This is a genomic window from Lentzea sp. NEAU-D7 (genome assembly GCF_026242055.1).
Classification (GTDB): domain Bacteria; phylum Actinomycetota; class Actinomycetes; order Mycobacteriales; family Pseudonocardiaceae; genus Lentzea.
Genome location: NZ_JAPJDL010000001.1, coordinates 57,672 through 170,688, shown reverse-complemented (window position 1 = coordinate 170,688; position 113,017 = coordinate 57,672). Strand labels below are relative to the sequence as shown.

Annotated in this window: 108 protein-coding genes and 2 pseudogenes (2 of these 110 only partly in view); 43 read left to right on the top strand and 67 right to left on the bottom strand. The window is 71.4% G+C overall.

The genetic code is table 11. The features are described from left to right. Window positions 1-1,031, bottom strand: the 5' portion of a protein-coding gene (locus ORI60_RS00720) for a hypothetical protein (protein WP_266032697.1). It extends 178 nt beyond the left edge of the window; only the first 1,031 of its 1,209 coding nucleotides appear in the window; it begins with the start codon at window positions 1,029-1,031; its stop codon lies off the left edge, out of view. A 114-nt stretch (window positions 1,032-1,145) separates the two neighbouring features. On the opposite strand from ORI60_RS00720, the gene ORI60_RS00715 reads away from it, so the two are divergent. After that, window positions 1,146-1,658 (top strand): DinB family protein, encoded by a 513-nt coding sequence (locus tag ORI60_RS00715; RefSeq protein WP_266032696.1) that lies wholly within the window; start codon window positions 1,146-1,148, stop codon window positions 1,656-1,658. Window positions 1,659-1,669: 11 nt separating this feature from the next. Here the strand turns inward: ORI60_RS00715 and ORI60_RS00710 are convergent, their stop codons facing one another. Next, a complete protein-coding gene (locus tag ORI60_RS00710; RefSeq protein ID WP_266032693.1) occupies window positions 1,670-2,716 on the bottom strand; it encodes a flavin-containing monooxygenase in 1,047 nt (348 codons plus the stop codon). A 29-nt stretch (window positions 2,717-2,745) separates the two neighbouring features. Next, window positions 2,746-3,582: a helix-turn-helix domain-containing GNAT family N-acetyltransferase gene (locus tag ORI60_RS00705; protein ID WP_266032690.1), complete on the bottom strand. Its 837-nt coding sequence runs from the start codon at window positions 3,580-3,582 to the stop codon at window positions 2,746-2,748. Window positions 3,583-3,681: 99 nt separating this feature from the next. On the opposite strand from ORI60_RS00705, the gene ORI60_RS00700 reads away from it, so the two are divergent. Further along, entirely contained in the window at window positions 3,682-5,013 is a 1,332-nt protein-coding gene (locus tag ORI60_RS00700) for an FAD-dependent oxidoreductase (RefSeq protein WP_266032688.1), read from the top strand. Beyond that, window positions 5,003-6,190, top strand: coding sequence for an MFS transporter (locus tag ORI60_RS00695; RefSeq protein WP_266032685.1), 1,188 nt, complete (start codon window positions 5,003-5,005; stop codon window positions 6,188-6,190). Before ORI60_RS00700 ends, ORI60_RS00695 begins: the two co-directional genes overlap by 11 nt. A gap of 28 nt (window positions 6,191-6,218) precedes the next feature. On the opposite strand, the gene ORI60_RS00690 is transcribed toward ORI60_RS00695, so the two are convergent. From ORI60_RS00690 to ORI60_RS00645, 11 genes and pseudogenes are all read right to left on the bottom strand, one after another. Continuing rightward, window positions 6,219-6,791, bottom strand: a complete 573-nt coding sequence (locus tag ORI60_RS00690) for a hypothetical protein (RefSeq protein WP_266032682.1) — start codon at window positions 6,789-6,791, stop codon at window positions 6,219-6,221. Window positions 6,792-6,892: 101 nt separating this feature from the next. Continuing rightward, complete coding sequence (locus ORI60_RS00685; RefSeq protein WP_266032680.1) at window positions 6,893-8,479, bottom strand: glycoside hydrolase family 64 protein; 1,587 nt, start codon at window positions 8,477-8,479, stop codon at window positions 6,893-6,895. Between the two features lie 200 nt (window positions 8,480-8,679). Further along, window positions 8,680-9,825, bottom strand: a complete 1,146-nt coding sequence (locus ORI60_RS00680; protein ID WP_266032678.1) for a hypothetical protein — start codon at window positions 9,823-9,825, stop codon at window positions 8,680-8,682. A gap of 48 nt (window positions 9,826-9,873) precedes the next feature. Next, entirely contained in the window at window positions 9,874-10,710 is an 837-nt protein-coding gene (locus tag ORI60_RS00675; protein WP_266032676.1) for an SGNH/GDSL hydrolase family protein, read from the bottom strand. A 42-nt stretch (window positions 10,711-10,752) separates the two neighbouring features. Beyond that, window positions 10,753-11,055 (bottom strand): hypothetical protein, encoded by a 303-nt coding sequence (locus tag ORI60_RS00670; RefSeq protein WP_266032674.1) that lies wholly within the window; start codon window positions 11,053-11,055, stop codon window positions 10,753-10,755. Between the two features lie 100 nt (window positions 11,056-11,155). Then, a pseudogene (locus ORI60_RS44700) lies at window positions 11,156-11,563 on the bottom strand (SGNH/GDSL hydrolase family protein); the annotation flags it as partial. Between the two features lie 184 nt (window positions 11,564-11,747). Beyond that, a complete protein-coding gene (locus ORI60_RS00665) occupies window positions 11,748-13,223 on the bottom strand; it encodes a family 43 glycosylhydrolase (RefSeq protein WP_266032671.1) in 1,476 nt (491 codons plus the stop codon). A gap of 9 nt (window positions 13,224-13,232) precedes the next feature. Beyond that, on the bottom strand, window positions 13,233-14,207 hold the full coding sequence (locus tag ORI60_RS00660) for an arabinan endo-1,5-alpha-L-arabinosidase (protein ID WP_266032669.1): 975 nt from the start codon (window positions 14,205-14,207) through the stop codon (window positions 13,233-13,235). A gap of 53 nt (window positions 14,208-14,260) precedes the next feature. Then, on the bottom strand, window positions 14,261-15,700 hold the full coding sequence (locus ORI60_RS00655; protein WP_266032663.1) for a family 43 glycosylhydrolase: 1,440 nt from the start codon (window positions 15,698-15,700) through the stop codon (window positions 14,261-14,263). Window positions 15,701-15,711: 11 nt separating this feature from the next. After that, window positions 15,712-17,082, bottom strand: a complete 1,371-nt coding sequence (locus ORI60_RS00650) for a glycoside hydrolase family 43 protein (RefSeq protein WP_266032660.1) — start codon at window positions 17,080-17,082, stop codon at window positions 15,712-15,714. Window positions 17,083-17,319: 237 nt separating this feature from the next. Beyond that, window positions 17,320-18,477, bottom strand: a complete 1,158-nt coding sequence (locus tag ORI60_RS00645; protein ID WP_266032657.1) for a mandelate racemase/muconate lactonizing enzyme family protein — start codon at window positions 18,475-18,477, stop codon at window positions 17,320-17,322. Between the two features lie 72 nt (window positions 18,478-18,549). On the opposite strand from ORI60_RS00645, the gene ORI60_RS00640 reads away from it, so the two are divergent. The 5 genes from ORI60_RS00640 (at window position 18,550) to ORI60_RS00620 (ending at window position 24,357) form a co-directional block, all read left to right on the top strand. Continuing rightward, window positions 18,550-19,293, top strand: coding sequence for a FadR/GntR family transcriptional regulator (locus ORI60_RS00640; RefSeq protein ID WP_266032654.1), 744 nt, complete (start codon window positions 18,550-18,552; stop codon window positions 19,291-19,293). A 47-nt stretch (window positions 19,294-19,340) separates the two neighbouring features. Further along, window positions 19,341-19,559 (top strand): hypothetical protein, encoded by a 219-nt coding sequence (locus ORI60_RS00635; protein WP_266032651.1) that lies wholly within the window; start codon window positions 19,341-19,343, stop codon window positions 19,557-19,559. Between the two features lie 138 nt (window positions 19,560-19,697). Beyond that, complete coding sequence (locus tag ORI60_RS00630; protein WP_266032648.1) at window positions 19,698-21,077, top strand: extracellular solute-binding protein; 1,380 nt, start codon at window positions 19,698-19,700, stop codon at window positions 21,075-21,077. Next, entirely contained in the window at window positions 21,074-23,083 is a 2,010-nt protein-coding gene (locus ORI60_RS00625; RefSeq protein ID WP_266032645.1) for an ABC transporter permease subunit, read from the top strand. Before ORI60_RS00630 ends, ORI60_RS00625 begins: the two co-directional genes overlap by 4 nt. Next, complete coding sequence (locus ORI60_RS00620) at window positions 23,080-24,357, top strand: mandelate racemase/muconate lactonizing enzyme family protein (protein ID WP_266032642.1); 1,278 nt, start codon at window positions 23,080-23,082, stop codon at window positions 24,355-24,357. Before ORI60_RS00625 ends, ORI60_RS00620 begins: the two co-directional genes overlap by 4 nt. Window positions 24,358-24,402: 45 nt before the next feature. On the opposite strand, the gene ORI60_RS00615 is transcribed toward ORI60_RS00620, so the two are convergent. Beyond that, entirely contained in the window at window positions 24,403-25,143 is a 741-nt protein-coding gene (locus tag ORI60_RS00615; protein ID WP_266032639.1) for a ribonuclease activity regulator RraA, read from the bottom strand. A 180-nt stretch (window positions 25,144-25,323) separates the two neighbouring features. Between ORI60_RS00615 and ORI60_RS00610 the strand changes: the two genes are divergently transcribed. Beyond that, entirely contained in the window at window positions 25,324-26,589 is a 1,266-nt protein-coding gene (locus ORI60_RS00610; protein ID WP_266032636.1) for a DUF6357 family protein, read from the top strand. An 18-nt stretch (window positions 26,590-26,607) separates the two neighbouring features. Here ORI60_RS00610 and ORI60_RS00605 read toward each other — a convergent pair whose 3' ends face one another. The 4 genes from ORI60_RS00605 to ORI60_RS00590 all read right to left on the bottom strand — a co-directional run bounded on the left by ORI60_RS00605 (window position 26,608) and on the right by ORI60_RS00590 (window position 31,302). Then, a complete protein-coding gene (locus ORI60_RS00605; RefSeq protein ID WP_266032633.1) occupies window positions 26,608-27,531 on the bottom strand; it encodes a hypothetical protein in 924 nt (307 codons plus the stop codon). Beyond that, entirely contained in the window at window positions 27,528-28,067 is a 540-nt protein-coding gene (locus ORI60_RS00600; RefSeq protein WP_266032629.1) for a hypothetical protein, read from the bottom strand. The genes ORI60_RS00605 and ORI60_RS00600 overlap by 4 nt, the downstream gene beginning before the upstream one ends. Before the next feature lie 146 nt (window positions 28,068-28,213). Beyond that, complete coding sequence (locus ORI60_RS00595; RefSeq protein WP_266032627.1) at window positions 28,214-29,635, bottom strand: ATP-binding protein; 1,422 nt, start codon at window positions 29,633-29,635, stop codon at window positions 28,214-28,216. Further along, a complete protein-coding gene (locus ORI60_RS00590) occupies window positions 29,635-31,302 on the bottom strand; it encodes an FAD-dependent oxidoreductase (protein WP_266032624.1) in 1,668 nt (555 codons plus the stop codon). The genes ORI60_RS00595 and ORI60_RS00590 overlap by 1 nt, the downstream gene beginning before the upstream one ends. 56 nt (window positions 31,303-31,358) lie before the next feature. On the opposite strand from ORI60_RS00590, the gene ORI60_RS00585 reads away from it, so the two are divergent. Next, the gene (locus tag ORI60_RS00585; protein WP_266032621.1) at window positions 31,359-31,622 is read left to right on the top strand and encodes a UBP-type zinc finger domain-containing protein; all 264 of its coding nucleotides are present in this window, start codon (window positions 31,359-31,361) and stop codon (window positions 31,620-31,622) included. A gap of 73 nt (window positions 31,623-31,695) precedes the next feature. On the opposite strand, the gene ORI60_RS00580 is transcribed toward ORI60_RS00585, so the two are convergent. Together ORI60_RS00580 and ORI60_RS00575 are read right to left on the bottom strand one after the other, a co-directional pair. After that, a complete protein-coding gene (locus ORI60_RS00580; RefSeq protein WP_266033902.1) occupies window positions 31,696-33,642 on the bottom strand; it encodes an ABC transporter ATP-binding protein in 1,947 nt (648 codons plus the stop codon). Window positions 33,643-33,662: 20 nt separating this feature from the next. Beyond that, the gene (locus ORI60_RS00575) at window positions 33,663-34,253 is read right to left on the bottom strand and encodes a TetR/AcrR family transcriptional regulator (protein WP_266033900.1); all 591 of its coding nucleotides are present in this window, start codon (window positions 34,251-34,253) and stop codon (window positions 33,663-33,665) included. A gap of 193 nt (window positions 34,254-34,446) precedes the next feature. On the opposite strand from ORI60_RS00575, the pseudogene ORI60_RS00570 reads away from it, so the two are divergent. After that, a pseudogene (locus ORI60_RS00570) lies at window positions 34,447-35,882 on the top strand (amidase). Here ORI60_RS00570 and ORI60_RS00565 read toward each other — a convergent pair. The 3 genes from ORI60_RS00565 to ORI60_RS00555 all read right to left on the bottom strand — a co-directional run bounded on the left by ORI60_RS00565 (window position 35,867) and on the right by ORI60_RS00555 (window position 38,439). After that, a complete protein-coding gene (locus tag ORI60_RS00565; RefSeq protein ID WP_266032618.1) occupies window positions 35,867-37,123 on the bottom strand; it encodes a PHB depolymerase family esterase in 1,257 nt (418 codons plus the stop codon). The pseudogene ORI60_RS00570 and the gene ORI60_RS00565 sit on opposite strands and share 16 nt — an antisense overlap. A 190-nt stretch (window positions 37,124-37,313) precedes the next feature. Then, window positions 37,314-37,985, bottom strand: coding sequence for a TetR/AcrR family transcriptional regulator (locus ORI60_RS00560; RefSeq protein WP_266032616.1), 672 nt, complete (start codon window positions 37,983-37,985; stop codon window positions 37,314-37,316). Between the two features lie 13 nt (window positions 37,986-37,998). Next, the gene (locus ORI60_RS00555; protein ID WP_266032613.1) at window positions 37,999-38,439 is read right to left on the bottom strand and encodes a nuclear transport factor 2 family protein; all 441 of its coding nucleotides are present in this window, start codon (window positions 38,437-38,439) and stop codon (window positions 37,999-38,001) included. 206 nt (window positions 38,440-38,645) lie between these two features. Here ORI60_RS00555 and ORI60_RS00550 point away from each other — a divergent pair, with 206 nt between their 5' ends. Both ORI60_RS00550 and ORI60_RS00545 read left to right on the top strand, forming a co-directional pair. Next, window positions 38,646-39,011 (top strand): DUF1330 domain-containing protein, encoded by a 366-nt coding sequence (locus ORI60_RS00550; protein ID WP_266032609.1) that lies wholly within the window; start codon window positions 38,646-38,648, stop codon window positions 39,009-39,011. A gap of 188 nt (window positions 39,012-39,199) precedes the next feature. After that, window positions 39,200-39,349 (top strand): hypothetical protein, encoded by a 150-nt coding sequence (locus tag ORI60_RS00545; RefSeq protein ID WP_266032607.1) that lies wholly within the window; start codon window positions 39,200-39,202, stop codon window positions 39,347-39,349. A gap of 38 nt (window positions 39,350-39,387) precedes the next feature. Here the strand turns inward: ORI60_RS00545 and ORI60_RS00540 are convergent, their stop codons facing one another. Genes ORI60_RS00540 through ORI60_RS00520 form a run of 5 tightly spaced genes read right to left on the bottom strand, consistent with a single transcriptional unit; the run spans window position 39,388 to window position 43,996 of the window. Then, window positions 39,388-40,248 (bottom strand): hypothetical protein, encoded by an 861-nt coding sequence (locus ORI60_RS00540; RefSeq protein WP_266032604.1) that lies wholly within the window; start codon window positions 40,246-40,248, stop codon window positions 39,388-39,390. A gap of 32 nt (window positions 40,249-40,280) precedes the next feature. Next, window positions 40,281-40,595 (bottom strand): NIPSNAP family protein, encoded by a 315-nt coding sequence (locus ORI60_RS00535; protein WP_266032602.1) that lies wholly within the window; start codon window positions 40,593-40,595, stop codon window positions 40,281-40,283. Between the two features lie 22 nt (window positions 40,596-40,617). After that, window positions 40,618-41,103 carry a nuclear transport factor 2 family protein gene (locus ORI60_RS00530; RefSeq protein ID WP_266032600.1) on the bottom strand — a complete coding sequence of 162 codons (486 nt, stop codon included), beginning with the start codon at window positions 41,101-41,103 and terminating at the stop codon, window positions 40,618-40,620. Beyond that, the gene (locus tag ORI60_RS00525) at window positions 41,100-42,875 is read right to left on the bottom strand and encodes a CocE/NonD family hydrolase (RefSeq protein WP_266032598.1); all 1,776 of its coding nucleotides are present in this window, start codon (window positions 42,873-42,875) and stop codon (window positions 41,100-41,102) included. The genes ORI60_RS00530 and ORI60_RS00525 overlap by 4 nt, the downstream gene beginning before the upstream one ends. Next, on the bottom strand, window positions 42,872-43,996 hold the full coding sequence (locus ORI60_RS00520; RefSeq protein WP_266032596.1) for an FAD-dependent oxidoreductase: 1,125 nt from the start codon (window positions 43,994-43,996) through the stop codon (window positions 42,872-42,874). Before ORI60_RS00520 ends, ORI60_RS00525 begins: the two co-directional genes overlap by 4 nt. Window positions 43,997-44,124: 128 nt before the next feature. Here ORI60_RS00520 and ORI60_RS00515 point away from each other — a divergent pair, with 128 nt between their 5' ends. Then, window positions 44,125-45,036: a LysR family transcriptional regulator gene (locus ORI60_RS00515; RefSeq protein WP_266032593.1), complete on the top strand. Its 912-nt coding sequence runs from the start codon at window positions 44,125-44,127 to the stop codon at window positions 45,034-45,036. On the opposite strand, the gene ORI60_RS00510 is transcribed toward ORI60_RS00515, so the two are convergent. The 3 genes from ORI60_RS00510 to ORI60_RS00500 form a co-directional block, all read right to left on the bottom strand. Then, window positions 45,008-45,628 carry a DedA family protein gene (locus tag ORI60_RS00510; protein ID WP_266032592.1) on the bottom strand — a complete coding sequence of 207 codons (621 nt, stop codon included), beginning with the start codon at window positions 45,626-45,628 and terminating at the stop codon, window positions 45,008-45,010. The genes ORI60_RS00515 and ORI60_RS00510 overlap by 29 nt on opposite strands. Before the next feature lie 227 nt (window positions 45,629-45,855). Then, entirely contained in the window at window positions 45,856-46,197 is a 342-nt protein-coding gene (locus tag ORI60_RS00505; protein WP_266032589.1) for an MmcQ/YjbR family DNA-binding protein, read from the bottom strand. 67 nt (window positions 46,198-46,264) lie between these two features. Then, window positions 46,265-48,274: an ATP-dependent Clp protease ATP-binding subunit gene (locus ORI60_RS00500; protein WP_266032586.1), complete on the bottom strand. Its 2,010-nt coding sequence runs from the start codon at window positions 48,272-48,274 to the stop codon at window positions 46,265-46,267. 134 nt (window positions 48,275-48,408) lie between these two features. Here ORI60_RS00500 and ORI60_RS00495 point away from each other — a divergent pair, with 134 nt between their 5' ends. Continuing rightward, window positions 48,409-49,959, top strand: coding sequence for a substrate-binding domain-containing protein (locus ORI60_RS00495; protein WP_266032584.1), 1,551 nt, complete (start codon window positions 48,409-48,411; stop codon window positions 49,957-49,959). Between the two features lie 9 nt (window positions 49,960-49,968). Here ORI60_RS00495 and ORI60_RS00490 read toward each other — a convergent pair whose 3' ends face one another. Next, complete coding sequence (locus ORI60_RS00490) at window positions 49,969-50,679, bottom strand: class I SAM-dependent methyltransferase (RefSeq protein ID WP_266032581.1); 711 nt, start codon at window positions 50,677-50,679, stop codon at window positions 49,969-49,971. 76 nt (window positions 50,680-50,755) lie between these two features. Between ORI60_RS00490 and ORI60_RS00485 the strand changes: the two genes are divergently transcribed. Continuing rightward, window positions 50,756-54,793 carry an alpha-(1->3)-arabinofuranosyltransferase gene (locus tag ORI60_RS00485; RefSeq protein WP_266032579.1) on the top strand — a complete coding sequence of 1,346 codons (4,038 nt, stop codon included), beginning with the start codon at window positions 50,756-50,758 and terminating at the stop codon, window positions 54,791-54,793. Here the strand turns inward: ORI60_RS00485 and ORI60_RS00480 are convergent, their stop codons facing one another. Further along, window positions 54,794-55,969 (bottom strand): polysaccharide biosynthesis protein, encoded by a 1,176-nt coding sequence (locus tag ORI60_RS00480; protein WP_266032577.1) that lies wholly within the window; start codon window positions 55,967-55,969, stop codon window positions 54,794-54,796. A gap of 104 nt (window positions 55,970-56,073) precedes the next feature. On the opposite strand from ORI60_RS00480, the gene ORI60_RS00475 reads away from it, so the two are divergent. The 3 genes from ORI60_RS00475 to ORI60_RS00465 are packed head-to-tail and all read left to right on the top strand — an operon-like array spanning window position 56,074 to window position 58,876. Further along, window positions 56,074-57,678, top strand: a complete 1,605-nt coding sequence (locus ORI60_RS00475) for a hypothetical protein (protein ID WP_266032575.1) — start codon at window positions 56,074-56,076, stop codon at window positions 57,676-57,678. A gap of 3 nt (window positions 57,679-57,681) precedes the next feature. Then, window positions 57,682-57,849: a hypothetical protein gene (locus tag ORI60_RS00470; RefSeq protein WP_170176092.1), complete on the top strand. Its 168-nt coding sequence runs from the start codon at window positions 57,682-57,684 to the stop codon at window positions 57,847-57,849. 4 nt (window positions 57,850-57,853) lie between these two features. After that, window positions 57,854-58,876 (top strand): hypothetical protein, encoded by a 1,023-nt coding sequence (locus ORI60_RS00465; RefSeq protein WP_266032570.1) that lies wholly within the window; start codon window positions 57,854-57,856, stop codon window positions 58,874-58,876. Here ORI60_RS00465 and ORI60_RS00460 read toward each other — a convergent pair. After that, complete coding sequence (locus ORI60_RS00460; protein ID WP_266032568.1) at window positions 58,823-59,944, bottom strand: glycosyltransferase family 4 protein; 1,122 nt, start codon at window positions 59,942-59,944, stop codon at window positions 58,823-58,825. The genes ORI60_RS00465 and ORI60_RS00460 overlap by 54 nt on opposite strands. Window positions 59,945-60,046: 102 nt before the next feature. Here ORI60_RS00460 and ORI60_RS00455 point away from each other — a divergent pair, with 102 nt between their 5' ends. Next, window positions 60,047-60,808, top strand: a complete 762-nt coding sequence (locus ORI60_RS00455) for a class I SAM-dependent methyltransferase (RefSeq protein ID WP_266033897.1) — start codon at window positions 60,047-60,049, stop codon at window positions 60,806-60,808. Here the strand turns inward: ORI60_RS00455 and ORI60_RS00450 are convergent. Then, window positions 60,792-61,748, bottom strand: coding sequence for a DUF3068 domain-containing protein (locus ORI60_RS00450; protein ID WP_266032567.1), 957 nt, complete (start codon window positions 61,746-61,748; stop codon window positions 60,792-60,794). The genes ORI60_RS00455 and ORI60_RS00450 overlap by 17 nt on opposite strands. 390 nt (window positions 61,749-62,138) lie before the next feature. On the opposite strand from ORI60_RS00450, the gene ORI60_RS00445 reads away from it, so the two are divergent. Continuing rightward, the gene (locus tag ORI60_RS00445; RefSeq protein ID WP_266032566.1) at window positions 62,139-63,125 is read left to right on the top strand and encodes an amidase family protein; all 987 of its coding nucleotides are present in this window, start codon (window positions 62,139-62,141) and stop codon (window positions 63,123-63,125) included. Here ORI60_RS00445 and ORI60_RS00440 read toward each other — a convergent pair. Continuing rightward, window positions 63,110-64,222: a DUF3068 domain-containing protein gene (locus tag ORI60_RS00440; RefSeq protein ID WP_266032564.1), complete on the bottom strand. Its 1,113-nt coding sequence runs from the start codon at window positions 64,220-64,222 to the stop codon at window positions 63,110-63,112. The genes ORI60_RS00445 and ORI60_RS00440 overlap by 16 nt on opposite strands. A 284-nt stretch (window positions 64,223-64,506) precedes the next feature. On the opposite strand from ORI60_RS00440, the gene ORI60_RS00435 reads away from it, so the two are divergent. After that, window positions 64,507-65,625 (top strand): hypothetical protein, encoded by a 1,119-nt coding sequence (locus tag ORI60_RS00435; protein ID WP_266032562.1) that lies wholly within the window; start codon window positions 64,507-64,509, stop codon window positions 65,623-65,625. 47 nt (window positions 65,626-65,672) lie between these two features. Here the strand turns inward: ORI60_RS00435 and ORI60_RS00430 are convergent, their stop codons facing one another. Next, on the bottom strand, window positions 65,673-66,248 hold the full coding sequence (locus tag ORI60_RS00430) for a TetR/AcrR family transcriptional regulator (protein WP_266032559.1): 576 nt from the start codon (window positions 66,246-66,248) through the stop codon (window positions 65,673-65,675). A gap of 91 nt (window positions 66,249-66,339) precedes the next feature. On the opposite strand from ORI60_RS00430, the gene ORI60_RS00425 reads away from it, so the two are divergent. Together ORI60_RS00425 and ORI60_RS00420 are read left to right on the top strand one after the other, a co-directional pair. After that, on the top strand, window positions 66,340-66,939 hold the full coding sequence (locus ORI60_RS00425; protein WP_266032556.1) for an NAD(P)-dependent oxidoreductase: 600 nt from the start codon (window positions 66,340-66,342) through the stop codon (window positions 66,937-66,939). Beyond that, the gene (locus ORI60_RS00420; RefSeq protein ID WP_266032553.1) at window positions 66,936-67,850 is read left to right on the top strand and encodes an SDR family NAD(P)-dependent oxidoreductase; all 915 of its coding nucleotides are present in this window, start codon (window positions 66,936-66,938) and stop codon (window positions 67,848-67,850) included. The genes ORI60_RS00425 and ORI60_RS00420 overlap by 4 nt, the downstream gene beginning before the upstream one ends. A 75-nt stretch (window positions 67,851-67,925) precedes the next feature. Here ORI60_RS00420 and ORI60_RS00415 read toward each other — a convergent pair whose 3' ends face one another. Next, a complete protein-coding gene (locus ORI60_RS00415) occupies window positions 67,926-68,348 on the bottom strand; it encodes a PLAT/LH2 domain-containing protein (protein ID WP_266032551.1) in 423 nt (140 codons plus the stop codon). A 137-nt stretch (window positions 68,349-68,485) separates the two neighbouring features. On the opposite strand from ORI60_RS00415, the gene ORI60_RS00410 reads away from it, so the two are divergent. Further along, entirely contained in the window at window positions 68,486-69,382 is an 897-nt protein-coding gene (locus ORI60_RS00410) for an oxidoreductase (protein ID WP_266032548.1), read from the top strand. Between the two features lie 9 nt (window positions 69,383-69,391). On the opposite strand, the gene ORI60_RS00405 is transcribed toward ORI60_RS00410, so the two are convergent. The 3 genes from ORI60_RS00405 to ORI60_RS00395 all read right to left on the bottom strand — a co-directional run bounded on the left by ORI60_RS00405 (window position 69,392) and on the right by ORI60_RS00395 (window position 71,234). Then, on the bottom strand, window positions 69,392-70,324 hold the full coding sequence (locus ORI60_RS00405; protein ID WP_266032546.1) for a M56 family metallopeptidase: 933 nt from the start codon (window positions 70,322-70,324) through the stop codon (window positions 69,392-69,394). After that, on the bottom strand, window positions 70,321-70,683 hold the full coding sequence (locus ORI60_RS00400; protein WP_266032543.1) for a BlaI/MecI/CopY family transcriptional regulator: 363 nt from the start codon (window positions 70,681-70,683) through the stop codon (window positions 70,321-70,323). The genes ORI60_RS00405 and ORI60_RS00400 overlap by 4 nt, the downstream gene beginning before the upstream one ends. A gap of 71 nt (window positions 70,684-70,754) precedes the next feature. Next, window positions 70,755-71,234, bottom strand: coding sequence for a DUF2269 domain-containing protein (locus ORI60_RS00395; protein WP_266032541.1), 480 nt, complete (start codon window positions 71,232-71,234; stop codon window positions 70,755-70,757). 180 nt (window positions 71,235-71,414) lie between these two features. Between ORI60_RS00395 and ORI60_RS00390 the strand changes: the two genes are divergently transcribed. After that, entirely contained in the window at window positions 71,415-71,987 is a 573-nt protein-coding gene (locus tag ORI60_RS00390) for a TetR/AcrR family transcriptional regulator (protein WP_266032538.1), read from the top strand. Between the two features lie 39 nt (window positions 71,988-72,026). Here the strand turns inward: ORI60_RS00390 and ORI60_RS00385 are convergent, their stop codons facing one another. From ORI60_RS00385 to ORI60_RS00360, 6 genes are all read right to left on the bottom strand, one after another. Then, on the bottom strand, window positions 72,027-74,264 hold the full coding sequence (locus ORI60_RS00385; RefSeq protein WP_266033896.1) for a heavy metal translocating P-type ATPase: 2,238 nt from the start codon (window positions 74,262-74,264) through the stop codon (window positions 72,027-72,029). A 31-nt stretch (window positions 74,265-74,295) separates the two neighbouring features. After that, entirely contained in the window at window positions 74,296-75,222 is a 927-nt protein-coding gene (locus ORI60_RS00380; RefSeq protein WP_266032536.1) for a hypothetical protein, read from the bottom strand. Between the two features lie 11 nt (window positions 75,223-75,233). Beyond that, a complete protein-coding gene (locus ORI60_RS00375) occupies window positions 75,234-75,443 on the bottom strand; it encodes a heavy-metal-associated domain-containing protein (RefSeq protein ID WP_266032535.1) in 210 nt (69 codons plus the stop codon). Window positions 75,444-75,478: 35 nt separating this feature from the next. After that, complete coding sequence (locus tag ORI60_RS00370) at window positions 75,479-75,760, bottom strand: metal-sensitive transcriptional regulator (RefSeq protein WP_266032533.1); 282 nt, start codon at window positions 75,758-75,760, stop codon at window positions 75,479-75,481. A gap of 234 nt (window positions 75,761-75,994) precedes the next feature. Beyond that, window positions 75,995-76,600, bottom strand: a complete 606-nt coding sequence (locus tag ORI60_RS00365) for a DUF305 domain-containing protein (RefSeq protein ID WP_266032532.1) — start codon at window positions 76,598-76,600, stop codon at window positions 75,995-75,997. Between the two features lie 53 nt (window positions 76,601-76,653). Next, window positions 76,654-77,031 (bottom strand): hypothetical protein, encoded by a 378-nt coding sequence (locus ORI60_RS00360; RefSeq protein WP_266032530.1) that lies wholly within the window; start codon window positions 77,029-77,031, stop codon window positions 76,654-76,656. A gap of 164 nt (window positions 77,032-77,195) precedes the next feature. Between ORI60_RS00360 and ORI60_RS00355 the strand changes: the two genes are divergently transcribed. The 4 genes from ORI60_RS00355 to ORI60_RS00340 all read left to right on the top strand — a co-directional run bounded on the left by ORI60_RS00355 (window position 77,196) and on the right by ORI60_RS00340 (window position 79,726). Further along, window positions 77,196-77,678, top strand: a complete 483-nt coding sequence (locus ORI60_RS00355) for a DUF4396 domain-containing protein (protein WP_266032529.1) — start codon at window positions 77,196-77,198, stop codon at window positions 77,676-77,678. A gap of 111 nt (window positions 77,679-77,789) precedes the next feature. After that, a complete protein-coding gene (locus tag ORI60_RS00350; RefSeq protein ID WP_266032527.1) occupies window positions 77,790-78,083 on the top strand; it encodes an ArsR/SmtB family transcription factor in 294 nt (97 codons plus the stop codon). A gap of 130 nt (window positions 78,084-78,213) precedes the next feature. After that, window positions 78,214-79,188, top strand: a complete 975-nt coding sequence (locus ORI60_RS00345; protein ID WP_266033893.1) for an ArsO family NAD(P)H-dependent flavin-containing monooxygenase — start codon at window positions 78,214-78,216, stop codon at window positions 79,186-79,188. Between the two features lie 16 nt (window positions 79,189-79,204). Beyond that, on the top strand, window positions 79,205-79,726 hold the full coding sequence (locus tag ORI60_RS00340; protein WP_266032525.1) for a hypothetical protein: 522 nt from the start codon (window positions 79,205-79,207) through the stop codon (window positions 79,724-79,726). Here ORI60_RS00340 and ORI60_RS00335 read toward each other — a convergent pair. Continuing rightward, entirely contained in the window at window positions 79,692-80,051 is a 360-nt protein-coding gene (locus tag ORI60_RS00335) for an ArsR/SmtB family transcription factor (protein ID WP_266032522.1), read from the bottom strand. The two genes, ORI60_RS00340 and ORI60_RS00335, sit on opposite strands and share 35 nt — an antisense overlap. A gap of 80 nt (window positions 80,052-80,131) precedes the next feature. On the opposite strand from ORI60_RS00335, the gene arsM reads away from it, so the two are divergent. Next, complete coding sequence (gene arsM, locus ORI60_RS00330; RefSeq protein WP_266032520.1) at window positions 80,132-81,019, top strand: arsenite methyltransferase; 888 nt, start codon at window positions 80,132-80,134, stop codon at window positions 81,017-81,019. 105 nt (window positions 81,020-81,124) lie between these two features. On the opposite strand, the gene ORI60_RS00325 is transcribed toward arsM, so the two are convergent. Further along, entirely contained in the window at window positions 81,125-82,042 is a 918-nt protein-coding gene (locus tag ORI60_RS00325) for a LysR family transcriptional regulator (protein ID WP_266032518.1), read from the bottom strand. Window positions 82,043-82,145: 103 nt separating this feature from the next. Between ORI60_RS00325 and ORI60_RS00320 the strand changes: the two genes are divergently transcribed. Beyond that, entirely contained in the window at window positions 82,146-82,979 is an 834-nt protein-coding gene (locus ORI60_RS00320; protein WP_266032516.1) for an aldo/keto reductase, read from the top strand. 102 nt (window positions 82,980-83,081) lie between these two features. Here the strand turns inward: ORI60_RS00320 and ORI60_RS00315 are convergent, their stop codons facing one another. From ORI60_RS00315 to ORI60_RS00305, 3 genes are all read right to left on the bottom strand, one after another. After that, a complete protein-coding gene (locus tag ORI60_RS00315; protein ID WP_266032514.1) occupies window positions 83,082-83,810 on the bottom strand; it encodes a calcium-binding protein in 729 nt (242 codons plus the stop codon). A gap of 106 nt (window positions 83,811-83,916) precedes the next feature. Continuing rightward, window positions 83,917-84,840, bottom strand: a complete 924-nt coding sequence (locus ORI60_RS00310) for a MerR family transcriptional regulator (RefSeq protein WP_266032512.1) — start codon at window positions 84,838-84,840, stop codon at window positions 83,917-83,919. Window positions 84,841-84,895: 55 nt separating this feature from the next. Further along, entirely contained in the window at window positions 84,896-87,652 is a 2,757-nt protein-coding gene (locus tag ORI60_RS00305) for an AfsR/SARP family transcriptional regulator (RefSeq protein WP_266032510.1), read from the bottom strand. Between the two features lie 147 nt (window positions 87,653-87,799). Here ORI60_RS00305 and ORI60_RS00300 point away from each other — a divergent pair, with 147 nt between their 5' ends. Further along, window positions 87,800-88,276 carry a hypothetical protein gene (locus ORI60_RS00300; RefSeq protein WP_266032508.1) on the top strand — a complete coding sequence of 159 codons (477 nt, stop codon included), beginning with the start codon at window positions 87,800-87,802 and terminating at the stop codon, window positions 88,274-88,276. A gap of 23 nt (window positions 88,277-88,299) precedes the next feature. Continuing rightward, the gene (locus ORI60_RS00295; protein WP_266032506.1) at window positions 88,300-88,959 is read left to right on the top strand and encodes a hypothetical protein; all 660 of its coding nucleotides are present in this window, start codon (window positions 88,300-88,302) and stop codon (window positions 88,957-88,959) included. Window positions 88,960-88,977: 18 nt separating this feature from the next. On the opposite strand, the gene ORI60_RS00290 is transcribed toward ORI60_RS00295, so the two are convergent. Next, window positions 88,978-89,145: a hypothetical protein gene (locus tag ORI60_RS00290; RefSeq protein ID WP_266032504.1), complete on the bottom strand. Its 168-nt coding sequence runs from the start codon at window positions 89,143-89,145 to the stop codon at window positions 88,978-88,980. 246 nt (window positions 89,146-89,391) lie between these two features. On the opposite strand from ORI60_RS00290, the gene ORI60_RS00285 reads away from it, so the two are divergent. Next, entirely contained in the window at window positions 89,392-90,045 is a 654-nt protein-coding gene (locus ORI60_RS00285) for a fasciclin domain-containing protein (protein WP_266032503.1), read from the top strand. A gap of 89 nt (window positions 90,046-90,134) precedes the next feature. On the opposite strand, the gene ORI60_RS00280 is transcribed toward ORI60_RS00285, so the two are convergent. After that, on the bottom strand, window positions 90,135-90,854 hold the full coding sequence (locus ORI60_RS00280; RefSeq protein WP_323055864.1) for an anti-sigma factor: 720 nt from the start codon (window positions 90,852-90,854) through the stop codon (window positions 90,135-90,137). Window positions 90,855-90,903: 49 nt separating this feature from the next. After that, window positions 90,904-91,458: an RNA polymerase sigma factor gene (locus tag ORI60_RS00270; protein ID WP_266032501.1), complete on the bottom strand. Its 555-nt coding sequence runs from the start codon at window positions 91,456-91,458 to the stop codon at window positions 90,904-90,906. Between the two features lie 136 nt (window positions 91,459-91,594). Between ORI60_RS00270 and ORI60_RS00265 the strand changes: the two genes are divergently transcribed. From ORI60_RS00265 to ORI60_RS00255, 3 genes are all read left to right on the top strand, one after another. After that, window positions 91,595-92,443, top strand: a complete 849-nt coding sequence (locus ORI60_RS00265) for a DUF4394 domain-containing protein (RefSeq protein WP_266032498.1) — start codon at window positions 91,595-91,597, stop codon at window positions 92,441-92,443. 122 nt (window positions 92,444-92,565) lie between these two features. Next, window positions 92,566-93,144 carry a TetR/AcrR family transcriptional regulator gene (locus ORI60_RS00260; protein ID WP_266032495.1) on the top strand — a complete coding sequence of 193 codons (579 nt, stop codon included), beginning with the start codon at window positions 92,566-92,568 and terminating at the stop codon, window positions 93,142-93,144. Window positions 93,145-93,155: 11 nt separating this feature from the next. Then, window positions 93,156-95,411, top strand: a complete 2,256-nt coding sequence (locus ORI60_RS00255; RefSeq protein WP_266032492.1) for a molybdopterin-dependent oxidoreductase — start codon at window positions 93,156-93,158, stop codon at window positions 95,409-95,411. Here the strand turns inward: ORI60_RS00255 and ORI60_RS00250 are convergent. Further along, entirely contained in the window at window positions 95,396-96,340 is a 945-nt protein-coding gene (locus ORI60_RS00250; protein WP_266032490.1) for an AraC family transcriptional regulator, read from the bottom strand. The genes ORI60_RS00255 and ORI60_RS00250 overlap by 16 nt on opposite strands. 213 nt (window positions 96,341-96,553) lie before the next feature. On the opposite strand from ORI60_RS00250, the gene fabG reads away from it, so the two are divergent. Continuing rightward, on the top strand, window positions 96,554-97,258 hold the full coding sequence (gene fabG / locus ORI60_RS00245; RefSeq protein WP_266032487.1) for a 3-oxoacyl-ACP reductase FabG: 705 nt from the start codon (window positions 96,554-96,556) through the stop codon (window positions 97,256-97,258). Continuing rightward, window positions 97,258-97,890 (top strand): LuxR C-terminal-related transcriptional regulator, encoded by a 633-nt coding sequence (locus tag ORI60_RS00240; protein ID WP_266032484.1) that lies wholly within the window; start codon window positions 97,258-97,260, stop codon window positions 97,888-97,890. Before fabG ends, ORI60_RS00240 begins: the two co-directional genes overlap by 1 nt. Here ORI60_RS00240 and ORI60_RS00235 read toward each other — a convergent pair. Next, window positions 97,874-99,118, bottom strand: a complete 1,245-nt coding sequence (locus ORI60_RS00235) for a beta-ketoacyl-[acyl-carrier-protein] synthase family protein (protein ID WP_266033888.1) — start codon at window positions 99,116-99,118, stop codon at window positions 97,874-97,876. The genes ORI60_RS00240 and ORI60_RS00235 overlap by 17 nt on opposite strands. A 238-nt stretch (window positions 99,119-99,356) precedes the next feature. On the opposite strand from ORI60_RS00235, the gene ORI60_RS00230 reads away from it, so the two are divergent. The 3 genes from ORI60_RS00230 (at window position 99,357) to ORI60_RS00220 (ending at window position 105,061) form a co-directional block, all read left to right on the top strand. Next, a complete protein-coding gene (locus tag ORI60_RS00230; protein ID WP_266032482.1) occupies window positions 99,357-100,979 on the top strand; it encodes a fatty acyl-AMP ligase in 1,623 nt (540 codons plus the stop codon). Continuing rightward, on the top strand, window positions 100,979-102,748 hold the full coding sequence (locus ORI60_RS00225; RefSeq protein ID WP_266032479.1) for a fatty acyl-AMP ligase: 1,770 nt from the start codon (window positions 100,979-100,981) through the stop codon (window positions 102,746-102,748). Before ORI60_RS00230 ends, ORI60_RS00225 begins: the two co-directional genes overlap by 1 nt. Window positions 102,749-102,919: 171 nt before the next feature. Then, window positions 102,920-105,061 (top strand): DEAD/DEAH box helicase, encoded by a 2,142-nt coding sequence (locus tag ORI60_RS00220; protein ID WP_266032476.1) that lies wholly within the window; start codon window positions 102,920-102,922, stop codon window positions 105,059-105,061. Here ORI60_RS00220 and ORI60_RS00215 read toward each other — a convergent pair. The 9 genes from ORI60_RS00215 to ORI60_RS00175 all read right to left on the bottom strand — a co-directional run. Continuing rightward, window positions 105,058-106,461: a pyridoxal phosphate-dependent decarboxylase family protein gene (locus ORI60_RS00215; RefSeq protein WP_266032474.1), complete on the bottom strand. Its 1,404-nt coding sequence runs from the start codon at window positions 106,459-106,461 to the stop codon at window positions 105,058-105,060. The two genes, ORI60_RS00220 and ORI60_RS00215, sit on opposite strands and share 4 nt — an antisense overlap. Further along, window positions 106,454-107,719 carry an ATP-grasp domain-containing protein gene (locus ORI60_RS00210; RefSeq protein WP_266032471.1) on the bottom strand — a complete coding sequence of 422 codons (1,266 nt, stop codon included), beginning with the start codon at window positions 107,717-107,719 and terminating at the stop codon, window positions 106,454-106,456. Before ORI60_RS00210 ends, ORI60_RS00215 begins: the two co-directional genes overlap by 8 nt. Before the next feature lie 6 nt (window positions 107,720-107,725). Further along, window positions 107,726-108,247 (bottom strand): hypothetical protein, encoded by a 522-nt coding sequence (locus ORI60_RS00205; protein WP_266032469.1) that lies wholly within the window; start codon window positions 108,245-108,247, stop codon window positions 107,726-107,728. Between the two features lie 103 nt (window positions 108,248-108,350). Next, window positions 108,351-108,923: a hypothetical protein gene (locus ORI60_RS00200; RefSeq protein ID WP_266032467.1), complete on the bottom strand. Its 573-nt coding sequence runs from the start codon at window positions 108,921-108,923 to the stop codon at window positions 108,351-108,353. A 133-nt stretch (window positions 108,924-109,056) separates the two neighbouring features. Next, window positions 109,057-109,620 carry a GNAT family N-acetyltransferase gene (locus ORI60_RS00195; RefSeq protein ID WP_266032466.1) on the bottom strand — a complete coding sequence of 188 codons (564 nt, stop codon included), beginning with the start codon at window positions 109,618-109,620 and terminating at the stop codon, window positions 109,057-109,059. Continuing rightward, window positions 109,617-111,035, bottom strand: a complete 1,419-nt coding sequence (locus ORI60_RS00190; RefSeq protein WP_266032464.1) for an ABC transporter ATP-binding protein — start codon at window positions 111,033-111,035, stop codon at window positions 109,617-109,619. Before ORI60_RS00190 ends, ORI60_RS00195 begins: the two co-directional genes overlap by 4 nt. Next, window positions 111,032-111,805: an ABC transporter permease gene (locus tag ORI60_RS00185; RefSeq protein ID WP_266032462.1), complete on the bottom strand. Its 774-nt coding sequence runs from the start codon at window positions 111,803-111,805 to the stop codon at window positions 111,032-111,034. The genes ORI60_RS00190 and ORI60_RS00185 overlap by 4 nt, the downstream gene beginning before the upstream one ends. Then, window positions 111,802-112,746: an ABC transporter permease gene (locus ORI60_RS00180; protein WP_266032460.1), complete on the bottom strand. Its 945-nt coding sequence runs from the start codon at window positions 112,744-112,746 to the stop codon at window positions 111,802-111,804. The genes ORI60_RS00185 and ORI60_RS00180 overlap by 4 nt, the downstream gene beginning before the upstream one ends. Then, a protein-coding gene (locus ORI60_RS00175; protein WP_266032458.1) for an ABC transporter substrate-binding protein crosses the window boundary here: on the bottom strand, window positions 112,743-113,017 show its end. 1,252 nt of this gene lie beyond the right edge of the window; the window shows 275 of its 1,527 coding nt (coding positions 1,253-1,527); the start codon falls outside the window, past its right edge; the stop codon is at window positions 112,743-112,745. The genes ORI60_RS00180 and ORI60_RS00175 overlap by 4 nt, the downstream gene beginning before the upstream one ends.

Here is a 113,017-nt window from a genome sequence, read left to right as displayed (position 1 = left end):
GTCGGGTCGACGATCTCCAGCAGCGCCCGCAGTTCCGGGTCGGACAGTTCCGCGAGCAGCGGCGGGAACGTCGCCGGCAGGTCGTCGGCCAGGTCGAGCAGCTCACCTCCCGGCAGCGCCAGGGACATCAGATGCCTGGTCACCGCGACGCGGACCACCGCGCGTGCCTGATCCGCCAGGTGTTCCGAGGCGATGCGCACGGCGGTGCGCCTGCCGAGCACGGTCAGCAACGCCAGGCGCAGCCACCTGACCACCCGGTTGCCCGGCAGGAGCAGGTCGAACAGGCGGCGTTCGAGCTCACGCGGGTCGACCACCGGCGCCTGCATCGCCGCGGCGATCTCCGGTTGCAGCCGCGTCTGCTCGTGCAGACCGACCTCGACGTTCGCCAGGAGCAGCAGTTCGGCGCGCCGCTTCGCGTCCTGGGTGGTCATCGCGCGGTGGTACCGGGTGAAGGCCTGCCGCAGGTAGCGCTGTCCCTCCGGCGGCTCACCGGGGCGCAGCGCGTCGCAGAACTCCTGGATCCGCCGCTCGTCCCGGGCGGCGGCCTCGTCGCCGAACTCCGCGAGGAAGCGGGCGAACTCGCGTGCGATCTCCTCGAAGACCTTGAGGTTGCCCCGGGCCGCGGCGGCGCTGACGTCGTCGAGCCGCGCGGTCGTGACCACGGCCTGGCGCACCACCCCGTGGGCGCGGACCAGGACCTCCTGGGGGACACCCCGGCGCAGACCGCGCACCACGAGGTCGACACCGGCCGCCACCTCGGGCGAGGACTTGAGCAGGTGTCCCACCGCGCGCGCCAGGTCCTCCTGGCGGATCGTCTGCCCCACCTGCTTGGACGCCCACACGGCGAACGTGCACCAGTTCGCGGCCCCGCCGGTGCGGGCGGCCAGCGCTCGCGACAACCGGTGGTAGCAGTGGGTGATCCGCAGGTTGCGGACGACGGGGTCGGCGTGTGCCGAGATCTCCTCGACCTCGCCGACCACCGGGGAGATCTCGTCCCCGAGGCCACGCACGTCCGCACCGGTCCGAGTCATGAAGCCGACCTTCCTCTCCGAGGTTCCACCCCTAGGTCGTCGGCGGAGCGGGGAACGTAACGCTCGTGGAGCCGGTCTGTTGAACGCGGTGCCGAGGCGGCGCACCATGAGCGGGTGGACAGGTCATCGGTGCACGACGACTTCGACCGGGCACGCGCGGCGTTCCGCGCCCTGCTCGGTGGTGCCACCGACGAGGAACTCAGGCGCCGGTCGAACGGCACGCGCTGGAACAACCGGCAGCTGCTGTTCCACATGCTGCTCGGCTTCCTGATCATGCGGGCACTGCTGGCGCTGGCGCGGATCGTCTCGCGGCTGCCGGACGGAGTGGGCCGTGCGTGGGCGAGGCTGCTCAACGCCGCCACGAAGCCCTTCGACGCGGTCAACTTCGCCGGCTCTTGGCTCGGCGGCAGCCTCATGCCGCGCAGGGCGATGGTGGCGTTGTGCGACCGCACCGTGGCGGCGCTGCACCGGCGTCTCGACCGGGAGGACGAGCGCGACCTGGCGAAGGGGATGCCGTACCCGACCCGGTGGGATCCGTTCTTCCGCGAGTTCATGACGGTGGCGGACCTGTACCGCTTCCCGGTGCGGCACTTCGACTTCCACCGCGAGCAGCTCTCGCTGGGCTGATCCGCGAGCGGTCAGCCGAGCAGCCGGCCGACCACGTGGGCGGCGTCGCGCCCGGCCCCGCGCAAGGTGGCGGAGGAGAGACTCCGCTGCCATTCGAGGCCCACGAAGCCGAGTCCGCTGTGGTGGCGGGAGATGCCGCGGTCGTGCTCGGTTCCCAGTCCGGTCAGGAACGGCAGGTCGGGGCGGTAGCCGGTGGCGAGGACGATCGCGTCGACGTGCTCGCGGCGGCCGTCGGGCCAGAGGACCTTCGAGCCCTCCACCGCGGTGAACATCGGCCGGCGGTCGGGCCGCCCGTCGTCGAGGGCGCCGCGGTACCGGCCGGTGTCGAGGACCGGGGTGGTGAAGCCTACGGGCAGCCAGGGGCCGATCGGGAGGCGGTCGAGGCCGGTGCGGTCGAGCCAGAAGTGCAGGTCACGACCGAACGGGCGCTGGGCGGCGAACTTCACCGGCTTGCGGGTGGCGAGGGTGACGCGGGCGTGCTCGGCGAGTTCCGCGGCGATCTGGACAGCGGAGTTGCCCGCGCCGACCACGACGACGCGCAGGCCGCGGAACGGTTCGGGAGAGCGGTACTGCGCGGCGTGCAGCACGGTGCCGGGGAACTCGTCGAGACCGGGCAGTGCGGGCCGGTGCGGGTTGCCGAAGCCGCCGGTCGCGGCGACGACGATCGGCGCCGTGAAGCTCGTCCCGCCCGCGGTCGTGACTCGCAACTCGTTGTCCCGCAACACCTCAACGACGCGGTGGCCGGTGCGGACGTCGGCGTCGAGGCGCTCGGCGTAGGCGCGGAGGTAGTCGACGACCTCGTCGCGGTGCGGGTGGTGCCCGGGATCACCGGGGAACGGCAGGCCGGGCAGAGCGCTGTAGCGGGCGGGGGAGAAGAGGGTGAGGCTGTCGTAGTAGTGCGGCCAGGAGCCGGACGGTTCGTCGCCCGCTTCCAGGACGAGCGGGCGCAGGCCTCGCGCGACGAGGGCGTGCGCGGTCGCGAGACCGGACTGGCCCGCGCCGATGACGATGGCGTCGTGGCTGTTCATGGGCACCTCGAAGTAGCCGTCGCCGGGCATGCGGCGACGGACGGGTGGTCGGACGGGTGTCAGTCGGCTTTGCGGCGTTCGAGGAAGACGGTGTCGCGCCACACGCCGTGGTGCTGCGCGATGCGTTCGCGGACACCGAGGGTGCGGAAGCCCGCGGAGTGGTGCAGGGCGAGGCTCGCGCGGTTCTCGGGGAAGATCGACGTCTGCAACGTCCAGAGACCGGCGTGGTCGGCGGCGGTGACCTGCTGGTGCAGCAGGGCTTTGCCCACGCCCCGGCCGCGGAAGCCGGCTCCCACGTAGACGGACGTCTCCGCCACGCCGGTGTAGCAGTCCCGCGTGGACACCGGTGCCGCCGCGGCCCACCCCGCGGTCTCACCGCCGATCTCGGCGACCCAGCGGTGCTCGGGCAGCCACTTGGCGTCGAGCGTTCTGCGTTGGGGCACCTCGGTTTCGAAGGTCGCGTCACCGGTGGCGACGCCCTCGGCGTAGATGCGGCGGACGGCGGTCCAGTCGTCGTCGCGCAGGGCGCGGACGGTCACGTCGGACGGCAGGTCCTGCGGGCAGCAGGGGCGGGGTGCGAGCACTCCCATGACGATGTCGGCGGCGTGGGGGAGCCCGGTGCAGCAGGACGGGTTCACCGTGACGTGGGTGGCGGTGCCTTCCTTGTGCACCCGCAGGAAGCCGACTTCGGCGAGCTTGCGCACGTGGTGCGAGCACGTGGACTGGCTGGTGCCGAGCAGCTCGGTCAGCTCACCGACGGTCATCGCGCGTCCCGCGGTCGCGACGGCGTGCAGCAACCGCACACGGGTGGGCTCGGCGAGGCACGCGAACCAGCCCGCATAGGTCGCGGCTTCGTCCGCGGGCAGCACGGCCGGCGAGGGCGCTGTCGTCGTCATGGGGTGAAGTATCGACACAGATCGATGGTTGCGTCAATCGATCGCGGTCGATACAGTCCCCGGTGTTGATTTGAAATCTGTCGATACAAGGGGTGCGTCGTGAACGAGTTGCCAGTCGTCGTGGTGGGTGCCGGGCCGGCGGGGTTGTCCGCGGCGGCGAACCTGGCCGAACGAGGCGAGCGGGTGATCGTGTTGGAGGCGGGCGACCGGGCGGGCGCCGCGGTGTCGCAGTGGAACCACGTCCGGTTGTTCTCGCGGTGGAGCGAGCTGGTCGATCCCGCCGCCGAACGGGTGCTGGCGCCGACCGGGTGGGTGCGTCCCGACGGTGGCGCGTACCCGACCGGCGCGGAGTGGGCCGGCCTGTACCTGAAGCCGCTGGCCGACGCCCTGGGTGACCGGGTGCGGTTCGGTGCACGGGTGGTGGGCGTCGCGCGCCGCGGTCGTGACCGGGTGGTCGACGCGGGCCGCGAGGACGAGCCGCTGACCGTGCACGTGCGGACCGCTGACGGCGAGGAGCGGATCAGCGCCCGCGCGGTGGTCGACGCGTCCGGCACGTGGGGTTCGCCGAACCCGCTCGGGGGTGACGGGCTTCCCGCGGTGGGAGAGCACGCGGCGGCCGCGCGGATCAACTACCGCGTGCCCGACCTCGCGACCGAACGCTCCCGCTACGCGGGCAAGCGGATCGCGGTCGCGGGCAGCGGTCACTCCGCCCTCACCGCGCTCGTCGCGCTGGCGGACCTGGCCGAGCAGGAGCCCGGCACGAAGATCGTGTGGCTGCTGCGGCGCGGCGCGGTCGGCAACGCCTTCGGTGGCGGTGAGGCCGACCAGCTGCCCGCGCGCGGAGCGCTCGGCCTGCGAGCCGGGAAGGCGGCCGAGGCCGGGCACATCGAGACGGTCACCGGTTTCCGCACCGCGTCGGTGAACAGTGCCGCGGACGGCACGCTCACGCTGGAGTCGTTCGACGGCCACCAGGTCGAGGGCGTCGACGAGGTCGTGGTGCTGACCGGGTTCCGGCCGGACCTGTCGTGGCTGTCGGAGATCAGGCTGAACTTGGACCCGGTGTTGCAGGCGCCGGCGAAGCTCGCGCCGCTGATCGACCCGAACGTCCACTCGTGCGGCACGGTCTACCCGCACGGCGAGGCCGAGCTGCGACACCCCGAGCCGGGTGTTTACCTGGTGGGCATGAAGAGCTACGGCCGTGCGCCGACCTTCCTGTCGCTGACGGGCTACGAGCAGGTGCGGTCCGTCGTCGCCGCGATCACCGGCGACCACGAGGCGGCCGGGCGCGTCGAGCTCGTCCTGCCCGAGACGGGCGTCTGCGGCGGTGCCGGTGTGTTCGACGCACCGGCCGAGCAGAAGAACGGCGGCGGGTGCTGCAGCACGCCGGAGACGGTCGAGGTGTCGATCGGCCTCGCGGCCGGTGCACGCTGACACAGCGGCGCGGCCCGGCACCCACGCCGGGCTGCGCCGCGTCCTGGTCGTCCTGTGCACCACCGAGATCATCAGCTGGGGCGTGCTCTACTACGCCTTCCCCGTGCTGCTGCCGACCATCGGAGCGAGCACCGGGTGGTCGCTCGCGGCGATCACCGCCGGTTTCTCCGCGAGCCAGGTCGTCGCGGGCCTGGTCGGCATTCCGGTGGGCAGGCTGCTCGACCGGCACGGCCCGCGCGCCGTCATGACCACCGGCTCGGTCGTCGCCGCGGTCGCGCTGGTGGCGCTCGCGACCGCGGACTCGTTGCTGTGGTTCACCGCCGCGTGGCTGCTGGCCGGAGTGGCGATGGCCGGGGTCTTCTACGCGCCCGCGTTCGCCGCGCTGACCCGCTGGTACGGGCCGCGCCGCGTGTCGGCGCTGACCGCGCTGACCCTGGTCGCCGGTCTGGCGAGCACCGTGTTCGCGCCGTTGACGGCGGTGCTGAACGACCTCGTGGACTGGCGCGGCACCTACCTCGTGCTCGCCGGGTTCCTCGCCGTCACCACGATCCCGCTGCACCTCCTGGGCTTGCGGTTGCCGTGGCCGTCGATCGAGCACGAGACCGCCCACGCGCCGTCGGCGGTGGCGCGCAGCCGCCCGTTCCTGGTGCTCGTGGTCGCGATGAGCCTGGCCGCGTTCAGCGTCTACGCGGTCGTGATCAACCTCGTGCCGCTGCTGACCGGACGCGGCATGACGACGTCGGCCGCCGCGGTCGCGCTCGGTCTGGGAGGGATCGGCCAGGTGCTCGGCCGGCTCGGCTACGGCAGGCTGACCGCGAGGACGTCGGTGCGCACGCGCACCCTGCTGGTCCTCCTGGTCAGCGCCGCCGTCACCGTTCTGCTGGGCGTGGTGCCCGGTCCGGCTCTGCTGCTGATCGCGGGCTCGGTGCTCGCCGGTGTCACGCGCGGGATCTTCACCCTGGTGCAGGCGACCGCGATCACCGACCGGTGGGGTCCTGCCCACTACGGACGGCTCAACGGCCTGCTCACCGCACCGGTCATGCTCACCGCGGCGATCGCGCCGTGGGCGGGCAGCGCCCTGGCGGCCTGGCTCGGCGGCTATCCGGCGGTGTTCGTGGTGCTCGGGGTGATCGGGGTGCTGGCGGCCGCGTTGTCGACCGCCAGTGTGCCGCGGTAGTCCGGCGGCGCGCACCGGCACGATCAGCTCATCGGATGCCCGTCCGGTTCTGCAACGCCCCGATCTTCGTGCCGTACAGGAAGAACACCGCCATGAACACCTCGATGCGCTGCTCCGGCGAGAGCTCGTCGAGGTCCACCGCGATCTCGGTCTCCCGCACGTCCGCCTCCCGCGCCAGCCGCTGGTTGAACACCGCGCGCGCGACGTTCTGACTGCGTTCGTCGACGTCCGCGTGGAACAGCCGGCGCAGGTCGCAGTCGGGCGGCAGGGGGTGGCGGACGAGCTCGGCGGGGTAGCGGGCGTTCATGACGCGCGCCGCCGTGTTGAGCGCGTGCGCGATGAGCGCCGGTCCCTTGTCGAAGTGGTCCACCATCGCGACCAGCTCTTCGAGGGTCGCCACGTCCTCCTCGATGCTGACCGGCGTGCTGATGTCGAGGTCCAGGCGTTCCATCGCCATCGCGACGTTCGCGAGCACCTGGTCCGGGTCGACGACGAGCCTGTCGCCGAGGTGAACGCTCGCTCGGTGGTGGTGCGGGTCTAACAGCTCCTGCGTCTCGCGGTCGAGATGCGCGTGCGGCAGGTCTTGGTGGTCGGTCGTCACGCGCACTGCGTGCCCGTTTTCGGGTGAGCACAATCGTCCATCCACGAACGAATGAAACGCCGGGGCGCACAGGCGCCCCGGCGTCGGTCGAGCGTCTTGCGTCAGCCGCGGTGCCACTTCTGGTTGGCGCCGCCTACGCAGTCCCACATGTGCAGGACCGCGTCGTTGTTCGGGTTCCACTCCGCGATGTCGACGCACTTGTTCGCCTGCGGGTTGACCAGGTCGCCCGCCCCGGACAGCACGAACTGCTGCGCCGGGTTGCCCGAGCAGGTCGCGAGCTGCACGGCCGCGCCGTTGGCCGTCGAACCCCACGCCACGTCCACGCACTTGTTGTTCTCCGTGCGCAGCGTGCCGCCCACGAACTCGAACTTCTGGTTCGTGCCGCCCGTGCAGTTCCACACGATCAGGCGCTGCCCGTCGGCGAAGTTCCAGTTCGGCACGTCGATGCACTTGCCGTGCCAGTCGCTGACGATGCTGCTGACCGCGGGCGGGGGAGCGGAGCCGCCGAACGGGGTGAGGATGATCCCGGCCGAGCGCGGGTCGCCGTCGTGCACCAGCGACTCCTGCGCCTGCACGTCGTCGAACGCGAACCCGTACGCCTTGCCGTCCACCATGTTCTGGTGCACGAGCCGCGAGTAGTGGTTGGTGATCGCGCCCTGGTAGAAGTCGGCGGGACCGCCGCCGGGCTGCACGTCGATGCGGCCGAGCGTGGAGCGGTGCAGCGCGGCGCACAGGGTGCGTGCGATCGGGCCGACCACCTGGTCGTTCGGCGCGTGCAGCGCGCCGTCGCAGCCCCACACGTTCGCCGTGGACGGCTTCGCGAACGACGCCACCTGCTGACCGGCGGAGTTCGTGAAGTTCATCGTGGTGCCCGAGGTGCGGCCGAAGTACTTCACGTCCGGCCGGTCGCCGAACGGCTGCACGGTCAGCGTCTTGGTCGTGTACGCGTTCCAGGCCTGGGTGATGTACGGGTCCAGGTAGTTGCGGTCGAAGTTGCCGACGTCGGCCGCCTTGCCCGGCGCGAGCACGCGCAGCACCGTGCCGTCCGGACGGGACATGATCGAGCCGCCCCAGCCCGCCTGGTTCCGGATGCCGTTGATGACGGCGTCCCGCCCGCCCGACTTCAGCTCGCCGGTCTTCTTCGTGGCGCCGCTGGCGCCCGTCACCGTCACCGCGTGCGGTACGGCGAACATGTCCACCTGCGAGCTGTTGAGCCACAGGCCGGCGTCGTTGTAGGTGAACTCGCTCCAGTCGAACAGGATGCCGCTGTTCGGGTCGCCGGACGCCCACGGCGCCGGCTGCACCAGGCCGTCGGGCGTCAGGAAGAACTTGAGCTTCTCGCCGAACGACATGTAGACGCGGCCCGAGATGAACCGCGGCACGCGCAGCGTGGTGGTGCCGCCGGGACCGGGACCGGCGATGGACACGTCCGGTGCGGGCGTGGGCGGGTTGCCGCCCGGCGACCACGGCGTGAACGCGCCCGCCTGGTTGACGTACCCGAGTCGCCCGTTGCGGATGTCGGTTCCCAGGACGTACAGGTGCACGCCCTCGGACCGGCCGCTGTTGTTGGTGACGTTCAGCGGCAGCAGGTCGGGCCCGACCGCCTGTACCGGGGTGATCGCGACGACCGCCGACGCGGTCGCCGCCAGCGCGGCGAGCGCGCTGAACCACTTCGTTCGAGTGCGCATCTGACTCCTTGTGCAGGGGCTCCGGTAGCAGGTCCCCCGACCGGTTCAGGGCGGTCGGCGGCCTCCGGTCCGGGAAATGGTCCAGACCGGTTATGAGAGCGCTTCCATGGTTGTGCGCAGATGCGAGCCCTGTCAATACCGAAGGGGGGGGGGGGGGGGCCCCCCCCCCCCCGCCCCCCCCCCCCCCCACCCCGTTGCCGTCAGGAGCAGACGTTCGACGTGCTGTTGTTCAGCGTGAGGTTGCGGAACGTCGTGTTCGTCCCGCAGGGGCTCTCCCGCACCGACGAGTTCGTCACCGTCAGGTTCTGGACGGTGATGTCGCGGTTGTTCGGGAACTCCGAACGCGCGGCCAGCCGGATCTCGCCGCCGCCGGTCACCGTGCCGCTCTGCGCCGCGAGGGTCACGTTCGTGCAGTTCTCGATCAGGACCGCGTTGTTGCCGGTGTTCGCGAGGTCGATCCGGTCGATGGTCAGCCCGCCGCTCTCGGACACGCAGAACACGCCCCGGCCGCCGCCGCGGGCGCGGACCGTGCCGACCCGGATGTTCGTGGGGTAACCGGTGCCGATGCGGCCGTTGCGGTTGGCGGTGCGGAACGCCGCGTACCCGGTGCCCGCACCCGCGTTCTCCGCGTCGACCGTGCCGACGGTGGCGTTGATGGTGTCGTTGAGCAGCAGCCCGGACTCGCCGACGTTGCGAGCGGTCACCGTGCCGATCGTGAGGCCGTCCACGCCGTAGGTCTCGACGGCGTGGCTGCTCGCGCCGGACGCGAAGACGTTGTCGATCCTGATGTTGCGGCTGCGCACGCTGGTGTTGCCGCGGTTGTCGACGCGCACGCCGAGGCCACCGGACAGCCGCAGGTCGATCTGCCCGAGCACGACGTTGTCGACGTTGCGCAGGAAGATCCCGTACAGCGGGCGGCCGGTCACGCTGAGGTGGCGCACCTCGATGTCCCGGGTTCCCCTGGAGTAGATCGGGGCCTGGTCGCCGGAACCGGTGCCGGTCACGTTGATCGTGCCGCAGACGTCGATGCCGGTGTAGCTGGGCAACGAGATCCGCGACCCCGCGCCGACCGGCCCGCTGCCGCGCACCACGACCCACTGCTTCGAGGTGCGTCCCCCGGTGAGGCTGTCGATCGCGGCCTGCACGGCGGACCGCATGTCGGCGCCGCTGTAGACGGTCCGGCTGCCGTTGCGGGAGGTCCACGTGCTGCCGTTGAGCACGGCCTCCGCGTTGAACGCCCGGTCACCGCAGGCCAGGACCTGGGGCGCGGCGGTGGCCGGCGCGAGACCTCCCAGCACGGTCGCCGCAGCCGCGGCCGCGCCGATGCGCCACCTTGTCGAGAGCATGCGAAATCTCCTTTTCGGTGTGTGCGGCGGCGGAGGGTGCGGGCTGTCCTACTTGAGGTAGTTGGACAGCGGGATGCGTTGGTCGCGCAGGGCCTTGGCCACGACGCGGGCGATCTGCTCGGCTCCCGCGGCCTCGAAGTGCGTGTGGTCGTTGCAGAAGAAGGCGCCGACCGGGCCCTTGGTGTAGTCGCCGTCGTTCGGGCACAGCTTCAGCGCGTTGTAGAGCGTGTAGCTCAGCTTGTGCAGGTCGATGACGGTCACGCCGGCCGCCCTGCCCGCGTCTGCCGTCTCGGTGAGGAAGCCGCGCGTGCCGACGGCCGTGCTGCCGCTGCACCTGATCGCGGAGACCGGCGTGAGGAAGATCGGTGTCACGCCGCGGTCCTTGGCGGCCTTGGCCATCAGGCCGAGGAGTTCCCTGTACCGGGCGCTGCCGACGTGGCGCGGGCAGTCCCGGCTGCCGTCGTTGATGCCGAACTGGATCATGAGGTAGTCGCCGGCCTTCATACCGGCGGCCGGGTCCAGCATGGCCTGCCAGCGCTGGTGGAACGTCCTGGGACTGACGACGCACTCGTCCGCCGCGTCCTTGGTGTTCTGCACGTTGGACTCGTACAGCCACGTCTGGATGCTCCGCCCTGCCACGGCGCTGTTCACCACGGTGACGTCACCGGTGAACAGCGGGTCGAAGCGGCTGCCCCAGCCCACCGGGCAGCTCGTCCTCGGATCGGCCATCGTCGAGTCGCCGGCGAGCCAGACCTTCACGGCGGCAGCGCTGCCCGGCGCCGAGCCGGCGGGAGCGCAGGCGGGTTCGTCGGCCGACGCGGGGCCGGCAGCGGTGAACAGGGGCAGCACGACGAGCGCGGCCAAGGCCAGAACACGTTTCTTCACAGGGGTTCTCCAGACAGCAGGGGTTGTCTGATGGGGGACTTCTCAGCCCGTGGGCCAGACGATCGCGCTCGGCGGCACCGGGGCGGTGAGCCGGTGGAACGATTCGGGTGGCAGGACGCGCTGGTCGCGCAGGGCGGTGGCGACGAGCCGGGCCACCTCGATCGCCCCGGTGGCCTGGAAGTGCGTGTTGTCCTCGACGCCGTCCGGGTAGTGGGGCCAGGGCCCGGCCGGCAGGTGCAGGAAGTACTCCTTCGTCCCCTCGACGCCCGCGCGGTTCCACAACGCCGTGCTGGACGCGGTGAGGTCGATCAGGGGCACGCCCTTGGCCGCCGCGAGCTCGCGCATCGCCGCCGGGTACGCGCCGTGGGTGGGGGAGGCCGGTCCCGGCGCTGGTGAAGCGGCGCCGTTCGACGGACGTGACCAGGACCGGCTTCGCGCCCTTGGCCCGGCTCCTGTCGATGTACTGGGAGAGGTAGGCCTTGTAGGTCGTCGACGGCTCGGTGTAGCGGGCCGGGTCCTCCTTCTTCTGGTCGTTGTGGCCGAAGGAGATGAGCAGGTGGTCGCCCCGCTTGACCCTGGACAGGACGCGGTCGAGGCGGCCCAGGTCCACGAAGCTCTTCGAGCTCGCCCCGGACAGCGCTTCGTTCGCCGTGACGACACCGCGGGCGAAGAACACCGGGAGCGCCTGACCCCACCCGGCCCGGGGAGCCAGCGCCGAGGTGTACGTGGAGGCGGTGGAGTCCCCCGCGACGTGGACGGTGACAGGTGCCGCCGCGCCGGATCCCGCGGCCGCCGTGGAGAGGAACGAGAAGGCGGCGATGCCGATGACGGCGGACGTGCGCCTCAGGAGCATGGTGTTCCCTTCGAGACCGCGGGGTCTGGTAAGCGCTTTCCAACATTGCGGAGTATGCCGCCCGCGAGCCGGAAAGGGCGACGGGGTGAGGAGATTTCTGTGTTCGACGGTCGAATCGACTGCCGCGGATTCGCGCCGCGGCAGCCGATTCACGTCCTGGAAAAGTCCGATCAGGACGGTCGCGTCATCCGGCCTGCTCGCCCGACGGTGCCGGGAGCTGGGCGCCGAGCGGGACCGGGGTGCCGAAGTTCGGCGTGCCGTCGGCGTTCCAGCTGAACTTCTGCGCGCGGGCGGACCGCTCCATGCCGCACCCGGCCGAGGCGCTGGTGTTGCCGTGGTAGACGATCCAGTCCTCCGTGCCGTCGGGGGACTTGAAGAACCCGTTGTGGCCGGGGCCGAACACCCCGTGCTCGTCGTTGCGCTGGAACACCGGGTTGGCCGACTTCGTCCAGTGCGCGCGGTTGAGCGGGTCCGACCCGGTGAGGGTGAGCAGGCCGAGCTTGTAGTCCGGACCCCAGCAGGCGCTGGCCGAGTACACGATCATGGTGCGGCCGTTGCGGTACAGCGGTTCCGCGCCCTCGTTGACCGGCGCGGTCTGCCGTTCCCAGGCCAGTGTGGGCTGCGAGATGGTGCGCCGCGCGCCGCTGGTGGTGTACGGGTTGGACAGCGGGGTGATGGTCAGGCTCTGGGTGCCGTCCATCGCGCTGCCCATCAGGTACAGCTTCCCGTTGTGCTGCAGGATGCTCGGGTCGAGCTCCCAGGTGCTGCCCAGGTCGGCCTTGAACGTGTACGGGCCCATCGGGTCGGTGCCCGCGCTTTCCAGCACGTGCAGGCGCTGGGTGGGGTTGTAGTCGGGCACGTTCTGCCCGGCCACGTAGTACAGGTACCACCGGCCGTTCAGCAGGTGGAACTCCGGCGCCCACATGTTGCAGCACCCGTTGGGCCGTCCTGCCAGGCTGAACACCACGGTGTCCGCCGCGCTCGACAGCCCGGCCAGCGTGCGGGAGCGGCGCATGGTGATCGTGGAGTTCCACGTCGTGGTGGCCAGGTAGTAGTAGCCGTTGTGGAACTGCAGCCAGGGGTCGGGGCCACCGGACTTGATCGGGTTGGTGACGTTGCCGGGGGCGCCGATCTTCACCAGCTGCCACTGCTGGTTCGTGCCACCGGTGTCGGGCCACTGGATCACCTGTGCGCCGTTGGCGGCGGAGAAGTCGAGGACGTCGACCGCCTTGCCGCTCGCGCGGCTGACCAGCCGGACGTGCCCGTCCGGTGAGTCGGCCAGCCGGAACTGCTGGCCGGTGCGGCCGGCGTCCGTCGTCTGCACGAGCCCGGTCCGGTCCGCGGTCGACGGGAAGTCCAGCACCTTGCCGCTGTGCCGGGACTTCACCCGGTAGTAGCCGCCGCCGGAGTCGACGAACTGCCACTGCTGCCAGGCACCGTCGTTGCGCGCGTACTGCGAGATCCGGGCGCCGTCGCCGGTGGCCAGTTCGAAGACGTCCAGCGCCTTGCCGCTGTTGCGGTTGACCAGCGCGTACGACGCGCTGGTGTCCACGACGGCGGCGGAGGCCACCGTCGGCACGGCGGCGGTGACGCCGCCCAGCAGGGTGACCGTGGCGGCCAGGACGGTGGTGGCGCGCCATCGGCTGGTGAACGAGGTCAAGGTTTCTCCCTAACGCAGGAACGGCCAGCCCGCCGAGTCGAGGGCCAGCAGGTTGATGCCGAGCCGCGACGCGCCGGTGCCGGTGTAGTAGTGGTAGACGAGGAGGTCGCCGTCGACGTCGGCGAGGACGTCCTGGTGGCCGGGTCCGTGCACGCTTCCCTGACCTGCCAGGACCTCCGTGCCGCCCCCGGACGTCATCGCCGTGCCGTCGCGGGCGACGTACGGGCCGGTGACGCTGGTGGAGCGGCCGACCACGACCCGGTACGTGCTGGACGCGCCGCGGCAGCAGTGGTCGAACGAGACGAACAGGTAGTAGTAGGACCCGCGCTTGACGATGGTCGGCGCCTCGATCGGGCCGCCGTTCCTCCCCGCGAGGGAGCGGACGACCGAGTCGGACCGCAGGCCGGTGGACGGGTTGAGCGCGATCATCTTGACGCCCGACCAGAACGAGCCGAAGCTCAGCCACCAGCGGCCCTGGTCGTCCACGACGAGATCCGGGTCGATGGCGTTGTAGTCGTCCGACGTCCGCGACTCGACCACCAGCCCGCGGTGGGTCCAGGTGCCGGACGCTCCGCTGGGACTGGTGGCGAGGAAGATCGCCGACCGGTTCGAGCCGAACGTCGAAGCCGAGTAGTACAGCCAGTACTGCCCGTTGCGGTAGGACAGGTCCGGCGCCCAGAGGTTGCGGTCGCCGTTGGTGTAGGGCGTGGTCCACGACGCCCCGCCGGGGAACACCGATCCCGCGTTGCGGAACGCGATCCGGTCGGCCGAGGTCTTGAGCGCGAGATCCCTGCCGGTGTGCGCCACGAGGTAGCTCCCGTCGGGGCGCTTCACCGCGCTCGGGTCGTGCACGCCGACGTCACCGGTGACCAGGCCCGGCAGGGGATAGGCCGACGCGTGCGGTGCCGTCGCGACGGTGGTGGTCAGGACCACCGCCGCGACCAGGATCGTCTTTGCCAGTGCGTACTTCCTCGAAGCGGCCATGAGACACCTCGATCTCTTGGACGGAGTTGTCGCGGCGGCGGTGGGAACTCGTGTCACTCCAGGACGAACGTCGCGTCCGCCCGTCCCTGCGCGTCGGTGACCGCCTGCAGGTAGAGCAGTCCACCGCTGGCGCGGAGGTGGCGGCCGGGGAAGTTCACCGACTCGAACGACACCGCGGAGGAGGCCGCGAGACCTGCTCGTTGCGTGAAGCTGGCGTCGTTGCGGAACAGGGTGCTGCCGTCGCTCCGCTCGACCCACAGCTCGTTGTTGCGGTGCCGCAGGTAGTAGCCGGGGAAGTTGGTCGACTCGAGCGACACCGAGCCGGAGCCGGTCAGCCCGGTCACGATCTTGAACTGGGAGTCGGCCAGCGGCGTCACGCCCGCCTCCAGGCGCGCGCGGTACTCCCAGTGCCGCACGAAGCGGTCGGTGGCGGCATAGGACCTGAGCCTGACCGGGGTGGGGCCGTCGGCGACCGGGATGCCGAAGTCCGGTGTGCCGTCGCCCTTGTAGTAGACCTTCTGCACGCGTGTGCGGCGGTTCGGGTCGTTGAGCGGGTCGCCGCTGATGTCGCGGTAGTTGCGGTCGTGGTAGACCATGACGTCGCTGGCGCCGTCCTCGGACACCGTGAACGAGTTGTGGCCCGGCCCGTACTGACTGGTCGCGTCGTTGCTGGTGAACACGGGGCTGGGGCTCTTGGTCCACGACGCCGGGTCGAGGAGGTTCGCCGACGCCGACGCGGTCAGCAGGCCGAGGCAGTAGTTCGCGTCGGTGGCGCTGGCCGAGTAGGTCAGGAAGACCTTCCCGTTGCGCTGCAGGACGGCCGGTCCCTCGGCCACCTTGAACCCGCGGGTCTCCCAGGAGAGCGTCGGCACCGTCAGCCGGGTCACCGCGCCGGTGATCGTCCACGGGGTCGCGCCCATCCGGGCGAGGTAGACGTTGGAGTTCGTGGCGATTCCCGGCTCCTGCTGCGCCCAGGTCAGGTAGCGCACGCCGTTGTGCACGAACGTGGACGCGTCCAGGGCGAAGGTGTCCCACGGGGTCGTGATGCGCCCGCGCTCGGTCCACGCCCCCGTCAGCGGGTTGGCGCTCGAGCTCTCCAGCACGTACATCCGGATGCGCCAGATGTCGTCGCTGCGGCCCGCCGCGAAGTAGACGTACCACTTCCCGTTGATGAAGTGGATCTCCGGTGCCCAGATGTGGGCCGCCATCTCGCCGCTGGAGTGCTTGCGCCAGATCACCGTCTCCGGCGCCGAGGCCAGTCCCTGGATCGTGGTCGCGCGGCGCAGGACGATCCGGTCGTACTCCGGAACGGTCGCGGTGAAGTAGTAGAAGCCGTCGGTGTGCTTGAAGACGTGCGGATCGGCACGCCGTTCCGCGATCGGGTTGGTGTACCGCACCGCGGGCGCCGCACCCGCCTGCGGCACGGGCGTCCCGGCCACGCAGGTCACGACGGCCAGCACCAGCACGGCCAGACGGAGGAGAACTGTCTTCATCGACTGTCCTTTCAGGCCAGTGGTGCGGAGACGGTGAAGGAGGCGTCACCGGCGAACGTGGAGCCGGAGGTGCGCCAGTCGACCCGCAGCTCGTGGTTCAGGTGGCGCAGGTACCGGCCGGGGTGGGAGTAGGACTCGAACGACGTGCTCGCGCCGCCCGCCAGACCGGCCCGGCCGCAGAACGTGGCGTCGCGGGCGAACACCGCGTCGCCGGTGTTGGTGTCCAGCCGGACGCGGAAGTCGTAGTGCCGCAGGTAGCGGTCCGGGAAGTTCACCGAGCGCAGCGAGTAGCAGGCCGCGTTCGCCAGGCCGGCCACGACGGTGAACGTCGCGTCCTGGCGCACCGGCAGGGCGCTGGACGAGCTCACCGGCTCGACGTAGCCGAGGTTGTCGCGGTGGCGGACGTAGCGGTCGGGGAGGTTGGCCGAGCGCAACGAGCGGGCACCCGTGGCCACCGCCGTGCCGTCGCCGGAGTCCTCCCGCAGCACGGTGAAGTGCCGGGCGGTGCCGGACAGCCCGGCCAGTTCGGCCTTGGCGCCGAAAGTGGAGAGATTCGTGCTGTCGGCGTAGAAGTACCGCCGCTGGCCGTACTGGTCGAAGTAGATCCGCCACCGGCCGTCGGGCAGCCGCACGAGCGCGGGCCCTTCGAGGCCGGAACCCCAGCCCGCCCAGTTGCCCGTGCCGACGAACGTCCACGGCCCGTTCAGCGACGTCGCGGTGGCGTGCTCGATGTACTTCGTCGTCTCGTTCTTGAGGAAGTTGTGGTAGGTGCCGCCGACCTTGACCAGGAAGCTGTCGATGAAGTTGGCCGGGATGCCGAGAGCGACCGGGCTGCTCCACGCCGAGAGGTCCGCGTTGGTCGCGGTGATCCGGTACGGCCGGAACTGCCCCGCCGTGCCGGCCGTGGACGCGGAGTAGACGACGTGCACGCTGCCGTCGGAGTCCTTGAACCACTCCGGCGCCCACGTGCTGCCGGTGGCGCCGTTGAGTCCTACCCGGACGTTGCGCAGGAACGTCCACGTCACGTAGTCCGCGCTGCGGGCGAAGCCGATGGTGTCGCCCGTCCAGTTCGTCGTGTAGACGAGGTAGTAGTAGCCGTCGGTGTGCCGCAGGACGCTGGGATCGCGGATCAGTCCGGACGGCGGCGTGTAGGCGTTGGCCCGGACCTGGGTGAAGGTGGTCGCGTTCGCCGAGTCGAAGACGTACATGTTCGACTCGCTGCTGTTCGTGAACGCGGTCATCAGGTAGTGCGGCACGGGGCCGGCGGCCGACGCCACCGGAACCGGGGCGACGACACCCGCCCCGGCTGCGAACGCGGCCGTGACCGCTGTCAGCACACGCCTTCGGAACGAGCGGACGGCACGCGGCAGGGGGAAACGCATGAACCGGCTCCTAGCGCCATTGAGAGGAGGCTCGGGGAGTGAGCGCTAACACTATGTGGCAAGGCAGCCGGTCGAGGCAATGCTGTGTCCAGGCGTGATGGATTGAGTTAGCGATAACAACGAGGTCGGGCGGCTGTCGTCGAATTCTCGTCGCACGCCGTTCGACGAGAATTCGACGATGCACGCCGGGTCGTCAGGTGGGAAACCGTCCAGGGCGGACGGAGGAGCGGGCCCCCGCTACTCGAACACCCCGTAGCCCGCGACTGCGTGTGCCCGGACGCCGTCCATGTCGAGCTCCACGCCGATGCCGGGGGTGTCGGGCAGCGTGATGTAGCCGTCCTTCACGATCGAGCCGCTCCCGTCGGGGGCGCGGACGTAGCTGTCCCACACCGCGCGCTCTTCGAGGGCGTGCCACTCCTGGACGAAGAAGTTGGGGATCGCCGCGCACTGGTGCGACGTGGCCATCGTGCCCAGCGGCGTCGACACCAGGTGTGGCGCGAAGGGGATGTAGTGGATCTCCGCGAGGTTGGCGATCTTCTTGGCCTCGGCGAGGCCGCCGCACTTCGGCACGTCCGGCTCGATGACGTCCACGGCGCCGCGTTCGAGCAGCTCGCGGAATCCCCACCGCAGGTAGAGGTTCTCGCCCGCGCAGATCGGCGTGCGGGTCTGTTCGCGCACCCGCACCAGCGCGTCGACGTTCTCCGCCGGTAGCGGTTCCTCGAGCCACATCAGGTGGAACGGCTCGAGCTCCCAGGCGATCCGGCACGCGCTCGGCACGTCGTAGCGGGCGTGCAGGTCGATGGCCAGATCGACGTCCGGTCCGATCGCCTCCCGCACGGCCGCCACGCGCTCGACCATCGACCGCAGCTCGGAGGCGTTGATCGTGTGGTTGAAGTCGTCGAACTTGCCGGGGTGGCGCAGGTCGTCGATGTCGAACTTGATGGCGGTGAAGCCTTCGGCGACCACCCGCTGGGCCCGGTCGACGCACCCGGCGATCGAGCCCGCCGGGTCGTCGCCGTCGCCGCAGTCGGCGTAGAGGCGGATCCGGTCGCGGAACTTCCCGCCGAGCAACCGGTAGACCGGCTGGCCCGCGGCCTTGCCCGCGAGGTCCCACAGCGCGAGCTCGATCCCGGACAGGGCGATCACGGACACCCCGCCCTGGGGGCCGGCGAAGACCGTGTTGCGGCGCAGTTTCTCCCAGCACCGCTCGACGTTGCGCGGGTCCTCGCCGATCAACAGGGGTGTCAGGAACTTGATCATTCCGACGACGGCACCCGCGCCGGCGTCGGGGTTGGCCTCGCCGAAACCGCTGAGGCCCTCGTCGGTGTCGATCCGGACCAGGGTGGCCTCACCGTGGTAGGCCACCACTGCCGTCGTGACGTTCACGATCCGCATTGCTCTCCCGCCGCCGGGTGGTGCAGATGAACGGACTGTCGCGGAACACAACTTGTCCTATAAGCTGATGACATGCAAAGGGGACAAGAGTCTCTGGACGCTGTCAAGGTCCGGACTCTGCCGGTGCAGGTGGCGGCACACCTGACCCGGCGCATCGTCAGCGGTGAGGTCGAGGACGGCCGGGGGCCGTCGGAGCTCGACATCTCCCGCGAGTTCGGGGTGTCCCGGGTGGTGGCGCGGGAGACGCTCAAGATCCTCGCCTCGCTCGACATCGTCGACGTCGCGCAGGGCCGCCGAGTCGTCGTGCGCCCTCCGGCGGAGTGGGACTACCTGAGCCCGTTGCTGATCGAGTGGATGCCCGCGGAGGTCGTCGGCGAGCTCTTGCAGGAGCTGCACCAGATGCGCGTGCTGCTCGAGCCCGAACTCGCCGCGATGGCCGCGGTCAGCGTCACCGAGGAGACGCTGGAGCGGCTCAGGGGCGAGGTCGGCCGCATGGCGGAGCTCGAGGCGGACCCCGACGCCTACCTCGAGGTCGACCACGAGTTCCACATGGAGATCTGCCGGGCGGCCGACAACCGCATCCTCGACCGGATCATGTACTCCGCCCGCTGGCTCGGCACGGCCAGCCGCCGCATCACCAACGAGGCGCCGGCCGCGCTGTGCAAGGCCACCGCCGACCACACGGAGATCTACGAGGCGCTCGTGGCGCGCGACCCGGACCGTGCCCGCGCGGCGATGCGCAAGCACCTGGCCAACAACTCCACCCTCCTCGCGGAGAAGGAGCAGCAGTCCAAGAAGGCCGCCCGGCGGCGCTAGCGCACGGCACTACCGACATCCGGACCGATGACGAGGACGGACGAGGCATGGGGGCACCTGCGATCCCGCGGATCCGGCTGGGGCTGACCGCCACCGGACTCGCTGCCGAGCGCCTCGACGCCGTCGTCCACCACCGCCGCACCACCCGCACAACGGTCTTCCGCGCCGTCCGCCACGGCGCGGAGTCCGCCGTCCGCACCTGTGCCGTCCAGCCGGGCGGCCTTCCAGATCGACGCACCACCAGTTCGCCGCCCTTCGCCGCATGAACGACCCGGCAGCGCGGCGCACGCCTCGCTGTCCCGCCGGTTGCAACGTCGCCCCGTCGGTACGCGTCCGGTCGACCGGACGCGAGAGGAGTGGTCATGGAAGAGAAAACGGACTTATCCAGGCGCACCTTTCTCGGGATGAGCGCGCTGGGCGTGCTCGGTCTCGCCGGCTGCGGGGGAAGCCCTCCGGCACCGCAGGTCGACGTCCAAGTGCCCCAGGCGCTGCTCGACCAGGCGGCCTCGCTGCGCGGCGGGTCGGTCGGAATGCTGTCGCAGAAGCTGTACTCGGAGGCCGCGAACCAGGCACTGGACCGGTCGCTGCAGGTGTTCGCCCAGGCCACCGGCACGACGGTGCGCAACGACCTGGTGTCCGGCGACGCCGGCGACATGGTCGCGAAGATGGACGCCGAGGTGAAGTCGGGCACCAGCCGCGATCTCGCCTTCGTGAGCGACCGGCGGTTCGTCGGCCAGCTCCACAACCTCGGTGCCCTCACCGACGTCACCGACGTGGTCGACGAGATGCGCAAGCTCTACGGGGAGCCCGCGACGGAGGCGAGCACGTACTGCGTGTTCGGCGGGCGCTGGTTCGCGATCCCCTACCACTTCATCGCGTCCGCGATGTACCTGCGCAAGGACTGGTACCAGGAGAAGGGTCTGGCGCTCAAACCCCACTACACGTGGGAAGAGTTGCGGGACAACGCTTTGGAGGTCTCCGACCCGGCGAAGAGGCGCTTCGGCTGGGGTCTCACGGTGAACCGCTCCGGTGACGCCAACGGCTTCATCGCGAACGTCATCAACTGCTACGGCGGCGCGATCGCCGACAACACCGGCACGAAGGTCGTCTTCAACTCGCCGGAGACCGTCGCCGCGGTCACGTTCATCGGCGACATCTACACGAACCCGAAGTACACGCCGATGCTGCCACCGGGGATCGGCAGCTGGACCGACTCGAGCAACAACGAGAACTGGCTGGCCCAGATCCTCGGACTCACGCTCAACCAGTTCAGCGTCTACGCCGACTCGAAGACCAAGGGCAACCCGGTCTACGCCAACACCCACCCGTTCAACGGCGCCACCGGACCGGCGATCGACAAGCCGCTCGCGTTCGGCGAGTCCAACTCGTTCGTCGTGTTCAAGGGGGCGAAGAACCCCGACCTCGCCAAGCTGGTCGCGAAGTTCATGGTGAGCGGCAGCGCGCTGCTCGGCGTCGCGAAGGGAGCACCGTGCCTCGTCAACCCGTCGTGGGACAAGGTGTGGGACTCCGATCCGTACTACACCAGCGGTGACCCCGCCTTCCCCGCGCTGCGCGAACAGACCCGCACGCAGCTCCCGCTGAAGACCAAGACCGGCTTCGCCTTCCCCCAGGCCCCGAGTCCCGGCGAGCAGGCCGCCACGGCCGCCTACCTGCTGACCGACATGATGCAGTCGGTCATCCAGGGCACCAAGCCGGCCGAGGCCGTCGCGTCGACGCACGCGCGGATCGTCCAGGTCTTCGAGCAGCAGGGCTACAAGCAGTGACCGTCCTGCGCGAGCGTCCGGCGCCGGTCCGCCCGGCGCCGGGCAGGTCGTCCTCGCTCACCACGTCGCAACGAGTGCTCGGGCGCGACTGGCGCCTCGCCGCGGTGTTCATCGGGCCGACGCTGCTGCTGGTCGCCGGCCTGATCCTGTTCCCGATCGTCAGCTCCGTGCTCACCAGCACCACGGAACGCCACGGCGCGGAGACGGTCTTCGTCGGGCTGGACAACTACCTCGCCCTGATCGACGACGCCGTGTTCCACAAGGGCGTGCTGAACTCGTTCGTCTTCACCGCGTACGCCGAGATCTTCAAGGTGACCTTCGGCCTCATCGCGGCGTTGATGCTGCACCACATGCGCCGCGGCCGGGCGATCATCGCCGGGGTGATCCTGCTGCCGTGGGTGGTGCCGACGGTCGTCACGGCCTTCACCTGGCGGTCCCTGTTCGACCCGATCTTCGGCAGCGTCAACGTCCTGCTCACCGACTCCGGGATCGGGCCGGCCCTCGCCGCGGTCGGGCTCGTCGACCGATGGCCCGCGGAGTGGCTGTCCGATCCCGCGCTCGCGATGCCGGCGGTGATCCTCGTCAACGTGTGGAAGGGCATCCCGTTCTTCACGGTGACGTTCCTCGCCGGGCTCAAGGCCATCGACAGCGGCCTCTACGAGGCGGCCATTGTGGACGGTGCCACGCCGTGGCAGCGGTTCAGGCACATCACGCTGCCGGGTCTGCGTCACATCATGATCGTGACGGTGCTGCTGTCGTCGATCTGGACGTTCAACAACTTCGACCTGATCTGGCTGATGACCCAGGGCGGGCCGGGGGACGCCACCGCTCCGTACGTGATGGTGGCCTACTCGAAGGCCATCCAGCAGCTGCAGCTGGGCGCGGGCGCCGCCGTCACGCTGGTGATGCTGCCGGTCGTCGCCGTCCTCGTGGTGATCCTCGTGCGGATGATGCGGCGCAGCGATATGCCGGGCACGGGCGACCTGGGGCGCAGGCGGCTGACTCCGGCTCAGCGCAGGGCGATGCCGTGGGTGGTCGTCGCGGCCTCGGTGCTCGTGCTGGTCTGGGCGTCGCCGCACATCGTGTGGAAGGCGGCGGTCGTGCTGGGCGTGTTCGTGGTGCTCGCGGCCGCCGTCGGACGGGTCGTCTCCGCGCTCGCCGCGCGGGGGAACCGGCTGGCCGCGCGCGTGGTCAGCGGCACCGGGTCCGGGATCGCGCTCGTGGGCCTGCTGGGCTTCGTGCTCGCCCCGCTCTACTGGATGACGGTCACGGCGTTCAAGTCCGACTCCCAGATCGTCTCGCGCACCGACGACCTCTGGCCGACCCCGTGGAGCACCGAGCAGTTCACCAACCTGTTCACGGGCAGGGCGTTCGGCACCTGGTACCTCAACACGATCCTGGTGTCGGTGGCGTCCACCGTGATCGCCCTGATCTGCGCGGCTCTGGCCGGTTATGCGTTGGCACGGCTGAAGTTCCGGGGTTCGGAGAGCTTCACGGTGACGATCCTGCTCACCTACGTGATGCCGGGCGCGCTGCTGTTCATCCCGCTGTACCAGATGATGAGCGGGATCGGGCTCAACGACTCCCTGTGGGCGCTCGTGCTCGCCTATCCCACGTTCACCCTGCCGTTCGCGACGTGGCTGCTCGTCGGCTACTTCAAGTCGATCCCGGCCGACCTCGAGGAGGCCGCGCTGGTCGACGGCTGCACGCGGTTCGGCGCGTTCATCCGGATCGTGCTGCCGCTGGCCAAACCGGGCCTGCTCGCGGTCGGGCTGTTCACGCTCACCAACGCGTGGAACGAGTTCCTGTTCGCCTTCGTGTTCATCACCAAGGACGACTACAAGACGCTGCCCGTCGGCATGCAGTCGATGATCTTCGGTGACGTCGTGCCGCAGGGACAGCTCGCCGCGGCCTCGCTGCTGATCAGCATCCCTGTCGTGGTCATGTACGGCTTCGGGCAGCGGTTCCTGACCGAGGGCCTCACGGCGGGGGCGGTGAAGGGATGACCGAGAGCCCGGCGATCACGGAGGAGCACGTCGCGACGGCGTCCCGGCCGAGCGACCTGCGCATCACCGATCTGCGGGTGGCCAACGTGGCCGGTGTGCCGTTCCGCTCGTCGATCATCAGGATCGACACCAACCAGGGCCTGACCGGCTACGGGGAGGTGCGCGACCAGGCCAGCGCCACCTACGCGCTCATCCTCAAGAGCCGGCTCGTCGGCGAGAACCCCTGCAACGTCGACAAGATCTTCCGCAAGATCAGGCAGTTCGGGTTCCACGGCCGCCAGGGCGGAGGGGTCTCCGGCGTCGAGATGGCGCTGATGGACCTCGCCGGCAAGGCGTACGGGGTGCCCGCGCACGCGCTGGTGGGCGGCCGGTTCCGGGATGAGATCCGGTGCTACGCGGACACTCCCGCACTGCCGGATCCGCGTGAGATGGGCGCCCGGCTGCTGGAGCGCAAGCAGCGCGGGTTCACCATGCTGAAGATGGACGTGGGCATCGACCTGCTGTGGGACGTCCCGGGGGCGCTGATCGCGCCGCCGGGCGCCCGCGCGGACCTGACGACGATGCACCCGTTCACGGGCATCCAGGTCACCGCGAAGGGAGTCGAGCACCTGGCGTCCTATGTGGACACGGTGCGTTCGGTCGTCGGTTACGACGTCGCGCTCGCCGCCGACCACTTCGGCCACATCGCGCTCGACTCCTGCATCCGGATCGGCCGCGCGCTGGAACCGTTCACGCTGGCCTGGATCGAGGACCTGATCCCGTGGCAGCTGACCGGCCAGTGGCGCCGGCTGACCGAGGCCGTCGCCGTCCCGACCTGCACGGGGGAGGACATCTACCTGCTCGACGGCTTCCGGCCGCTGCTCGACGCGGGCGCCATCCGCGTCGTGCACCCCGACCCGGCGACGGCGGGCGGGATCGCGGAGACCAAGCGGCTCGGCGACTACGCGCAGGAGCGCGGGATCCCGATGGCGCTGCACCTGGCGGCCTCGCCGATCGCGACCATGGCGTGCGTGCACCTGGCCGCCGCCACGGAGAACTTCCTCGCACTGGAACACCACGCGGCCGACGTGGAGTTCTGGAGCGACCTAGTCACCGGCCTGCCCCGCCCGCTGATCCAGAACGGCCACATCGCGGTGCCGGACACGCCGGGACTGGGGTTCGGCGACGTCGACGAGGACCTGCTGCGCCGCCACCTCGACCCGCGCGATCCGGTGTTCTTCGCCGAGACGACGCACTGGGACGGGGAGTCGAGCCACGACCGGCTGTGGAGCTAGTGGTGTGGCCCGGAACCGCGCCGGGCCACACCACCGGAGCGTCCGTCAGGCGCGGCCCTGCTCGGCGCGCCACCGCTCGTACTCGGGCCTGGCCTCGTCCGACAAGGGGTAGTACAGCCGCAGGTCGCCGCCCTCGGACAGCCGGATGCGGGAGAACTCCTCCCACTCGGCGTGCTCCTGGGCGGCGGCCACCACGGCGGGTGCCAGCTTGGCCGGCACCACGACCGCCCCGTCGTCGTCGGCGACGACGATGTCCCCAGGTTCGACGAGCGTGCCCCCGCACGCCACCGGCACGTTGACGGCGGCCGGCACGATGTCGGTCTGGGCGTGGAAGTTCGGTGTGGCGCCCCGGATCCACAGCCCGAGGCCGAGCCGCTTGGCCTCCCCGGTGTCGCGCAGGCACCCGTCGACCACCACGCCGGCACCGCCGCGGCCCTTGAAGTAGGTCAGCATCATCTCGCCGAACACGCCGCTGCTCATGTCACCACGCGCGTCGACGACGATCATGTCGCCGGGCTGGGCGTGGTACATGACGTGCCGGTGCAGCTGCTTCTCCGGTTCCTCGTACTCGTCGACGGGGTAGAGGTCCTCCCGCTTCGGCAGGAACTGCAGCGTCAGGGCCGGCCCGGCGACGCGCACGCCGGGGGTCACCGAGACCGGGCCGCGGATGAACGCGCTGCGGATGCCCATGCGGCTGAGCTCGCCGCTGGCCGTCGCGCTGCCGATGGCGGCGAGGGCCTCGCTGAGTTCGGCAGGCGGGCGAACGATGTCGTGCGTCTCGACCACGTCGGTAGCTCCCTCGGATCCGCGCTGATCGACTCGAGCCTAGTCGCGCGAACCCTTGTGGGGGAACCGAAAGCGCCTGTGCGTTCTTCACCGCGTGCCGGGCGGCTCGGTGCGGCGCGGCGCGGTGTGATCTCATGACGTGGCCGGTCGGCGGAACGAGCGCTACACGCGGGGACGACGATGAGACAGCTGACCTTCAGCGACGACAGGGACACCGAGCAGCGGTGGCGCCCAGGTGATCCGCAGCCCGCTGTCGACGCGTTCCTCGACTTCGTCGCCCGGCACCGCGACGCCGGAAACTCCTCGTTCTGCATGGAGGACGAGGAGAACGAGGAGGCGCTGCTGTTCCTGTTCGAGATCGCGGCCATCTGCCGGGTCAAGGGGGCGGAGAACCCGCGGACCGAGTACCGCGTCGTCACGGGCAGCGGCGACTACCGCGCGCAGGCGTCCCACTTCGTCGGCGGAGGCTTCAGCGCTCTCGACCTCCACGGCCCCTGGCTGCCGGACGCGGAGAGCTTCCTGCGCGCACGATCGGAGCACCTGAGCCGGCGGGCTTCGCGGAACGCCGCCCGAGAAGAAGTCGCCGACGAGCGGGGGAAAGCGCTCCGGTCCGAGTTCGACGAGTCAGTCCTGCGGCGGACCCATCCGCGCGAGCTGCGCCGCCGGCTGGAGGTCCTGAGCCGCATCGACGGGCACGAGCCGACGACGGTCGACGGGGTCACGCATTTCGGCTACGGCAACGGTGACACCGTCAACGCCTGGTTCACCGCGGCCGGTCGCGGACTGGTGGTGACGTTCGACCGCTCCAGCACGCTGAACCTCGCCGACGACGCCGGCGCTCAGGCGGCGTTGTACGACGGCGTTCCGGCGGAACTTCTCGCACTGGTGAGGAACGCGCCGGACACGGCCACCACGCTCACCGTCCCGCACCCCGACGGCGGCACGCAGGTGGCCGCCACCGGGGTCTTCGCCTTCTCGGGTCCCTGCGCGATGGCGGAGGGCCTGGTGACGCGCTTGCGGGAAACGGGGTCGGGCATCGAGGACACCGGGGTCGGCCGGCTGCTGGAGGGCTTCCTCGCGGTACGGGACTTCACGCCGGACGCGGTCGCCGAGACGGTGTCGTGGTGGAGCGCCGACGACATCGCGAAGGGCTTCGCCGCCGCACCGCAACGAGCGCGGTCCGAGACGGAGCCCCTGGGCCGCGAGGCGGTGGACAGCTTCTGCCGGATCTGGGCGGACTCCGGGTACAACGACCGCTGGGACGTGCACCACGTCCTCTTCGACAGCCACACGCTCGAGGAGGCCGGCGAAGCCAGGGACGACCTGCTGCGTCTGGTCGAGACGCTCGGACTCGAACTCGTCGACACCCCGCCGGGAGCGGCGTCCGGAGAGGTGTGGGTCCGCACGGACCCCCGCATCGACGCCGAGCTCGGGAACTGGGCGTGACCGGTCGCTGACGTCACCTCACGCCCCTGCGGCGGAGATCTCCGTCCACTTCCACCAGGTGTAGTGGTACTCGCCCTGCTCGACCTGGAACCGCTTGCCGCAGTCGCGGCACTCGCAGACCCGGTCGGGCACCCACTGCCTGTCGTTGGCGACGGTGGCCACGACCCGGACGTGCCGGCGGTGCTCTTCCTTCGCGGGATCGTAGAACTGGTGCGAGAGGTAGGCGGCGCAGAGGCAGACACCCCTGTCGTGCAGCCGGATCCGGGCGAGGGCGTGGTCCAGGTTGGACCTGTTGGGCACGAGCGCGCCGCCGAGCTCCACGTCCGCGGTCGCCTTCTCGACGGCGGGCAACGCACGCGCCAACGGTGCCAGGACCTCGGGGTCACGGGTCTCGAAGACCGCCCACACCGCGGAGAGGACGCGGTTCTCGTCGCCGGAGAGGAAGTCCGCGACGAGCGGGGACCGGAGCGCGTCCTCCTCGGCGCCCGGCCCGGCCATCCACTGCACCGGCAGCACGAGCACGGCGGCTTTGCTGGTCCGCAAGGCGGCGGCCGAGCTGTCGATGAGGACCACGGCGTCGCTCCCGGACCGCCACCACACCGCGGTCTCCGCACCGAGCGAGCGCACCAGGCCCGCGGGAGCGCTGCGCCGGTCGTAGGAGGCCGTGTCGGCTCCGTCGGTGAAGCGCGTCGCGTCGAAGCGGTGGCGGACACCCCACCGCTGGTCCGCCAGCGCGGCGACGGGCGCCGTGAAAGCGGCCAGCGCCGCCGCGTCCGAGGTGGCGGCGAGAGGCAGCACGTGCATGAGGAAGCTGGTCTGGCCCTCCAGGCCGTCGATCTCCCACTCGAGCCACTCGTCGCCGTCGGGCCACGGCAGGCCTGCCATCTGCTCCACCACGGCCAGGACCTGCTCGGGCGTGGCGTCCACGATCTCGTCGCTCATCCGGTGCCGCCGCTCGCGAGCAGCTCGCGGTAGCGGGCGACGTGGTGCTCGGCAGGGGAAGGCGACACCGCCGGCTCCGGGAGCTCGTCGGGATCGTCGGTGCTGATCGTCACGCCCTGGGCCCGGCACAGCGCGACCAGGCCGGCGTAACCGTCGTCGGTCCACTGGCCGTACTCGTCGCTCAGGGCCTCGCTGAGGGTGGTGCCGCGCAGGAGCTGGAACTGGCCCTCGTTGTCGAGGCCCACGACCGGTGCCGAGGCGAGCGGGAGGTCGTCCGGGCCGCGCCAGTAACCGAACGCCCGGCCCTCGTCCTCGTCCTCGGCGACCCAGGTGATCAGCGCCGCCGTCTCCTCGATCGCTCTGACGTTGGCGACGACGTCGGGGTTCGCCAGGTCCGCGGCGGTCAGGTAGCCGGTGTCGAGCGCCGCCGGCGGTTCGTCGTCGGCGAGCAGGCGCAGGCCGTCCGACCAGGGGTTCGACGCGCCCGCTTGCTGCCGGCTGCGCCACACGGCGAGGTCTTCGGGAACCATCGGCATGCCTCTCGCGGTGGGTGTGGATCTTCGGTGGCGTTCGCCGCGAAGCAGTCTCGCACGGTGGCGGATTCCGCTTGGGAGCAACGACTCGGCGAACACCGTCCGATGTGGCTCCACTGTGCACGGAGAGCCGCTTCCCGTGGTGGCGCCTAGACAGTCACAGCGGTGGCCGGCTCCAGCGGCAGGAAGACCTGGAACCTCGTGTCACCCGGTGCCGACTCCACCCGGATGGCGCCGTGGTGCTTGTTGACCACGATCCGCCACGAGATCTCCAGGCCGAGTCCGGTGCCCTCGCCGACAGGCTTGGTCGTGAAGAACGGTTCGAAGATCCGGTCCTTGACCTCCGCCGGGATGCCGGGGCCGGTGTCGCCGATCTCCACGACGAGGTGCCTGTCCTGCCTGGAGGTCCGCACGGTCAGCGTTCCCGCGCCGCCCATCGCGCTCAGCGCGTTGTCGATCATGTTCGTCCACACCTGGTTGAGCTCGCCGGCGTACGCGGAGACGCGGGGGAGCGCCCGGTCGTAGTCCTTGACCACCTGCACGCCCGTCAGCTTCCCGCCGAACATGACCAGCGTGGAGTCGAGCAGCTCGTGCACGTCGACCACCTGGAACGGCGCGCGGTCCATCTGCGAGTACTGCTTGGCCGCACCGACCAGAGTGGACACCCTGGTGGTGGCGTCCTCGATCTCGTTCATCAGCATCTCGGTCTCGACCGTGTACCTGAGCCAGTGCACGGCGGACGCCGTGACGGCGGCGGGGCAGGACGCGAGCGATCCCTCCAGCCACTCGACGTCCAGCCCGGCCGCGACCAGGACGGGCGCGACGTCCCAGCCGCCGCTGATGCCCTGCTCGTCGAGCCAGTCGGCGACCTCGTCCTCGGCGTCGCTGGCCTCCAGCGGACTGAGCTTCGGCGCCTTCGCGACTCGCTCGACCGCCTTCTCCTGGAGCTTGACCAGGGCCGGGAGCACGGCCGGTTCGATCGCGCCCTGTGCCAGGAGCGCGAGCTTGTGCCGCATCCCCGCGACCCGTTCGCGCAGCGCCGCGGTCGCCCGCACCGCGGCCGCGGCCGGGTTGTTGAGCTCGTGGGTGAGGCCCGCGGACAGTGCGCCGAGCGCGGTGAGCCGTTCGTGCTGGCCCACCGTCGCCTGGGTGTTGCGCATGCCCCAGAACAGGCCCTCCAGCAGGTGCATCGCCATCGGGAACCACGTGCGGACCATCGGCCCGAACTCGTCGGCGTCGAACTGCAGCATCGACGTGGCGGTGATCGACTCGACGGTCATCTGGTAGGTCGGCTGGTCGAGCTCCAGGTACGCCTGGGTGGCACCGAAGTACGAGCCGCGCAGGCTGCTGCGGCTCACCTCGACGCGCTGGCCGCCGATGGTGCGGCACAGGGCGACCGTTCCCTCGAGCAGCACGAAGAAGCACGTCGCCGGCTCGCCCTCGGCGAGGACGTCCGTGCCCGCCTCGCGGGTCTCGACGTGGCCGTGTGCGGCCAGCCAGTCGAGCTGGTCCTGGCCGAGCTTCTCGAACAGGAACAGCTCGCGCAGCTCCGCCGCGGTGAGCCTCTCCATCACGACCGCTCCAGGTAGCGGTGGACCAGGGTGACCGCCATGGCGCCCTCGCCGACCGCGGACGCGACCCGCTTCACCGAGTCCGCCCGGACGTCGCCCGCGACGAACACACCGGGCATGTTGGTCTCCAGGTGGTACGGCGCCCGCTCGAGGTCCCACCCGGGAGGCGAACCGCCGAGGTCGGGCCCGGCGAGGAGGAAGCCGCGGTCGTCCCTCTCCAGCGTGCCGTCGAGCCAGTCCGTGCGCGGGGCGGCGCCGATGAACGCGAACAACCAGCTCGCCGGAACGGTCGTCGTCTCGCCGGTCTTGTTGTGCAGCAGCGTGAGCGTCTCGAGGTGATCGTCACCCGTGCCGCCGCGGACCTCGGTCTGCGTGCGCACCTCCACGTTCGGGATCGCCGCGAGCTGGTCGATGAGGTACCGCGACATCGACTGCTCCAGCGAGTCGCCCCTCACCAGGATCACGACCTTGCGCGCGTGCCCGGAGAAGTAGACGGCCGCCTGGCCCGCGGAGTTCGCGCCACCGACCAGGTAGACGTCCTGACCGGCGCAGTTCGGGCCCTCGGTGGTCGAGGCGCCGTAGTACACGCCCCGCCCGGTCAGCTCGCCCAGTCCGGGCGCGTCGAGCAACCGGTACGACACACCGGTGGCGAGGATGACGGTGTGCGCGGCGAGCTCGGTGCCGTCGCCGAACCGCACGACGCGCGCGGCTCCCCGGCGTTCCAGGGAGACGACGTCGCGCGTGGTGAGCAGCTCGACGCCGAACTTCACCGCCTGCCTGCGGGCCCGTTCGGTCAGCTGCCCGCCGGACACCCCGTCGGGGAAGCCCAGGTAGTTCTCGATGCGGCTGCTCGTGCCCGCCTGGCCGCCCGTCGCGATCCGTTCGACCAGAACGGTTCGCAGGCCCTCCGACCCTCCGTACACGGCGGCACCGAGCCCCGCGGGCCCGCCGCCCACGACGATCAGGTCGTAGAACTCGGCCGACGGCTCCGTGCTCAGGCCCACCTCGGCGGCGAGCTCCGCGTCGGACGGGTCGACCAGGGCCTTGCCCGTCGCCGTGACCACGACCGGCAGGGTCGTCCCGTCCTGGTGCGCCGCGGTGAGCAGGCAGCGCGCCTCCGCCTCGTCGAGCGCGTGCCAGCGGAAGGGAACGTTGTTGCGCGCCAGGAAGTCGCGCACCTCGTAGGACCGCGGCGACCAGCGGTGCCCGACCACCCGCACCCGCTGCGGCGGCTGCCTGTCGCTCACGGCCCAGGCCCGCAGCTGCTCGTCGAGCACCGGGTAGAGGTTCTGCTCCGGCGGGTCCCACGGCTTGAGCAGGTAGTGGTCGAGGTCCACGACGTTGATCGCCTGGATCGCGGCGTCGGTGTCGGCGTACGCCGTGAGCAGCACCCGGCGCGCCTGGGGGAACACGTCCATGGCCTGCTCGAGGAACTCGATGCCGTTCATCTGCGGCATCCGGTGGTCGGCGAGCAACGCCGCGACCTCCTCGCCGCGCAGCTTGATCTCGTGGAGGGCCTCCAGGGCCTGGGCCCCGGACTCCGCCCGCACTACGCGGTACTGCTCGCCGTACTTCCGGCGCAGGTCGCGCGCCACCGCCCGCGACACGGCGGGGTCGTCGTCCACCGTGAGGATCGAAGGTCGCGCGACGCGACCGGCAGTCGTCATGCGTCCAGTCAAACACCCGGACTCGCCGACGGCCGCGATCGAGGTACCGTCTGGCCGTGACCACTACCTGCCAGCACGTCGCCGAGCTGGGGCCCGAGCCCGCACCCACCACTCCGGAGGGGTGTGAGGACTGCCTGGCCGAGGGCGGCCGCTGGGTGCACCTCCGCCTGTGCCTCGGCTGCGGCAAGGTCGCCTGCTGCGACTCTTCGCCCGCCAAGCACGCCTCGAAGCACTTCGCCGGCGAGGGGCATCCGATCATGCGCTCGTTCGAGCCGGGGGAGACCTGGCGCTGGTGCTTCGTGGACAACACCGTCGTGTGAGCTCCGCCGCGTGACCGGTGTGGACCCCGCTCACCCGAGGTCCCTCCGGTCACCGCACCGCGCGAGGAACGGCTCAGCCGGGCACCTCGTCCAGGTAGGCCTGCGCCTGCAGCGTGAACAGCTCGGCGTACCCGGCCTTGGCCGCCATCAGTTCCTCGTGCGTCCCGTACTCGGCGACCCTGCCGTGCTCCAACAGCAGGATCCGCTCGGCCTGCCGCACGGTCGAGAACCGGTGCGAGATGTACAGCGTCGTCCGGCCCTCCGACAGCTCCCGCAGCCGGGAGAACAGGTCGTGCTCGGCCCGCGCGTCGAGCGCCGACGTCGGCTCGTCGAGCACCAGGATCGGCGCCTCCCGCTGGAACGCCCTGGCCAGCGCGATCTTCTGCCACTCGCCGCCGGACAGGCTGACGCCCTGGTCGAACCAGCGGCCGAGCGGGGTGTCGTAGCCCTGGGGCAGCCGTTCGATCCGCTCGTCCGCTCCGGCGCGGCGGGCCGAGTCCTCGACGTGCGGCCGGTCCTCGAGCCGCGTCAGGTCGCCGAGGCCGATGTTCTCCGCGGCCGTGCCCTGGTACGTCACGTAGTCCTGGAACATCGCGCTGATCCGGGTGCGCAGCTCGACGGGGTCGTACTCGCGGATGTCGACGCCGTCGAGCAGGATGCGGCCACCGGTCGGGTCGTAGAGCCGGCAGAGCAGCTTGAACAACGTCGACTTGCCCGCGCCGTTGCGGCCCACCACCGCCACCGTCTCGCCGGGCCGGATCTCGAAGCTGACGTCGTCCAGCGCCGGTTCCTCGGCTCCGGGGTAGCTGAAGGTCACCGACTCGAACTCGATGTGACCCTCCACCGCGGACGGCATCGGCCGCGGTGACGCCGGTGCCGTGATCTCCGGCTTCGTGTCCAGGAACCGGTACAGCGTGTCGAGGTAGAGGTTGTTCTCGTACATCCCCGAGAACGCCGTGAACAACCCGGACACCGAGGTCTGCACGGACGCCGCGGCGGCGGTGTACAGCGCCAGGTCTCCCAGCGTGAGCCGTCCGCCGACCGCTTCCAGCGCGATGTACAACGTGATCGCCGAACCCGCGAGCGTGCTCAGCAGGCCCCAGGACGTCGAGCTGACGTTGCGGTTGATCGTCAGCTTCCGCTGCCGCTCGTAGGAGACCGTGCCGAGCCGGCGGAACCGGTCGACGAAGTACGGGCCGAGCCCGAAGAGCTTCGTCTCCTTGGCGTAGGTGTCCGTCGTGACCAAAGAGGACAGGTAGTCCATCCGCCGCTTGATCGGCGACATCATGAAGGTCAGCCAGAACGCGCGGGAGCCGTACCGCGACTGCGAGATGAACGCCGGGATCGGCGCCACGAGCGCGACCAGGGCCAGCAGCGGGCTGATCGACACGAGCAGCGCGATCATGCTGGTGAACGTGATCAGCGTCCGCAGGAGCCCCAGCGCGGAGTTCATCATGGACAGCGGCCGCGTCGGCGCTTCCTGCGCGGCCTGGCGCATCATGTCGTACGACGTCGAGCCCTCGAAGTACGCGAGGTGCAGGTCGCTGGCGTGCGCCATCACCCGGTGGCGGATGGTCAGCGTCATGCGTTCCTGCAGCAGCGCCTGCGCGATCGACGTCAGCGCGCCGCTGACCGCGGTCGCGGCGAGCACGCCGAACTGGAACAGGGCGACCTTCGCGATGTCACCCGTGGTGCCGGTCTGCTGGATCGCCGCGACGACGGAGTCCAGCAGCAGCTTCGCGATGTACGCGGTCACGGTCGGCAGAAGCCCCGACAGGACCGTGATCAGCACCAGCAGGACGGTCAGCACCGGGCTGGCCTGCCACGTCAGCTTCGCGACCTTCGGCAGGCCGCGGACCGTGCCCGCCACGGACGTCCGCACGCGCTTCAGCCGGGAGCGCAGGTCCTTCGGGCCGTCCTCCTGCTTCGGTTCGGGGATGTCCACCGGTCCGGTGAGCCCGCTGTCCGGCACCGTAGTGGCGCGCCGCCGGCGGCCGCGCCGGGCCAGCACGAACTCCATGCCGCCCCCACCGCCCGGGATCATCCAGCCTCCACAGCGCCGTGCAGGAAGAAGTCGACCATCTGGCGCGTGGTCGGCGCGTCGACGTCCGGGGCCAGCCGGCGGCCGCCGAACAGCATGGTCAGGAAGAGGGCGGCGAGCTGCTCGGGCGGCAGCCTCAGCCGGTCCTCCTCCGGCGTGAACAGCTCGACCATCGCCGCCCTGATGGCGGCCATCGACTCGCGGCGCCCGCCCTTCCAGGTGCGGCGCTGGTCGTCGGGGCGTTGTCCGGCGTCGCCGTGCCTGCCCCGGCCGGAGGCGTGCAGCGCGCCCATCAGCGCGCCCATCCGTTCGAGGTGGGCGCCGAGCGACTCGGCGGCCTCGACTAGCCGGTCCTCCAGGGGCTGGTCGACGGGGATCTCGGCGATCGCGTCGAGCACGTGGTCGGGTTTCAGCGCCTCGGCCGTGCAGGCGTCGAACAGCTCGTCCTTGTCCTTGAACGCGCGGAAGACGGTGCCCTCGCCGATGCCGGCGGCGCGGGCGATCTGGCTGCTCGTCACGTTCGCGCCGTGCTCCATCAGAAGCGGCAGCACCGCGTGCACGATCATCGCGCGCCGGTCCTCGGCGCTCATGCTCGGCGCTCTCCGCCGGGTCTCCGATGCTGGTGTCATGCACCCATACTGCGGAGTGAGTGCTCACTCCGTCAAACGAGCAAGGGTCCCGCGGGTGTTCACCTTCAACCTCTGATCACTGCACGACTTGCTCGAGAGGGTGTTGCGAAACGCGATTTCGTGTCCTCCGCAGCAGGTCAATAGCGTCGAATTCATGGAATGGAGCTTTCACCCGGCCGAAGAACTCCTTGTGGCGATGCGCACCGGCGCGGTGACGTCAGTGGACCTGACCGACGAGGCGATCGCCCGCATCGAACGCGACGACGAGGTGATCAACGCGATCTGCGTGCCGGACTTCGACCGTGCGCGGGCTGCCGCACGCCAGGCCGACCTGGCACGTGCACGGGGTGAGGACCGGCCGCTTCTCGGCGTTCCGGTGACGGTCAAGGAGTCGTACGACATCGCGGGACTGCCCACGACCTGGGGCATGCCGCAGCACCGGGACCACGTGCCGGCCGAGGACGCCGTGCAGGTGTCCCGGCTCAAGGCCGCGGGCGCGGTGGTGCTGGGCAAGACCAACGTGCGTTGGGGCTGCAGGACGTCCAGAGCTTCAACGAGATCTACAGCACCACCACCAACCCGTGGGACCGCGGTCGCACGCCGGGTGGGTCCTCCGGCGGCTCGGCCGCGGCCCTGGCGTCCGGGTTCGGCGCGCTGTCCATCGGCTCGGACATCGGCGGCTCGCTGCGCACCCCCGCTCACTTCTGCGGCGTCTACGCGCACAAGCCGACGCTCGGACTGGCGGCCAGCCGCGGCATGGTCGCGCCGTCCGAGCCGGCGTTGCCGGTCGACCTGGACCTCGCCGTGGTCGGGCCGATGGCGCGCACCGCCCGTGACCTCACGCTCCTGCTCGACGTCATGGCCGGACCGGACCCGCTGACGTTCGGCAAGGCGTACGACCTGGCTCTGCCGGCCTCCCGCCACGAGCGGCTCCGCGACTTCCGGGTCCTGGTCCTCGACGAGCACCCGCTCATCCCGACCGGGGCCGCTGTGCGGGCGGGCGTGCACCGGGTGGCCGCCGCACTCTCCGAGAGCGGCGCTTACGTCTCACGGCACAGTCCGCTGCTGCCCGATCTGACCGAAGCCGCGACGCTCTACATGCGGTTGCTGGTGTCGGGCTCCGTCGCGCGTTTTCCCGTCGAAGCGCACAAGCGACCGCGAGCCGGCGCGGACGACCAGAGCCTTGACGCCGTGCGGATGCGCGCCATGACGTGCAGCCACCACGACTGGATGGAGGCGAACAGCCGCCGCGAGGTGCACCGCCACGGCTGGCGGCAGCTGTTCACCGAGTTCGACGCCGTGGTGTGCCCGGTCACGCCGACGCCCGCGTTCCCGCACGACCACAGCCCCGATCCGCTGGTGCGGGTGCTCGACGTCGACGGCGCCGAGCACCCGTACTTCGACCAGCTGGTGTGGGCGGGCCTCGCCACCATGCCCGGCCTGCCCGCCACCGCCGTCCCCGCGGGCCGGTCCCCGGAGGGCCTGCCGGTCGGGGTGCAGCTCATCGGCCCGATGTTCGAGGACCGCACCTCGCTGCGGCTGGCCGAACTGCTCGAACAGGTGACCGGCGGTTTTCAGGCGCCGCGGTAGGGCGCGTTCGTGGCGCAGGTCGTCCCGTTCAGGGTGAACGAGGACGGGGCGGCCGTGTTCCCGGTGTGCGCCGCCTGGAAGCCGATGTCGACGGACCTGCCGGGCGCGATCGTGGCGTTGTGGCCGGCGTTGCGGGCGGTGACCTGGCCTGAGGACGGCGAGTAGGTGGCGTTCCAGCCGGAGGTGATGGTCTGGCCGCCTGCCAGGGTGAAGGCGAGGGACCAGCCGTTGATCGCAGCGGTGCCGGTGTTCGTGATGGAGAGGCCGGCGGTCAGGCCGTTGTTCCAGGCGTTGACGGTGGCCTTGACGCTGCACGTGCCCGGGACCGGCGGGTCCGGGTCGCCGCCGCCCGTGATGCCGAAGAACTCCAGGGCCGCGGCGGCCATGCCCGCGGACGGCAGGCTGTGCCCGGCGCCCTGGATGGCGTACGCCTCGACCTTGTCCGAGTATCGGCTGCGGTTCCAGCCGGCGCGCGGGGTGTCGGTGGACGTCGGTGTCTGGCTCAGGCCGAACACGTCCGTCCACTGCTCGATCTCCTCCCGCAGCAGGGAGTACGGCACGAGCGTGTCCGCGGTGCCGTGCCACAGCTGCACTCGCGGGCGCGGGCCGGTGTAGCCGGGGTAGGCCTGCCGGACGAGGTTGCCCCACTCCTGCGGAGTGCGGTTCAGGCCACCGCCGCCGGTGCACCTGCTGCTGCCGGGCGGGTAGTCGGCGGCGTTGGCGAAGCAGTGGAACGGCACGCCCATGAACGCCGCGCCCGCCTTGAAGACGTCCGGGTACAAGGCGAGCATCTCGTTGGTCATCATGCCGCCGGAGGACGACCCGGTGGCGAAGACCCGGTCCGGGTCGCCGCCGTAGAGCTGCTGGACGTAGGTCACCATCGACACGATCGACACCGGGTCGCTTCCGCCGCCACGCCGCTTCGCCGCGTCGGACCACGTGTCGAAGCACTTGCCGAACCCGGCTTCCTGCTGCGCGCTCGGGTAGATGACGACGAACCCGTGCCGGTCGGCGAGGGAGCTGAACTCGCTGCCCGAGTGGAAGCCGGGGCCGGAGCCGCCGCAGCCGTGCATGGCGACGACGATCGCCGGCCTGGCAGGGCGGGTGTCCGGCACGTAGACGTGCATGCGCATCCCGCCGGGGTTCGCGCCGAAGCCGGTCACCTCCACCAGCGACGCGGCGGACGCCGGTGTCGCCGCCACGACACCGGCAAGCGTGAGCACGGCAGTCAAGACGGCCATGAGGGGTGTTCTGAGCGTGATCACAACCGACCTCCGGTCAGGCTTTCGGATCCTCCCGGAGTGCGAAGCTATTCACTTTGGTGACGGTCGTCAAAGTTTCGACTAACGAGAGTCGTGAGGCGTTCGACGAACGACCCGCGGGGCCTCGACCGTCCTTTGTGGTCGTGGCCCCGCGGGACGCTGCCGGGCATCACCGGGATGCCTGATCCCCGTGATGCGGGGTGCTGTCCGCCGCGGTGTCGATGCCGGCGGACGCGGTGTCGATGCTGATCGACGCGAGGGTGATCTGCTGCGCCGCGCGGACGGTGGCGGCGAGGGAGGCCGGATCCCTGCTGATGCGGTCGCATCCCGCGCGCATGGCGCCGGACAGCAGTTCCACGGTGAGCCGCACGTCGTCGACGCCGCGGAACTCGCCGCCGGCGACGCCGTCCCCGACGACCTTCTCCACCTCGGCGACGAGCGCGGTGAACGGGTTGTCCCGCCCGTCCGGCAGGTCGGCGACCATCGGGCTGGAGCTCGGCAGGAACATCAGCCGCATCGCGTTGGTCGTCGACCCCGACAGGATCACCTCGACGATCTCGCGCAGCCTCGCCGCCGCCGGCTCCCGCGACCGAGCGGCGATCGCGGACACCTGCTCGGTCAGCGGACGGCTCGCCCGGCGCGCGAGCTCCAGCACCAGCGTCCTCTTGTCGGCTGCGTAGTTGTAGAGGGTGTTGCGCGCGAGACCGGCCTCGGCCGCGATGTGGCCCATGGTGATCGAGTCGTAGTCGCGTTCGAGCAGCAGCCGCCGCACCGCCTCGGTGAGGTCGGCCCACACCCTCTCGTGGTGTTCCTCGATGGTGGCGGCTCGGATCCGCGGCATCGTGCTGTGCTCCTCAGTTGGTCACTGCGGCGAGGTCGGGCTGGTTCTCCTGGTGGATCGCGGTCAGCTTGACACGGGTCAGGCGCCAGCCGTCCAGCGTGCGGACCGCCTGGTTGTCGTAGAAGCCGACGACCAGCCAGCGGTCGGCGTCCGGCAGCCAGTGTTCCGCGCGGACGTGCGCGTGGATCCGCGCGGTGTCGCCGTCGATCTCGACGACGTGACCGGTGATGGCGTGGTGCGTCGCCTTGAACGGCGCGAAGGACGCGCGAAGCGCCTCGGCGTAGTCGGTCAGCGGGATCGTCATCTCCGGCATGCCCGTGACCGAGGCGAAGTCCAGCGTGGGCGTGTCGGTGAAGACCCGGCCGGGCAGGGTCGTGAACTCCTTCAGGTCCGCGATGTCGGCGTACCGGCTGATCAGTTCGATGAGCTCGGCGCGATCTTCGAGCGTGGTCATGGGTCCTCTTCCACAGTTTTGGGGGGGGGGGGCGGGCGGGGGAGCGCGACGTGGGGGCGGAAGGGCACGCGGCCGGCCGGGTCCCCCCACACCTTTCGCCACACCCCTGTACTTACCGTCCCCGCGGGGCCCCCCCAACACGGCAAGGAGCCGGAACGGGCGGTTCGACCGATGCGCGCGGCGCAGCCGGAAGGCATGCTGTGCCCATGGCCGTCGATCCACGTGGTGCCGACCTGAAACGACTGCTCGCCGAGGACCCGGGCGGCCCGGTGGTGATGCTGAACCTCCTGCGGTTCGCCGAGGGCGGCGCCGAGTCCTACCGGGAGTACGCGCGTCACCTGCGCGAGACGTTCCTGCCCCGCTACGGCGGTGAGATCCTCTACGCCGGGACCGGCTCCACCGCACTGGTGGCCGAGGACGGGCAGAGCTGGGACGCGGTGGTCGTCGTGCGCTACCCGGACCGGGCCGCGTTCAGCCGCATGGTGGCCGACCCCGCCTACCAGGAGGTGACGAGGTTGCGCACGGCCGCGTTGACCGAGGCTGTGCTCCAGGCCACCACCCCCTGGGCCTGATCCACCCCGGCTCCCAAGTCCACAAGGGACTTCCCGCCGCGGTGAGCCGCGACGCGCCGGTGAGCGAGGTTGTACCCTGGGGGTAGCCGGGACTGCGTTCGTCAGTTCTCCCGGACCCCTAGCGCCGTGCGTCAGCTCCAGCACTGCTCGCCGTGAGCACGCACAGGACGCGGAGAAACTCGGAGATCATGCAGCCAGAGAACGGCCTTTTCAGCCACCCGGACACGGACCACCTGGACACGACGCCCCACTCGGCGCCCGATCAGGACCAGCGGTCCTACACCGGCCTGTTCCGCGAGCCGGCCGACACGCCGCAGAACGCCACCGAGACGGCCTGACGCTCAGGCCGGGTCACGACCACCCGTGCGCGGGCGGCTCACGACCGCACGCCTGCCGGCGTCTTCGGGTGGTCCTTCTGCGTGGTGTCGGCCGCGTAGTGCGCCACGGCGATCGCTCCGGTGATCGCCAGGACGAACCCGGCGGCCGCGGCGGTCACGTACCCGTCGCGGACGCGGTCGTCGAGGTAGATCAGTCCGACCGCCGACGACAGCGCCGTGTTGGTGGTGAACATGATCGCGGTGACCGACGTCGGGCCGCCCTTCTGCAACGCCATCGCGAACACCACCGCCGCGGCGAGACCGTTGAGGGCGATGGCCCACGCCGCCGGTTCCAGGACGAGCCGCCACACCTCGTCCGGGAAGTCGAGCGTGCGCGCCGAGATGCCGACGATGCTGTACGAGACGCCGGCGCCGAAGGCCAGCGCCACCGTCGCCCAGACGTGGTTGTGGTGCCTGGCGTAGTGGGCGATCGCCGCCACCGGAACCGCCATGAACACGAGGACCCAGCGCCACTGCGGTGGCAGGGACTGCGCCGGGCCCGGTTCGGCGGACACGCCCAGCAGGATCAGCCCGGTCGCGCCGACACCCAGCGCGGCCCATCCCGGTGTGCCGAGGCGGGAGCCCAGGAAGACGGAGATCGTGGCGGTCACGCCGACGCTGAACGCGAGCATCGACTGGACGAGGAACAGCGGCAGCCGGTGCAGCGCCGCGGCCGCGAACGCGAATCCCAGCAGGTCCACGCCGAGACCGAGGAAGTAGAGCCACTGCCGCCGGAGTGCGATGAGATCCAGGGACGTGCCGCCGTACGCACCCGCTCGGCGGACACCCGTGGACGCCAGGATCGAGCCACTGCCTGACGCCAGGGTCGCCAGAACAGCGAGTGCGTATCCCAGTGCCATTCGTCCATTGTGGCATTCGGTGCCACGAGACCTCAGCGGAGCCCGGATCGAGAGGTCGGCTCCAGCCGGACCGTGGTCTCCGTCCGGCCCACCAGCGCGGACACGGTGTCGGCCACGGCCGCGCACCGGGGATGGCTGTGCACGGACTCCAGGACGCGGGCTCGGTCCGCGTCGTCCTCGAAGCGCCGGATCCAGACGAAGCTGTCCTCGTCGTCGATCGCGGTGAAGGACCCGACCACCGTCATGCCCCTCTCCTGGTGCAGCGGGATGACGGTGTCGTCCATGTACCGGGCCAGCTCCGCGCCGAAGCCGGCGCGGGCGTGTTCCGTGCGGATCTCGTAGAACATCGGTGCTCCTCCTGGGCGGCTGTCAGGACTCGGGTGCGGTCCGTGCGGCGGCGAGCGCGTAGACGTCCGGAGACCCCTCCCACGGGCAGGTCCGCCGTACGGCCCAACGGGTGATGAGCCAACGGCCGTGCAGCCTGCTCAGCGTCAACTGCCAGAAGCCCCGCATCGTGCAGAAGTCGACGACGCCCGGAGCTGCGGGAACGTGGTGGTAGGCGACCACGTGCACACGGCACTCGGCTTCGTCGCCCGCCAGCCGCACCAGCGGGGTCGAGGCGGCGTGGTGGGTGCAGTCGAAGCCGTCGAGGGTGCCGCGGGCGAGCTCGACCAGGTCGGCGGCCGCCACGGTCGTCGGCGGCCTGCCGAAGTGGTGGGTCGACAGGTCCAGCAGCACCTCGTCGGCGAACAGCCGCCGCAGCGAGGTCCAGTCCCGGTCGTCCTGCGCGTGCGCGAGGCCGGCAACGACCTCGGCGATGGCGGCCCGGTCGGCCAGTTCGTCCGGTGTGCTCACGTCCGCACCTCCGTTTCCGTCCGGGGACGTTCGATCAGCGGCAGCACCAGGCGGCTGGGCCGGGACGGCCCGTGGTGCACCCGGTTGACCGCGACGACCAGGTCGTCCTCGGTGCCGGCGGCGATCGGCCCGCCCGTGTTGGTGTTGCGGTCGTAGCGGGGGAAGTTGCTGCTGGAGACCTCGAGCCGGATGCGGTGCCCGGCGAGGAAGACGTTCGAGGTGACGCACAGGTCGACGGTCAGCTCGCAGACCGTGCCGGGCTCCAGGAGCGCCGGCTCGGTGAGCGAGTCGCGGTAGCGGACGCGCTGGACGCCCTCGCACAGCAGGATCGCCCTGCCGTCGGGGTGCACGTCGACGAGCTTGCCGGTGAAGTCGGTGTCCGCGGCCGAGCTGGAGACGTGCAGCACGAGGGTGACGTGGCCGGTGACCTCGACCGGGCGGTCGAGGACGGCGGTGGTGAAGCACAGCACGTCGTCTCGTGCCTCGACCGCCGCCTGGTCGGCCGGGCCGGGGTGGGCGCCGGGCGCGCCGGCCAGCACGGTGCCGCCCAGGGTCGGTACCGGGCGGCGCGGGTCGTAGAGGAACGTGTCCGTCGCCTCGGTCACCGCGGCGTCGCGCGTCAGGACGCCGTCGCCGGTGGCGGTGTTGGCGCGGCCGCCACCGGCGAGGAAGAAGTCGGTGTACCTCGTGTCGGGCAGCGGCCAGTCCGCCTCGTCGCGCCACTCGTCGACGCCCATCACGAAGATCCGGACCCGGTGGGTGTCGCCGGGGGTGTCCGTCCGCCCGCGCACCGAGCGGTCGAAGAACCTCAGGTGCTCGCCGGTGACGTCGGCGGCCTTGATGCTGCCCGCGAGCCCGAACGACCGGTCGGGGTAGGTGCCCAGGTCGGTGCCGTCGGCGTGCGACCAGGGGCCGACGACCAACCGCTGACCGTCGCGGGCCGCATCGCTGCCGCCGTGGCGGCGCATCGTCGTGTACGACCGCATGGTCTCGCCGATGAACACGTCGTACCAGCCGCCGATCTGGAGCGCGGGGACGGTGATGGCGGCGCAGCGGTCGATCGCGGCGACCTCCTGCCAGAACGCGTCCCGTTCCGGATGAGCGAGCACCTCGCCGACCCACGGCAGGTGGCGCGTCATCACGTCCCGCCCGGTGAGCGGCAGCGGATCGTGCAGCAGCCTCGGATGTTCCAGACCGGACAGGAGCGCGCGCACGTCGGCCGGGTCGCCGCGGCCCTCGTCGAGTTCGCGCCGCAGGGTGCGCAGAGCCGACAGCGTGCCCCACGTCAGCACGGCGTCCTGTGACAAGGCGCCGCCGGGGGAGTACCACGGCGCTCCGTACAGGTCGGCGGAGCTCATCACGGGCGCGATCGCCCGCAGTCCAGGTACGTCGCGCACGGCCGCGAGCCACTGCGTGAACCCCATGTAGGACCCGCCCCACATCCCGACCGCGCCGTCACACCACGGCTGCTCCACCAGCCACGCCAGGGTGTCGGCGCCGTCGCGGCCCTCGTGGACGTTCGGCACGAACACGCCGGGCGATCGGGAGGTGCCGCGGACGTCCTGCGCCACCACCGCGTACCCGGCTCCCACGAAGGCGAACACGTCCGGCAGCTTCGGGTTGCCGTACGTTCCGGCGTCGTCCTTGCCGTAGGGGGTGCGGACCAGCAGCACGGGGAACGGTCCTGGCTTCTCGGGCCGCCACACGTTGGTGGCGAGCGAGACGCCGTCGCGCATCGGCACGGCCACGTCCACGTCGACGCGGAACGTCATGCCCGCACCTGGTCCACCGCGAGGTGCAGGGGCTGCTGCGTGATCATCCAGTGGCTGAACGCCGCGTAGTGCCGCGCGAACTCCTGCGGCGTGGGCGCGTGCTCGACCGCCGCGGACAGCTCCGCGACGTGGGCGTACCGCGGGATCTCGACGGCCTCGTAGGTGGCGAGCGCGGCGGCCACGTCGCCGGTGGACCCGAGCAGGTGGCCGAGCAGCCCGGCGTCCTCGATGCCCAGCGTCGCGCCGGCGGTGATGTGCGGCGACATCGCGTGTGCCGCGTCCCCGGCGAGCGCGACCCGCGCGGAGACCCAGTGCGGCAGCGGCGGTACGAGCATGATCTGGTTGTGCAGGACCAGCTCCTCCGGCGTCGCCTCGATCAGGTCGGTCAGGACGCCGTCCTCGCCCGCGTCCTCGAGGTGGCGGGCGCGCTCCAGGGCCTGCTGCTTGCGGGTGCCGGTCAGCGGCGGTGACTGGAACTGGTTCACCAGCCAGTAGACGTTGCCGTCGTGGGTGCGCACGTAGCCGCCCCGGCACCCGTTCGTGCCCAGGATCAGGCGGTTGCGGAGCACGGTGACTCCAGCGGCCGGGATGACCGCGCGCCAGGCGTGGTGGCCCGCGTGCTCCTGCGCCGGGGTGCCCGGCACCAGCTGCGCGCGCACCGCCGAGTAGGTCCCGTCCGCACCGACGAGCACGTCCGCCTCTTCGGCGGTGCCGTCGGACAACCGGACCTCGACGTGGCTCGCGTGCTCCTCGTACTCGCGGAAGCCCGTGTCCAGGCGGATGTTCTCGCGTCCCACGGCATCGGCGAGCAGCTCGTTCAGCTTCGCGCGGTGCACCAGCAGGTACCGGTGGTCCTCGACCCCGAACTCCGGGGTGTCGAGCAGCCGCCCGGCCTGGTCGTGGAAGTACATCTCGCTGGGTTTGCCGATGGCGCGCACCTGCTCGCCGACACCGAGCTCGTCGAACACCGCCAGCGCGTTGGCCCAGAGTCCCAGCCCGGCCCCGGCGGCGCGGATCTCCGGCGCCTGCTCGCAGATCACCACGTCGGTCCCGGCTCGCCGCAGTGCGAGTCCCGTCGTCAGTCCCACGATTCCGGCACCGATCACCACAGCCCGCGTCACAGTCGTTTTCCCGTCATGTCCCTGGTTTCCACCGAGTTCTCCTCCGACGTCCCCGACGCTAGGAGCCACTGCGGATTAACACCAGTGCAACTATGGTACGGAGGCATTTCGCAAGTGATAATCGGCGGGTGGACCACATCGATCTGAACCTGGTCGAGGCGCTGGACGCGCTGCTCGCCGAGAACAGCGTGACCAAGGCCGCAGCCCGGCTGCACACCTCGGCGCCGGCGATGAGCCGGGCCCTGGCCCGGTTGCGACGTGCTCTGGACGACCCGTTGCTGGTGCGGGCCGGACGCGATCTCGTGCCCACACCTCGGGCGCTGGAACTGCGCGGTGAGGTGCACGCGGTGGCGACCAGAGCGCGAGCGCTGTTCGCGCCGCCCACCACCGCCGACCCGCGGACCGCGGTGCGCATGTTCGACCTGCAGGTCACCGACATGCTGTCCACGACGTTCATCCCGTCGCTCATCGACGACCTGCGGGTGCAGGCTCCGGGCATCTCGCTGCGCCTGCGCCCGGAGAGCCTCGAGGACACCCCGGCGCTGCGCGAGGGGTTGCTGGACCTGGAGATCGGCAGCATCCGGCCAGGTGATCCGGAGATCCACTCGGAAACGCTCGTCACCGAGACGCTGATCGGCGTCGTCCGGCCGGACCACCCGCTCTCGAAGGTGAAATCCGTGACGCCGCAACGGTTCGCCGAGGCCGATCACATCGTCGTGTCGAGGCGCGGCCGGGCCCACGGCCCGATCGACGAGCAGCTCGCGGATCTCGGACTGCGGCGGCGGGTGGCGGCCGTCGTCCCGACGTTCGCGAGCGCGATGTTCCTGGTGCGCGAGACCGATGTCGTCTGCGTCGCTCCCGCCGGGCTGGGCAGGCCGATGCTGGACACGCTCGGCCTGCGCACGTTCCCGATCCCGCTCGCACTGCCGTCCGTGACGATCGGCATGGCGTGGCATCCGCGCAACCACCACGACCGCACGCACCAGCTGCTGCGGGAGCGCACCCGTCACATCATGGCCGCGGCCGCGGAGAGGAGGTGACCGGCTTGGCGCGCACGCGGCGCACGACCTCGATGAAGCCGGTCACCACGAACGCGAGCCCGATGCCGACGGCCATCGCCAGGAGCGTGTTCTCCTGGAACAGAACGCCGCCGAGGTAGCCGGTGAGCGCGGTGTAGGTGCTCCACGACGCGGTGGCGAACGCGACGAACATCGCGTACTTGCCCAGCGGGTAGTCGACGAGCCCGGTGGACAGGGTGGCCAGGTACCGGCCGACCGGGATGAACCGCGTGGTCACCAGGATGAACCCGCCGCGGGCGTCGAGTTCGCGGGCGAACCAGTCGTGCGCGGCACGGCGCTTGCTGCCCGGTGGCATCCGCTTGAGCACCCGTGCGCCGAGCAGCCGTCCGACGGAGTAGGGGACCAGGTCGCCGAGGAAGGCGCCGAGCGTCGTGGCGGCGACGACCAGCACGATGTTCGTCTGCCCGGTCGCGGCGTACACGCCCGCGACGATCACGACGGGCTCGCTGGGGATCAGCGGGAGGAAGGAGTCCAGAAAGGACACCGCGGCGAGCACGGCGTACAACCACGGTGAGGAGATGAGCGTCTCGGCGAGCCGCAGCCAGTCGATCACGGGGAGATCCCTTCGGGAACGGCCTTCCAGGCCGGGAAGAAGCACTCCCGTGGCATGGGTGTACTCGCGAACGTCCTGCGCGACAAGGACTTCTCACCCTTGTGGCGCCGCAGTCGGCGACGATCGCCGCACCTTGAAACTAGGGACGTCCTGATGCGACGACAAGTGCGTTCTCGGCAAGGGAGCATTCGCTCTCGCGCAATCCGGCCGGTGCCACCGGCGGTGCGTCACTCGCCCTCGAACGCCCTGCGGAGCTTCGCGGGGGCCTTGAGCCGCCACGCCTGCTCGACCAGTTCGGCCAGCTGGTCCTCGTCGGCCTTCGCCAGGTCGACCAGGACCGACCCGTGCCCGTCGTAGTGCGGTGTCGTGTAGAAGGCCGGGTCGCCGGACGCGAGCAGCGCCGCCTTCTCGTCCAGGTCGCACATCAGCACGAGCCCGCCTTCGGCCTCGGTCCGCAGCCGTGCGAAGCCCTTGCCCGCCACCTTCAGCGACGGCGTCCGGTACCAGGTCGCCACCTCGACCCCGGGCAGCCGCGACGCCATCTCCACCACGTCGTCCCACGTCGCCATGCGCGCCATCGTGGCAGCCACGGGGCGTCCCGGTCTTGGACGAATGGAAACCCCGGCGGCACCGCGCTCAGTCCGGGGTGTCGCTGATGTTCAGCGCCAGTTCCGAGTCGGTGACCGTCACGACGACGTGCTGTCCGCCGCGCAGGTCGCCCGAGAGCAGTGCGCGGGACAGGCGCCGGTCGAGCTCCCTGCCGATGGTCCGGCGCAGCGGTCGTGCGCCGTACTCGGGCACGTAACCGCGGGCGGCGAGCCAGTCGACGGCCTGCTCGTCGACCTCCAGCGTGATGTCCTGCTCGCGCAGGCGCTGGCGGGTGCGGTCGAGCAGCAGCGAGGTGATCTGCCGCAGCTGGCCCGCGTTCAGCCCGCGGAACAGGATGATCTCGTCGAGGCGGTTGAGGAACTCCGGGCGGAAACTGCGGCGCACGGCCGCCATCAACGGCTCCCTCAGCTGCTCGACCGCGACACCCGAGGTGGCCGCGGCGAGGAGCTGGTCGGCGCCGATGTTGCTGGTCATGATGATCACGGTGTTGGCGAAGTCGGCGGTGCGTCCCCCGGCGTCGGTGAGCCTGCCCGCGTCGAGCACCTGCAGCAGGGTGTTGAAGACGTCGCCGTGCGCCTTCTCGATCTCGTCCAGCAGCAGGACCGAGTACGGGGCGCGCCGGACCGCGTCGGTGAGCTGACCGGCCTCCTCGTAGCCGGCGTAGCCCGGCGGCACGCCGATCAGCCGCGTGACCGCGTGCTGCTGCGAGAACTCGCTCATGTCGAACCGGATCAGCCGTTCCTCCGAGCCGAACAGCGCCGCGGCCAGCGCTCGCGCGACCTCGGTCTTGCCCACGCCGGTCGGGCCGAGGAACAGGAAGGAACCGACGGGCCGGTGCGGGTGCTTGAGGCCCGCGCGGCCCTGGCGGACCGCGTCGGCGACCGCCTCCACCGCCTCGTCCTGCCCGACGATCCGCTGGTGCAGGTGGTCCTCCAGGTGGAGCAACCGGTGCCGTTCGGCCTCGGTGAGCTGGGCGACCGGGATGCCGGTGCTGCGGGACACGACCTCGGCGACGTCGTTCGCCGCGACCTGGGGCGCGCCGGCCAGCGCGGCGCGGGCGGCCTCCAGCTCGGCGACCGCCCGGTCGAGCTCACCGGCGAGGAACACGGCGTCCTCGCCCTGCGCGGCGTCCTTCTCCCGCTCCAGCCGCCGCACCCGCTGCTCGAGCCGCACCGGATCCGGTGGCATCGGGGACTTCTCCCGCAACCGGACCCGCGCGCCCGCCCGGTCCACCAGGTCCACGGCCTTGTCCGGCAGGAACCGATCGGTGACGTAGCGGGCGGACAGCTCCACGGCGGACACGATCGCCTCGTCCGTGATCCGCACGCCGTGGTGCATCTCGTAGCGGCCGCGCAGCCCGCGGAGGATGGCGATCGCCTCGTCGACCGACGGCTCGGCGACCTGGATCGGCTGGAACCGCCGCTCCAGCGCGGCGTCCTTCGCGATGTACCGCCGGTACTCCTCGGCCGTGGTGGCTCCGACGACCTGCACCCGTCCGCTCGTGAGCACGGGCTTGAGCATGGCCGCGGCGTCCATCGGCGCACCTTCCGCGCTGCCCGCGCCCACCACGACGTGCAGCTCGTCGATGAACAGGACCACCATCCGGTCCGTGGCGGCCACCTCGGCGATGACGCCTTCGAGCCGTTCCTCGAACTCGCCGCGGTACTTCGCCCCGGCGACCATGCCCGCCAGGTCCAGCGAGATCAGCCGCCTGCCGCTCAGCGTCGCGGGGACCTCACCGCTCGCGATCCGTGCCGCGATGCCCTCGACGACGGCGGTCTTGCCCACACCGGGATCCCCGATCAGGACGGGGTTGTTCTTGGTGCGCCGGGACAACACCTCGAGCACCTCGTCGATCACGTCCTCCCGGCCGATCACCGGGTCGAGCAGCCCGTCCCGCGCCGCGGCGGTGAGGTCGCGCCCGAAGCGGTCGGTGCGCCGCGTCGCGGACTGCGGCTCGACGAAGCCGCCGAACAGCTTTCCGACCAGGTCCTCGAACGAGCGGGACCCGAAGCCGAACACCCAGTCGTCTGCCATCGGCAGCCATCTCCGCTCGATCGAGGGGCCTGCGTCTCCGATTGTCCGCCTCCCGCGCCGCGACCACAGACCAGGCCGGAATCGGAACCGGCGAGTTCTGGTGGTGCGTGGGCCGGTTGTCTAAGGTGTCCGCCATGGTGAGACCACGGCGGGTGACAGCGCCCGTCGTCGGGCTCTCGGTGCTGCTCGTGTTGTCGGTCGTCGCCTGGATCGGCGGTGACGCCGTCCTAGACCGGCTCAACGCGACCCGCTGCACGGATCCGGCGACGGTCCTCGTCACCGCGGCCCCCGCGGTCGCGCCGGCCCTGAGCGAGGTCGCGGAGGGGCTGGGCGCGGCGGACGACGACTGTTACCGAGTCGAGGTCAAGGCCGAACCCGCGCGCGAGACGATGACCCGGCTCGTCGCCGGCCAGACCTCGCCCTCGGTCTGGGTGCCCGAGTCGACGATGTGGTTGCGGCAGGCGCGGGACTCCGGTGCGTGGCGGGTGCCCGAGGCGGGCATCTCCGTGGCGCTGTCGCCGGTCGTGCTCGCCGCCAAGGAGTCCGTGAAGGGGCGGACCTGGCGGGAGCTGATCGGGCCCGGTGCCACCGCGGTCGCGGGCATCGCCGATCCGGCCAGGGATCCGGCCAGCCTGTCGGCGTTGCTGGCGCTGCGCGGGCTCGCGTCGGCGGAGAAGGATCCCGCGGCGGCGACGGTCGCCGCCATCAGGCCCGTGTCCGCCGACTACTCCGAGCGGGCCGAGGACCTGTTCGCCCGGCCGCTCGACGTGTTCCCCACGTCCGAACAGGCTCTCGAACGGCACAACTCCACGCCCGGCACGAGCCGGCTGACGGCGGTCGCGTCGGAGAACCCGTTGCCACCGCTGGACTTCCCGTACGTCGTGCTGCCCGATGCGAACGAGGCGCAGCGGGCAGGGGCGGAGAAGTTCCTGGCGCGGCTGCGGTCCGCCACCGGCTTCGACAGGTTCGGCCTGCGCGCGCCCGACGACAAGGCAGCCGGTCTGGACCAGGGTTTCGTGGACGAGACGTTGCGCCTGTGGAGCGGGCTCACGCTGACCGCGCGGGTGCTGGGTGTCCTGGACGTGTCGGGCTCGATGAACCAGCTCGTGCCCAGGACGGGAACCACGCGGATGGCGCTGGCCGTCGGCGCGGCCGAACGCGGCCTCGGCATGTTCAAGCCCGGCACGCAGATCGGCCTGTGGAAGTTCTCCACCAGGCTGGACGGAGACAAGGACTACAAGGAGATCATCCCCTTCGCGTCCGTCAAGGAGCACCTCGCGAGCGGCCAGGCCGTCGCCGCGGTCCGCGCGACCCGGGCGACCGCGAACGGGGCCACGGGCCTCTACGACACCACGCTGGCCGCCTACCGGGAGGCGCGGAAGAACTGGGAGCTCGGCCGCATCAACATCGTCGCGATCATGACCGACGGCCGCAACGAGGACCCCGACTCGATCAGCCAGCGGGAGCTGCTGGACGAACTGGCCAAGCTGCAGGACAAGCGCAGGCCGCTGCCCGTCATCGCGATCGGCATGGGCCCGGACGTCGACGTCGACGAACTGACGAGGATCGCCGACGCGACCGGCGGCCGGGCCTTCACCACCGCCGATCCCGCCGGCATCAGCGACATCTTCGCGCAGGCGCTGAGCACGATGCTCTGCCAGCCGCCTGCTTGCCGCCCCCAGTAGCGCAGAGCGTCAGTACGGGTCGTACGGGCCGTCGTGGCCGAAGAGCCGCGCGACCGGCCGCAACCGCAGGCGGAGCAGAACCTTGATCCACACGTTGCGGGCGAACCAGGGCATCTCGGCGAGCACCCGCCTGCGATCGGCCCAGCCGGGCTGCGTCAAACGGAAGCGCGCGAGAGAACCCGCCCGGTCCACGTACACGTACCGGTTGCCGCACAGCACCTTCACCAGGATGCCCGCGGTGACCCCGATGGACGAGAAGGCGTCGTGGACCAGGATCTCGCCGTTGGGAACGAGATTCTCCGACCACAGCATGTCGTCGGTGTAGGTCCAGTAGTCGTGCTTGCCGTCGATGTACAGCAGGTCGATGCGCTCGTCCCACTCCCGGCGCAACGCGGTGCTGTACTCGGCTTCGAGCCGCACGACGTCGGTCAGGCCCGCGCGGGCGAGGTTCTTCTCGAACCGCACGCGGGTGGGGGTGCCGCCGAACAGCCTGCCCTCGACGAACGGGTCCACGGCGACCACGGTCGCCCCGACGGAGCGCGCCGCGATGCCCAGCACGGTGGTGGATCTTCCCTGGTGACTGCCGATCTCGACGATCCGCGCGCCGGGACCGAGCCGCAGGGCGGCTCTCCACAACATGGTCGCCTGGTCAACTGTCAACCACCCGGGAACCTGGTCGCCCAGTTCCCACGCCTGTTCGAACGTGGTCGGAGAAGTCATCGCCACCTGCCTGGTACCGGCCCCAGAACGGTCGTGGTGGCCCAAGATAGCGACAGTCGCCCGCGAGCACTACCCGGTGGTAACTTCCTGCGCCATCAAGAGCCTGAAGATCGCACATCGGAACCCGACGACGTGGGTGCTCCTCGCACTCGCGGTGCTGTCGTTCGCCCAGCGCTTCGGAACGGCCACGTTCGACACCAAGCTGGACCTGGCCGTCAACCCGGTCGGGTTCCTGGGCAGGGCGCTGCACCTGTGGAATCCCGCGGCCACGGCCGGTGAGTTGCAGAACCAGGCCTACGGCTACTTCTTCCCGATGGGGCCGTTCTTCGCGGCCGGCCAGGTCCTCGGCCTGCCCGCGTGGATCACCCAGCGGCTCTGGTGCGCGCTGCTGCTCTGCCTCGCGTTCTACGGGGTGCTGCGGCTGGCCCGCGCGCTCGGCATCGGCCAGGAGCCGACGAGGTACGCCGGTGCGCTGGCCTACGCGCTGGCCCCTCGGGTGCTGACCGAGATCGGGCCGCTGTCCGCGGAGATGCTGCCCGCCGTCATGTTGCCGTGGGTGCTGCTGCCACTGGTGCTGGCAGACCGGTCCGGGTCGCCCCGCCGGGCGGCGGCGCTGTCCGCGCTCGCGGTGCTGGGCATGGGCGGCGTCAACGGCGCGATGGTCGTGATGGCACTGGTCCTCCCGGGCATCTGGCTGCTGACGCGCAAGTGGAACCGCGCGCACGTGAAGCTGGTGCTGTGGTGGTGCGGCTGCGTCATCGCGGTCGCGCTGTGGTGGATCTTCCCGCTGCTGCTGCTCGGGCGGTACAGCCTGCCGTTCCTCGACTACATCGAGTCGGCGGCGAACACCACCGCGCCCATGTCGCTGTTCCAGGTGCTGCGCGGGACGAACCAGTGGGTCGCCTACGTGCTCCAGGGCGAACCGTGGTGGCCCAACGGCTTCCTCCTGGTCGACAACCCGGTGCTGATGGCCGGTACCGCGCTGGTGGCGCTGATCGGCGTCGTCGGACTGGCCCGGCTGGGCCTGCCGGAACGCCGGTTCCTGGTGCTCGGCACGCTGGCGGGGCTGACGCTGCTGACCGTCGGATATGTGGGATCGCTCGACTCGCCGCTCGCCGAGGTGGTGCGCGGACTCCTGGACGGGCCGCTCGCGCCCCTGCGCAACGTGCACAAGTTCGAACCGGTGCTGCGGTTGTGCCTGGTGCTCGGGTTCGTCCACGGGCTGCACCTGTCGCGTCCGGCCGGTCTGCGGGCCGCTCCGGAGCACTGGCGGCGGCGGACCCGGACGGCGGTGGCCCTGGTGCTGATCGCGGTCGTCGCGGCACCCGCGTGGCTGCTCACCCTGCGGCCCGGCCCGGGGTGGTCCGACGTGCCGGGCCACTGGCGCGAGGCGGCGGGATGGCTCGCGGAACAGGACGGCAGGGCGAGGACGCTGTTGCTGCCCGCCACCGGTTTCGGGCAGTACACCTGGGGCAGGACCGTGGACGAGCCGATGCAGTCGCTCGCGGAGGCCCCGTGGGCGGTGCGCAACCAGGTACCGCTCGGGTCCGAGGGCAACACCCGGTACATGGACGCCGTCTACGACGCGCTCGCGGACGGGCGCGGCTCGGCCGGGCTGGCGGACTTCCTCGCGCGAGGGGGATACCGGTACCTGCTGCTGCGCAACGACATCGCGCGTGAACCGACGGGTTCGCCGCCGCTCACCGTGCTGCGGCAGGCGCTGCAGGGATCCCCCGGCATCGAGCGCGTCGCCCAGTTCGGGCCCGAGGTGCGGATGGGCGACCAGCGGCTCGTCAGCTCGGTCGACGCCACCGCGACCGGGAACGCGCTGGAGGTCTTCGAGGTGAAGCGGGCGGTCCCGGTCGTCACCGCCGTCGGCGAGGCGGACGTGCCGACGGTGAGCGGCGGGCCGGAGTCGTTGCTGCCGTTGCTGTCCCAGGGGTTGGTCAAGGCGGACCAGCCCGTCGTCCTCGCCGGCGACGCCGCGGGGCGCAGCGGGGAGCTGCTCGTCACCGACGGCCTCAGGCGCAAGGAGCGCAACGTCGGCAGGGTGTCCGACAACCTCAGCCAGACGATGTCCGCGGACGAGGCGTCCCGGCAGGGACGCGTCGCGCTGGACGTGTCGCCGTTCCAGGACACCGTGCACCAGACCGTCGCGGAGTACCGCGGCATCCGGGCCGTGCGGGCGTCCACGTCGACCGCGTACGCCGATGCGGCGGGGGCGATCGACCCGGCGAACTCGCCGTTCGCGGCGGTGGACGGCGACGGCGGGTCCGCGTGGCACTCGTCGAGCTTCACCGGCCCCGTCGGGCAGTGGCTGGAGATCGACCTCGACACCCCGCGCTCGGTCGGGGAGGTGACGCTCGACCTGGTCGACGACCTGCGGGTGGGCTGGGCGGTCACCCGGATCAGGCTCACCACCGACGCGGGGGACAGCGAGCACGACGTCCCGTCCGGCGGCGGCCCGCACGCCTACCCCGTGCGCGCCGGCCTCACCGGCAGCGTGCGCGTCACCGTCCTCGGTGTCGCCGCCGACCGGCAGGACGGCAACGTGGGCGTGAAGGAGCTGAGCGTGCCGGGCATGACGGCGCAGAGGGCGCTGCGCGTGCCGCGCGACCGGGAGGCGGCGAAGCCGGGTTTCTCGTTCACCCGCGGCAGCCAGTCGCGTCCGGCCTGCTACCGGACCGACGGCGCGGTGCGGTGCGACTCGTCGCTGTCCCGCTTCGGCGAGGAGGTCAACGGGCTCACGCGGTTGTTCCGCACCTCGGCCGACGGGAAGTTCGCGGTGAACGCCACGGTCGTGCCTGCCGCCGGCGCGAAGAACCCGGTGTCGCCGGAGGGGCTGACGATCACGGGGTCCACCTCGCTCGCGGGCGACGTCGCGGCGAGCCCGCTGTCCGCTGTGGACGGTGACGCCGGCACCTCGTGGGTGCCGGACGTGACGGACCTGCGGCCGACGCTGACGCTGGTCTGGAAGGGAAAGCGCACGCTGTCGGAGTTCCGGTTCGAGGGCGCGCGAGGAGCGAGAACACCCGTCGAGCTGGAGGTGCGCACCGACGCGGGCACCGAGGTCGTGCGCGTGGGCGCGGACGGTCTCGTCACGATCAGGCCGGCGGACACCGAGAAGCTCGAGCTCGTCGTGCGCGAGTCGAGCGGTGTGGGTCCGGCCGAGATCGGTGAGCTGCGGGTGCCCGCCCTCGACGGCGTGCTGAAGCCGGTGCCCGCGACGACACCGTTCACCGTGCCGTGCGGCCGCGGCCCGGTCATCGACGTCGACGGCAAGAAGATCAACAGCTCGGTGTCCGGCGTGCTCGGTGACGTCGTGGCCAACCGCCCGCTGAAGGCGGTGCTGTGCGACGACGACCTGGCGACCGCCCTGGAGCTGCCGGCCGGCGACCACGTGCTGACCACGTCGCGGTCCGATTCGTTCGTGGTGCAGGACGTCTCCGTCACCCACGTCGAACTGCCGAAACCCGTTGCGACGCACCGTGAGGTCGCCGTGAGGAGCTGGGACCCCACGGACCGGGAGGTCACCGTCGCGCCGGGGGCGCGGGCACTGCTCGTGGTGTCGGAGAACGTCAACGACGGCTGGACGGCGACCCTGAACGGGCAGGTGCTGGAGAAGGTCAGGGTCGACGGCTGGCGGCAGGGGTACGTCCTGCCCGAGGGCGACGGCGGCGTGGTGGCGCTGGAGTTCGGCCCGGACACCCGGTACCGGACGGGCCTGCTGATCGGCGCGCTCGGAGTGCTGGCGGTCCTCGTGCTCGCCGCGGTCCCCGTGCGGCGGCGGGTGACCTTCGTGGAACCGTCGCAGAGCCGGTGGCTGATGGTCGCGATGCTCGTGCTGCTGGCCGTGCTCGGCGGCATGCTGCCGATCGTGGCGGTGATCGCGTGCCTGCTGGCGCGCGAGTTCTGGGCGGCGGCGCCGAAGGTGATCGCGGTGAGCGGGATCGCGCTGGGATCGGCTGTCGCGGTCCTGGGCCGGATCCTCGGCCACGGCCAGGAGTGGGCCTACGTCCCGCTGGTCCAGGCCGCTCTGCTGGTGGCGGTCTCGGCGGTGGTCGCGGCCGCGTTCGGCCCGTTCGGTCCGCGCGGGGACGCGACCTCGCCGTGATCAGGCCTGCCGGGTGCCGCGGACCTCGATGACGGTGCCCGCGACCACCAGGCCCGCCGTGGCGAGCAGCGCGCCGGTCACGACCTGGGCGACGGAGCCGTTGAGCCACAGGGTGATCAGCGCGACCTCGGCGGCCACCGCGATCCACACCGCGACGGTGGACCGCCGGTCGCCGCTCGCGATCCGGGAGAACAGCAGCAGCTGCACCAGTGCGAGGCACGACCCGACGAGAGCGAACTGCCACAACGGGATCGCGTCGCCCTGGTAGTTCGCGCCACCGATCAGCGACACGCCGAGCGGCCCGAACAGCGCGCAGCCCACGACCACGAACACGTCGAGGCCCGCGCACACCGCCAAGGCCTTCGGCAACATTCGGCGGCGATCGTCCGCGTCGGCCATGCGGGGCAGCACGAGCACCCCCACCGCCTGCGGCAACCAGTACGCGATCTTCGTGACGACCGCTCCCACGGCGTAGCCGCCCGCCTGACCGGCGAGCTGGTGCCGGGCGAGCACGAGGTCGAGGTTCACCAGCAGCACCAGCGCCAGCATCGCCTGGGACGCGTGCAGCACCTCGGCCCCGCCGGCCGGCCGCGCCGGGCGGGGAGCGCCGCACAGCCGCCACCCGGTCAGCACGACCAGGAACGAGCCGATGGCCGTCCCCGCCAGCACCGAGACCGAGGAGGGGGAGAGCCACAGCCCGATCACGCCGCCACCGACCTTGCCGAGCCCTTCGAGCGACACCAGCAGCGCCAGCGCGCCGAACCGGTGCGTGCCCTGCAGAAGCCCGTGCAGGACACCGAGAACCGTGAGCGGGGTCAGCGACAGCGCGAGCCACACGACCGGCCACGGGCCGTCGAGGTGCAGCAGGCGGGCGAGCAGCGGCACGAGGGCAAGGGTCAGCACGGTCATGCCCGCGCTCACGCTCAGGCCCAGACCGAACAGGGGACGCGGGCCGAGGCTCGTCACCCGCAGGGCGGCGACGGTCTGCAGGCTCATCGCCGGCACCACACCGATGACCACGAGCGCGAGCAGCGCGCTCAGCTCGCCGAAGATCGCGGGAGCCAGGGCTCGCGCGGCCGCGATGGTCAGCACGTAGCTCGCGGCGTTGGCGCCGAGCAGTGCGCCCGTGATCAGCAGGGCGTCCAGGCGGGTCGTGGTAGTTGCCGGAGCGGACACGCGGGATCCTTCCGGTGGCCGGGTCTGCCGCGAGCACTACCCGCGAGTACTACTGGCCGGTAGTTTCGGCGACTGTAGCCCCGGCGCGACCGGAGAGGGAGCAAGTGCGGCCGAACGGACCGAAGCTCTACGCCACGTGCGCGATGCTGGCGCTGGCCGCCCTCGCCCCCGTGCTGCGGCCGGGCTACGTCCTCGTCTACGACATGGTGTTCACGCCGGAGCAGCCGGTGAACGCCGCGGCGTTCGGGCTCGGCGACGCGTTGCCGCGGGCGGTTCCGGTCGACGCCGTGGTGGCGCTGGCGACCCAGGTGGTCCCCGGTCAGCTGCTGCAGAAGCTGGCGCTGCTCGCGATCGTCTTCGCCGGTGCGCTGGGCGCCGGGCTGCTGGTGCCGACGGACAAGACCGGCGTGCGGATCGTGGCCGCCGTGGCGTACTCGTGGAACGCCTACGTCGCCGAACGGCTCTTCATCGGCCACTGGACGCTGCTGCTGGGCTACGCGGCGCTGCCGTGGGTCGCGATGGCCGGGCTGAGGATGCGCGCCGGCGAACCGCACGCGTGGACGCGGCTCGTGCTCGCGAGCCTGCCCGCCGTGCTCTCGGCGCCGGGTGGCCTTCTCGCGCTGGGCACCGCCCTGGCCACCGCCGGACGTCGCAAGGCGTGGCAGGTCATGGCGATCGGCGTCGTTCTGAACGCGCCGTGGTGGGTGCCCTCCGTGCTGCACGACGGGCTGTCGGACCCGGCCGGTGTCGAGGCGTTCAGCGCGCGCGGGGAGAACTGGGGCGGACCGGTGCTCAGCGTGCTGGGGCTGGGCGGGATCTGGAACGCCGAGGTCGTTCCGGTGAGCCGGGCCAACCCGGCGCTGCCCGTGCTCACGGTGCTGCTCCTGGGAGCGGCGGTCCTCGGTCTGCGGGAGCTGTCGAAACGCCTGCCCGTGTGGCCGCTGGCGGGACTGGGCGTGCTCGGCGCGGTGCTGGCCCTGCTCGCGGTGCTGCCGGGGGGCGTGGCGGTGCTGGAGGCGCTGATCGAGCACGTGCCCGGTGCCGGGTTGCTGCGCGACAGCCAGAAGTGGGTGGCGTGGCTCGCGCTGCCGTTCGCGATCGGGCTCGCGGTCGCGGTGGAACGGCTGCGCGCGCGGCTGCTCGTCGCCGTGCTGCTGCTCGGGTTGCTGCCGGATCTCGCCTGGGGCGGTCTCGGGCGCCTCGAACCTGTCCACTACCCGGCGGACTGGGCCGCGGTGCGCGAGAAGCTCGTCGACCAGCCCGGCGACGTGGCGGTGTACCCGTTGTCGGCGTTCCGCAGGTTCGACTGGAACGACCGCCGCACCCAGCTCGACCCCGCGCCGCGCTACCTGCCCGGCACGACCGTCGTGGACGACTCGCTGCGGGTCGGCGGGAAGGTCGTGGCGGGGGAGGACCCGCGGGCGGCGCGGCTGCGCGCCGGCGACCTGAGCGGCGTCGGCTGGGTGCTGGTCGAGCACGGGACACCGGGCCGGGTGGACGAGAACCTGCTGGCACGGCTGGAGAAGGTCCACGACGGGCCCGACCTGGCGCTCTACCGCGTACCCGGAGCAGTGCCCGATGACCCGTTCGGCCCACCCGTTGCGCCCGTTGTGCTCGCCTGGGTCGCGGCTGGGTCACTGATCGGTGCGAGCCTGTTGTGGAGACGGTTACCGGTCGGTAGATTCGCGTCACCCCGACATGAGGAGTAAGACGTGGAACTGGTTTCGGTGCTGGTCGCGATCGTCGCCGGGGCCGCGCTCGCCGGAGGGGTCGGCGTGATCGTCGTCGAGCAGAACAACCCCGACAAGGTCGTCGAGCAGCGGATCGAGCAGGGCCAGAAGGCCGTGGAGCCCGAGGTCCTCGACTACGGCTCCCGCTGACCGGGTGACAGTGGCCTTCTCCGGGGACCCGGCGGCCTCCTGGAGCATCCTGCTCGAGGCGAGCCTGCGCGAGGCGCCGGATCCCTCGGTGGTGGCCGCGCGGATGTCCCGTGCCTGCGCGGAGTTCCCGAACCTCGGCCCGGCCGCGGTGGTCCTCCGTCCGTCCGATTGGGACGGTGCGCGGACCGAGTTCGCCGACGGCCACTACCGCGCGGGTGATCCGCTGGTCCGGGTCGCTCTCGCCGGGGACTCGCTGATGATCGCCGCCCACCACGGCGCGGTCGACGGTCTCGGCCTGCTTGCGTTGCTGGGCGTCGCACTCGGTGAGTCCGTGCACAGCTCCGCGACCGGTGTGGCGTTGCGCAGCCCCGACCGGCCCTACCTCCTGAACGCGCTCGACCGCGTGCGCGAAGCCGTGTGGGCGCCTCCCACGCGCATCGAACCCTCGTTGCGGGGCACCGAGTCCGGCGACCACCTGGTGTCCCGCGCGCTGCCCGTCGTGAAGCTCGGCAGCGCCAGGCTCACCGCCGCCGCGCTGGACGCGACGCGGAAGTGGAACGCCGGCCGTGGTGCCGCGCACGGCCGCGTCGTCGCCGCGATCGGCGCTTCCTGGCGCAGCGGGGCGGATCCGCGTCCCGAGGCCGACAGCGCGCTGCTGAGACTGCGCCTGCCGGGCGGCGCGACCGAGGACGACGTGCGCGCGCTGCTCGCGGCGGCCGCGCCGGAGGCGGGCTTCCCCAGCGCGCACAACCCGTTGGCGCAGTGGGGGATGCGGCTGCTGGCGTCCCGGCTCGGCAGCACCTTCCTCGTGTCGAACCTCGGTGTGGTCAAGGGGAACGTCAGCGCCCTGCGCTTCTTCCCCGCGGCGAGCGGCCGGTCGGGCGTCGCGTTCGGCGTGGTGACGACAGGGGAGGCCACCACGGCCACGGTGCGTGTGCGGCGCAAGAACTTCGACGCGGCCGCCGCCGCGGGGCTACTCGACCTGTTGTGCGACGCGGTGCTCTCCGGCCACGAGGCGCGGAGGTAGCCGCAGGGCGCTGTGCAGGGCGCTCTCGAACGCGCCGAGGCTCTCCTCCCAGCTGAACTGCTGGGCGCGCTCCCTGCCCGCCGCGCCCATCGCCTTGCGCAGCGGCTGGTCCCGCAGCAGCGTCTCCGCGTGCCGGACGAAGTCGTCGAAGTCGTCGGCGAGCAGACCCGTGCGGTGCTCCACGATCGCCTCGGCCACGCCGCCCGCCGAGCGGTACGCGACCGTGGGCACGCCGTGGGAGGCGGCCTCCATGATCACGATGCCCCAGCCCTCCTTGACCGACGGGCACACGTGCACCCACGCCCCGGCGAGGATCTCGTGCTTGGTCTGCTCGTCGACCCAGCCGTGGAGGACGACGGCGTCCTCGACTCCGCGCTTGATCGCGTGCTGCCGGAGCACGTCCTTCCACGGGCCCTCGCCGACGAGCTCCAGCCGCAGGTCCGGCCACTTCGGACGGAGCCGCGCGACGAGGTCGATCGCGTGCTCCAGCCGCTTGTGCGGGACCAGCCGGGACACCGCGACGAGGACGGGGGCGTCCGTGCGCCGCGCGGTGACGGCGGGAGGCGCGTCCAGCCCGTTCGGCACGACCACGGTGCGGCGCAGCTCGACACCGAGCCGGCCCAGTTCGTCCCGCGTCACGTTGGAAACCGTGATGTAGCGGCACTTGCGGTACAGCCTCGGCGCGAGCCAGGACTCGATCCACCAGCCGATCCGGCCGAGGAACGGGCCCAGCGCGCTGTGCCACTGCTCGCGGTGCACGTGGTGCACCAGCACCAGGACGGGGCAGCGCGCGACCAGGCGGCTGAAGAAGGGCATGCCGTTCTGCACGTCCACGATGACGTCCGCGTCGGAGCGCAGGATCGCCAGGAGGGCATGCAGGTAGACCGTGAACTTGTTGCCGCGCCTGCGGAAGCGGACGCCCGCCACCCAGTCGCCGGACGGGGCGCGGTCGTGGCCGGCGCACTGGATCGACACCCGGTAGCCGAGCCCGGCGAGGCCCTCGGCGATGCGCTCGACGTACCGCTCGGAACCGCCGCCCTCGGGGTGTCTGGTGTCGCGCCAATTCACCAGCAGAATGCTCGGCCGGTAATGAGGACTACGCGACATCTGCCTCTCCCGATGCTAGGTTACTGCCAGGTAGCCATGGTAGACGGAATACGGGAGATGGCAATGGTCGAGATCGGTTCAGTTTCGGCCTCGGAAAAGTTGCGAAAGCCAACTTTCCAGCGTTCTGTTCGGCTTTTTCGCGCATTTCTGAAAGAACAGTCCGACCCCGACCACTTCTACCGGGTCCTGGCGGACGACTCAGTCGCGCAGGTGTCGTCGTACGTGTCGCTGAGCGGCTCCGTCGTCCTCGACGTCGGCGGTGGTCCCGGCTACTTCGCGGAGGCGTTCCGCGGTGCCGGCGCCCGGTACGTGGGCCTGGACCCGGACGTCGGCGAGCTGTCCGCCCGCGGTGAACCCGACCCCGGCATGATCCGCGCGAGCGGCACGGCACTGCCGTTCCGCGACGGCTCCGTGGACGTCTGCTACTCGTCCAACGTCCTCGAACACGTCAACGACCCGTGGCTGATGCTGGCCGAGATGGTGCGTGTGACCAGGCCTGGAGGCACCATCTTCATGTCCTACACGCCGTGGTACTCGCCGTGGGGCGGCCACGAGACCGCGCCGTGGCACTTCCTCGGCGGCCACTACGCGCGACGCCGGTACGAGCGCCGCAACGGTAAGCCGCCGAAGAACTCCTTCGGCACCTCGCTGTTCCCGGTGAGCGTGGGGGCGGTCCAGCGGTGGGCTCACCGCCAGACCGCCGCCGACGTGGTCGAGACGTTCCCCCGGTACCACCCGTGGTGGGCGAAGTGGGTCACCCGCGTCCCGGGGGTCCGGGAGATCGCCTCGTGGAACTTCGTGATCGTGCTCAGGCGACGTGCCTAGGCCGCCGTCCGAGCACTCCGAGAAGAATTCCGGCGAGCAGCAGGACCAGGCCGACGGAAAGCAGGACGATCGGTCCGGTGCTGCTGATCAGAGTCAATTTCGAGCGCGCCTCGGAGGCGCGTTCAACCGATTCTTTGACGGTCTTCTCGTTGAAGGTCAGGGTCGCGTCGAGCAGCACCGTTCCTTCTTTTCCGTCGGGCCCGAACAATGCCTGCCGCTGCTGCTCGGAACCCTTGACGATGATGCCGCTGACCGGTTCGACCCACATGGTCCGGGTGTTCTGGTAGCGGCGCTCCGCCTTGACCGAGGCCTCGGTGCTGTTCACCAGCTGGCCGGGCACCTCCTGGTCGCGGAACTTGGTCGACGGGATCTTCTGGACGAACTTGTAGACCTCGAGCCCGCCGACCTCGTCGGTGCCCTCGTACCGCGCGGTCGTCGCCTTGCGCAGGGTGGTGTCGAAGTACTCGTAGTCCTGGGGCTGGGTGTCGAAGGGGAACTTGTAGTTCAGGCCCTCCTGCTGCACCGCCTTGTCGGCTGCCGTGGGGTCGCCTTCGGCATCGGTCACGTACTGCTGGGTGCACTGCTGGAGCGCCATGTTCGTCCGCCGGTCGAGGCACACCCGGTGCTTCACCGCGGAGACGAGCTGGTTCTCGGAGTCGGTGACGACCAGGCCCTGGTCCCACACCATCACGTCGCCGTCGACCTTGGCCTCCGGCACGGTCAGGTTGCTCTCCACCTTGCGGGTGGCGGTCAGCCGCGCGTCCTTGACCACGAGGTCCTTGGGGTAGAAGACCTTCGCGGCGCCTTCCGCGACGGATTCCGTCTTCTGGTCGAGCGGCACGACCGCGAGCTCGGGGTACACGTAGAAGCGCAGGACTGCTCCGAGCGCCAGCGAGAAGATGCCCAGTCCTACCAGCACGAGGCTCGCAACACGTCGCACTCGTCCTCCTTCTGGGTGTGTTCCGGGTATGAGAGGGACGTCACAGTGGCGTGGAACCTACCGGACAGTAACCTCTGCGCAACCCTTCGACCGGGGTGACTCAGGTCATCTTGATCGGTCCGCGTGGAGAAAGAAGCTACTCGGCCGCCGACTCGCAGAGCCGTTCGGCGGAACCCCTGCTGTCCAACGGGTAGCGACTGAAGGAAGCAGCTCCTTACTCATCGGCGACGATGCCGGAGGAAAAGACACGTGGAAGAAACCCCTGTGTGCTATCCGGGAGCAGTGGAGCAGGCCCGGCTGCTCGCCCGCAGTGCGACGACCGCAGCAGAACTCCTTGCAGCCGCTGAAAATCGGCTGAACTCGTCGCGGCACGTTTTCACAGATGTCGATTTGGCCGCCGCCCGGCGCAGCGCCGAGGAGGCCGATCGGCGGTTGGCGGCCGGAGTGGGCGGCGGCCTGCTCGGACTGCCCGTGGCGGTCGAGGACTCCTTGCCACGTTCGGCTTTCGACGCACTGGTGGCGGCGGGAGCCGTCGTGATCGGGAGAACGTCGGGGGCCGAGGTCCACCGCAACCCCACGACGGGCCTCCCCGCCACGGCGCTCGATCCCAAGGTGTCGGGCACGGCCGTCGCCGTCGCCACCGGTGTGGTGTCCGCCGTCCTGGCACGCCGCGCACCCGGTGCCGGAGATGTGCCCGCGGGAGGAGCGGGCGTGGTGGGCTTCGAGACCTCCGGTGGACGCGGCGTGGTGGCGAGGACCGTGGCCGACGTGGCGCACGTGGTGCGGGCGATCGGCTGGGCGGCCGAGCCCTCGAACCGTCCACTGAGGATCGGTGTGTCGGTGCGCGGCGTCGCCATGACGACCCGCACGCGCCCGCTCATGCGCCGGGTCGTCGAAGACGTCGCCGCACTGTTGTCGTTGCACGTCAACGAGGTGGTCGACCACGACCCGCACCTCGCCAGCGAGTCCAGGCTCCTGCTGGCGCCGCACCTGGCCGCGGGTCCTCGTGAGCTGGACCTGCTCGACCGGTTCGTGCCCTGGCCGCTGCGGGGCATCTGCCGGTCGATGCGCGCGGCGGAGCGGGTGATGCTGAACCACATGTTCACCGGTGTCGACGTGCTGGTGACACCGGGGCACACCGGGCCGGCCGAGACGATGTCGTTGCCCGGCGGGGTGTTGGTGCGCAACGGCGCCACCTCTCCGTTCTCGCCGCTGTGGAGAGTCAGCGGCTACCCGGCCGTGTCCGTGCGCGCCGGTTCGGACGCCGACGGGAACCCGTTGCCGGTGACCCTGATCGCGGTTCCGAAGGCGGAGGGCGAACTGCTCCGGGTCGCCGAGATCATCGAGGAGGAGCGGGGTGCTCATCGCAGGCCGTAGTCGACGTTCGAGGACGACACGACGTTCTTGAGGTCGAGCGAGTCGTCCGGGTCGCTGGCGTTGGTGACGCCGTAGGTGATGCCGCCCGCCAGGCACGCACCGATCACCAGGGCCAGTGACCCGGCGACGAGACCGCGCCGCCACACGAGCAGCAGGACCAGGCCGATCGCGACGAGCACGGCGCCGCCGGCCCACAGGACGGTGGGAAGAGCGGTGATCACGAACAGCCTCGGCAGGTTCTGCTTGACCTGGTCCACGTTCGCGGCGACCGAGGCGTTCGTCAGCCGCAGCTCTCCGGCGAACACGGGCGTTCCCGCGCCCTCCTCCTGCGTGTCGGTGCGCAGCTCCTGCCGGATGTCCTCCCGGACCGAGAGCACCGCGCCGGTCGTGGGCTCGACCAGCAACGTGCGGGTGACGCCGTAGTACTGGGTGACGTCCACGGACGGCTCCGGCCTGCCGACCAGCGAACCGGGGACCGCGAACCGGTCGAGCGCCGTCGGCGGGACCGTGTGCGTGAACCGGTACACGTCGAGTCCCTGCAACAGCTGCTCCCCGGCGAAGTGGATGGGGACCGGACGCTTGAGAACCGTGTCGTACCAAGGGTGATCACGCTGCTCGGTGTCGAACGGGAACACGAAGTTGAGGCCGGGTTGCAGCAGCTGCCGCCCTTCGGCGGTGACCCGCTTGCCCTGTTCGGTCTCGTAGAACTCGCCCAGGCAGGGGGAGACCGCCTCGCCGGTGCGGCGGTCGAGGCAGATCCTGCGCACCTCGGCGCTGAGCACGAGCTTGTCGGCGTCCTCCTTGACGATCGTCGCCCGCTTCCACACGGTGACGTCGCCGTTCTCCTTGACCTCGGGGGCGGCGAGATCGCCCTCGACGTGCGTCGTCGCAGTGAGGCGGAGGTTGTGCCGCACTTCCGGTGCCCCGCCGGGCGGGTACACGACGGCGGTGACTCCTTCGCCTTCGGAGACCGAGACCGTGTCGATGTCGTGCTGCAGCTTGGCGAGCAGGGGATAGGCGTGCAGCTGCAGCACCAATCCGGCCGCCACTGCGAAGGCGCCGAGCCCGAGCAGGGCGGCGACTACTGCGGTTCGCACAGGTCCTCACAAGTATTCGGTTGGCAGGGAGGGTGTTCCGTGAGGCGCGATTTCCGGTAACCGTGCGTTCAGTTCTACCCGGTCCGTGAGCTAGATCACAAGGGCATACCTGAATCCCATTCGGGTTACCTGGTCGCGGCGGCTGTGTCACGATCGCCGCTCAACTCGGTCAAGGTGGTGCGAACCCCTGGCCGGAGGTGGCGCGTCGTGAATGATCAGCCGCGCGCAGTCCTGTTCAGGTTCAACAGCTTGGGGGACTTATGAGAGTTCGCAGATGCCTGTCCTTGGCCTTCTCCGTCGCGGTGCTCGCCGGCGCCGCCGGGCCCGCCACGGCCGCCGCGGCGGAAACGGCGTGGCGCCTGGCCCCGATCCCGCAGAACAAGGCGACGAGCAACCTCTGGGACGTCGCCGCCGTCGACGCCAGGAACGCCTGGGCGGTCGGCTTCGAGGGCTACCACCCGGATCAGCAGTACACGACCGGTGATCCGATGATGCTGCGGTGGAACGGGTTCCGGTGGTCCCGGACGTCGCTCCCGGTCGTGCAGGGGCGGGTGTCGTTCCAGCGCGTCTCGGCGTCGTCCGCGAAGGACGTCTGGGTGACGGGTGCGCCCCGGTCGCAGGACGGCAACGTCACGCTGGTGTGGCGTTACAACGGCAGGACGTGGACCGAGGTGCCGTACCCGCCGGGAGCCGCCCCGAGCACGCTGTCGATCCGCGATCTGTCCGTTGTGGACGGACACGCCTGGCTGGTCGGTCATCGCGGCAACGCCCCGGTGTTCCACGAGTGGACCGGAACCTCCTGGCAGGAACACCAGCCACCCGCCGAATGCGTGGCGGGAGGCGGGTTCGTGAACTTCTGCACCATCAACGCCGTCAAGGCGTTCGCGCCCGACGACGTGTGGGCGGCGGGGAACGGCATGTGGAACGGCTACGCGGGCCCGCTGCTGTTCCACTGGAACGGTACGGCGTGGCGGGCTGTCGACATAGGACTGAACCAGCAGCTGGTCACCCTGCAGTCGCTGGACGGCACGTCCTCCCGCGACATCTGGGCGGTGGGTGACGGCGGCGGCATGGGATCGGCCAACGTGGTCGTGCGAGGGGACGGCATCACCTGGCAGACCGTGAGCGGGCTGAACACCCCGGCCACCCCAGGTGTCGCGGTAGGCGCGAACGGCACTCCTTGGGTCATCGGCCGGTTCCCGATGGCGTCGTTCAGCTCCCACGGCCTCGCCGGGTGGACCACCGTTCCGGCACCCGCTCCGCCGGGCTCGTCCGGCACGAACTACAACGCCATCACCGCCGTGCCCGGCACGAACCGGTTGATCGCGGTGGGCGCCGCGGACGTGCCCGGCACGAGCCCGCTCCTGCTGCAGGCGGTGATCGCCGAGTACTCGACGCGATGAACGGGGTCTGCGGCCGTCCGGTCCGCCGGGCGGCCGCAGGTGGGGGGTCACGTGCTCGGCGCGGTCCAGGTCCCGAGCGCGTTCAGCAGGTGGTCGATCATCGCGTCGGTGACCGGGCGGCGCTCGAACATGCTCCGGAAGACCAGGGGGCCGATGATCGTCGCCGGGGCGTCCAGCAGGTCGGCGGAGGGCTGAAGCTCACCTGTGCGCGTCGCCGAGTCCAGGGCGGTGCCGAGCTGGCCGCTGATCGTGGCGATGAGGTGCTCGCGCCGAGCGGATGCGTCGGGCTCCTCCGGTGTTCCGTGCAACAGCGCCGCGGTCACGGCCTGGACCTCGGGCAGGGCCAGCTCGTCGGCGAGCGTGCGCATCTGCCGCGCCAGCCACGGGCGGACGGGCGGGGCGGGGTCGCGGAAGAACGGCATCCGGACGCCGGCCATCGTGTCGTCGAGCAGCATTCTCGGCTGCGGCCAGTGGCGGTACACGGTCGCGCGCCCGACTCCCGCGCGCTTGGCGACGTTCTGGTGGGTGACCGCGGCCGGACCGTCCTCGCGGAGCAGTTCCCGCGCGGCGGAGAGGATCGCCTCGCGGCTGCGCGTGACGCGCGGATCGGTGGAGTCGGCCATGACGCCATCTTATGAGACAACTTGACTCAGAAGCACGCGGGACGGCAGTCTTGAACTTATGAGACAAGTTGACTCAAAAAGTGCTCGGCTGGTGGTTCTGGGGGCGAGCGGCGGCACCGGACGGGCTGTCGTCGAGGTCGCTCTGCGAGCCGGGCACGCCGTCACGGCCGTCGTGCGCCGAGGCGACGCGATCCAGCCCGCGCCCGGCCTGGCCGTGGTGGTGCTTCCGGTGCTGACCGGCCTGGCTCAGGTCGTCGACGGCCACGACGCGATCATCAGCGCGCTGGGCACCAGCGAGCGCGGTCCGTCCACGGTCTGCTCGGACGGCATCCGCGCCGCGTTGCTCGCGATGGGGGAGACGAACGTGCGCCGCCTCGTGGCCGTCAGCGCACACGGTGCGGCGGAGAGCCGCGACCGCTCGCTGTACTCGCTGCTGCTCTGGGCATCGGTGAAGCACAAGATGAGGGACAAGGAGGTGATGGAGGCGCTCATCCGGCAGTCCGATGTGGACTGGACGATCGTCCGTCCGCCCGCGCTGAAGGACGCCCCGGCGAGCGGCGGCTACCGCGCGGGCAACGATCTGCGCATCACCGTGACCTCCTCGGTCTCGCGCGCCGACCTGGCCGACTTCCTCGTGCGCGAGGCCGTGCGACCGGCGTTCGTCCGCCAGGCCCCGGGGATCGTCGCGTGAACGTCCAGAGTGGTCAGATCGACCTCAGCGGCCGGGTCGCGCTGGTGACCGGCGGCGCCGGCGGAATGGGCAGGGTCATCACCGCGGAACTGGCCCGCGCCGGCGCCCACGTCGTCATCACGAGCCGCGACGCCGAACGCGGGGAGGCCCTGCGGCGCGAGGTCGGCGCCGACCGGGTGGAGGTGCTCACCGGTGACCTGGGCGTCCGCCGCGACCTGCACCGGCTCGCCGCCGAGTTCTCACGACGCCACGACCGGCTGCACCTGCTGGTCAACAACGCCGGGGCGCACTACCGCGACCGGCGGTTGACCGCCGACGGCGTGGAAGCGCACCTGGCCGTGAACCACCTGGCCGGATTCACGCTCACGTACCTGCTGCACGACCGTCTCCGGGCCGCCGCGCCCAGCCGCGTCGTCAACGTCGTCTCGGCGACCATGTCCGACACCCGCACCGTGCCGCTGCTCGGCGGGCCCCGGCCGGTCCCGCTCGACCTGGCCGGCGTCACCGACCTGCGCGAGCTCAACCCCGCCGAGGGCTTCGCCCCGTTCACCGCCTACGCGAGGGCCAAGTTGCTGAGCACGATCTGCGGCTACGTCTTCGCCGACCGGTGGCACGACGAGGGCGTGACGGTGAACTCCGTGCACCCCGGGCTCGTCAGCACGAGCATCGTCGACGACATCACGCCCGCCGCGCTCAGGCCCTTCCGGTCGCTGATCCACAGTCGTCTGCTGACACCGCGGGCGGGCGCGGCGGCCGCACTGCGCCTGGCCACCGACCCCGGCCTCTCGACAGTGACGGGCCGCTACTACGTGCGGGACGAGGAGAGCCGGTCGCCCGGCGTCTCCTACGACCCGGCCGTGCGCGCCCAGGCCTGGCGGCTCAGTGCCGACTGGGCGGAGACCGCCGGTTGAGGTCTTCCCAGGCACGCGGCCCGGTGCGGGCGCGAGTGGGAGGAACTCCGCTCACACCAGCACCGGGTGCGCTGCTCAGGAGCAGGCGTAGAACCGCGTCAGGCTTTCCTTCGGGAACCACTCGTTGACCGCGCAGTGGTAGACCCTGCCCGTTGCTTCCTCGTGGATGTCGACGTACTCGGAGTACCAGGCGTCGGACTCCCGGCCGCCCTTGCCCAGGCTGATGTAGCCGACGGTGCCGAACGACGGGTGCCGGTGCGGGCCGGACGTCCAGGTCTCGCCGCGGTTGAAGTCCCTGTCGAACTGCATCGGGGCGGAGTTGCCCGCGGTGCCGAACATCGTCACCCGGACGGGGTCCTCGGTGTCCGCGTTCGGCAGGTTGCCGGTGCGGAAGGTGAGGTAGTAGGTGCTGATGCCGTCGGCCGAGGCGGGAACGACCGCCGTGAGCGAGCCGAGGACGGCCAGTGCCGCGGAGAACAGCACGGTGCGGATCTTCATGGTCTCTCTTCCTGTCGACGTGTGCCGTGACGCCGCTACCGTGGCGGGGGACGGTGGTCGTCCAGTGGCCGCCCGGCGGCCGTCCGCCGCTGATCGGCCGCCGTGCCGACCTACGGCGGATGCCTAGACTGGCGATCATGACGAAGCACCGGTGGGCCGCCGACGACCTTCCCGACCTGACCGGCCGCACCGTCGTGGTGACGGGCGCGGCCAGCGGGGTGGGACGCGGCACGGCCACCGCCTTCGCCGCGGCGGGGGCGCGCACGGTGCTCGCGGTGCGCGACGTCGCCGCCGGTGAGCGGGCCGCGGCCGCCATGCCCGGCACCACCGAGGTCCGTCAGCTGGACCTGGCGAACCTGGCGTCGGTGCGCGCGTTCGCCGAGGGCTGGCAGGGCGGCCTCGACGTCCTCGTCAACAACGCCGGGGTGGCGATGACCCCGTTCGGCCGCACGGCGGACGGGTTCGAGCTGCAGTTCGGCACCAACCACCTCGGCCACTTCGCGCTGACCAACCTGCTGCTGCCCTCGATCACCGGCCGCGTGGTGACCGTGGCCTCGGGCGCGCACAAGGCGGGCGTGCTCGATCTCGACGACCTCGACTTCGCCCGTTCCGGCTACACGCCGGTGAAGGCCTACGGACGGTCGAAGCTCGCGAACCTGCTGTTCACCCTCGAACTGGACCGGCGCTGCCGCGAGGCCGGGTCGTCCGTGCGCGCGCTGGCCTCGCACCCCGGCTACTCGGCGACCAACCTGGGCACCAAGGGGCGCAACCGGCACCTGGTCAAGATCGTGCACCTGGCCGGGCGCTACCTCGCGCAGACCGAGGCGCAGGGCGCGCTGCCGTCGTTGTACGCGGCGACCCAGGACCTGCCGGGCGCCAGCTACGTCGGCCCGGACGGACGGTTCGAGCTGCACGGCCACCCCGCGCTGGTCGGCCGGTCGGCGGCGGCCAGCGACCCGGTGCTGGCACGGCGGCTGTGGGAGGCGTCGGAGCGGCTCACCGGAGTGGTCTTCCCCCTGCCCGCGAAGGCCTGAACCCGGCGCTCAGCCCGGCGAGCAGGTCAGCAGCATCGTGACGACCAGCGCCACGGCCGCCGTGATGACGGGCACCGTCAGCGCCGTGACTCCGGCGATCCCGCAGGAGAGCAGCCTGCCGGCGTGGTTCGGCATCCGGCGGCGGCGTTGCAGCCGGTCCAGCCGCGTGCCGAGCGCGTCTCTGCTCATCGCGAGCGCGGAGCCCGGAGCACCGTGGCAGGACACCCGCATCAGCGCGGCGCGGACGGTCTCGACACCGTGGGTGCGGGCCGAGGCCAGGTCGGCGGCCATCTCGACGAGTTCGCGGATCGTCGTGGCCGCGCGCTTGAACAGCGGCAGGACCGGCAGCGTGGCGGCCACGGCGTCCGCGGCGGCGACCAGCAGGTGGTGGCGGCCGGCGAGGTGTGCTCGCTCGTGGTCGAGCACGGCGTCGACCTGGCCGGGGGTCAGGTGGCGGTGAAGTCCCTCGGTGGCCACGACGACACCGGGTCTGCCCGCGAGGCTGAACGCCAGCGGACGGTCGTGGTCGAGCCACACCGTCGGGTGCGCGCCGGCCTCCCGCCGTCCGGCCAGGCGCAGCACCGCGAGGTGTTCCTCACGGGCGCGTGCTCGTTGCCGGGTGCCGCGCGCGCCGACGAACGCCAGGCGGACGAGGAGAGCGGCGAGCAGCGCGCCGCCCGTGAGGCCGCTGACGACCTCGACCGTCGGCGTACTGCCGTGGGACACCGACTGCCAGCAGTGGTGCAGGGTGTCGAGGGCGCCGAGGCCGTGTTCGGGGAGCACGAGCAGCACCGCGGCCGTGGTCGAGGTGATCACGACCGCGACCACCGAGGTGATCCACGCGACCAGGGCCACCACGGGGTCGCTGATCCGCCACAGCACGCGGGGCGCCAGCCAGCCCATCGCGGCGCACCCGAGCAGCAACGTCAGCGCGACCGTCATCGGCCCGAGGACTTCCTGCGCAACGCGCGGCGCAGCACCGCCGACTCCTCCGCGGTCGCGGACTGGGCGAAGTGCAGCAGCGCGGCCTCCGGGTCGCCCGAGGCGATGAGCACGTCCCTCACGGCGTTCGCGGCGGCTTCGGCGCGGGTGATCGTGGGCTGGTACCGGTAGGCGTTGCCCTCGAGCTCGCGCGTCACCCAGTCCTTGCGGTGCAGGTTGTCGAGCACGGTGAGGACGGTGGTGTAGGCGAGTTGTTTGCCGGTGTCCAGCCGTTCCAGCACCTGGCGCACCCTGAGCGGTTCGCGGGCGTGCCACAGCACGTCCATCACCGCCGCCTCCAGCTCACCCAGCCCGCGCATCGCTCCCGCCCTTCCCGCAGAGCCAGCAGTATGCCTGGCGACCGAGACGTCTCCGAACCACAGCCGCGTGGTCACCTCCCGAGCCCGGTCACACCGCGCGGTTTGTAGACCGCGAGCACCAGCGCCACGACCAGCACCACCAGAGCACCACCGGCGTGCACCACGAACGTCGGTGAACGCAGCGGCGTCAGATCGGCGGCGGGATCCGCGGCGACGGCGGCGAAGCGGTCCACGGTGCGCGTGGAGACGAGCAGCACCGCGGTGGCGAACACGGTCAGCACCAGCTTGAAGACCACCCAGTGGTGCCGGAACAGGCCCCAGGTGGAGCCGAGCGACGAGACCACGCCGGTCAGCAGCGACGCGACCGCGAACGGCAGCACCACGAACCACACCACCGGCTCCGCGATCACGTTCGCAGCACGGACGACGTGATCGTCCTGATCGGACACCCCGACGACCGCCACGGCCAGGAACGTGAGCACGGCACCGAACCAGCCCACCGAGGACGCGATGTGCGCGGTGAGCGCGAGCTTGCGCAGAGGCGGCCTCATCGGTGCATGCCCGGTCCGTGCTCGACGGGAAGCGCGAGCAGCACGAGGAACACCACGACCAGCACCGCCACGACGATGCCCATGATCTTCACCCAGCGCGGCGTGTCAGCCATGAGCCGCAGTTTACGAGACACTGTGTATTTATCAAGACACAGTGTCTCCATCCTCTACGATGTGCTCGTGCCGAAGCTGTGGAACGAAACGATCGAGACGCACCGCCGCGAGGTGAGGCACGCGATCCTGGCCACCACCGCGGCGCTGGTGGCCGAACGCGGTCTGCTCACCGTGACGATGTCCCAGATCGCGGAGCGGACCGGCATCGGCCGGGCCACGCTGTACAAGTACTTCCCAGACGTGGAAACGATCCTGCACGCCTGGCACGGGGAGCAGATCGCGCACCACCTCGCTCATCTGGCCGAGGTCCGCGACCGGCCGGGCAGCCCTGTCCGGCGCCTGCGAGCCGTGCTCGAAGCGTTCGCCGACATCGCGCACGGGTCGCGCGGTCACTTCGACTCAGGCCTCATGGCGGCGCTGCACCGCGATGAGCACGTCGCTCACGCACAGGAGCAGGTCCGGGACATGATCCGGGATCTGCTGGCCGAAGCCGCTGCGAGCGGCGACGTCCGGAGCGACGTCGCACCCGCCGAACTCGCGGCCTACTGCGTCCACGCGCTGAGCGCGGCCGGCACGCTGCCCTCCAGGGCCGCCGTTCGCCGGCTGGTCGCGGTGACCCTCGCCGGTCTCTCGGCCTGACGGCGTTCCGGCTCGCGGGTCCGCGAGCCGGAACGCGGATCAGACGGTGTTCTTGTTCGCGCTGCGGAACCCGCGCAGGCGCAGGCTGTTGCTCACCACGAAGACCGAGGAGAACGCCATCGCGGCCCCGGCGATCATCGGGTTGAGCAGGCCGAGCGCGGCCAGCGGCAGGGCGGCCACGTTGTAGGCGAAGGCCCAGAACAGGTTGCCCTTGATGGTGCCGAGCGTGCGCCGTGCCAGCCGGATGGCGTCGACCGCCGCGCGCAGGTCGCCCCGCACGAGCGTGAGGTCGCTGGCCTCGATGGCGACGTCCGTGCCGGTTCCCATCGCGAGTCCGAGGTCGGCCTGGGCGAGCGCGGCGGCGTCGTTCACGCCGTCACCGACCATGGCGACCACGCGGCCCTCGGCCTGCAGGCGCCTGACCACCTCGACCTTGTCCTTCGGCAGGACCTCGGCGATCACCTCCTCGATGCCGACCTCGGCGGCCACCGCCTTGGCCACGGCCTCGTTGTCGCCGGTCAGCAGCACCGGCCGGAGACCGAGCCGACGCAGCCCGGCGATCGCCTCGGCCGAGGTGGGCTTGACCGCGTCGGCCACGATCAAGACACCGCGCGCCTCGCCGTCCCAGGCCACCAGCACGGCGGTGCGGCCCTTGTCCTCCGCCTCCTTCTGCGCGGTCGCGAGGTCCTCGCCGAGCCGGACGCTCCACTCGTCGAGCAGCCGGGCCCGGCCGACCAGCACGGCGTGCTCGCCGACGACGCCCTGCACGCCGAGCCCCTCCAGGTTCTGGAAGCCCTCGACCTCGGGCAGGTCGCCGATCCGTGCGGCAGCGCCGGCGGCGATCGCCCTGGCGATCGGGTGCTCGGAGGCGTGCTCCAGCGCACCGGCCAGGCGCAGCACCTGCTCCTCGTCGACGCCGGCCGCCGCGTGCACCTCGACCAGGCTCATCTGCCCGCTCGTGACCGTGCCGGTCTTGTCGAGCACGACCGTGTCGACGCGGCGCGTGGACTCCAGCACCTCGGGCCCCTTGATCAGGATGCCCAGCTGCGCGCCGCGGCCGGTGCCGACCAGCAACGCCGTCGGCGTGGCCAGGCCGAGCGCGCACGGGCACGCGATGATCAGCACCGCCACGGCGGCGGTGAACGCCGCGGAGGCGCCCGTTCCCGCGCCCAGCCAGAACGCCAGCGTGCCGACGGCCAGCGCGATGACGATCGGGACGAACACGGCGGAGATCCGGTCGGCGAGGCGCTGGGCCTCCGCCTTGCCGTTCTGCGCGTCCTCGACGAGCTTCGCCATCTGCGCGAGCTGCGTGTCCGTGCCGATCCTCGTGGCCCGCACGACCAGCCGTCCGCCCGCGTTGACCGTGGCGCCGACCACGCCGTCGCCGGTGGTGACCTCGACCGGCACGGACTCGCCGGTGATCATGCTGAGGTCGACGGCCGAGCTGCCCTCCTCGACCACGCCGTCGGTGGCGATCTTCTCGCCGGGCCGGACGACGAACCGGTCGCCGACCCGCAGCCGGTCGACGCTGATGCGCTCCTCGCGGCCGTCGCGCAGGACGGCGACGTCCTTGGCGCCGAGTTCGAGCAGGGCGCGCAGCGCGGCACCGGCGCGGCGCTTGGACCGCGCCTCGAAGTAGCGGCCCGCGAGGATGAACGTCGTTACCCCGGCCGCGACCTCGAGGTAGATGTTGCCCGCACCCGACATGCGCTGAACGGTCAGGTCGAAGCCGTGCGTCATGCCGGGAACGCCCGCGGTGCCGAAGAACAGCGCGTACAGCGACCACAGGAACGCCGCGCCCACACCGAGTGAGATCAACGTGTCCATGGTGGCGGCACCGTGCCGCAGGTTGGTCCACGCGGCCTTGTGGAACGGCCACGCGGCCCACACCACGACCGGCGCGGCGAGCGTGAGCGAGAGCCACTGCCAGTAGGTGAACTGCAGCGCGGGGACCATCGCCAGCGCGACCACGGGCACGCTCAGCACCACGGAGGTGACCAGACGGCGGCGCAGCGGCAGGGTGGGGTCTTCCTCGACCTCCGCGCCGGTCTTCGGGGGAGCGGGGAGCTCGGCGGTGTAGCCGGTGTTCTCGACGACCTTGACCAGGTCCTCCGCGGTCAGCGATCCGGGGAAGCTGACGCGCGCCTTCTCCGTGGCGTAGTTGACGGTCGCCTGGACGCCGTCGAGCTTGTTGAGCTTGCGCTCGATCCTGGCGGCGCAGGAGGCGCAGGTCATGCCGCCGATGGACAGTTCGATCTCACTCGCCGGTGAGCTCATGGAACGCGCCTCCTCTTCGAGGGTGTCGTGCTCAGCCACCGTGACCACCGTGGTCGTCGGACGGCGTGGGCGTGGCGGTCGTCGGTGCGGGCGCGGGTGCGGAGCCGCTGGTGTGGAGCGTGAAGCTCGCCGTGCGGACCTTGCCGTCGTGCTGGAAGTCCAGGAACAGCCGGTACCGGCCGGGTGTCGGCACCTCGACCGCGAACTTCACGTCGGGTCCCGCACCGGGGGCGTCCTGCGGGTGCACGTGCAGGTAGGCCAGATCGGCCGCGCGCAACGCGACCAGGTGGCCGTTGGCGCCGAGGTAGGCCTGCAGGTCCGTCACGGGCTTGCCGTCCTTCGTGACGGTGGTGGTCACGGTGGACTCGGCGCCCGCGGTGAGGTCGCCGGTCAGCCGGACGACGTAACCGTCCACCGCGGACTCGCGGGAGTCCTCGGCGAACTGCTGCGGCTCGTACGCGCCGCCGACCTGGACGTCGGCCCCCAGCGTGGTCTTCGCGCCGTTCTCCGGCTTGAAGTCCGCGAACACGCGGTAGCTCCCGGCCGACGGGATCGTGAGCGGGACCGACCACGTGCCGTCCCCGGACATCTCGGGATGCACGTGCTGGAACCCGGAGCCGTCCCGGCGCACCAGCACGAGGTGGAGCTTCTTCTCGTGCTCCACGTCGAACCCGGTGACGGTGCCGCCGCTGGTCGTCCCGATCCGGAAGCTGAAGTTCTGCGGCGTCCGAGCGGGCAGGGTGGTCTGCGCCAGGGTGAGCACGTAACCGTTCTCCGCGACGGAAAGTCCTGGTGGGAGCTTGCCTTCCGCTGCGTCCTGAGCCGTGGCGGGCTGTTCCGCCGCGTTCGGCGTGGACGGACCGCCGAACGGCTCGGTGGCGGCGCCGGCGGCCCATGCGCCGCCGAAGACGATCGCCAGCACACCGGCGTAGGCGGCCACCTTCGTGGCGGTGTTCATCTGGCTCTCCCTCAGCTGCTGACCAGCGTGTAGCCGGCCTCGGTGACGGCGGCCCGGACGTCGTCCTCGGCGACGGGCTGGTCGCTCGTGACGGTGACCTTGCCGCTGTCGAGCTCGACGGCCACGCCGCGCACGCCGCCGATCTGGCTGATCTCCTCGGTCACCGAGCTGACGCAGTGCCCGCAGGTCATGCCGCTGACGGTGAAGACGGACTCGGACATGGGGTGCTCCTCGGAAGTGGTTCGGAAACGCGGAGTCAGGAGCGGACCAGGCGGGCGATGGCGTTGCTGGCCTCGGCGATCTTCTCGTCCGCGGTCGTGCCGCCCTCGGTGATGGCCTGGCTGACGCAGTGCTTGAGGTGCTCGTCGAGCAGGTTGAGCGACACCGACTGCAACGCCCTGGTCGCGGCGGAGATCTGGGTGAGGACGTCGATGCAGTAGTCGTCGTTCTCGATCATCCGCTGCAGGCCGCGCACCTGACCCTCGATGCGCCGCAGGCGCCGCAGGTGGTCTTCCTTGTTGCCGGTGTAGCCGTGCATCTGCCGCTCCTGTCGATCGGTCCGCCGCGCGGCCGGTCGTGGATGACCGGGGGAACGGCGGACGCTTGCCACCTTTATACCCATGGGGGGTATGGGTGTGCAAGGAGTTCGACGATACGGAGTAGGGGTATGTGCTATGAGGTGGCGCTCGGTGTCCGGCTGGATGCGCCCGGTCGTGGCAGGTGAACGCCGGACGAGCCGTTGGGCGCTCGTCCGGCGTTCACCGCGCCGGCTCTACTTCAGGAGCGCCTGCATCTCGGTGATCTCCGCCTGCTGGGCGGTGATGATGTCCTGCGCGAGCTTCTTCGCCTCGGCGCTGGAACCCTTCTCCTGTTCCACTTCGGCCATCTCGACGGCGCCCTGGTGGTGCTTGATCATCATGTCGAGCCACATGCGGTCGAACTCCGCACCGGTGGCGCCGTTGAGCCGCGCCATCTCCTCGGCCGTCATCATGCCCGGCATCGAGCCGTGGCCGGAGCCGTGGTCCATGCCCGGCATCGACGTCGAGGCGGGGGCGGCACCCCACTTCGTCAGCCACTCGGTCATCTTCTTGATCTCGGGCTCCTGCGCCGCGGCGACGCGCCTGCCGAGGTCGGTGACCTTGGGATCCGTGCTCTTGCCCGGGACCATCGCCGCCATGTCCAGCGCCTGCTGGTGGTGCCCGATCATGTCCTGCGCGAACTCGACGTCCTGCTCGTTGTGGCCGTCCTGCTGGCCCGCGGCGGACGGCGCGGGCGCGGTCGAGCCGTGCTGCATGCCCGCCATGTCGCCACCGCAGCCCGCGAGGAGTGCGGCGGCGGCCACGCCGGCGACGCCGAAACCGATCAGGGACTTCCTCATCATGTGCAACCTTCTGTGCTTGGGAATGTGACCGTCCGAGGAACCGGCGTCGATCACAACCTCAGCACGCACAACGAGGTCAGCACCCCGCGGCCGCCGAGCGGGGGAGGCCTGGCGGGTGCGCGTGGCCAGGCGGGAGCCGAAGCCGCCCGGTCGTCCGGCGGGCGGCTCAGGCGCAGGAGCGACCAGCCGAGCAGGAGCAGGGACACCACGGCGCACAGGATCGCCATGCACATGTGCGACATGTCGTGTGCCGGTGCGGGCTCCGGGTCGTCCGGTGCGTGATGGCCGCCGTGGGCGCCGGCTGTGGCGGCGATGCCGGCCTGCGCGCCAGGCGCGCCCGCGTTCACGTGGTGCATCCCGATGACGCCGAGGACGAGCAGGCAAAGCAGCACCCACTGGGCCGCTGTTCGCTGTGTGCTCCGGGTCATGCCACTACCGTACCTAGTAGGTCCCATCACTGGCGCTTACGGGTGGCCGTCGCGACCGGTTCACCTGAGGTCGCTCGGTCGAGGGTTGACACCCATGGGGGGTATGGGCGTAACTTGCTTCCCGTTATACCCCCAGGGGGTACCGAACGGGTGAAGGGGACGTCATGGAACACGGCGGCTCACAGCAAAGTCTGACCAAACTGGCCGTGTCGGCGACGCTGCACTGCCTCACCGGCTGCGCCATCGGCGAGGTGCTGGGCATGGTGATCGGTACCGCCCTGGGCTGGTCCGCCCTGGCGACCATCGTGCTCGCGGTCGCGCTGGCCTTCGTGTTCGGGTACGCGCTCACCATCCGCCCGGTGCTGAGGTCGGGCTTGCCGCTGCGTGCCGCGATCGGTGTGGCCTTCGCCGCCGACACCGTGTCGATCGCCGTCATGGAGGTCGTCGACAACGCGGTGATGCTGCTCGTGCCCGGTGCGATGGAGGCGGGCCTGGCGAGCTGGCTGTTCTGGCTCAGCCTCGCCTTCGCGCTGGCCGTGGCGTTCGTCGTGACGGTCCCGGTCAACCGCTGGCTGATCTCGCGGGGCAAGGGGCACGCCGTCGTGCACCAGTACCACGGCGGCCACGACGGTCGCCACCAGCACTGAGCGCGGGAAGTCCACTGCGGACGGCCGTCGGCGTTCCCCGCCCTGGCTCGCGGGGTCCTCGGGGTCAGTCCAACGACTCATCAGTCTGGGCTGATGTATCATTCCCGGCTGATGGCACTCGATGCTGATGTGTTGAAGGTCCTCGCGGATCCGCTGCGCGCCCGGATCCTGCAGCTGCTGGCCGCTGAGGCCCTGTGCACCTGCCACCTCGTCGAGGAGACCGGTGCGAAGCAGGCGAACGTGTCGAACCACCTGAAGGTGCTGCGCGAGGCAGGGTTCGTCGACGCCGAACCGTGCGGGCGCTTCACGTACTACCGCCTGCGGCCCGACGCGCTGCGCCGGGTCGCCGACGCACTCCACGAGCTGGCCGACCGCGCCGGCTCCGATGCCAGGAGGCCTTGTTGAGCACCATCCGTCGGGCGGTGGAGCAGGACGTCCTGCACCGGCTGTCCAGTCTGGACCGCTGGTCGAGTGCCGGTGCTCGTGGGGCTGGTCTGCGTGAGCCTGTGGCCGCGTCGTCGCCGGGAGGCCCGCGCTGAGGTCTGATGTCGTCGTGATCGGCGGCGGCCAGGCAGGTCTGGCCGCCGCCTACTACCTGCGCCGCGCGGGCGTCGGTCACGTGGTGCTCGACGCGCAGTCCTCGCCGGGCGGTGCGTGGCCGCACGGGTGGAACTCGCTGCGGCTGTTCTCGGTCGCGCGCCACAGCTCCCTGCCGGGCTGGCCGATGCCGCCCTTCTCGGACGGCTATCCGACCGCACAGCACGTGGTCGACTACCTGACGGCCTACGAGAAGCGCTACGACGTCCCCGTGCACCGGTCCGTCCAGGTGTCGGCGGTGAGCCGCGCCGAGGACGGACTCCTGGTGCACACCGACGCAGGTACCTGGACCGCGCGGCACGTGATCAGCGCGACCGGCACGTGGTGGCGGCCGTTCCGTCCGCTGGTGGAGCTGCCGGGCCGTCAGCTGCACACCGTCGACTACCGCGACCCGCTCGAGTTCGCGGGGCGGAAGGTAGTCGTGGTCGGCGGAGGCAACTCCGGCGCGCAGATCGCGGCCGACCTCGCTCCGCACGCGTCACTGACGTGGATGACCCGTCGCCCGCCGCGGTACCTGCCCGACGAGATCGACGGCAAGGCGCTCTTCGACATCGCCAGCCGCCGGGCGGGTGGGGTGGGCGAGTTGGGCGACATCGTGGCGGTGCCACCGGTCCGGGAGGCTCGGGACAGCGGGCTGCTCGTGGCCACGCCGATGGACACCGGCGTGCTCGCCGGGGCCGACGTCGTGATCTGGTCCACCGGGTTCCGGCCCGCGCTCGGGCACCTCTCGCCGCTGCGCCTGCGCGACGAGCGCGGCCGGGTCGCGGTGGACGGCACGACGGCGGTAGGGGAGCCGCGCCTGCACCTGCTCGGGTACGGCGGCTGGACCGGCGCCGCGTCCGCGACCCTGATCGGCGTCGGGCCCACCGCGAAGGCCGCCGCGGCGGAGATCGCCGCATCACTCGGCGGCTGACCGCGCCTGTCGGGGCTTGTCCGTTGTCGGCGACGCCTCGCCCAGCGAACTCGGCCTGCCGGCACAGCACGTGAAGCTCGTCTGCACGCACAACTCGGCGCGTTCCCAGTTCGCCGCCGCGCTGTGCAAGGAGCGCAGCACTGTTCCCGTCGCCTCCGCCGGCACGACGCCCGCCGACGGCGTGCACCCGCGAGCGTCGAAGACGTCCTGCGGCCGGGCGTTGTCGCAGTCGCCGTCTGCGACAACGCCCGCGAACAGTTCGGCGGTCGCCTCGACCACCCTCGAACACGCCTACCTCGACCGCGCCGGCCGGGTCGACCGGCTGCACGCGCTGGCGAAGGTCGAGGGCCACGTGCGCGACGGCAAGCCGGTCGTGCTGTTCCTCTGCGGGCAAGGACGTCAGCGACGTCCGTCCCGTCCGCGACGAGAGCGAACGCCGCGTCCGCGGGCTTCTCCAGGAGCTCGACGTCGAGGTCCGGGCCTGAACGAAGCGCGGGGGCCGATCAGCCGACCCGCGCCGCCGCGCGCTCGCCGCTGACGCTGGACAGCAGGGCGGCCATCCTGTCGGTGGTCTCCGGCCGCACCCGGTAGTAGACCCACGTGCCCCGCCGCTCCGAGTCGACCAGACCTGCCTGCCGCAGCAGCTTGAGGTGATGGGAAATCGTCGGCTGCGAGAGGTCGAACGCGGGCGTGAGCTCGCAGACGCAGACTTCGCCGCTGGGACGTGACGCGATCAGCGACAGCAGTCGCAGGCGTACCGGATCGCCCAGCGCCTTGAACACCGTCGCCAGCTCCGCGGCCTGCTGCTCGGCGAGCGGTTCCTCCGACAGCGGCTCGCAGCAGCCCTCGCCTTGATTCGACATATTTCAATATTGACGCGTCTCCGGCCCCGGTGCAACCATGGCATCGACAAACTTCGATACAGCCTGGAAGGGTGCCTCTCATGAGCGAGCAGACCGACCTGCGAGAGACCGTCCGTGCCCGCTACGCGGCCGCCGCGACCGCTGTCGCACGGGGTGGGGGCGGGTGCTGCGGCCCGGACGCCGTGGAGGTCGACGAGACGTTCGGCGCCGCGCTGTACCCGGCGGCGCAGCGCGACGAGCTGCCCGCGGAGGCCGTGGCCGCCTCGCTCGGTTGCGGCAACCCGATCGCCGTCGCTGAGCTGCGCGAAGGCGAGCGGGTGCTGGACCTGGGCTCGGGCGGCGGCATCGACGTCCTGCTCTCCGCGCGCCGCGTGGGCGCCACCGGCAAGGCCTACGGCCTGGACATGACCGACGAGATGCTCGCGCTGGCGTTGTCCAACGCGGAGAAGGCCGGTGCCACCAACGTCGAGTTCCTCAAAGGTGACATCGAGACCATCCCGTTGCCCGGCGGCACCATCGACGTCGTGATCTCCAACTGCGTCGTCAACCTCTCCGTCGACAAGCCCGCCGTGTTCGCCGAGACCTTCCGCGTCCTGCGTCCCGGAGGCCGCATCGGCATCTCCGACGTGGTGGCCGACGACCACCTCACGCCCGCCGAGCGGGCCGAGCGGGGCTCCTACGTCAGCTGCATCGCCGGAGCCCTCACCTTCACCGAGTACCGGGAGGGCCTCGAAGCTGCCGGGTTCACCGGCGTCGAGATCACCCCGGCGTTCGAGGCGGCCGACGGCATGCACGGGGCCATCGTGCGCGCGGTGAAGCCGCTGACCGTCGAGGCGACGGCACCGGTGCAGGCCGAAGGGGCGTGCTGCGGTGTCAGCGCCTGCTGCACCTCCGAAGAGCGGTCCGCAGATCCCGGCCTCACCGTCGTGGAGGCGAAGACCGCGTCGGGCTGCGGCTGCCAGAACTAGGGCCTGTATCGAGGTCCGGCCGCACCGCCAGAAACCACCTCAAGCGCGACTCTCATCGAACCAGACCTCGATACAGGCCCTAGCGGTCTCGGAGGAGCAGCGCGGCTACGCCATGGCGTTGATGTCGCACTGCTGAGCGGCGTCCTGCAGTGCGCGCAGTGCCGCCCGGCACGCCGGTCGGTTCGTGGTGCTGTTGCGCCACAAGGCGAACACCCGTCGCCGGGGTGCCGGTAGCAGCGGCACGAACCGGACGCCGGACGGTGCCTGGCCACGTCCGAGCCGGGGGATGACCGCCGCACCGAGTCCCGCCGCCACCACCGCGAGCTGGGTGGAGTGCTCGGAGGCGGTGTGCCTGACCCGGCGCTCGATCCCGTTGCGGCGCAGGGTGTTCTCGAGCCAGCCGTGGCAGATCTCGTCGCTGGGCCAGCCGACCCAGTCCTCGTCGCGCAGTTCGTCCAGGGTTACGGTGGACCGGTCGGCGAACGGGTGGTGGGCCGGGAGCGCCACGTCGAGAACGTCTTCCAGCAGTGGGGCGCAGGAGATCCCGTCGGGCACCGCGAGCGGCTCCTCCGGCCAGTCCTGCACCACCGCGATGTCGATGTCGGCGTGACGCAGCTGTGCGATCGACTCGGTGGGCTCCAGCTCCGCCAGCCTGGCCGACAGGTTCGGGTGCCGCTGCCGCAACGCGTGCAGCACCGTCGGCAGCAGACCACGCGCGGCGGTGGCGAAGGCGGCGATCGTGAGCGAACCGGCCACGGCGCCGCGGTGGCCGGCGAGGTCGGTCTCGGCGAGCTCGACCTGCTGCAGCAGCCTGCCCGCGTGCTCGGCGAGCAGGTCGCCCGCGTCGGTGAGCCGGACGCCCCGCCCCTGCTTCTCCAGCAGGCGCTGCCCGACCTCGCGCTCCAGTCTGGACAGTTGCTGCGACACCGCCGAGGTGGTCACGTGCAGCGCCTCGGCGGCGCCGCGGACCGATCCCGTGGTGGACACCGCGTGCAGGGTCCGCAGGCGTTCCAGGTTCAACACTTAAGCGATGCTACGCGGTTGATCTAAGAATGTTTCGATTGTCTTGCTGATGGACGGGCGGCAGTGTCGGTGCCACAGGAACCGACACCCGCAAGGAGACTTCGTGCGAACCGATCGTCACCACCTCGTCCTCGGCGGCGACCTCCCGGTCCACCGGCTGGGTTTCGGCGCCATGCGCATGCCCGAGGACGACCCGGCCGCCGCGCACGCCCTGGCTCGCCGCGCGGTCGAGCTCGGCGTCACCTTCATCGACACCGCCGACTCCTACGACCTCGGCCGCAACGAGGAACTGCTCGCCGAGGCACTGCACCCGTACCCCGACGGCGTCGTGGTGGCCACCAAGGCCGGCCAGTGCCACCCCGGCGACGAGTGGATCCCGCTCGGTCGTCCGGAGTACCTGCGCCAGCAGGCCGAGCTGAGCCTGCGCCGGCTCCGGGTCGAGCGCATCGACCTGTTCCAGCTGCACCGGATCGACCCCGCGGTGCCGCTGGCGGACCAGATCGGCGCCCTGCGGCAGTTGCAGGACGAGGGAAAGGTGCGGCACGTCGGGCTGTCCGAGGTCTCCGTCGAGCAGATCGTCGAAGCGGGCCGGATCACGCCGATCGTGAGCGTGCAGAACCGGTACAACCTGGAGGACCGGCGCTGGGAGGACGTGCTGGAGCACTGCGAGCGGCACGGCATCGCGTTCCTGCCCTGGCTGCCGATCGCGCCGAGCGTCCGGCCGGGCTCACCGGTGGCGGAGGTGGCCCGCCGGATCGGCGCCACCGCGGCGCAGGTCGCACTGGCGTGGTTGTTGCGGCGGTCGGAGGTCGTGCTCCCCATCCCGGGCACGTCCTCCCTGCGCCACCTGGAGGAGAACGCCGGCGCGGTGGACGTGGATCTGTCCGATGAGGACTTCGACCTGCTCGCCCGGGGCCACGAGATGTCGCGCGCCTGAGCCGAGTTCGGCGGAGGGGGGAGAACGGACCGCGGCCGTCCCGGCGGCTCCGTGCCGGGGGTGCGTTCCGTCGTCGCGCACCCTCGGCCTGTTGCGCGCCTGTCAGAAGATGATCTCGCAGCCGGACAGCGACTCGAAGCGCGAGTCGCAGCGGTCGGCCTGACCGGCACCGCCGTCACCGGCGTCCTGACCGGCCGGATCGGTGAGCGTGTCGTTGCCCGCGTCACCGTTGACGATGTCGTTCCCGGCGCCACCGTCGAGATCGTCGACGCCCGCACCACCGTTGAGGCGGTCGTTGCCGTTGTCCCCGTTCATCCGGTCGGCGCCGTTCTGCCCGTTGAGCGTGTCGGCGCCGTCGCCACCGCTGACGGAGTCCGCACCCGCTCCCGCGTTGACGGTGTCATCGCCCGCACCGGCTTCGACGTTGTCCGCCGCCGCGCCGCCGTTGACGGTGTCGTTCCCGGCACCGCCGTCGAGACGATCGGGACCCTCGCCCCCGAGGAGCGTGTCGCCGCCCGCCTCACCGTTGAGGGTGTCGGCACCCGCTTCTCCCGCCACCCAGTCGTTTCCGTTGCCGCCGAAGAACTCGTCGGCGCCCGCTCCCAGGCAGGCCGTGTCGTTGCCGTTGAGACCGAACACGACGTCGTCGCCGCCGTGCGTGACGAACACGTCCGCACCGTTCGTGCCGAACAGCACGTCGTCGCCGTTCGTGCCGACGTGCGTCGCCGCCAGCCCGTTGCACGTCTGCGGTGGCTGAGCGGCCGCGATCCCGGCCGGACAGAGCACCAGACCCGCCGTGAGGAGAACGGCGGACACCACTGATCTTCGCATGTCATCCATGTCAGCAGTCTCGTGCTGTCGAGAGGACGGCCCAAGGGGCCAAATATTGCCGGTGACCGGGTACATCGCCGCGAAATGGTTGCCCTGCAACGAACTGTCATCGCCGCGCCGCTCGTCCTCCGGTGGCGTTCCGGAGAGCTGTGGCGAGCCAGAGCAGTTCTTCGGTGGCGTCCGGTGCGCTGTACTTCCCCCGCACACGACTGACGAGCCGGCGGTACCGTTCCGCGCCGGCGTCGATCCCGGCCTCCAGGGACAGCAGCACCGCGCCCAGATCGGTGTCGCCGAACGAGGTGGAGATCAGCTCCGCTGCGGCGGGATCGTCAGGAGCGATGCCTTCTTCCCTTGCCCGCGCGACGGTGTTCACCACCTGCCGAGCCCACCAGATGTTCGCGCCGGGTGGTGCTTTCTGCCCCGGGGCGGGGGTGTTCAGTCGCAGGAAGGTCCCCAGCCGGGCGCGGAAGTCCCTGTCCTGCAGGAGTTCCGCCAGCTCGATCCAGGCGTCCACCTGGTCGGGTGTGGGATCGTCCGGCAGGTCGATGCTGAGTTCGCTCACCCGCTCGCGCAGGCTCGGGTCCATGTCGAGGCCACCGAACACGTCGGCCTTGAAGTCGTCGATGATCTGCGCGCGTTCGGCGGTGGAGAGTCGTGCCAACCGGTTCATCAGTGCTGTCTCCTCGGGAGTGGATCGGCGTTTCGACACGGTGGACAACACGGCGCGGCTCACCTTCAGGGCGCGGATCTGCGTGTCGATCGCGGCCACGTGCGCGTCGGCGACCTCGGCGACCGTCGCCTTGTGGTCGAGCACCCGGCGCACGTCGCCGAGACCGAGGCCGAGCTCGCGCAGGGTGCGGATGAGCTCGACGCGGGCCACGCACGCGGCGTCGTAGAGCCGGTAGTCGCTTGCCGTGCGACCGGCCGGCGTGATGACCCCCTCGTTCGACCAGAAGCGCAAGGTGCGGGCCGAGATGCCCGTACGGCGCGCGAGCTGGCCGATGGTGAGCAGGTCCGTGCGTTCGTCCATGAACGAATCCTCGACCTTGCAGCCACTGGAAGGTCAACCACCGGCTGTTCGGGACTCACCCCTCCGTGCGGGCGAGGTCGTCGAGTTGCCGGCGCACGCGCTCGGCGTCGTCCTCGCGGCCTTGCTCCTCGTACAGCTCCAGCGCCTCCTGCCACACCTCGCGCGCCTCACGGCTCTGCCCGAGAGCGGCGTGCGGGTGGCCGGCGCGGTCGAGCGTGTCCGCGACCCCGTAGGTGTATCCGAGGGCACGCAGCAGCACGAGGGCCTGGCGGTAGTGCTCGACGGCCTGCCGGTGGTCTCCGGTGCGGTGGGCGATGAAGCCCAGGCTTTCGTGCACGCCCGCCTCACCCTCGGCGTAGTGGTGACGCCGGTTCAGCTCCAGGGCGGCCAGGCAGTGGTCGCGGGCGGTGTCGAACTCGCCCAGCCTCGCGGCGTACCAGCCCACCGAGTTGAGCGCGTCGCCCTCCCACGCCGGATGGCGCAACGTGCGGTGGAGGTCGAGCGCGTGCCGCGCGTGGTCCAGGGCCTGCCGGTCGTCTCCCCGTTCTCCCCAGGCGAACGCGAGGACCCGGTGGGTGTGCGCCTGTTCGGTGGGGTCGTCGTGGAGCACGGTCAGTTCCAGGGCCTGGTCGAGGTGGTCGATGGCCTCCTCGTAGCGGCCCAGGCGGGTGCAGGCGCGGCCGAGGCTCCGGTGGGCGCGGCTGAGAGTGGCCGGGTCGGGCAGGTGCGCGGCCGCGTCCACCGCGGCCCTCCACGCGGCGAGCGCGTCGTGCCGGTGCCCACGCCGGAGGTGGAAGGTGTCCAACGTCCTGGCCAGGTGCCAGACGACGTCGTGGCGGTCCAGGGCGACCGCGGTGCGCTGGGCCGCCAGCAGCGTCGCGTGCTCGGCGTCCAGCCACGCCAGCGCTGCCTCCGCGCCGGGCAGCGGGAACGGGTGCACGCCGGGGGCGGGCGGATCGAGTCGCACGAGCGGCCGGGCGGGGTTCAGGAGCCGGTCGGCGGCCTGGGTGGTGTGCAGGTAGAAGTCCACCACCCGCACCTGCGCCCTCTCCCGCACGTCGGCCGGCAGCGCGTCGGCGGTGGTGGCGGCGTAGGCGCGAACCAGGTCGTGCATCGCGTATCGGCCGTGTGGCTGCCGCTCGACCAGGGACATCTCTTCCAGCGCCGACAACGCGGTGCGGGCGGCTGCGGGTGTGAGTCCGGTCAGCGAGATCACCGCCGGCACGGCGATGTCGGGGCCGGGCGCGATGCCCAGCAGCCCGAACGCGGTGCGGTGGTCGTCGGTCAGCCGGCGCAGGGACCACGAGAGCACGGCGGGCAGGCTGGCGGCGGGGTCGGTGTCGTGGTCGAGCACTTCCAGGCCCCACTCGCGCAACTCGGCGGCGATCTCGGCCAGCGGGATGCCGGGACGGGTGGTCGCGTTGCGGGCGGTGATCGACAGGGCCAGCGGGTAGCCCCCGCACAGCTCCACCACCTCGTCGACGGCGCCGGGCCTCGTGACGACGCGGTCCGCGCCCAGGCGTGCGGCCAGCAGCTCCCGGGCCTCGGAGCGGGTCAGCACGCCCAGGGGCAGGTGGCGGGCGCCGTGCCGGTCGATCAGGGAGACGAGCCGCGTGCGGCTGGTGACCAGCACCGTGCAGGCCGGGCTGCCGGGGAGCAGCGGTGTCACCTGGTCGGCGGTGGCGGCGTTGTCCAGCACGACCAGGACCCGCTTGCCCGCGACCAGGCTGCGGTACAGCGCCGCCTTCGCGTCCAGGTCGACGGGAACGCGGCTCGCGGTGACGCCGAGGGCCGTGAGGAAGCCGAACAACGCGGCGTCGGGCACGAGCGGCTGCTCCGCCGGGTTGAAGCCGCGCAGGTCGACGAACAGCTGCCCGTCCGGGAAGCTCCCGACGTGCCGGTGCGCCCAGTGCAGCGCCAGCCAGGTCTTGCCGATCCCGCCCGATCCTCCGATCGACGAGATCACGACCGTGCCGGGCGTCCCCGCGAGCGCCTCGTCCAGCAGCGCGAGCTCGGTGGTACGGCCCGTGAACACCGGGGGCGCCGGCAGTTGCCGCGGCACGTCCGGCCCCGCGGTGCGGGTGAGCGCGGGGTCGGTGGTCAGGATCCGCTGGTGCAGCTCCCGCAACGCCGGCCCGGGATCGGCACCCACCTCCTCGGCCAGCCGGGCCCGGATGCCCTCGAAGCGCAGGAGCGCCTCGGCCTGGCGGCCGTTGCGGTACAGCGCGAGCATCAGCTGCCCGGCGACCCGTTCGTCCAGCGGGTGCGCGTCCGCCCGCTCGCCGAGCTCCGTGCACGACACCGCGGGCGCACCCCGCGCGAGTGCCAGCTCCACCCGTTCCACGTCGGCCGCGAACCGCTCCTGTGCCAGGCCTTCGCGGACGGCGGTGATCCACGGACTGTCCAGCCCTTCGAACGCCTCGCCGCGCCACAGCCCCGCGGCCTCCTCCAGCAGTGCCAACGCCTGCCCGTCCGTGCGTCCGCGCGCCTGCTCGACCAGCCGGCGGAACCGGTGCAGGTCCACCGCCTCCGGGTCCACCTCCAGCACGTAGCCACCGCTGCGCCGCACGAGCGCGACGTCATCCGGCAGCACCTGGCGCAGCCGCGAGACGTAGTTGCTCGCCACGTGCCGTGCCTTGTAGGGCAACCGATCCGCCCACACGCGGTCCAGCAGCTGCTCCATCGTGACGACCCGGTTCGCCTCCACCAGCAGGACCGCCAGCACGCACCGCTGCCGCGCGTGCCCGACCTCCACCACCCGGCCGCCGACCCGCAGCTCCACCTGTCCGAGCACACGCAGCTCCGTCGCCACGATGCCCACCTCCCGAGCGCCCTTCCTACTCCGCCCGGGCACCGCTCACCAGCAGATTGGGAGAACGTGGGGCGAATCCAGGTACCCGGCGGCGCACAGTCGGGGCACGGACGGGGTCCACCGTCCGGCAGGGGAGCGAGGAGAGCCATGTTGTTCAAGCGAATCGGCACGGTCGCCGCGGGGGTGGCGGCGGCGACGATGCTGGTGACCGCCGCCGCGGCGGCGACACCCGCGGCCGACACCCCGGGAGAAGGCGTTCTCACGACGACTTCGGCCGTCTCAGCCGCGGCGTTGCCGTCCGGCTGCATCGGGATGTCCGACGTGTACAAGACCTCCACGGACGGCGGACGCGCCAACGGGCAGGGCATCATCGACTGCGAGTACGTCTACGCGAGGCTGCACGCGGAGACCAACCTGTACCGGGACCGGTGGAACGGTCCCGACTTCCTCGACAGCGACAGCAGCACGGGCAACAACACGGACTGGGTCGCCTCGATCTCGGTCTGGCGCTGTGCGGGCGTGGGAACGTACACCTACCGCAGTTCCGCCTACCACGAGGCGCGGACCGTCGGTGGCGACGTGTACACCGCGACCACGTCCGACTCGGCCCGGTTCAGCTGCTAGACCAGGCAGGGGACGGGTTTCCGATGAGGTGGGTGATCGCGGTGGTCGTGGCCGCGCTGGTGCCCGTGGCCGGCGGGTGCGAGAGGCATCAGGCCGTGCGGGTGGACGGAGATCAGGCCGTCAGAGCCGTCGACGGTGACTGGCAGATCCGCTTCGACCGCGTTTACCCACCCGCGAACCAGCCGCCGCGGACGCCGCCGCGCACCCCGGCGGACTCGGAGATCGTGATGTCCGTCAGTCTGCGCGACGGCCGGATAACGCGATTTCTCAGCGTCACCGAGGACGGCACGGGGAGGATCTGGGTGGACTCGTCCGGCGAACCTGGCCGCGGCCTTGCTCTCCGCTACTGGCTGAGCTGCGACGGCGAGACGAGCGAGCTGCCCGAGCTGTCGTTCGTGGACCTCCTGCGGGACGTCGCCGGCCCGTTGGAAGTCCCCTCGAACGCCACAGGCACGGCGGGCGGGCGTCGTGAGTGGAGCGCGCCCGCCGGCGTGGCGGAGATGCGGATCGTCCAGGAAGGGACGGCGTGGGACCGGCGGCGGGTCAGCTACCACCGGCCGGGAAGCGGCAAACACCTGTACACGGTGAGCGGTTTCGAGGTGTCCGCCCTGGCCGCGGGCACGGTCTCGGGTCGTGTGGCCGATGCCGGCCACCGGTACCGGGAGGAGTGCGGAGCCGGGTGAGATCTCGCCGGCCCGTGGTCAGAGCCAGGGGGAGGGCGCCTTGAAGATGTCGGCGCGCTTGCGGGGTGCGGTGAGGGTGCAGACGGGGCGTCCGCCGGAGAACAGGACCAGCGCGGGGAGGCTGAGCACCTGGTAGCGGACGGCGATGTCGGGGTGGGCGTCCACACCGACCTCCACCACCGACATCGCGTCCTCGCGTCCTCGGCGACGCCGGTGACCTGCCGGAGCCCAGAACCGGAGTGTTGGTGTGCGGGGAAAAGCGCCAAGTTGATCGTCGACTGTGGACTGACGGTCGCCGGTTCGCCGTTTGCCCTGGTCACGCATGATCGGCGGTCTCGTTGGTAACAGGTCGGTAACCAGACCCATCCGTTCTCCGAGGGGCGGCGAATCACGGGCAACAGCGTCCCCGTTCACCCTTGGAGATGTCCCGTCATGAACATGACCGTCCGCAACACCGTCCTGGCCGTCGGCGCCGCCTCGCTCGCCCTGTTCGGCGCGGCGTGCGGCTCGGGTGACACGGCCAGCAGCAGCTCCAGCACCGCGCCCACGTCCGCCACGTCGAGCGCGCCGTCGTCGGCCGCGATGGCCGACCCGGCCGCGAACCTCGTTGGCCCCGGTTGTGCCGACTACGCCAAGCAGGTCCCGTCCGGCGCCGGTTCCGTGAGCGGCATGGCCGCCGACCCGGTCGCGGTCGCCGCGAGCAACAACCCGCTGCTCACCACGCTCGTCAGCGCGGTGTCCGGCAAGCTGAACCCGAAGGTGAACCTGGTCTCGACGCTCAACGGTGCCGAGTTCACCGTGTTCGCGCCGGTCGACTCGGCGTTCGCGAAGATCGACGCCGCGACGATCGAAAAGCTCAAGACCGACGACGCGCTGCTGACCAAGATCCTGACGTACCACGTCGTTCCCGGCCAGATCACGCCCGACAAGATCGCCGGTGACCAGAAGACCGTCCAGACCGGCACCGTCAAGGTCACCGGCTCCAAGGACGCGCTGAAGGTCAACGACGCCAACGTGATCTGCGGTGGCGTGAAGACCGCCAACGCCACCGTGTACCTCATCGACTCGGTCCTGCTGCCTGCCTGACACCTCCAGGGTGGCAGTACCGCGACTCCGGGAACCGCGTGCGGTTCCCGGAGTTTTCACGTCTGCCGGTCCCGCGGACCGCGTCCGGTTCAGCGCAGGGCGATGGTGAGGACCGGAGCCCCGGTCGGACCCGGTGAGCCGGCCGAGGGCTCGACGGTGAGAACGGCTTCGCCCACGCCGCGGACTCCGCGCACCAGCAGCGACATCGTGCCGCCCGCGGGACGCACGGTCCCCGCTGATCGCGGGCCGTGGTCGTCCACGAGCCACAGTTGGTAGACGCGGTCGCGCGGCAACGCGCGCAGGCCCTCGGCGAGGAAGAGCATCTCGTCACGGCTGGGGGACATCGCGGCGGTGCCCGCCGAATTCTCCCCGGTGACGAGTCGCAGATCCCGCGCCGCCAGCAGATCACCGATGTGAGTGCGCGGAGAGACAACAGCGGGGGCGATCCTCGACGTGCTCAGTGCGCCGTGCGCACCTGCTACCGCGGCGGCGGCCACGCAGGCGGCCGAGATCAGGGCGGCGGCGCGGCGGAAGCCTTGGCGTCGCGAGAAAACCGCCACGCTCTCCGAGATCGGCGGCACCTGCCGCACGTGCCGGACCGCGTCCAGCACCCGTGACCGCAGGGCGCTCGGATGGACGTGGTCGACGGCGTTGCCCAGCCAGGCGGCGGTCTGCCGCAGTTCGGCCAGTTCGTCCGCACAGCTCGGGCACCTTCCCAGGTGCGCCTCGAACTCGGCTCGCTCGGCGTCGGGCAGCGCGCCGAGTGCGTGGGCACCGGTCAGCAGGTGCGGGTTGATCGCACGCGTCATTCCCGGTTTCACACGTCTACTTCGAAACCGTCCGGTGATCGGATTGGCCTCACACCGCGTTTCGCACCCCCATGTCCGCCATCACCGACCGCAACGCCTTGAGACCGAAGTGGACTCTGCTGCGCAACGTCGCCTGGGGAACCTGCAGTTCCGCTGCCACATCACGATAGGACCGGCCCCGCAGGTGGGTCTCGACGACCGCGGCGCGCTGGTCCGCGTTGATCCGCGACAGTCCCATCTGGACCAGTCGTCCGTCGATCGCGGTGTGCGCGAAGTCCCCCGCCACCTCGCCGGCCTCGGTGGCGGCCGCCCGTGCGGCGGTCATCCGCCTGTCGTGGCGCAGCCGGGACCGGACCTCGTCGACCACGACGTTGCGGGCGATCGCGAAGAGCCAGACGCGCAGGCTGGCCAGTTCGGGCCTGAAGCCGTCCGCCGACCTCCACGCCCGCAGGAACACCTCCTGCACGACCTCCTCCGCCGCGCCGTCGTCGCCGAGCTGCCGCAGTGCGAAGCGGTGCAGCTCCGGTGCGTGCAGGGAGTAGATCTCCTGGAAGGCCTCGTCGCCACGCGGGCCGGATCTCCGTCGTCTGCCGATGTGCGCCATGAGCTCCCCGTCGCCGGTCCTGCACGGGATTCGAGACCGGCCGGGTGGCGGATGGGCGATTTCCGCCCCGATTTCAACGCGGTGACCGGTTCGGTCGTACACACCTGCGTTGCACGAACGGACATCGGGAGAGAACATGCGCATCGCTCGCACGACCGCACTCGCAGGCGCGGCCGCACTGCTCATGACCGCACTGGCCGCGACGCCGGCCTCGGCGTCGGCCGACCAGGCGCGAGTCCACCTGCTCACGGCGGACGGAGTCCTGAGCACCAGGAGCTGGTCGTCCCCGTTGCTGTCCCAGCAGCGCGTCCGGGTCACCGGCCTCAAGGCCCGCGACCGGCTCATCGGCATGGACGTGCGGCCCGCCACCGGCGCGCTGTACGCGATCGCCGCGTCCGGTCAGCTCTACGTCCTCGACCCGCGCACCGGACGCGCCACGGCGGTCGGGGCGCCCGCCGCGATCGAGGGAACCGCGGCGGGGATCGACTTCAACCCGACGGTCGACCGGATCCGCCTGGTGACCACGACCGGCCAGAACCTGCGCCTGGTGCCGGACACGGGTGCCGTGGCGGCCGTCGACGGCCCGCTCGCCTACGCCCCCGGTGACCGGGCGGCGGGCCGCACGCCTCAGGTCTCGGGCGCCGGCTACACCAACAGCGTCGCCGGGGCGACGTCCACCACGCTGTACGACGTCGACAGCCGCGCGGACACGCTCGTCACCCAGGGCACGGTCGCCGGCGCGATGCCGGTCGTGTCGCCGAACACCGGACAGCTTTTCACCGTCGGCAAGCTCGGCCTCGACATCGCCCGGACCAACGGCTTCGACATCGCCACCACCAACGGCCGGCACCGCGCGATGGCCGCCGTGCAGCCCGAGTTCTCCCTGCTCGGAGGCTCGCTCCTGGTGAAGGTCGACCTGGACAGCGGACGGGCCTCGGTCGTCGGCGTCGCCGGCGGCACCGTCGTGGGCCTCGCCTTCGCCTGACCAGATCGCAAGGCCGCCCCGCAGCACGTCGGGGCGGCCTTGCGCACGTCCGGCTCACCTCGCCGATCCGTGCTGACATCGACTATGGTCTCTGTCATACTCCCGATTCAGGGAGGTGGGAGATGAGCGAGCAGGGCAGGCGCGGCACCAAGCAGCGGATGCTGGACAGCGCCGTGCTGCTGCTGCGGGAACGCGGCGCGGCCGGCGTCACGGTCGACGCCGTTCTGGCGCACAGCGGCGCGCCGCGGGGCTCCGTCTACCACCACTTCCCCGGCGGCCGGAACGAGATGGTCCTGGGCGCGGTCCGCCAGGCCGGTGACCACATCGCCACCATGGTCCGCGAGTCGGCGGCCGAGGGCGACGTCGAGCAGATGGTGCGGCGGCTCGTCGCCTTCTGGAAGAAGGCTCTGACCAAGACCGACTACCGGGCGGGATGTCCCGTCGCCGCGATGGCCGTGGACAGCCGCGACCTCGTCCCCGAGGCCGGTGACGTGGTGCGCGAGATCTTCGGCCGGTGGCGGGCCAGTCTCGCGGAAGCGTTGTCCGCCAGCGGTTTCGCGGCCGAGCGCGCGCAGCGGCTGGCGACGTTGGTCGTGTCCGCGATCGAGGGGGCGATCATCCTCTGCCGCGCGCACCGCGACCTGGGCCCGCTCGACGACGTGCTCACCGAGATCGCGCCCCTGCTGGAGCGACGAGACTAGGAGTCCGGCTCATGTGGAAACCCAGCGCCTGCATCCTCTGCGAGTGCAACTGCGGGATCGAGATCCTCGTCGGCGAGGACGGCCGGTCGTTCGACAAGATCCGCGGTGACAAGCTCCACCCCGCCTCCGCCGGATACACCTGCAACAAGGCGCTGCGTCTGGACCTGCACCAGAACGGCGACACGGGCCGGATCACGCGTCCGTTGCGCCGGCGGCCCGACGGCACGTTCGAGGAGATCGACTGGGACACCGCGATCAGCGAGATCGCGGCGCGCCTGGGCGAGGTCCGCGATACCTCCGGCGGGGAGACGATCTTCTACTACGGTGGCGGCGGCCAGGGCAACCACCTCGGCGGCGCCTACTCGCCCGCCACCATGGCCGCCTTCGGCGCCCGTTACCGCTCGTCCGCGCTCGCGCAGGAGAAGACCGGCGAGTTCTGGGTCAGCGCCCGCATGCTCGGCAACATGACCCGCGCGGACTTCGAGCACTGCGAGGTCGCGCTGTTCGTTGGCAAGAACCCCTACCAGTCGCACGGGTTCCCCCGCGCGCGGTCGGTGCTCAAGGACATCGCCAAGGACCCGGCCCGGTCGATGATCGTGATCGACCCCGTGCGCACCGAGACGGCGCAGCTGGCCGACTTCCACCTCCAGGTCAGGCCCGGCACCGACCTCTACCTGCTGACCGCGATGGCCGCCGTGCTCGTGCAGGAGGACCTGATCGCCGCGGACTGGCTCGCCGAGCACGCGGACGGCCTCGACGCCGTCACCGACGTCCTGCGCCGCGTACCGGTCGGTGACTACTGCGCCGTCGCCGACGTCGAGGAGACGCTGGTGCGGGCGGTCGCCGCCCGGATCGCCGCCGCGGACTCCGTGGCCGTCTTCGAGGACCTCGGTGTACAGATGAACCGCGACTCCACGCTGGTGAGCTACGTCGAGAAGCTGGTCTGGCTGCTCACCGGCAACTTCGGCAAACGAGGCGCCCAGTACGTGCCGTCGAGCCTGGTGCCGATCGGCCGCGACCGCGGGCACGGCGAGGGCGAGGGCCCGCGCAGCCCCGTCGCCGGCGCGCGGATCATCAGCGGCCTCGTGCCGTGCAACGTGATCGCCGAGGAGATCCTCACCGACCACCCGGCCCGCTACCGGGCGATGCTGGTCGAGAGCGCGAACCCCGCGCACTCCCTGGCCGACTCGGCTCGGATGCGGGAGGCCCTCGCCGCGCTGGAGCTCGTGGTCGTCATCGACATCGCGATGACCGAGACCGCGCGCCTGGCCGACTACGTGCTGCCGGCGCCGACGCAGTTCGAGAAGTTCGAGGCCACGTTCTTCAACTTCGACTTCCCGCGCAACATCTTCCACCTGCGCCACCCCGTCGTGCCCGCACCGGACGGCGTGCTGCCCGAGCCGGAGATCCACGCCCGGCTCGTCGAGGCCTCGGGCGCGCTCACCGAACAGGACTACGCGCCGCTGCGCGCGGCCGCGGCGGCCGGACGGGTCGAGTTCGCGCAGGCGTTCCTCGCCGTCCTCGCGGATCCGGTGAAGCGGCGGCTCGCGTCCGTCCTGCTGTACCGCACCCTCGGCCCGACGCTGCCGCACGACGCCTCGGCGGCCGCCGTGCTGTGGATGGCCGCCCACGACTGCGCCCGCAAGAACCCGGCCGGTGTCGAGAAGGCCGGCTACGGAACCGGCATCGAGGCGGGGGAGCGGCTCTTCGCCGCGATCGTGGACGGCCGGCACGGCGTGCACATCACCGACGACGAGTACGACGCGTCGTGGCAGCGCATGCCCCGTGACCGGATCAACCTCGCCGTGCCGGACCTGCTCGCCGCGGTGGCCGCACTGGGAGACAGGCCCGTCCCGCGCCAGGACCCGGACTGGCCCTTCGTGCTGTCCGCGGGCGAGCGGCGCGCGTTCACGGCCAACACGATCATGCGCGACCCCGGCTGGCGGCGGCGCGACCCGGACGGCCGCCTGCGCATGAGCGTCGCCGACGCGGCACGGCTGGGCGTCACGACGGGCGACCGGGTCAGGCTCACCACCCGGCGCGGCACCGCGGACGTGTCCGTCGACGCCACGGACACCATGCGCTCGGGCCACATCTCGCTGCCCAACGGCCTCGGGCTCACCGTGCGGGAGCGCACCGGCGTCGCCCCCAACGAACTCACCGCCGCCGAGGACCGCGACGAATGGGCCGGCACGCCCTGGCACAAGCACGTGCCGGCCCGGCTCGAACCGCTCGGGCCGGAGGCCGCCGATCAGCGCACGGGATAGGCGCCCGGCGTGGTGCCCGTCCACCGGCGGAACGCGCGGATGAACGTGGCGGCGTCGGCGTAGCCCAGCCGCAGCGCGATCTGCTCGACGCTGAGGCGGTGCAGGGTCATGAGCTCGATGGCCCGGGCACGCCGGGCCTCGTCGACGAGGTGGCGCAGTGACGTCCCTTCCGCGGCGAGATGCCGGCGCAGCGTGCGGGCCGACAGGTGCAGTCGTGCGGCGATCAGCTCGGCCTCGGTCACGCCTTCGGCGATGATCTCCCGCACGTTCTGCGCGACGCAGGGGGAGCAGCGTTCGCTCAGCAGCGAACGGCACGCGCGCTCGCACACCGTCAGGGTGAGCGGGTCCGACTGGGGCAGCGGGAGGTCCAGCACGGCGACGTCGGTGACGATCGCGTTGTGCGGAGCTCCGAACCGCACCGGCGTCCCGAGCACCTTCTCGTAGTCGGCCGACACCGCGCGGGGGACGCGGAGCTCCACCCGCATCGACGGCGGCGACTCGCCCAGGATGGTGCGCAGGATGCCCGCCGTCACCGCGATCTCCCGCTCGACGAGGAACGGCCTCAGCGCGGCCGAGGAACCGTCGTCGTCCACGATCAGGAACGCCTCACCACCGGACACCCTCAGGCTCAGGCCCGTGACCGCGTAGGTGAGCGGCAGGTACCGCATGCCGAACTCGACGGCGTCGCGGACCGTCGGGCAGGTCAGCATCGCGAAGCCCCAGACTCCGTAGGCGCGCAACGAAAGCCGCTCGCCGACCGCGAGTCCCACCCCGGACGCGCTGCCGGTCGCCGTGACGAGGTTGGCGGCGACGGCGAGCTCCTGCGTGCCGCTCACGACCGTGTCGCCGTGCAGCATCGCGGGGGAGATGCCGGTGTCCTGCAAGCACTTCCGGGCATCCACCCCGTGTTCGGCGCCGACCTCGACCATCGCCCGCACACCGGCGGCGCCACGGCGGTGCGGGTGCGGTTGGCCGGAAAGGTCAACAGGTCGGCCGCGCGGGCCATCAGGCGACACCGTCGATCTCCCTAACCTCGGAACAGGTTGAGGGCGCCGGTGCCCGAATCCGATCCCACGATAGGGGCGGCCGGGACACCGACCAGCGGCATCACCCGGACGCCGATGATCCAGAAGGAGCACACCATGACCCGCACAGTGCTGGTGACCGGAGGCAACCGGGGTATCGGCCGGGCGATCGCGGAGGCGTTCGTGTCCGACGGCGTTAAGGTGGCGGTGACCCACCGGGGCGGGGAGTGCCCGACGGGCGCGTTCGGCGTGAAGTGCGACGTGACCGACGGCGAGCAGGTGGACGCGGCGTTCACGGCGGTCGAGGCGGAGCTGGGGCCCGTCGACGTGCTCGTCGCCAACGCCGGGATCACCGACAACACCCTCATCACCAGGATGACCGAGGACAGGTTCACCTCGGTGCTCGACACCAACCTCACGGGTGCGTGGCGCTGTGCGCGGCGGGCCGCCATGCCGATGACGCGCGCGCGACGGGGCCGGATGATCTTCATCTCCTCGGTGGTCGGGATGTACGGCAGCGCGGGCCTCACGAACTACGCCGCGAGCAAGGCCGGGCTGATCGGGCTCGCCCGCTCGCTGGCCCGCGAGCTGGGCAGCCGCGGTGTGACCGCGAACGTCGTCGCGCCGGGGTACGTCAACACCGACATGACCTCGTCGCTGCCCGAGCAGTACGGCAAGCAGTACCGGGACTCGATCCCGTTGCGCCGCTTCGCCGAACCGGAGGAGGTCGCCGCCGCGGTCGTGTGGCTGGCCGGCGACTCGGCGCGGTACGTGACGGGGGCCGTCATCCCGATCGACGGCGGGCTGGGGATGGGGCACTGATGCTGGTCTCCGTGCTGCTGATCGACGAGGAAGCCCTGGTCCGCACCGGGTTCCGGCACGCGCTGGAAGAGGACGCGGACGTGGTCGTGGTGGGCGACACGGCTCGTGCCGCCGAGGGACTGCTTCTGGCGCAAAGACATCGACCGCAGGTGGTGATCACCGCGGACATCACCGCGATAGCGCGACTCCGGACGTGCGCGGCCGGCGGCGTCATCATGCTCGCGGTGGAGGACACCGACGAGCAGCTGCACCGGGTGCTCCACGACGGCGCACGGGGCTTCCTGCTCAAGCGGTCGAGCCGCGAGGAGCTCCTCGCGGCGGTGCGTGCCGTGGCGCGGGGCCACGCCTACCTCTGCGCCGAGGTGACGGGCCGCCTGCTCGACCGGTTCGAGATCGTGCCCCCGTCCGAGGAGGCGGATCGAGGGCTGGGACTGCTCAGCGACCGCGAACGCCAGGTGCTCGTCAGGATGGCGCGCGGCCGCAGCAACGACGAGATCGCGCGGGAGCTCTACCTCACCTGCGCCACGGTGAAGTCCCACGTCTCGCACATCCTCGCGAAACTGGGCCAGCCCAACCGGATGCACGCGGCGTTGCTCGCACAGCGCATGGGACTGCTCACCCGGACCGGGTGAAGGCCAGCACGACGTTGTGCCCGCCGAAGCCGAACGAGTTGGAGATCGCCGCCCCGATCCGCGCGTGCCGCGGCCGGTCCGCGACGATCTCGAGCTTCACGTCGGAGTCCTGGTCGTCGAGGTTGCGCGTCGGCGGGACGACGCCGTCCCGCACGGCGAGCACGGTGAAGATCGCCTCGACCGCACCCGCACCGCCGATCAGGTGACCGGTCACCGACTTCGTCGCGGTGACCAGCGGGTGCGGGCCCAGGGCTTCCAGGACGGCGGCCGCCTCGACGCGGTCGCCGACCTGGGTGCCCGGTGCGTGGGCGTTGACGTGCGTGACGTCGTACGGGCTCAGGCCCGCCGACCGCAGCGCGTGCCGGATGGCGCGGATCTGGCCGTCCGGTGACGGCGCGGTCATGTCGTGCGCGTCGGAGGTCATGCCGATGCCGGCGAGCCGGGCGGCGCCCCTGGATCCCCGCGCGCGGGCGAACGAGGCGCGTTCCAGCACGAGCGCGCCCGCGCCCTCGGCCATGACGAACCCGTCCCGGCCGGAGTCGAAGGGCCGTGACGCGCCCTCGGGCAGGTCGTGCCGGCGCGACAGCGCTCCCATCCGGGCGAACGCCGCGATCGACAGCCTGCCGAGGCACGCCTCGGTGCCTCCGGCGACGACGACGTCCGCGAGCCCTCGGCGCAGCAGCGCGGCACCGAGCGCGATCGCCTCCGCGCCGGACGCGCACGCGCTGGTGGGGGCGTGCGCACCGCCCCGCGCACCGAGGTCCATGCTCACCGCGGCCGCCGGGCCGTTCGGCATGAGCATCGTGACGGCGAACGGCGAGACGCGGCCGGGACCGAGCTCCCGGCACCGGTCGTACTGCTCGACCAGCGTGGCACCCCCGCCCATCCCGGTGCCGAACACCACCGCCAGCCGTTCCGGCTCCACGTCCGGCGCCCCGGCGTCCGCCCACGCCTGCCGGGCGGCGACGACGGCGAGCTGCTGGCAGCGGTCCATCCGGCGGCGCGCCACCCGGTCGAGCAGCTCTCCGGGGTCCTCGCGCACCGGGGCGCCGAGCCGCACGGGCAGATCGGCCGCCCACGGCGCGTCGAGCAGGCGCACACCGGAGGTGCCGGCCAGAAGTCCGTCCCAAGTGGACTGGACGTCGCCGCCCTGCGGGGTCGTCATGCCCAGTCCGGTGACGAGGATCTCCTCCTCCCCGCCGGGCAACGGCGGCAGGGACGGGTGCATGAGGGAGAAGTCGAGAAACGTGTGTTCATGAGGCATGCGAACAGAAGAGCACCGCCATGTCCGCGGCGGCAGCGGTCGCGCGACGGATCCGCACCTCCGTCGCGCGACCGATTACGGCGCCGCCTGATCTCCGTAACGTCCGCACCGCAAGGAAAACCGGGACGGGAGTTGATGCGCGGTGTCAGCGGAAACGGCTGCGGACGTGGCCAACCTGGCGGAACTGTGCCGCAGGAACGCGGTGAGCAGAAGCGAGGAACGGGCGTTCGTGTTCCTGGAGAGCGGTGTCGTGGAATCGGCCTCTCTCACCTACGGAGAGCTGGATCGCCGGGCACGCGCGATCGCCGTGCGGTTGCGATCGCTCGCGACGCCGGGATCGCGCGCCCTGCTGTGCCATCCACCTGGACTCGAGTTCGTGGCGGCGTTCCTCGGTTGCCTGTACGCGGGGATCATCGCCGTGCCGGCCCCTCCGGTGCGCCGCGCGGCAGGCGACGCCCGGCACACCCGGTTGCTCGCCATCGCGGACGACTGCGACCCCGCGCTCCTGCTGTCCACATCGGACATGATCGCGGGTGTGCAGGCGGTGCTCGGCGACAGCCTGGTGATCCCGCTCGCCACGGACTCCGTCACGGACGGCGAGTCCGAGTGGTGCGAGCCGGACGTGCGGAGCGAGATCGCCTACCTGCAGTACACCTCCGGCACCACGGGCAGGCCCAAGGGCGTGGTGCTGACCCACGAGGGCGTGCTGCACAACCTCGACCTCATCGTCCGGGGCGGCTCACGACCGGACGAGGACTACGGGCGGCTCGCGCCGACCGTGTCCTGGCTGCCGGTGTTCCACGACATGGGGCTCGTCGGCGGTGTCCTGCAACCGCTCTTCCTCGGTCAGCTGTCGGTGCTGATGTCCGCGCAGTCCTTCGCGCGGGTGCCGGCCAACTGGCTGCGGGCGATCTCCCGCTACGGCGCGGAGATCGCCGCAGCGCCCAGCCTCGGCTACGAGTTGTGCCTGCGCCGGGTGACCGACGACCAGCGCGACGACCTCGACCTGAGCCGCTGGCGCATCGCCGCGATCAGCGACGAGCCGCTGCGCGCGTCCACGATCGACCGGTTCGCGGCGCGGTTCGCCCCGTGCGGGTTCCGCCGCGAGGCGTTCTTCCCCAGCTACGGCATGGCCGAGTCGACCGTGCTGATCAGCGGCGGCCCGCTGGAGGGACAACCGGTGGTGCGCCCGTTCGACTCGGCCGCACTGGAACGCGGCCGGGTCGAGCGCGCGTCGAGCGGTGCCGGTGCGCGGAGTCTGGTCGGATGCGGCGAGCCGGACCCGTCGCTGGACGTGGTGATCGCGGACCCGGAGACCCGCGCGCCGCTCGGGCCCGGTGAGGTCGGCGAGATCCTGGTGTCCGGGCCGAGCATCGGCGCCGGGTACTGGAACGACCCCGCCGGCACCGAACGCACCTTCCGCGCGCAGGTGGGCGATCGCCGGTTCCTGCGCACCGGGAACCTGGGCTTCCTGTCGGAGGGCCAGCTCTTCGTCACCTGCCGGATCCCGGACCTGCTGGAGGTCGACGGCCGCCAGCTCTACCCGTACGACATCGAGGCGACGGTGGTGGCGAGCCACGACGCGGTGCGGACGGCGTGCGCGGTGATGGACGGCACCCAGGTCGTGGTGTTCGCCGAGGTCGACCACCGGTACCGCGGCACGTCCCAGGACGAGATCCGGCACGCCGTCTCCGTCACGGTGCACGCGGAGAACGGGGTGGTGCTCAACCGGGTCGCGCTGCTCTCACCCGGCACCTTGCCGCTCACCACGAGCGGGAAGCTGCGCCGGGCCGCCTGTCGTTCGCTCATGCTGGGAGACGAGTGATGCACATCCGCAACGGGGTTCGGCTGCCGAAGGGCGTCGCGGGCGTCCGGCGCAAGATCACCACGCTGGTCGACCTGTGCCGCGACCGCGCCGCCGCCGAGCCCGACATGCGCGCGTACTCCTTCTACGCCGACGGGCGGACGGAGTGGGAGGCGCTGACCCTGGCCGACCTCGACCGCCGGGCACGGGCGCTGGCAGCGCAGCTCACCGAGCTCGCGCCCCGCGGCACCCGCGCGCTGCTGTGCTTCGAGCCCGGCCTGGACTTCCACATCGCGTTCCTCGGCTGCCTCTACGCCGGGCTGATCGCGGTGCCGGTCGCGCCGCTCGACGGCACCCGCACGAGCCTGAAGGTGGGCAGGATCGAGTCGATCGTCGCGAGCTGCGGGCCCGAACTGCTGCTGTCGACCGGTCTCACCTTCGCCAAGTGCCTCGCGGTGGTCGAGGAGTCCCCGGCGCTCGCCGGGCTGGTGCGGGTCTCGGTCGACGAGACGGACCCGGCGCTCGCGGAGCGGTGGAGGCCTCCCGGCATCGGCATCAACTCGCCGGCCTACCTGCAGTACTCCTCCGGATCGACCGGCGAGCCCAAGGGCGTGACGCTGACCCACGGCAACGTCCTGCACAACCTCGCGCTGATCCACGACAACCTGTACCGCCCGTCCGACGAGGAAGGGCTGCCCCGCCCGCCGAGCGTGTCGTGGCTGCCGTCGCACTACAACATGGGCCTGATCGGAGGCGTGCTCGATCCGCTCTACGCAGGACGCTCGGCATTGCTGTTCCCGGCCGGGGTGTTCGTCCGCAGCCCGGTCAGCTGGCTGCGGCTGATCTCGCAGCTCGGCAGGGCGGACAGCTGCGCGCCCAACTTCGCGCTGGACCTGTGCGTGCGGCGCATCTCCGAGGTCCAGATGGCGGGCCTCGACCTGAGCGGCTGGGAGATGGCGCTCATCGGCGGCGAGCCGGTCAGGGCCGAGACGCTCGACCGGTTCTGCGAGGTGTTCGCGCCCAGCGGCCTGCGCAGGGGCACGCTCGTGCCCGGCTACGGCCTCGCGGAGTCCACCGTGATGGTCACCAGCGCGGTGGTCGGCGAAGGGCCCGTGGTGCTGCGCTGCGACGCCGACACCCTGACCAGGGGACGGGCCCGGCCGGTCGACCCGCCGGGCGGGCGGCGGCTGGTGGGCTGCGGTCCGGTCCCGCCGTCGATCACGCTGGTGGTGGCCGATCCCGGCACGCTGCAGGAGTGCGCGGAAGGCGAGGCCGGCGAGATCTTCGTGCAGGGCCCGAGCGTGGGGACCGGGTACTGGAACCGGCCGGACGAGGTGTTCCACGCCGAGCTGCCCGGCAGGCGCGGCACGTTCCTGCGCACCGGCGACACCGGCTTCCGCTGGGACGGCGAGCTGTTCGTCACCGGCAGGGCCAAGGAGGTGATCATCATCGCCGGCGCGAACCACCACCCGCACGACCTGGAGGCGACCGCGGAGACCGCGCATCCCGCCGTGCTCGCGTGCTGCGTGCTCGGCGTCGACGACGGGCAGCGGGAGAAGGTCGTCGTGCTGGTGGAGGTGCTCGGCCAGGCCGACCCGGAGGAGATCGCGATGGCGGTGCGGCGGACCGTCCACACCGGACACGGCGTGCGGGCCGACGACGTGGTGGTGGTCCCGCCCGGATCGCTGCCGCGCAGCTCCAGCGGCAAGCTGCTGCGCGCGGGATGCCGGGAGGCGTACACGGCGGGTGCGCTCGGCTCGGCCGGCCTCGGCTCCGGCACCGCGCGGTGACGTGGCCCGGCCGGTGGCCGCGCCGCGGGCCTGCACTGGCCGGCGGTTCCCTCGGCGAGGCCGGCCCGGTCGTCCGGTGACGCCACCCGCCGGATCGAGTCGTCCACCCACTCGGCCACCGGCGTCAGGTCCGGTTTGGGTACTCTCGGACCGCCTGACGGAAGGACCTGGGTGGACGACTCGTCGAAGGTCGGTGGGCATGCCCGCGCGGTGCTGGCCGCCGCGGAGGCGTTCCGCGCCGAGGCCGCTGGGGTGCGCGGAGAACCGGACCGGTTGCTGGCGCTCGCCGCCGCGCAGTACCAGGCGGTCCGGGACTCGCTGGTGGCCGAGCGGCTCCGCGCCATGCCGGTGGACAAGCTGCGGGACACGAAAGCGAACCTGCGGCTGAGCCAGCTGAAGGCCGCCGGGTACCGGACGGTCGCCGACGTCGCGCAGGCGCGGCCGGAACAACTCGACGGCGTCCCCGGGGTCGGCAGGCAGTCCGCCGAGCAGATCGTGCGGGTCGCCCGTGCCGTCGTCGACGGCCTCGCGCGCGAGACGACGGTCCGGCTGAACCCCGACCGCGCCGACCGCGCCCAGACCGAGCTGCTGCAGCTGATGTCCAAGCTGCGCAGGGCGAACCAGCTCGTCGCCCCGCTGCGCGAGCCGCTCGACGACGTGCTGGGCAGGGTCGACGCCGACGTGCGCGCCGCGTCCCGTGCCTGGAGCCGGGTGCGGATGTTCTTCTCGCTGAGGAAGAACCGGAGGGCCGCCCTCGACTCGCTCGGCCGGCTCGAGGCACTGCTGGCCAGTCGCGACGTGGCGGCGTTGCGCGCGGTGGGCACGCAGCTGCGCGTGCCGGACCTGGACCACCGCGCGCTGTGGCGCGACTACGAGCTCGACGCGGCCGCCTACAACACGCTCCTCGCCGACCTCGCGGGTGCCGACGCGGTCCCGGATCGCAGTGCCGCCAAGGGTTTCGTCCCGGCCGACATCGAGCACGAGGTCGACGCGACCGCGCTGGACACCAGCCTGCTGAAGGTGGCGCTGCGCGGCTACCAGGTGTTCGGGGCCAAGTTCGCGCTGGCCCGCAAACGCGTCATCATCGGCGACGAGATGGGGCTGGGCAAGACGATCGAGGCCATCGCGGTGATGGCGAGCCTCGCCGCCGGCGGACGCAAGGGCTTCCTGGTGGTCTGCCCGGCGAGCGTCGTCGTCAACTGGGTCAACGAGATCGCCCGGCACAGCGACCTGGTGCCGCACCGGATGCACGGCGCGGGCCGCGACGGCGCGGTCGGCACCTGGCTGGCGCAGGGCGGCGTCGGCGTGACGACGTTCGGCACGCTGCCGAAACTGGTGCTGCCGAAGAGGTTCCGCCCGGCTCTGGTCGTGGTCGACGAGGCGCACTACGTGAAGAACCCGGACACGCAACGCTCCCAGGCGGTCAACGCGATCGTGCAGCGCGCGGAACGGGCGGTGCTCCTCACCGGCACGCCGATGGAGAACCGCGTCGAGGAGTTCCGCACCCTGGTCGCCTACCTCCAGCCGGGTGTCGCGGCCCGCACGGGCGCCACCGACGCCGTGGTGGGGGCGAAGGCCTTCCGCCGCGTCGTCGCACCGGTGTACCTGCGGCGCAACCAGGAGGACGTGCTGGGCGAGCTGCCGGAGCTGCTCGAGGTGGAGGACTGGGTCGAGTTCGGCAAGCAGGACCGGGCCGCGTACCTGGACGCGGTGCGCGAGGGGAACCTGATGGCGATGCGCCGCGCCGCCTTCGCACCGGGCACGCCCCGCGGCTCGGCGAAGCTGGAGCGGCTGCTGGAGATCATCGAGGAGTCGAGGGACAACGGCTGGAAGGTCGTGGTGTTCTCGTACTTCCACGACGTGCTGGACGCGGTCGCGGACCACGTCGAGGTTTTCGGCCCCCTGACCGGCGCGACGTCGGCGCAGGGCCGTCAGCAGCTGGTGGACGACTTCACGGCGTGCGAGGACCACGCGGTGCTGGTGGCCCAGATCGAGGCGGGCGGCGTGGGCCTCAACATCCAGGCCGCGTCCGTGGTGATCATCGCCGAGCCGCAGTGGAAGCCGAGCACGGAGGACCAGGCGATCGCCCGGTGCCACCGGATGGGCCAGGTCCGCAAGGTCCACGTGCACCGGCTGCTGGTCAAGGACAGCGTGGACGCGCGGGTGCAGGAGATCCGCGACCACAAGACCCTGCTGTTCGACCATTACGCGCGCGAAAGCGACACGAAGCACTCGCACGCGAACGCGCTGGACTCAGCGGTGTCGGTGGAGCAGCGAGTGGTGCAGGCCGAGCAGCAGCGCCTCGGTCTCTAGGCCGCCGCCCGCCCGGCGGCCACGATCGCGTCGAGCACGAGGTCCAGGTCGGCCTGCGTCGTGCGCGGGTTGATCGTGCACAGCCGCAACGCCAGCGCGTCGTCCACCGCGGTCGTCGCGATGAGCATCCGGCCGTCCTCGTTGACCTCCCGGCAGATGGCGGCCTGCAGGTCGTCCGTCCCGCCGCGGTGTCTCAGGCAGACGATCCCCAGTGCAGGCCCTGCCACGAGGTCGAGCTCCGGGATCTCCCGGACGCGGGCCGCCACGTGGTCGGCCTGGTCGAGTCCGTGGTCGATGGCCGCGCGGAACGCCGCCACGCCGAAACCCTTGAGCGACAACCACAGTTTCAGCGCGCGGGCCGCCGTGGTGAACTGCACGCCGTGGTCGGACAGGTTCGTCTCGGCGCCTGCGGGCCGCGAGAGGGCCAGGTAGCCCGTCTGGGCGCGGAACCTGTCGATGGTGAACGCGCGGTGCAGGACGTCGGGGTCCCGCACCAGGACACAACCGATCTCGTAGGGCTGGAAGAGCCACTTGTGCGGATCGATCACCACCGAGTCGGCTTCGTCCAGTCCGCGCAACGCCTTCCGGCCGCGTTCGGTCAGCGCGGCGGCGGCGCCGTGCGCTCCGTCGACGTGCAGCCACAGCCGTTCTTCACGGCACAGCGCCGCGAGTCCGGGCAACGGGTCGATCGCGCCGGTGCTTGTAGTGCCCGCGTTCGCCAGCACGAGGAACGGGCGCAGGCCCCGCGTCCGATCGGCGCGGACCTCGCGCAGCACCACGTCCGGGTCCATCGCCGGCAGCATCCGCACCTGCTCCTGCCGCAGTCCGATGACGTGGCACGCGCGCAGCACGGCGGGATGGGTCTGGTCCGAGCAGTAGAGCACCCCGCCCGTCGCGTCCGGACCGAGGCGGTCGTCCCGCGCGGCGGCGAGCGCGGTCAGGTTGGCCAGTGCGCCACCGGGCGTGAACACCCCGCCGGAACCTTCGGGCAGACCGAGCAGGGCGGCGAGCCAGCGCGCGGTCACCAGTTCGACGGCGGCCGGTCCCGCGCCGACGGGCCACGCGCCGGGAGAGGTGTTGAAGCCGGCGGCCAGCAGGTCGCCGAGCACACCGAGGAAGTTGTTCGCGCTGGGGATGAACGCGAGACAGCCGGGATGGCCGAGCCGCAGCGACCGCGGCAGGACCTCCTCGGTCAGGAACGTGACCAGCGCGCCCGGATCGGTGGGCTGCTCCGGCACGGGTTCGTCGAGCACGTGCCGCAGCTCGTCCCGCGTCGCCGGGGTGCGCACCGGCTGGTCGCGCAGTCCGGTGAGGTGGTCGACGACGAGGTCGACCACCTGATGACCGAGCTCGCGCATCCGGTCGGGCGGCAGGTCGAGCCATCCCGCGGGGTCAGGCATCCTCGACCACCAGCGCGTGCCGCACGGCGCGGATCCACTCCTGCGCCTGCGCGCAGAGCTCCGGCCTCGCCGACACCGGCGCGACGGGACCGGGGAACTGCAGCAACGCGAGTTCCTCGCCCGGCCGGATGCGGTCACCGGGGTGCGCGTGTGCCCAGAGCAGTGCCTCTCCGGGCCGCAACGTCGCGAGATCACCCTCTCCGTGCCGCTGCAACCGGCCTCGCACCAGCCGGTGCACTCCCGAGGTGATGACGGACCGCAGCACACCGGCCCGGCCGGCGGTGACGACGAGCTGGCTGAGCCTCAGACAGCGGGCCCGGACCTCCTCGACCGGCACGGACGGCAGCAGCGACGCGAGCACGTGCGTGCCGAGGGAGGGGAGCAGTCCCGCGGCGCGTTCCTGCGCCTGCACCAGCGACACCACCGTCTGGAACCTGGGGTTGATCTCGATCGCCACCACGGCCGCGTCCGGCGTGACGAGGAGGTCGAGCCCGAACGCACCCAGGAAACCCAGCTGCGCCAGCTGGTTCCCCACGGCCGCGCACACCTCGCGGCAGCGTGCCGCGGCTCCGGCCGGGAGATCGTCGTCGGCGACGAGCTGGTTGCCGCAGTGCGCGCCCCAGTACGGCGTCAGCTCCGCGATCCCGACCAGTTGGTGGGACAACGCCGACACGACGGTGCCCTGCCGGGTGACGCACCCGCTCACCGTCACCGGAACTCCGTCGACGTGCGCGGACACCCTCAGCGTCTCGCCGCTCCACGCCCTGAGCGCCTCGGCGAGCTGGTCCGGCGTCGTGACGTGGCGCGTGCCCTTGCCGGTGAGGTTGTTGGCCCTGCGCTGCACGACGAGAGAACCCGTTGCGCCGGCGGGGATGTCGTCCCTCACCACCCACGTGCGCGGCGTGGCGACCCCGGCCCGTTCGAACAACGCGAGCGAGGTGATCTTGTCCGCCGCGGTGGCCACCGCGGCGCTGTCCGCGGCGAGCAGGTGCAGTCCCGCCGCGGCCGCCCAGGCGTGTGCTCCGAGGCCGTCCTCGGGCGCGAAGCTGACGGCGACACCCCGGGGCGCGGGACGACGCACCGGCAGCCGGACGTCCGCCTCCGCTCTGTGGTCGCGGCGGGCCAGGCGCAACCACGGGATGGCCGGTGCGGCCGAAGCGCCGAGGAACGGGGACCGGTCCTGCCAGGTGAGGTCGGGAGCGTGCCGGCGCAACAGGTCCGTGCCCTCGCCGGACGGTACGCCGCTGATGGTCAGCACCGCGGGTCAGAGGACCGTGAAGGTGCCAAGTGAGGACTGCCGCGTGATCCCTTCCTCCGACAGGCACAGCAGCAGGTCGGTCGCCGGCGCCGCCTGCACGGCCTGAGCGGACCGCCCGGCGAACACGCCGCCGGTGATCGTGCCGATCTTGGTGATCACGTCGGCACCCGGCGCGGAGGTGACGGTCACGGTGTAGGTGAACGTGCTGGTGCTGCCGTCCGCCCAGGTGATGACCCTGGTCTCCGGCACGGCCGCGAGCGGCTCCAGGCATCCGGCGCTGCGGTCCACGACGAACTCGCTGGTGCCGGTCGCGGCGACGCTCCCGGTGCACGAGGTGTACTCGTCCCGCACCGTCGTGCGCAGCGGCCGCGGCGTCAACACCACGCCGGGCGAGTACGACCAGTGCGACGAGGTCGTGCACACCACGACAGGTGCGTCCGCGAGTGCCGGCACACCAGGTGCGGCGAGCGGGACGAGGGCGGCCGCGGCAACGCCGAGCACACGACAGGACTGGGCGAGGTGGGCCACTTGTTCACATCCGGACTTCGCGGGGCGGCACGGCGTCCGGATGGTATTGATCAGGTGCTGAACTCCGTAAGGAGGTGTCACCCGAAGGTGTTCCGCGGTGATCTCATCGGCGCAGGTCGGCCGCGCCGGCCCCGTCCAGGCGCACGAAGCCGGCCGCGCGCAGCCGCCGGGTGGCGCTGTCGTCGATGCTGATCCTGCTGAGCGAACCGTCGATGATCGTCCCGCCGACCGTGAGAGCGATGAGCAGCCCGGGGAACAGGACTGTGCGCACGAGCATGGCCCAGCAGGCCGCGAAGCCGATCCGGCGGCCGTCCTTGACGCGGACGAGGCGGGTCCCGGTGAGCACCGCGCCGACCGCGCGGCCGTTGCCGAAGAACAGGCCGTAGAGGACCGGAACGCCGAACAGCAGACCGAGCACCGTCAGCACCGCCGCGTTGTCGGAGACCTCGCTGTGACGGGTGGCGAGCACGAACGCGACGAAGCCGGCGAAGGCGCAGAACAGGTACACGGCGAAGTCCGCGGCCCAGGACAGCAGCCGCGCCCATCCGCCCGCCGTGACGTAGAAGGTCCCGTCCTCGAACGTGTCGAGTCGCTTCGCGGTCGTCGCACCGAACTCGCGTTCCACGTGCTGCTTGACGACGTCCATCCGGCTCGGCGGCCGGTCGGCGGCGGTCATGGTGCTCTCCCCCGGCGTGAAAGCTCGAACGTAGCCGACGCATTCCCCTTGCCGGTAGGGGTTGATCAACCGCTTGACGGCACCCAGGCCGGCGTGATCCGGTCTCCCGCCGGCCTGGGCACGGGTAACCGCGTCATCTCGTGTCGGCCGAGCCGGCGAGCACCGGCACGGGGATCTCGAAGTGCACGGTCTGGTGGCGGTCCGGGTCACCGTCGCGGGCGTCGCAGACCTCCACCGCGACCGAGCGCCAGAACGCTTCGGCGCCGGCCACGCGGGTGTCGGTGTGCAGGTAGATCTGTTCGTAGCCGGGGGTTTCGGCGATGAACCGGACCGCGGCGCCGACCAGTGCCCGCGCGAGGCCGCGGCGGCGGTGCTCCGCCCGGACGTACACCCGGAACAGCTGGGCCGTCCGGTCGCCGGAGTAGCGCTCGGCGATCCACGCCGGGTGCGGCGGGCTGGCCGGTCCCTGTGCCCGCACGGCGGTGGTGCCCACGACCTCGTCACCGTCGACCGCGACGAACAGCGCGTGCCTGGGCGTGTCCAGGTAGGCGCCCGCCAGGTCGATCACGTCGGTGTGCCACTGGGGGCGGTAGCCGTGGCCGAACTCGCGGTAGAAGGTGTCCAGCATGACGCTGCGGGCACCCGGCAGGTCGGCGTGGGTCGCCAACCGCACCTCGTAGGGGTGGTGGTCGTTCACTTCATCCTCTCTTTCGCGCCGTCCAAAGTGGTCGCGACCGGACCGTGGATGACGACGCGTCCTTCGTGGAGCACGGCTACCCGGTCGGCCAGCCGGGCCACGACGTCCAGGTCGTGGCTGATCAGCACGAGCGCGCACGGCACGCTCGCGAGCAGGTCGAGCAGCCCGGCGCGGGTCACCGCGTCCAGGCCCGAGGTGATCTCGTCGCACACGAGCACCTCCGGTTCGGCGAGCAGGGCGCGCACCAGTGCGGCCCGCTGCAGTTCGCCGCCGGACAGGCCGCGCGGCAGGCGCAGCATCGTCTCGGAGTCGAGGCCGACACGGGCCAAGGCCGCGAGCGCCGACGTGCGGGCGTCGGCGGGGCGCACGTCGCGCAGCCGCACCGCAGTGCGGGCGACCTGGTCCAGCACCGGGCGGTGCTCGTCGAACGACCCCCGCGCGTCCTGGAAGACGTACTGCACGGCGGCCAGCGCGGCTCGGGGCCGGCGGCGCAGTGACCGCGCGAGCGGCCGGTCGTGCAGCAGCACCTCGCCGGTGGCCTGCTGGTGCAGGCCCGCCAGGCAGCGTCCGAGGGTGGTCTTGCCGCTGCCGGAACGGCCGACCACCGCCAGCCGTTCGCCGACGTCCAGATCCACGTCGTGCAGGACGGTGGCGTCCCGGTACCGCGCGGTCAGGCCGCGGACTCGCAGTCGTGGCGCCCGTTCGGGGACCTCGGAGAGGACCTGCGGCACCGCGTCGAGCAGCGCGCGGGTGTAGTCCTCCTGCGGATCGGTCAGCAGCTCGGAAGCGGGTCCGGCCTCGACGACGCGCCCCGCGCGCAGCACCACGATCTCGTCGGCGAGCGCCCGCACCACCTCCACGTCGTGGGTCAGCAGCACCAGCGCCACCCCTTGGGCGACGACGGCGGCGAGCTCGTCGACGACCTCGCCGCGCGTCAGGGCGTCCTGCCCGGTGGTGGGCTCGTCGGCGACCAGCACCGCCGGGTCGCCGACCAGCGCCTGGGCGAGCACGACCCGTTGCTGCTGGCCGCCGGACAGCTGGTGCGGGTAGCGGCGCAGCAGGCCGGCCGGCACCCGCGCGCGGTGCAGTGCCGTGGCCACCAGTGCGTCGGGGTCGCCGTCGTGCAGCGCGGCGATCTCGCGGAACACGGCACCCAGCCGGCGCACCGGGTTGAGCGCGGAAGCGGGCTGTTGCGGCACGAACCCGACGCGTCCGCGCACCTCGACGTGCCCGCTGACCGACACGCCGGGGGAGTGCTCGCCGAGCAGCGCCAGGCCGGTGGTGGTCTTGCCGCTGCCCGAGGCGCCGACCAGGGCCAGGACCCGGCCCGCGGACAGGGCGAAGCTGACGCCGTCGAGCAGCACCCGCCCGCCCGCCTCGGCGCGCAGGTCTTCCACGTGCACGACCGGGGTCATGTCCGAACCTTCCGCAGTGCGCGGTCGAACACCAGGTTCAACCCGATCGACAGGGAGATGATCAGCAACGCGGGTACCACCACGGCCCACGGCTGCAGGAACAGGCCACCGCGGTTGCGGTCCACCATCACGGCCCAGTCCGCCGCGTCGGGCGGCACGCCGACACCGAGGAAACTCGCCGAGGCCACCAGGTACAGCGCGGAGGTGAGCCGCACGCCCAGATCGGCGGCGAGCGTGCGCAGCATCGACCGTCCGGTGTAGACGATCGAGGTCTGCCACCACGACTCGCCCTGCATGCGCATCGCCTCCAACGCCGGCCGTGCCGCGATCTCCAGCGCCGTGGCGCGCGAAAGACGGGCGACGTCGGGGAAGTTGACGAGCGTGACGATGCCGACGAGCACGAGCAGACCTTGGCCGGTGATGGCGGCCACGAGGATCAGCACCAGCAGCGACGGCACCGCCAGCAGCACGTCGAGAGGCCTCATCAGCGCCTCGTCGACCAGCCGCAGCCGAGCGGTCGCCGCGATCACGCCATAGGGCACACCGACCAGGTAGGACAGGGCGGTGGCTAGCAACGCCACCAGCACGACCGTCTGGCCGCCCGCGAGCACCTGGTGCCAGGTGTCCCGGCCCACGAAGTCGGTGCCCAGCAGGCCCAGCGGCATGAACGGGGCGCTGCGGGCCGCCCGCTCCGGCACGAACAGCGGTCCCAGCAACGCCAGCGCCAAAGGCACCACAATCAGCACCCCGCCGATGCCCGCCCGCTTCACGCGACCACCTCCGTGCGCGGTGCCAGGCGGAACCCCACCAGGTCGGCCACCAGGTTGACGGCCACCGTGGTGACCGCGAAGACCACCGCCAGGCCCTGCACCACGGGCAGGTCGCGGGCGGCCACGGCGTCCACCAGGACTGTCCCGAGGCCGGGGATCACGAACACCGCCTCGACGACGATCACCCCGCCCAGCAACCAGTCCGTGGTGCGCGCGACCTGCTGCACCGCCGGCGACAGGGCGTTCGGCAGGGCGTGGCCGAACCGGACCCTCGTCTCGGCGATCCCCAGGCGGCGCGCGTGGCGCACGTAGTCCGACTCCAGCGCGTCGACCATGCCCGCGCGCACCAGGCGGCTGATCGAGCAGATCGGCCGCGCCAGCAGCACCACCAGCGGCAGCACCAGCACCGCGGGCTCGGCGAGCACGTCCGCACCGACCGCGGTCGGCGGCAGCCACCCCAGCCGCACGCCGAACACCGCGATCAGCACCACGGCTAGCGCGAACTCGGGAATCGAGTGCAGCGCCACGCTGACCGACGTCAGCGCCCGGTCCAGCAGGCTGCCCTCGCGCAGCGCGGCGAGCACGCCGACCAGCACCGAGATCGGCACCAGCAGCACCAGGGTCAGCACCGCCAGCACGATCGTGGGGCCGATCCCGGCGGTCAGGAACTCAGAGACCGGCCGTCCCGAGACCAGGGACTCGCCGAAGTCCAGCCGGGGCAGTCCGGTCAGCCACTCGGCGAACCGCTCGGGCGCGGGCCGGTCGAGGCCCATGGCCGCGCGGATCTGCGCGATCCGCGCGGGGTCGGGACTGTCCCCGGCCAGGGCCACCGCCGCGTCTCCCGGCAGGGCCTCGACCAGGAAGAACACGAGGGTGACCACGGCCAGCACCTGCATCAGCCCGAGCGCGGCCCGGCGGGCCGCGTAGGACGCGAGACTCACCCCAGCCACACCTTGTCGAACCGGGCCCAGTCCAGCGTGTTGGCCGGCGCGGTGGAGATCCCGCCGACGTTCGGCTTGGCGCCCACGATCCAGTCCGCGAAGCCCCACATCAGGTAGCCGCCCTCGGCGTGCAGCACGCGCTGCATCTCCTGGTAGGCCTGGGTGCGCGCGGACTGGTCCGAAGTGGACACCGCCTTCTCGTACAGCGCGTCGAACTCCGGCCGGGCCCACTTGGTCACGTTGGTGCCCGATCCGCTGAGCAGGCGCTGCG

Coding starts and splice junctions, on each gene's coding strand:
- ORI60_RS00680 (WP_266032678.1), bottom strand. CDS start 9,825: ATGCTCTCGACAAGGTGGCGCATCGGCGCGGCCGCGGCTGCGGCGACC.
- ORI60_RS00685 (WP_266032680.1), bottom strand. CDS start 8,479: ATGCGCACTCGAACGAAGTGGTTCAGCGCGCTCGCCGCGCTGGCGGCG.
- ORI60_RS00645 (WP_266032657.1), bottom strand. CDS start 18,477: ATGCGGATCGTGAACGTCACGACGGCAGTGGTGGCCTACCACGGTGAG.
- ORI60_RS00240 (WP_266032484.1), top strand. CDS start 97,258: ATGCTGGTCTCCGTGCTGCTGATCGACGAGGAAGCCCTGGTCCGCACC.
- ORI60_RS00415 (WP_266032551.1), bottom strand. CDS start 68,348: ATGAAGATCCGCACCGTGCTGTTCTCCGCGGCACTGGCCGTCCTCGGC.
- ORI60_RS00500 (WP_266032586.1), bottom strand. CDS start 48,274: ATGGCAGACGACTGGGTGTTCGGCTTCGGGTCCCGCTCGTTCGAGGAC.
- ORI60_RS00295 (WP_266032506.1), top strand. CDS start 88,300: ATGAGGTGGGTGATCGCGGTGGTCGTGGCCGCGCTGGTGCCCGTGGCC.
- ORI60_RS00455 (WP_266033897.1), top strand. CDS start 60,047: ATGGTCGAGATCGGTTCAGTTTCGGCCTCGGAAAAGTTGCGAAAGCCA.
- ORI60_RS00660 (WP_266032669.1), bottom strand. CDS start 14,207: ATGGCCGCTTCGAGGAAGTACGCACTGGCAAAGACGATCCTGGTCGCG.
- ORI60_RS00290 (WP_266032504.1), bottom strand. CDS start 89,145: ATGTCGGTGGTGGAGGTCGGTGTGGACGCCCACCCCGACATCGCCGTC.
- ORI60_RS00315 (WP_266032514.1), bottom strand. CDS start 83,810: ATGCGAAGATCAGTGGTGTCCGCCGTTCTCCTCACGGCGGGTCTGGTG.
- ORI60_RS00235 (WP_266033888.1), bottom strand. CDS start 99,118: ATGCACCCGTCCCTGCCGCCGTTGCCCGGCGGGGAGGAGGAGATCCTC.
- ORI60_RS00410 (WP_266032548.1), top strand. CDS start 68,486: ATGACGAAGCACCGGTGGGCCGCCGACGACCTTCCCGACCTGACCGGC.
- fabG (WP_266032487.1), top strand. CDS start 96,554: ATGACCCGCACAGTGCTGGTGACCGGAGGCAACCGGGGTATCGGCCGG.
- ORI60_RS00640 (WP_266032654.1), top strand. CDS start 18,550: ATGCAAAGGGGACAAGAGTCTCTGGACGCTGTCAAGGTCCGGACTCTG.
- ORI60_RS00365 (WP_266032532.1), bottom strand. CDS start 76,600: ATGAGGAAGTCCCTGATCGGTTTCGGCGTCGCCGGCGTGGCCGCCGCC.
- ORI60_RS00380 (WP_266032536.1), bottom strand. CDS start 75,222: ATGAACACCGCCACGAAGGTGGCCGCCTACGCCGGTGTGCTGGCGATC.
- ORI60_RS00495 (WP_266032584.1), top strand. CDS start 48,409: ATGGTGAGACCACGGCGGGTGACAGCGCCCGTCGTCGGGCTCTCGGTG.
- ORI60_RS00215 (WP_266032474.1), bottom strand. CDS start 106,461: ATGCCTGACCCCGCGGGATGGCTCGACCTGCCGCCCGACCGGATGCGC.
- ORI60_RS00370 (WP_266032533.1), bottom strand. CDS start 75,760: ATGCACGGCTACACCGGCAACAAGGAAGACCACCTGCGGCGCCTGCGG.
- ORI60_RS00355 (WP_266032529.1), top strand. CDS start 77,196: ATGGAACACGGCGGCTCACAGCAAAGTCTGACCAAACTGGCCGTGTCG.
- ORI60_RS00540 (WP_266032604.1), bottom strand. CDS start 40,248: ATGGCACTGGGATACGCACTCGCTGTTCTGGCGACCCTGGCGTCAGGC.
- ORI60_RS00620 (WP_266032642.1), top strand. CDS start 23,080: ATGACCGAGAGCCCGGCGATCACGGAGGAGCACGTCGCGACGGCGTCC.
- ORI60_RS00565 (WP_266032618.1), bottom strand. CDS start 37,123: ATGGCCGTCTTGACTGCCGTGCTCACGCTTGCCGGTGTCGTGGCGGCG.
- ORI60_RS00190 (WP_266032464.1), bottom strand. CDS start 111,035: ATGACCCCGGTCGTGCACGTGGAAGACCTGCGCGCCGAGGCGGGCGGG.
- ORI60_RS00535 (WP_266032602.1), bottom strand. CDS start 40,595: ATGTTCTACGAGATCCGCACGGAACACGCCCGCGCCGGCTTCGGCGCG.
- ORI60_RS00385 (WP_266033896.1), bottom strand. CDS start 74,264: ATGAGCTCACCGGCGAGTGAGATCGAACTGTCCATCGGCGGCATGACC.
- ORI60_RS00555 (WP_266032613.1), bottom strand. CDS start 38,439: ATGACCACGCTCGAAGATCGCGCCGAGCTCATCGAACTGATCAGCCGG.
- ORI60_RS00595 (WP_266032627.1), bottom strand. CDS start 29,635: ATGGAGAGGCTCACCGCGGCGGAGCTGCGCGAGCTGTTCCTGTTCGAG.
- ORI60_RS00265 (WP_266032498.1), top strand. CDS start 91,595: ATGCGCATCGCTCGCACGACCGCACTCGCAGGCGCGGCCGCACTGCTC.
- ORI60_RS00630 (WP_266032648.1), top strand. CDS start 19,698: ATGAGCGCGCTGGGCGTGCTCGGTCTCGCCGGCTGCGGGGGAAGCCCT.
- ORI60_RS00395 (WP_266032541.1), bottom strand. CDS start 71,234: ATGAGGCCGCCTCTGCGCAAGCTCGCGCTCACCGCGCACATCGCGTCC.
- ORI60_RS00650 (WP_266032660.1), bottom strand. CDS start 17,082: ATGCGTTTCCCCCTGCCGCGTGCCGTCCGCTCGTTCCGAAGGCGTGTG.
- ORI60_RS00255 (WP_266032492.1), top strand. CDS start 93,156: ATGTGGAAACCCAGCGCCTGCATCCTCTGCGAGTGCAACTGCGGGATC.
- ORI60_RS00310 (WP_266032512.1), bottom strand. CDS start 84,840: ATGGACGAACGCACGGACCTGCTCACCATCGGCCAGCTCGCGCGCCGT.
- ORI60_RS00655 (WP_266032663.1), bottom strand. CDS start 15,700: ATGAAGACAGTTCTCCTCCGTCTGGCCGTGCTGGTGCTGGCCGTCGTG.
- ORI60_RS00670 (WP_266032674.1), bottom strand. CDS start 11,055: ATGCGCGAGCTCGCGGCGGCCAAGGGCGTGCCCCTGATCGACCTCACC.
- ORI60_RS00400 (WP_266032543.1), bottom strand. CDS start 70,683: ATGCGCGGGCTGGGTGAGCTGGAGGCGGCGGTGATGGACGTGCTGTGG.
- ORI60_RS00200 (WP_266032467.1), bottom strand. CDS start 108,923: ATGACCGCCGCCGACCGGCCGCCGAGCCGGATGGACGTCGTCAAGCAG.
- ORI60_RS00285 (WP_266032503.1), top strand. CDS start 89,392: ATGAACATGACCGTCCGCAACACCGTCCTGGCCGTCGGCGCCGCCTCG.
- ORI60_RS00575 (WP_266033900.1), bottom strand. CDS start 34,253: ATGAGCGCCGAGGACCGGCGCGCGATGATCGTGCACGCGGTGCTGCCG.
- ORI60_RS00505 (WP_266032589.1), bottom strand. CDS start 46,197: ATGGCGACGTGGGACGACGTGGTGGAGATGGCGTCGCGGCTGCCCGGG.
- ORI60_RS00280 (WP_323055864.1), bottom strand. CDS start 90,854: ATGACGCGTGCGATCAACCCGCACCTGCTGACCGGTGCCCACGCACTC.
- ORI60_RS00300 (WP_266032508.1), top strand. CDS start 87,800: ATGTTGTTCAAGCGAATCGGCACGGTCGCCGCGGGGGTGGCGGCGGCG.
- ORI60_RS00335 (WP_266032522.1), bottom strand. CDS start 80,051: ATGTCGAATCAAGGCGAGGGCTGCTGCGAGCCGCTGTCGGAGGAACCG.
- ORI60_RS00560 (WP_266032616.1), bottom strand. CDS start 37,985: ATGCCGCGGATCCGAGCCGCCACCATCGAGGAACACCACGAGAGGGTG.
- ORI60_RS00405 (WP_266032546.1), bottom strand. CDS start 70,324: ATGACGGTCGCGCTGACGTTGCTGCTCGGGTGCGCCGCGATGGGCTGG.
- ORI60_RS00600 (WP_266032629.1), bottom strand. CDS start 28,067: ATGCCGATGGTTCCCGAAGACCTCGCCGTGTGGCGCAGCCGGCAGCAA.
- ORI60_RS00550 (WP_266032609.1), top strand. CDS start 38,646: ATGGCCGTCGATCCACGTGGTGCCGACCTGAAACGACTGCTCGCCGAG.
- ORI60_RS00225 (WP_266032479.1), top strand. CDS start 100,979: ATGCACATCCGCAACGGGGTTCGGCTGCCGAAGGGCGTCGCGGGCGTC.
- ORI60_RS00590 (WP_266032624.1), bottom strand. CDS start 31,302: ATGACGACTGCCGGTCGCGTCGCGCGACCTTCGATCCTCACGGTGGAC.
- ORI60_RS00375 (WP_266032535.1), bottom strand. CDS start 75,443: ATGTCCGAGTCCGTCTTCACCGTCAGCGGCATGACCTGCGGGCACTGC.
- ORI60_RS00580 (WP_266033902.1), bottom strand. CDS start 33,642: ATGGAGTTCGTGCTGGCCCGGCGCGGCCGCCGGCGGCGCGCCACTACG.
- ORI60_RS00260 (WP_266032495.1), top strand. CDS start 92,566: ATGAGCGAGCAGGGCAGGCGCGGCACCAAGCAGCGGATGCTGGACAGC.
- ORI60_RS00430 (WP_266032559.1), bottom strand. CDS start 66,248: ATGGCCGACTCCACCGATCCGCGCGTCACGCGCAGCCGCGAGGCGATC.
- ORI60_RS00250 (WP_266032490.1), bottom strand. CDS start 96,340: ATGGTCGAGGTCGGCGCCGAACACGGGGTGGATGCCCGGAAGTGCTTG.
- ORI60_RS00610 (WP_266032636.1), top strand. CDS start 25,324: ATGAGACAGCTGACCTTCAGCGACGACAGGGACACCGAGCAGCGGTGG.
- ORI60_RS00525 (WP_266032598.1), bottom strand. CDS start 42,875: ATGACGTTCCGCGTCGACGTGGACGTGGCCGTGCCGATGCGCGACGGC.
- ORI60_RS00360 (WP_266032530.1), bottom strand. CDS start 77,031: ATGACCCGGAGCACACAGCGAACAGCGGCCCAGTGGGTGCTGCTTTGC.
- ORI60_RS00605 (WP_266032633.1), bottom strand. CDS start 27,531: ATGAGCGACGAGATCGTGGACGCCACGCCCGAGCAGGTCCTGGCCGTG.
- arsM (WP_266032520.1), top strand. CDS start 80,132: ATGAGCGAGCAGACCGACCTGCGAGAGACCGTCCGTGCCCGCTACGCG.
- ORI60_RS00350 (WP_266032527.1), top strand. CDS start 77,790: ATGGCACTCGATGCTGATGTGTTGAAGGTCCTCGCGGATCCGCTGCGC.
- ORI60_RS00705 (WP_266032690.1), bottom strand. CDS start 3,582: ATGACGACGACAGCGCCCTCGCCGGCCGTGCTGCCCGCGGACGAAGCC.
- ORI60_RS00270 (WP_266032501.1), bottom strand. CDS start 91,458: ATGGCGCACATCGGCAGACGACGGAGATCCGGCCCGCGTGGCGACGAG.
- ORI60_RS00545 (WP_266032607.1), top strand. CDS start 39,200: ATGCAGCCAGAGAACGGCCTTTTCAGCCACCCGGACACGGACCACCTG.
- ORI60_RS00710 (WP_266032693.1), bottom strand. CDS start 2,716: ATGCCCGGCGACGGCTACTTCGAGGTGCCCATGAACAGCCACGACGCC.
- ORI60_RS00635 (WP_266032651.1), top strand. CDS start 19,341: ATGGGGGCACCTGCGATCCCGCGGATCCGGCTGGGGCTGACCGCCACC.
- ORI60_RS00490 (WP_266032581.1), bottom strand. CDS start 50,679: ATGACTTCTCCGACCACGTTCGAACAGGCGTGGGAACTGGGCGACCAG.